This window comes from Paenibacillus thermotolerans, from assembly GCF_028745515.1.
In the GTDB taxonomy this organism is placed as follows: domain Bacteria; phylum Bacillota; class Bacilli; order Paenibacillales; family YIM-B00363; genus Paenibacillus_AE; species Paenibacillus_AE thermotolerans.
The window spans coordinates 1-108,226 of the sequence record NZ_JAQZSG010000017.1; the positions used below are offsets into that span (position 1 = coordinate 1).

Genomic DNA, 108,226 nt, shown 5'->3' on the forward strand with positions numbered 1-108,226 from the left:
TCTGAAGTGGTTAGGAGTGTCCAAATGGATTAGGGGGCTATATAGGAAATGTCCGCTATTTTGCCGACTCATCCTAAAATGCGGCATTTAGCGGAACGAAATGTCCGCTAAACAGCTTAAATGAGCAAAAATTCGCCGAATCCGGCGGATTAGCGGACATTCGCTTCCGCTAACAAGCCTTTTTTCCCGGTTTCGACAAAATTAGCGGTCAACCGGTTCCGTTAGCAGGTGATTGATGTCCTAACGAACAGCTTCCCGAATTATGCGGCTCCGGCGAACTTCTTTTTGATTTTGCATATGTAGAAGGGGTACTCCGGAAAAGCTGTGAACGTATCCTTTTGCACCATATGATGAACCGTGCCTTGCATATATTGCTCCAGCTTCTCGAATGGGGCGCTTCTTGCGTTCGCCATCAACATCAAATAACCGCCGGACTTTAACAGACGGAAGCAGGCGTCCAAACATCCGGAGTATTCCCCGGTTTCGTCAATGGAGGAGCCGATTAACGTGACGAGGTCGAAGGCTTCTGCAGGTAAAGACGGGTCGAAAATGCTTTTGCACAACACCTTCGAAGCATTCGGGTGACCTTCGCGCCGCTGACGGTACTCGAATATTTCGCAAATTTCCGCATCAATATCAATGCTGGTTAACTTGCCTATTCCTTTCAGCCAATAACCGAGATAATCGTCCCAATCTCCGGTTCCGATTCCGACGTTGCACACCTGCATCCCGTCAAACCGCCCAAAATTTTTCCTCACATATTCCCTTGTCGCCATTTCCGCATGCAGGCATTGCGGGGAGGAGTTCCATTCGCCGGCTTCGGGACCTTTGAGCTCAATGTAGTACCGCAGCAATTTCTCGTCCATGGTTTTCATAGAAATCCCCCCTGTGAAAGGTAACAAGACAACCTTTTCCTTTACTCCATCGTGATCGCGATTTTTTGCTCCGCTTGGAACCAGTCCACTTTAGCCCCTAGAGATTCGCTGATGAACCGGAGCGGCAAATACGATATGGATGCGCTGGAAATCGGCTTATTGGGCAGTTCGACAGCTTCCCCGTTCAGCTTGATTTCGCCTGTCTTGTAGTTGACAGTAATTTCGACCGGCGTCATCCCTTCCTGCTTTCTTGTAACGGTGGCGATTTTGGCCGTATTGTCCCAAGTCACGGTAGCTCCCAGCTGCTCAAAGATCGATCGGACCGGGATAAACGCCTGGCCGTTCAACAGGATTGCACCGTTAGAAAGCGCAACGGGCTTGCCGTTGAGCACGATGGAAACCGGCGGCTTCATCGGTACCGGCTTGTAGTACATAATCTCGTAATCTCCGTAGCCTAGTTCTCCATTCTTATTGATTCCCCAGCCCCACAACGTACCGTCTGTTTTTTGCATGATGATTTGCCGCCCGCCGGGAACGATCGACTCCACATCCGAAGCAAGCAATTCAAAGCTTTGGTTTTCCAGCAGCTTTTCCGTCTCGATCGAGCCGCCGTATAGCTTTCCGTCATTGGTCAGGGCAATGATGAAACGCTCGACGATGTAAGCATCCTTCACGTTTTTTATACCGGACATCAATATCGGCGCCGCCTGTTTATGGTATGTCGTTCCGTCGGAAAACCCGGAAACCGTTCGCCCCCAAAACCACAATCTAGCTTGACGGTCTACGGCGGCAAGCGCGTAAGACGAATAGTGAATCGAGGCGATGCCCTTCAACCCTTCCACCGGAACCGCCGTGATCGGATCGTTGTCGTCGGACGGATCCTTCACGGTATCGGGGTCGTATTCATTCGGGAACGTCCAAACCGTTCCGTCTTCTTTCAGAATGATGTTTTGCCGGGCATCGACCGCGTGATCGGCGGACGTTACTTGAACGAACGTATGGAACGAATCTGTACTGGTCCAAACCGAACCGTCCTTCTTAACGAGCAGCCACTGTTGTTTTTGCGACTTGTAGTTGTAATAGCCCGCAATCTCTTTTACATTGTCGATGCCTGTCATTTCCTCCGCGGGATAAGAGCGATCCTGAGGCATCCGGTACAGCTTGCCTTCCGCATTGAGAAACAACATATCGGGATACTGATTATAAACCGAAACGGCGTCGGTTACGCCATCTACGAGCTCAAACTGCGCCAAACCGGTAATTGCATTTCTTTCCCAGCGCCATACCGTGCCGTCGTTCTTAACTACGAACTGCCCTCCGATCGACGCTTTCACATCGGTAAGCCCTTGCACTTGCGTAGGAACGGTATAATAATTCCCCCATACCCAGAACGTCCCGTCCGATTTCATCAAATAATCTGCGCCGTAGCTTTGAATATTTCCTGCCGCGGCGGCGGCCGTTGAAGCGTCTCCGGCGGCGCTGCCTAAGCCTATACTTGTAACAAGGCAGAGCGCGGCTAACCATTTTTTCATACGGATGGTTCCCTCCTTCAAGTAAACGCATATCCAAATAGACGGATCGTCGGGTTAGAAGGTTCCATCCTTATTCGTTTCTTCCACGATCAGGGAAGCGAACTTCTCCCGCTCCTCAAAGTGAGGCGAATGAGCGGAATGCTCAAACCAAGTCCAATGCTTCTCAGGCGCCTTCAACAGGTTGAAAAATTCCTCACTCTGCTGATACGGTATCATTAAATCGTGTCTTCCCATACAGAAATGCACGGGAATCTCCACCTGATGAATTCGGCTTTTAAAGTCGATTTCTCTCAATTCTTGCTGTAAATGCTTCATACTGAACAATTGCCCCTTTACATGCTTAAAGGCATCCGTCAGGGTATATTCTTTGCTCTTCAAAAGCTCCTTGATGATCGTCCCTACCATTTTTCCGTCATGGGAAATTCCACCGCCGAACGAATCGAGATATTTTTGGTGCACCCGATCATGCCTCAAATCGCTCCATGGAGGAGGGCCGATCCGCGACAAATCGCTATAAGCCTTACGGTTATTTTGCGATCGTGACTTCTCCAACAAAATTGCATAGGATAACTGCTCTCCTTCGACATAGTTGGCAAGCTGCGATACGCCAAAATATCTCTTATATAACTGCGGGCTCCGGGCTATCGCTAACATTCCTATGACCGTGCCCCATGAGTGCCCTAGCAGATAGATTTGTTCCCGACCGAAACGACCGCACAAATATCGGGTCAGTTCAAGAGTATCCTCGACGAACTGATTGATGTTCATCGTCTCTTGAGGGATTTGCTTCGAATAAGACAATCCTGCGCCTCTTTGATCCCAATTCACAACAATATAATGCCGTTCGAGCTCGGCCTGCATTTTTCTAACGAAGCCTATTTGGCCGCTGCCGGGTCCGCCGTGCAGCATCAATAACACCGGTTTATTCTTGTCCAAGCCTCTTATGTAGACCCACTGCCTCATACCGCCAATCGTGACATCCAGCAATTCGGAGATGGAATTTTCCGAGTCTATTTTCACAGCGTTTCTAGTAAACACTTGCTAATACCCCCGTTCAAATTGTTGAAACAAATAGTAACATCACTAAACAAATGGTTCAATCATAGGATCAAATAAAAAAGCCGGGTTCTCCCCGGCCTTCCGCATGTCTTTATTATTTCGACTTTTTCTTTGCCGCGGACCTGCCCAGCTTATCCGGGTCGGCGGACGGACGCTCGACATGCTGCGATCCGTTCGGCTTTACGGAATCCTTCATGCGAATACCTCCTTTTGTTGGATTCCTGTTAGTTATTCGTTATTTTCGGGAAACTTAGCCGAGTGTTACTGCCTAAGCAAAAAAATAACCGCACTCAACTGTGCGGTTATTGCCGATTCAAAAACTATACCTTCATATGCTCGACAAGCTTCTGAAGCTGCTGCGCCGTAAGGTTCAGCTCCTTCATCGACTCCGAGATTCGGGACGTCGCTTTGCCTTGCTCTTCGGCGTGCGAAAGAGAAAAGTTTATCGATTACGCCACTCCCCATTATGTGTGCAACTCAGCCGGAATGCAATGAAACTTATCGTGTCTATTTTTTCATGGCCCATTTATGAATTTCCTCGATGATCGGCTTTAGAGCGGCTCCTTTTTCCGTTAATACGTATTCGATCCGCACCGGTGTTTCCGGGTAGACGTATCTCCGTACCACCCCCGCCTCCTCCAGCTCCTTAAAGCGTTCGGACAGCATGCGGTCGCTCACGCCGGGAACCTGTTCCGATACTTCTTTGAACCTCCGATGTCCCGTCAAAAGCGCGTGAATAATCAGGCCGGTCCAGCGCTTACCCAACAATTCGAACGCCGATTCCACTCTTGGCGATATCTCGAGGTCTTGCTTCAACACTTTCCTTACCTCCCGCTTCCAGCGCCATGACCATTAAAGTAACGTGCTGCTTGGCTAAATTCTCAACTTCCTGATAGCTTTGACCGTAATGTATGCACCAGGAAACAAAGCCGTGAAGCGCCATAAACATATTCCACGGAAGCGTGAAATGCAAGCAATCCCGCTCCGGATGCTTTCCGATCGCTTCCCGTATGATGCCTGCAAACATATTCAAACACTCCGCCTGCTCGGAGCGCGGATATCGCTGAAGCTCGCTGTCCCGGATCATGAACATAATTTCGTAATGATGAGGATGCTCCAGCCCGAATTTAATGAACTCGAGCATCAATTCCCTAAGTGCCGCCAAGTCATGCCGTTCGATTCTATGCAGCAGCTCTTTCTGCTTGGTCAGCAGGAGGTTGAAATCCTCGACGACAAGCGCGTAGAATAGATCGGCCTTATCCTGAAAGTAATAGTAAAGCGAACCATGGCTGTACCCAAGCTCATTAGCAATCTTCCGCATGGAAACCGCCCGGTAACCTTGCGTAACAAACAGTTCTCTTGCTGCGAACAGGATTCTTTCCCGGCTTAACTCTTGTTCAACCGCTCTTCTCGCCATTTTTCTATCCCTCCCATTTCGTATAATTATACGGGAGGCGCGTTAACGCTTCAACACTTTTTTGCATGAAAGCATTAACGCGTTTTAGCGGGCATTTCCTCATGCGTGCGAAATTCGCTTTCGTGACGCGTAATTACGCTTTGTCCTTGAGTAATATCCGTCATCCAAGCGACAAAATGATCCGCGTCCTCCGCAAGCGGTATGCATCGCAATGTAACTTTATCCGTAAATTGGGTTTCTTCCACAATAATTCCTTTGCCCCGCAGCTCGTTGTCCACCTTTCCGTGCCACGTGTAGTCGATTTCAACGTCTACCGGCGTGTGAAGCACGCGATAAATCGGCTGCGCCGCAGCCAGTCCGGCCACCGCGCCGTCCGTATATGCCCGCACAAGCCCGCCGGCGCCGAGCATGATGCCGCCGAAGTAGCGCGTTACGACGACGACGACATTTTTGAGCTGCTGGTTTTTGATCACCTCGAGAATCGGCTTCCCCGCCGTACCGCTCGGCTCGCCGTCGTCTGACGCCTTCTGGTGCTGGTCGCGTTCGCCTACCATGTACGCCGAACAGTTATGCGTCGCCATCCGATGACGCTGTTTGATCTCCTCGATGAAGGCGACCGCTTCCTCCTCCGTTTCGACCCCTTTGGCATGTCCGATAAAGCGCGACCTTTTGATCACGACCTCGGCTTCTCCGTACCCCTTCACTGTCTTGTAAAACGGCAGCATCCGTCTTCCCCCTTCCAAGAATAACCGGCTTCAGGCGTTATATCCGCAGAATATCCTTTCTGAACCGTTGAAAAAGCAGCCCATCGGATCGATGAGCTGCCGTCAATGTTTTTTCGGATCAAGTTACATGTTGCGCAATCTTGCTTCGAGCTCCGCCTTCTGCGCTTCAAAGCCCGGTTTGCCGAGCAGCGCGAACATGTTCGTCTTATAAGCCTCGACGCCCGGCTGGTCGAACGGATTGACGCCGAGCATGTAACCGCTGACCCCGCACGCCTTCTCGAAGAAGTACACCATATGGCCGAACGTGTACGGCGTAAGATCGGCGAGATGAACGACCGTATTCGGCACTCCGCCGTCCGTATGCGCAAGGAGCGTGCCTTGGAACGCCTTCTTGTTTACGAAGTCGATCGTCTGTCCCGCCAAGAAATTAAGTCCGTCCACGTTGTCCGGATCGGTCGGCACATTAAGCTCCACCGGAACCTTCGTGACTTGAAGGACGGTTTCGAACAAGTTTCTCGCACCTTCTTGAATGAACTGCCCCATGGAGTGAAGGTCGGTGCTGAAGTCGACGGAAGCCGGGTAGATGCCCTTGTAGTCCTTGCCTTCGCTCTCTCCGTACAGCTGCTTCCACCATTCGGAGACGAAATGCAGGCTCGGCTCGTAATTGACAAGAATTTCGATCGCTTTTCCTTTGCGGTACAGCGCGTTGCGGACAGCCGCGTATTGGTAGCTTTCGTTGGAGGCGATATCCGGGTTCGCGTATGTTTGCTGTGCGTCGGCCGCACCCGCCATCATCGCTTCGATGTCGACGCCGGCTACGGCGATCGGCAGCAAGCCTACCGCCGTCAGCACGGAATAGCGGCCGCCTACGTCGTCAGGAATGACGAACGATTCGTAGCCTTCGGCGTCCGCGAGCTTCTTTAGCGCGCCTTTGGCTGCGTCCGTCGTTGCGTAGATGCGCTTGCGCGCTTGCTCCTTGCCGTATTTGCGCTCGAGCGCTTCCTTGAAAATCCGGAACGCCACGGCCGGCTCGGTCGTCGTGCCGGACTTGGAGATGACGTTAACGGAGAAGTCTTTGCCTTCCAGCGCTTGAAGCAACTGAGACATGTATGTAGAGGAAATGTTATTTCCTGCGTAAAAAATGTGCGGCGCGTTCCGGGTTTGCTTGTCCAAGTGAGCGCCGAACGGATGCGTCAGCATTTCGATCGCGGCGCGTGCGCCGAGGTAAGAGCCGCCGATGCCGATGACGACGAGCGCCTCGGAGTCGCTGCGGATTCGCTGCGCCGCTTCTTGGATGCGCTTGAACTCGGCTTTGTCGTAATTGGTCGGCAAGTCTACCCAGCCGAGGTAATCGGAGCCTGCTCCGGTTTTGTTATGGAGCATGTCGTGAGCGAGCCGAACGGCTCCTGCCGCGTAATCCAGTTCGTGCTGTCCGACGAACGGAAGCGCGGGCTTGTAATCGTATCGAATAGGCGTAGTCACGTATGGTCCTCCTTTTATGTTCGTTTCTATAGATTTTGACTCAAGCATACTGCACCGCTCCGGGCAAATGCAAGCCGCCGGGGTTTGTTGCCCGCATCGACTTTGCACCAAAGTTTGTTACTACCCCTTCCCTTACGAAGGCGCCGCCTCCTTCGCACGATCGGATCACATAGAAACAGCCTGCTTTCACATAGATGGATGGAAGTGGTAAGATGGTGGTAACGTTATTCATTTTCAATCGATCTGATTCGTGGAGGTGCCGTATGCGGACAATCGGTTTCATCGGGCTCGGAACAATGGGGCTTCCGATGGCTCAAAATTTGCTAAAAAAAGGCTTCCAAGTCATCGCTTTTAATCGAACAAGCTCCAAGGTTGACATTCTTTCCGAACTCGGCGCGGAGGCCGCAGCTTCTCCGAAGGAGGCTGCGGAGCAGGCGGACGTCGTCATCACGATGCTCAGCGACAATCCTTCCGTCGAAGAGGTGTATTACGGCTCTAACGGGATTATGAACGGTATCCGCCCGGGCATAACGGTGATCGACAGCAGCACGATTTCCCCAGCCTTGGTGCGCAGAATCGCTTCGGATTTGCAAGAGCGCTCGGCGGAATTTTTGGATGCTCCGGTAACGGGAAGCAAGCCGGCCGCCATTGACGGGACGCTTCTGTTCATGGTCGGCGGCAAACAGGAAGCGCTGGAGAGCGTCGAGGATATTTTGTCCGCGATGGGCAGCAAGATCGTACATATGGGACCGACGGGCTCAGGTTCGCAAACGAAGCTGGCAGCGAACGCGATGGTCGGCATTCATGCGGCGGCGCTGATGGAAGGTTTGTCCATCGCAACGAAATCCGGCGTCGATCCGGAGAAGTTTCTTCAGATCGTCCGCGGCGGTGCGGCAAACAGCCGGCAGGCGGAGCTGAAGGGCGACAAAATTCTCGACCGCGATTTCAGCAATCAGTTCTCGCTGAAGCTGATGCTGAAGGATCTCATGCTCGGAGCCGGACTTGCGAACGAGCTGCGCGTGCCGACGCCGATGCTCGAGAACGCAAAGAACGTGTTCCAGATGGGCTACAGCAAGGGGCTCGGCGAGGAGGATTTGAGCTCGCTCATTTTATGCTATGAGGATTGGACCGGCGTCGAGGTGAGGCGCCTTTCGAAGACGGAGCAGGCGATCGCTGGCGGCGGCGGGGCGAGTGCCGAGGCCGAGTCGGGTGTTCGTGAGCGCCGGAAAGCGGCGCGCATCCCGATGAACATCGACTTGCACATCTCGGTGTACCAATGGGAGCAAGAAGGCGCGTTCTCCGGGCAGCAGATCGATGCGAAGCTTTACGACCTTTCGGAAAGCGGGCTGCAGATTCGCTCGAAATTTCCTCTGGCGGCCGACATGTTCGTCGTCATCCACTTCCCGCGCGAGGCCGATCTGCCGCCGATCACCGGCAAGATCATCCGCGTGGCGAACGACGGCGACGCGTTCCGCTACGGCTGCATGCTCTCCGGCGTTCCGCCGTACGTTCGTTTGAAGCTTGAAAACTACCTTCGAAGGAAGGCGTCGGAAGGGTAAGGCAGTAATTTCGTATAAGTTCAAAAACTGACTCTATCCGAATGGATAAGCTCAGTTTTTGAACTTATTTCATTATGGAGGTCGTAGGTCTATACGTTTAATGTCACTTTTTGAGCTTATTTGCTCATAGCCAGGCATTTTACCCTTGCTTTCGGCCGAATAAGCTCACTTTGTGAGTCTAACTCTTGATATAGGTCCACTTTTTGAGCCTATAGAATCATTTCCCTACCCGCTTGGGTAAGTTCATAGTAACGAACTCTAAGTTTGCCGGTGCCGTCTAGCGGTTTGATCAAAATATGCTGTAACAGTTCGATAATAATTTTTTTCATTGTGTTACGACTTACTTCCAGATAGGCCGCCATTTCAATAGGTGAAAAAGGTTTTCCCTTCATACGTGCATAACGTAACATTTCCTTCCCCTTCAGCGACAATACAGGACCTACCGTTTTTCCATCCCGGCCCCATACAATTTGCCGAAGCAGCTGCTGCGCCTCCCTCGGGCGGTATTTGATAATATCGGAGGAAAAATGGACCACGGTCCACCGATCCGCTGTAAGATGAGCATCCCGAAGCAAATTATCAGCGTATTTCCATCGATCGATATCCCTCACATGAGGATTAAATCCGTCTCCTTCCAGAGCGATTCGCGTCAACAACGGTTTGTAAGCTAAATCCAAATACCTTCTACCATCGTTGTAATCACGAACCTCATACTCGGGGTGAAGGTGGTCGAAATTGCCGAACGCGGGCCACCAGACTTTTTCCAGCAGCAGCTTCTCCAAGTAACCGTGGCCCTTCTTCAGCCGTTCCAGCCGCTCGCCCGTTCTGCGCCTAAGATGCGACTCCAGCCATTCGGCATGCGCCTTCTCAAACTCATGATTCATTCGTAAATCCTCTCCTTCCGGAAAAGTAGAATAAAAAAACGCCGCCCACCCCCGTCAAAAGGGGTAAGCGGCGTATGCTTCACGCAGCGTTACAAACTATAGGTTACAGCAGCGCCTTCACGCGGGCGGCGACATTGGCGGCGGTGAAGCCGTACTCCTCCATCACCTTCGGGCCAGGCGCGGAAGCGCCGTAGGTCGTGATGCCGAGTACGTCGCCCGCATCGCCGACATATTTGTGCCACCCGTACGGGGAGGCCATCTCCACGGCGAGGCGCGCCTTCACGTTCGGCAGAACGACCGAGTCGCGATACTCGCGAGGCTGAGCATCGAAGAGCCCCGGGCTCGGCATCGAAATGACGCGGACGTGAATGCCTTCGTCCGCCAGCAGCTTCTGCGCAGCGACGGCAAGCGACACCTCGGAGCCTGTCGCGATAATCTGCGCAGCAGGCGTTACGCCGGCTGGAGCGTCCGACAGCACGTAAGCTCCGCGGGCGAGACCGTCGCGAGCGAGCTCAGCCGTGCCGGCCAGCACGGGCAGCGCCTGCCGCGTGAGGATGAGCGCCACCGGCTGCTCCTTCTGCGCGAGCGCGTAACGCCATGCCGCGGCGGTTTCGTTCGCGTCGGCCGGGCGCAGCACCGTAATGTCGATCATCGTGCGCAGCGCAGGCAGCTGCTCGATCGGCTCGTGCGTCGGGCCGTCCTCGCCGACGGCGATCGAATCGTGCGTGAACACGTATACGACCGGAAGCTTCATGATGCCGGCTAAGCGAATCGCCGGGCGCAAGTAGTCGGAGAATACGAAGAACGTTCCGCCGAACACCCGCACGCCGCCGTGCAGCGCCATGCCGTTCATCGCGGCGCCCATCGCGAACTCGCGTACGCCGTAATATACGTTGCGGCCGGAATAGTCTTCCGGATGGAACACGCCCGTATCGTTCAAATGCGTATTCGTCGAAGATTCCAGGTCGGCCGAACCGCCGAAGAACGCCGGAAGCTTCGGAGAAATGCCGTTCATCACTTTGCCGGAAGCCGCGCGCGTCGCGATGGGCTTATCTTCCGTCGAGAACGTCGGAATGCCCGCGTCCCAGCCCTCCGGAAGCTCGCCGGCGAACGATTGCTCGAACTGGCGCGCCAGCTCGGGATGCGCCGCCTTATACTTCGCGAACGTTTCCTCCCACGCCTTGTACGCCGCCTCGCCCTTCGCCTTCAGCTCCGCGAAATGCGCGCGAACCTCTTCCGGTACATGGAACGGCTCATGCGGCCACGCGTACACTTCCTTCGTCAGCTTCGCTTCGTCCGCGCCGAGCGGCGAGCCGTGAGGACCCGCATGTCCGCCCTTGCCCGCTTTGTTCGGCGAGCCGTAGCCGATGACCGTCTTCACCTCGATCAAGGTCGGGACGTCGCTCTTCTTCGCTTCGGCAATGGCGGAACCGATCGCCGCCAAATCGTTGCCGTCCTCCACGCGGAGGACATTCCAGCCGTAGCCCTTGAACCGGGTTCCCACATGCTCGGAGAACGCCAAATTCAAATCGCCGTCCAGCGAAATGTCGTTCGAATCGTACAGCACGATCAATTTGCCGAGCTTCAAATGGCCCGCCATCGAAGCCGCCTCGCTCGAAATGCCTTCCATCAAATCTCCGTCGCCGCAAATGACGAACGTATGATGGTCGACGACGTTGTAGCCGTCGCGGTTATATACTGCAGCCGTATGAGCCTCGGCCATCGCCATGCCGACAGCCATCGCGAACCCTTGTCCGAGCGGACCGGTCGTTGCGTCGACGCCCGGCGTATGGCGGAATTCCGGGTGGCCCGGCGTCTTGGAGCCCCACTGGCGGAACTGCTTAATTTCCTCCATCGGCAAATCGTAGCCGAATAAGTGCAGCAAGCTGTATAGCAGCATGGAGCCATGGCCCGCGGACAGCACGAACCGGTCGCGGTTCACCCAATCCGGACGCGACGGATTATGGTTCATATACTTGGACCAGAGCTCGTACGCCATCGGCGCGGCGCCCATCGGCATGCCCGGATGGCCCGAGTTCGCCTTCTCAATAGCGTCGATCGCCAATGTGCGAATCGTGTCGATCGATAATTGTTCGATGGACTTATTAACGGATAATGTCACTTCGCTAGTCTCCTCCTTGAACATACAGGCAACGAGTTTTATTTTGACTTATTGTACCATTGCCTTACCCGCTTTGCCACATTGACGCCCTAAATCGCCGTTCCTCGGCAAAAATGCCGCCGCATCACCGGAAACCGTGCGATAACGGCGGCTAGTTTTTTCATCCCGCTCCCAAAATACGAAAGCTCCCCGTTCCGATCGTGCCGAGCCTGCCTCTCTCATCCGTCACCGTTCCTTGGACGGTCAGCGTAGTCCGCGACTCGTGCTGCACATACGCCACCGCTGTCAGCTTGCCTTCATGAAGCGGCGCGACAAAATGAACGTTCAAATTCGTAGTTACGGTCTTCTCCCCCGGCCGCGCGGCCATCACCGCAAGCCCCATCGCATTGTCGAGCATCGATGAGAGCACCCCGCCGTGCACCAGGCCGATCGGATTCAAGTGACGCCGGTCCGCGACCAGTGTAATGACGGTTCTCTGCGCCGTTACCTCCTCCGCTTTGAACCCGATATGCTCCCAGAACGTACCTTTGGCCCGTTCCTCCATCGCCGCCAGCCAGCCGTCCGAACCGCTTCCTTTTGTATGATCCAACGCCTAACCCCCTTCTCCGTGATGAACCGTTTTTGTTCCAATTGTACGCTTACGAAAAAATGCCCCGCAAGCATTCATGCCTGCAGGGCGCAATCTGCGACGGGTCGGGGACGCTATGGTGCCTCGTCCGCGGCAGCTTCGCCGTTCGACAACCGCTCGTTCTCCTCCTCAATGAGCGCCCGGCGCAGCACTTTTCCGATCATCGTCTTCGGCAGCGACTCGCGGAATTCAAAAAGACGGGGCACCTTATACGCTGCAAGCCGCTCCCTGCACCATGCTTCAAGCTCCGTCCCGGTAACCGCCGCGCCTTCCTTCACAACGATGTAAGCCTTCACCGTTTCCCCGCGATATTTGTCCGGCACGCCGGCGACGACCGCCTCCCGAACCGCCGGATGCTCGAACAGCACCTCTTCCACGTCGCGAGGGTATACGTTGAATCCGCTCGCAATGATGACGTCCTTCTTGCGGTCGACGATCATGAAGAAGCCGTCCTCATCCATTTTTCCCATATCGCCGGTGTATAGCCAGCCATCCTTCAACACCTTCTCCGTCTCGTCCGGGCGGTTCCAATAGCCTTTCATCACCTGCGGCCCGCGGACGATCACTTCGCCGATTTCCCCGGCCGGCAGTTCCTCTCCCGTATCCGGGTTAACGATTTTCGCTTCCGTATCGGGAAACGGGACCCCGATGGAACCGATTTTCCGTTTGCCCCAAATCGGATTCGCATGCGTGACCGGCGACGCCTCCGTCAATCCGTAGCCTTCGATCAGCCTTCCGCCGGAAATGTTCTCGAATGTCTCCTGCACCTCCAGCGGAAGCGCGGATGAGCCGCTGACGCACACTTTGATCGAGGACAAGTCGTATTCCTTGATTTTCGGATGGTTGATCAGCGCAATATACATCGTCGGAGCTCCTGGGAACGTGGTCGGCTTCAGCCGGTCGATCGTCTGGAGCACGGTATCCGCTTCGAACCGAGGGAGCAAAATCATCAAGGATCCCCGCAGCACCGCCTGATTCATCAGCACAGTGAGCCCGAAAACATGGAATAAGGGCAGCGCCGCCAAAAATCGTTCTTCGCCGTCCACGGATTTATACGACCAATGAATGTTCTGGTACGTATTGGCGACGAGATTGAAGTGGGTCAGCATGACGCCCTTCGAAATGCCGGTCGTTCCCCCTGTATACTGCAGAAGGGCCGTATCCCGTTCCGCGTCGACTTGTTCATGAATCGGGGTTGCCGGGGAGGTTGCGAGAAGCCTTTTGAAAGCTAAAATATCATCGCTATAAGGAACGTCCACGTGCTGTCCGTCGCGTTTCACCTTGATCGGGTACAGCAGATTTTTGGGAAAAGGCAAGTAATCCGCGATCGACGTAACGATAATGTGTCTTAGCCGGGTGCGGGGGAGTACGGTTTGAACCCGTTTGAAGAGGAGATTCAAAACTACGATCGCTTTGGCGCCGGAATCCTCCAGCTGATGTCTAAGTTCGTGCTCTTTGTAGAGCGGATTCGTCTGTACCACAATGCCGCCGGCCAGCAGCGTGCCGAAATAGGCGATGACCGCTTGCGGGCAGTTCGGCAGCATGATCGCCACCCGGTCGCCTTTTCCGATGCCGATGCGTCTCAGTCCGTTGGCGAACCGGTACGCGGCGTTCTCAAGCTGGCGGTAGTTAAGCTTTGCGCCCATAAATTGTATGGCGGGGCGGGCCGGAAACCGGTCCGCCGCATCCAGCAATAATTTCGCAACATTATGCTTCGGGTACTGAAAGGTCGGTGCTACCTCTTCGGGATACGATGAGAGCCACGGTTTTTTCGTCTCCATCCGTTAATCATCCCTTCCGCCGCTATCGGGCGTATGTTGCGGTGAGCGTTAACCGACGTATTTTTTGCTTTGAATGACCCGCGCCGCGATGTCCCGCTTCAGAGCCACCGTGTTGATCGGCTGATAACGGGTCAGCTTCTTCAGGATCGACAGCTGTGTTCTTAATGTATCGCCGTCCGCCATGGCGGCTAGCGATTCCTTCGCCAGCGACTCCGCGCGCTCGAACGCTTCTTGGACGAACACCTGCGTCATTTGGACGGCGTTTTCCGATCCCTTTTTGGCGAGCCTCTTTTTCGTCCGAAGCAGCGCGCTTTCCGCCGCGTACATTTGAATCATGATGTCCGCCAAATTGCTGAGCGCCTCCTGCTCCTTCTCGAGGTTCATGCCGTATTTTTGCACTGCGAGACCGCCTGTAAATAGGAAAATGTTTTTCATCATGGAGACGAGGTGCGTTTCTTGCTCGAGCGTGTTCTCGAATTGGGCGGCGGGGACTAGCGAGAGGAGATCGTTTTGGAATTGTTGGGCTTTTTGCAAGAGCGGCAGTTCGCCTTTCATCGCTTTCTTCAGCAGCGTACCGGGAATTAGGAGGCGGTTAATTTCGTTGGTTCCCTCGAAAATGCGGTTGATCCGGGAATCGCGGTAGACGCGTTCGATTTTGTATTCCTGCGTGTAGCCGTAGCCGCCGTGAATTTGTACGCCCTCATCGGCGACGAAATCGAGTCCTTCGGAGGCGAACACTTTGTTGATCGAACATTCGAGCGCGTATTCGGCGATGCCTTTGGCCGATCGGAGGCCTGCGTCCGGCGCGCTGTAGTCGAGGTCCCTCAGAATGTTGTCGATCAGTCCTGCGGTGCGGTACACCATGCTTTCCATCACGTACGTGCGGATGTTCATGTCGGCGAGCTTTTTGCCGATGAGCGGGAAGCTTGCGATCGGCTTGCCGAACTGCGTGCGGGTGTTGGCATAGCTTGCGGCGAGCGCGATCGATTCTTTGGCGCCGCCGAGGCAGCCTGCGCCGAGCTTGAACCGGCCGATGTTGAGAATGTTGAAGGCGATCAGGTGCCCTTTGCCTCGTTCGCCGAGCAGGTTCTCGGCCGGGATGCGCGCGTCCTCGAAGAAGAGCGGCACGGTGGATGAGCCTTTGATGCCCATCTTCTTCTCTTCGGGGCCGATCGAGAAGCCCGGCGTGCCGCGCTCGACGATGAAGGCCGAGAAGTCGGTGCCGTCGATTTTCGCGTATACGATGAAGATGTCGGCGAAGCCGCCGTTGGTGATGAAAATTTTGCTGCCGTTGAGGACGTATTCGGTGCCGGCTTCGCTCAGCTTCGCGGTCGTCTTTGCGCCGAGCGCGTCGGAGCCGGAGGCCGGCTCGGTCAGGCAGTAGGCGGCGATAAGCTCGCCGGTCGCGAGCTTCGGCAAGTACTTGCGCTTCTGCTGCTCGGTGCCGAAGAAGACGATCGGCAGCGTGCCGATGCCGACGTGCGCGCCGATGGACAGCGCGAAGGAGGACGCTTTCGAGAGGTTTTCGTTGATAATGGTGGAGCTTACCTTATCGAGGCCGAGGCCGCCGTACTGCTCCGGTATGTCGGCGCTCAGCAGGCCGAGCTCGCCGGCCTTGCGCATGAGCTCGACGGTAAGCTCGTAGTCGAGCTTCTCGATGCGCTCGTCGTGCGGGAGCACTTCCGCCTCGACGAAGCCGCGGGTCGTCTCCGCGAACATGAGCTGCTCTTCGCTGAAGTCTTCAGGCGTCATAACTTGTTCCGGACTTATGTTGTCGATGACGAAGCTGCCTCCGACGATTTTCTGGTTTGGGTTGTTGGTTACGGTCATTCGGATCCGCTCCTTGCATTTAGGGTTGGGTGGGCTTTCCGACATGGCAATTGGAGTTTCTCCACTTGTTCGAGGGGTTCACCCTGCTTTCCGACAAAGCAAGTGGATTTTCTCCACTTGTTCCGGGGGTTCGCCCCGCTTTTCGAGCTGGCAAGTGGACTTTCTCCACTTGTTCGGGGTAGTCGCCCCGCTTACTGACACTGCAAGTGGATTTTCTCCACTTACTGCAGAGATCCGCCCCGCTTTCCGACACAGCAAGTGGAGTTTCTCCACTTACTTCAGAGATCCGCCCCGCTTTCCGACACAGCAAGTGGAGTTTCTCCACGTGTAAGGGGTGGGCGCCACGCTTTCCGATAGATCTAGTGTAGTTTCTCCACTTTTTCGGGTTGGACGCCCCGCTTTCCGATATCGCAAGTGGAGTTTCTCCACGTGTAAGGGGTGGGCGCCACGCTTTCCGATAGATCTAGTGTAGTTTCTCCACTTTTTCGGGTTGGACGCCCCGCTTTCCGATATCGCAAGTGGAGTTTCTCCACGTGTTCGGGGTGGTCGCCCCGCTTTCCGATATAGCAAGTGGAGTTTCTCCACTTGTTCCGGGGGATTCGCCCCGCTTTCCGACACAGCAAGTGGACTTTCTCCACTTGTATCGGGGGTTCGCCCCGCTTTCCGTCACAGCAAGTGGAGTTTCTCCACTTGTTCCGGGGATTCGCCCCGCTTTCCGACATGGCAAGTGGGGATTCTCCACTTGTTCGGGGTGGTCGCCCCGCTTTCCGATATAGCAAGTGGAGTTTCTCCTCTTATTCCGGGGATTCGCCCCGCTTTCCGTCACAGCAAGTGGAGTTTCTCCACTTGTTCCGGGGATTCGCCCCGCTTTCCGACATGGCAAGTGGGGATTCTCCACTTGTTCGGGGTGGTCGCCCCGCTTTCCGATATAGCAAGTGGAGTTTCTCCACTTATTCCGGGGATTCGCCCCGCTTTCCGTCACAGCAAGTGAAGTTTCTCCATCTAACTCGGATTGAGTAAACTATTATTGCGTTTTTCCCTCCGACCAATATACCGCCTGCCTCCAACGGAATTTTATTCCGCTGCACTATGCCACACCAAGTAACTAGTTACTTCCAACGGAACTCTATTCCGTTGTAGATCTCTGATCCACATACTGCCTGCCTTCAACGGAACTTTATTCCGCTGCACTATGCCACAACAAGTAACTAGCTACTTCCAACGGAACTCTATTCCGTTGTTACTCTCCGATCCACATACTGCCTGCCTCCAACGGAACTTTATTCCGCTGCACTATGCCACACCAAGTAACCAGCTACTTCCAACGGAACTCTATTCCGTTGTTACTCTCCGATCCCACACACTGCCTGCCTTCAACGGAACTTCATTCGCTGCACTATGCCGCCACAACTATCTAGCCACCCCCAACGGAACTGTATTCCGTTGGAAGTGTGGACCGCTTCCCTCTCACATCGAACAGAACTTTGATCCGCTACAAAAACGTGTTTCCCGAGGTACGATTACCCGCCGTACACCTCGAACACGCCGGCCGCGCCCATGCCTCCGCCGATGCACATCGACACGACGCCAAGGCCGCCGCCGCGGCGGCGAAGCTCGTGCACAAGCGTGGCCGTCAGCTTCGTGCCGGTGCAGCCGAGCGGGTGGCCGAGCGCGATGGCGCCGCCGTTCACGTTGACCTTCGACTCGTCGAGCTCGAGCGCGCGCACCACCTGCAAGCACTGCGCGGCGAACGCCTCGTTAATTTCGAACAGGTCGACGTCCTCCTTCGCGACGCCCGCCATGCGCAGCGCCTTCGGGATCGCCTCCACCGGGCCGACGCCCATAATATCCGGGTCGACGCCGGCGAGCGCGAACGACTTGAACGCGGCGAGCGGCGCAAGACCAAGCGACTCCGCACGCTCGCGGCTCATGAGCAGCGCCGCCGTCGCGCCGTCGCTCGTCTGCGACGCGTTGCCCGCCGTGACGGTGCCGCCGGCCGAGAACGCCGCACGCAGCCCGGCGAGCACCTCCGGCGTCGTATCCGGCCGGACTCCCTCGTCGGTGTCGAACACGAAGGCGCGTTCGCGAACCGTCCCGCCGTCTTCATCCATGGCGGCCAGCCTTACGTTCATCGGCACGATTTCCTCGCGGAACCGACCTGCCGCGATGGCCGCAGCGGCCTTCCGGTGCGAATCCGCCGCGAACCGGTCCTGGTCCTCCCGCGTAATCCCGAACCGCCGCGCCACCTCCTCCGCAGTATGGCCCATGCTCATGTATACCTCCGGCATCTCCGCCGCTATAACCGGATGAGGCGCCGGCTTAAAGCCCGTCATCGGCACATGGCTCATGCTCTCGACGCCGCCTGCGATCACCACGTCCGCCGCACCCAGCATAATGCGCTCCGCGGCGAAAGCGATCGACTGCAGGCCCGACGAGCAAAACCGGTTGATTGTCAGCGCCGGGACCGACGTCGGAAAGCCGGCATACAGCGACATAATGCGCGCGAAGTTCAGCCCCTGCTCTCCTTCCGGCATCGCGCAGCCAATCATGATATCCTCCACGTCCTCCTTCCGGACGCCGGAAACACGCTCGATCACCTCGTTCAGCACGACGCGGCCCATATCTTCAGCCCGAGTCTGAGCAAGCGAGCCCTTCTTCGCCCTTCCGACCGCCGTCCGGGCAATCGACACAATGACCGCTTCCCGCAAACCTGAAGTACCCATACGCCCCACCTCCCGTTAGTTGCGCAGCGGCTTGCCCTTGGCAAGCATATGCTGCATGCGCGCTTGCGTTTTCGGCTCGCCGCACAGGCTCAAGAACGCCTCGCGCTCCAAATCGAGAAAATACTGCTCGCTCACGAGGCTGCCCGCCGGCACATCCCCGCCGGACAACACATGCGCAAGCTTTCCGGCAATCAGCAAATCATGATCGCTCACAAAACCGCCCCGACGCATCGTGTACGCGCCCATCAAAAGCACCGCTTTGCCGTCCCGGCCTACTACGCGAATCTTTTCCGCCGGCGGCAGCGAATAGCCGGCCTCATCCATGGCGAGCACAAGCTTCTTCGCCTCGTACACCCGATGGTCGTCGTTCATGACGACCCGGTCCCCCGCGCGCATATAGCCCAGGTCGCGCGCGTTCGCTCCGCTCGTCGTCACCTTCGCCATCGCGATCGTTTCGAACGCCTTGTTGACCGCAGGCTGCAAATCGTCCTCCGGCGAAAGCGCCTCGGAAGAAATGCGCAACGCCATCTCCTTACAGCCGCCGCCCGCCGGGATCAGCCCGACGCCGGTCTCGACAAGCCCGAAGTACGTCTCGGCCGAGAACAACACAGCGTCCGCCGGCAAGCACGCCTCCACGCCCCCGCCGAGCGTCATCCGGTGCGGCGCCGCCACGACAGGCTTCTCCAGCCGCTTCAGCTCCATCATCGCACCCTGGAATGCGCGAATAATCCGGTCGACCTCATCCCATTCCTCGTCCTGCGCCTCCATCAGCAACAGCATCAAATTCGCGCCGACGCAGAAGTTTCGCCCCTCGTTCGCCACAACAAGTCCGCGCCAATTGCGTCGCACCTCCTCGACGCTCTGCGTGATCATCGTCAAAATATCCGCGCCGATCGCATTGTTCGGCGAATGAAACTCCAGGCATGCCACATCGTCGCCGATATCAATCAAGGAAGCGCCGGGATTGGACCGAATGACCCGCGCCGGATCGGACTTCAATACGCGAAGCGACACCGCCCGCGGCGAGCGCTCCACCTCGGCAAAGCCGGAACCGGAAGCATACAGCGTCCGTCCCCCGTCCGCCTTATAAAACGTCTCATTCCCAGCCGCCAGCCGCTCCTCAACCCACGCCGGCACGCTAAGGCCCTCCGCCTTCATACGCTCCACCGAGCCCTTAACGCCGATCGCATCCCACGTCTCGAAAGGCCCAAGCTCCCAATTGAAGCCCCATTTCATCGCATTGTCGATATCGACAATCGAATCGGCGATTTCGCCCAGCTTCTCGGCGGCATACACCAGCACCGGCGCCACGATGCTCCACGCAAGCTCCGAGTAGCGGTCTCCCGCTCCGAGCAGCGCCTTCAGCTTCCCCCGCGCACCCTTAGCCGCCTTGGACGCCTCTAACGACGCACCTCCAACTTTGCCCCCCACCTCATATTCAAGCGTATCGAGCCGCAACGCTTGAATGACCGAGCCGCCCTCGCCCTTCACCTTCTTATAAAACCCTTGCCCCGACTTCTCGCCCAGCCACCCCCGGCTCACCAGCTCCTTCAAAACAGGCGGCGTCTCGAACACTGCCTTCTCGGCCGCATCCGTCACGTTGTCGCGAACATTTTCAGCCACATGCACGAACGTATCGAGCCCTACCAAATCAAGCGTCCGGAACGTCGCGCTCTTCGGCCGGCCCATCGCCGGTCCGGTGACCGCATCGATCTCCTCCACCGAATAGCCCTTCTCCTCCATCTGCCGCAGCGTCACAAGCAGCCCGTAGGTGCCGATCCGGTTGGCGATAAAGTTCGGCGTATCTTTGGCGACAACGACGCCTTTTCCCAATCTTCGCTCGCAAAACTCCTTCATAAAAGCCGCCACGCCAGGGTCCGTCGCCGAACACGGAATCACTTCCAGCAGCTTCATATATCGGGGAGGGTTAAAGAAGTGAGTCCCGAGAAAATGCTTCCGAAACTCCTCGCTGCGACCCGCGACCATCCCATTCACCGAAATGCCGGACGTATTCGTGCTGACGATCGTCCCCGGCCGCCACACCGATTCGATGCGCTCGAACAAGCTCCGCTTCACGTCGAGCCGTTCGGTCACCACCTCGATAATCCAGTCGACCTCGGACAGCTTCTCCAAATCGCTCTCGATTTCGCCCGGCGTAATGAGCCCCGCATAAGACGCGCGGTACAGCGGCGCCGGATTCGTTTTCTGAAGCTTCGCCAAGGCGGTAACGGCATATTCCTTCTTCACGTCGAGCATCAGCGTCGGAATGCCCGCATTCGCCAGATGCGCCGCAATGCCCGAGCCCATGACGCCGGAGCCGATGACGGCCGCCTTTCGAATCGTTAATGCCATGCGCATTCAACCTCCTATATGATCAACTGGGCAAAAAAGGAACCGCATTAATGAACCGAACCGCCGCCGCCACCAAAGCCGCCGCTCCCGCCACCGACACCGAACACGGACTGCTCCAGCAGCTCGGCGATATCCCGCGCCTTCACCCGATCGTCCGCCTCGACAAGCTTCGTTCCGTCCTCCATCATCGTCAGGCAGTACGGGCAGGCGGACGCAATGACCGTCGGCTCGACGAGAAGCGCCTGCTCCGTGCGGGCGAGGTTGACGCGCTTGCCGCTCGTCTCCTCCATCCACATCCGTCCGCCGCCGGCGCCGCAGCACATGCCGTTCTCGCGGCTGCGCTCCATCTCGGCAAGCTCCACGCCGGGGATCGAACGAAGCACGTTTCGCGGCTGATCGTATACGCCGTTGTAGCGACCCAGATAGCAGGAGTCGTGGTAAGCGATGCGCTCCCGCACCTGATGCAGCGGCTTCAGCCGGCGCTCTGCGACGAGCGCGGCCAGCAGCTCCGTATGGTGGAGCACCTCTACATCGGGCCCCAGGCCGAATTCCGGATATTCGTTCTTAAGCGTGTTGTAAGTATGCGGGCACGCCGTCACAATCCGGCGCACGCCGTACTTCTCGAACGACGCAATGTTCGCGGCGGCAAGCTCCTGAAACAGCAGCTCGTTCCCCATACGCCGCGGCGTATCGCCGGAGCCCTTCTCCTCGTTGCCGAGAATCGCGAAGCTGACGCCGGCCTCGTTCATGAGCCGCACCAGCGCCCGCGTCACCTTCTTCGTCCGGTTGTCGTACGAGCCCATCGAGCCGACGAAAAGCAGTACCTCGAAATCCGGATTTTCCTTCACGGTCGGAACCTTCAGCAACGGGTCCCCTTCACCGGAAAGCTCCTCGACCCACTTCGCCCGGTCGCCGCGCGAAATGCCCCACGGATTGCCCTGCCGCTCGATGTTCTGCATTGCGCGCTGTCCGTCGTGCGGCAAGCTTCCCTGCATAAGCACGAGGTGGCGGCGCATGTCGACGATTTTGTCGACGTGCTCGTTGCCGACCGGACACTGGTCTTCGCAGTTGCGGCACGTGGTGCACGCCCATATTTCGTCCTCCGTCATCACTTCCCCGATCAGCTCGATGTCCTCCGGTTTGCGGTCCGCCGCAACGATCCACGAAGCCTTCTGCGTCTTCATCGTCGGGCCGATATCGGTAATCGCGGAGGAAAATCGTTCCGGGGAGCCGTCCGTCATCATATGAGCAAACGTGCCTCCTCCGCCGAAAGAAGGTACCCAAGGCGACTTGGAGGTGACGGCGGACCCTTTTTCAATGAGGTGGTCCCTCAGCTTAACGATCATATGCATCGGGGACAGCAGCTTGCCGGTGCTCGAGGCGGGGCATACGTTCGTGCACCTGCCGCACTCCACGCAGGAGTACAAATCGAGCAGCTGCCTCTGCGTGAAATCTTCGATTTTGCCCGCGCCGAAGCTTTCGGCGGTTTCGTCCTCCAGGTCGAGCTTCGAAAGCCGCCCGACGGGTTCGGTCCTGCGGAGCAATAGGTTGATCGGAGCCGTAATAATATGAAAATGCTTCGACTGCGGCACATACACGGCGAACGACAGCAAAATCAGCAAATGCGCCCACCAGCACAAGTAGTACCAGACACCGGTTGCCGTCTCCACAACGACTCCCCCGAAAGCCGCCGCGATCGCCGACGAGAACGGCGACGTCCATACCCACTCCGCCGCCTCGCCCGACCGCAAACGATCAAAAGCAAGGGTCAAGAGAACGGACAGCATCAACGAAACGATGAACCAAACGACAATGCTCGGTTTCCAGCCGCGTTTGAGCCGCTGCAGCTTTTCCCCGTACCGGCGGTATGCGGCGTAGCCGATCGCGACAAGGACGGATGCGACGGTAACCTCCTGCAGCAGCTCGAATCCGGCGTACCCGGGGATCGGCAGATGAACGCCGAACAGGCCGCGGACAATAATGTCGATCGCGCCGAACTGGAGAATAATGAAGCCGTAAAAAATGACAACGTGCATGACGCCGCTGCGCCGGTCCTTCAGAAGCTTTGTTTGGCCGAACACTTGAGAGGAAAACTCCGCGAGGCTGCGCCCGAGCGCCTCCTTCACGGCTTCCTTCAGCTCGGCCCCCGGCGCCCGCCCCAGCTTCAAATACAAATACCGGTGGCGCACAACCCGCCAAAAACAATAAACTCCTCCCCCCGTTGCGGCCAGAAACAGCAGCAGGTTTACCGTTGACCATGTCATGGCGCGAGTCTCCTTTCGTAAACCGTTTCTTTGCGGACAAGGTTTGAAGCGCTTACAAAAACCTTTTACCAGCTATTTTATTTGACCCTCCTTTTCCCCATTCACTTAATCCCCTTAAAAAAATCGTATGACGCAAATCAAAAATGAATGAGTATTCATTCACGATTCATATAGTGGTACCGGGGGGATTATTGTGACACGGCCGAAAAACGACAAATATTACGCGATTCTTTCCGGCGCTTTGCAGACGTTTGCCGAGCACGGCTTCCACAAAACCCAAGTGTCGCGCATTGCGAAGGCCGCCGGCGTCGCGGACGGCACCATTTATTTGTACTTCAAGCGCAAGGAGGACATCCTGATCGAATTGTTCCGCGAAAAGCTGGGCGAGCTCGTCGGCAAATTTCACGCCACCATCGACGGACACGCCGACGCAGCCGAAAGCTTGCGGAAGGTCGTCGAGATCCACTTCGGCGAGCTGGAGAAGGACGTCAATTTCGCGTACGTTACGCAGATCGAGCTGCGTCAAAGCGATTTGGAGCTCAGGCGAGAAATAGGAGCGTGCTTCAAGCCATATATTGTATTGATCGAACATATTTTGCGCAGAGGGATAGAGCAGGGACGGTTTCGTTCCGACCTGGATCCGAAGCTGACGCGGCTGCTCGTGTTCGGCGGCATGGATGAAGTCGTAACGTCATGGCTGATTTCCGGGCGAAAGATCAGCTTAAGCTCGCAGGTTGACGGGACGGTGTCGTTTTTTTTGCAGGGACTTAAGGCGTAAGCCATCACTCGCGAAGGAAGGAGCGATGACCATGAACATTGTGGTGCTTGTGAAGCAGACGTTCGATACGGAGGAGAAGGTCGTCCTACAAGACGGCGCGGTGTCGGAGGACGGGGTAAAGTTCGTGATCAATCCATACGACGAATACGCCGTGGAGGAGGGGATCCGGTTGAAGGAAGAGGCGGGCGGCAAGGTGACGGTCGTGTCCGTCGGGCCCACCCGCGCCGGGGAAGCGCTGCGAACCGCCCTCGCGATGGGCGCGGACGAAGCGGCGCTCATTGACGACAAGCGCATCCCGGCCGACGAGTATGCCGTGTCGCGCGTGCTTGCGGCGTTCGTACAAGGGTTGATCGACCGCGGCGAAGGCCCGGACATCGTGCTGGGGGGCAACTTTTCGGTCGATAACGGAGCGGGCCAAGTGGCGGTGCGGCTTGCAGGGCTGCTCGGCCTGCCGCATGCCGCCTCCGTCACGGCGCTCGCGGTGTCCGGCGGCAAAGCGACGGTAACGCGCGACGCGGAAGGCGACGCCGAGATCGTGGAGCTGCCGCTTCCGGCGCTGTTTACGGCGCAGCAAGGCTTGAACGAGCCGCGCTACCCGTCGCTGCCCGGCATAATGAAGGCGAAGAAAAAGCCGTTCACGGTGCTGCGGCTGGAGGAGCTCGGTCTGACGGAAGCGGACGTCGCGCCGAAAACGCAGCGCCTCGGCGTGTCGCTGCCGCCGGCGCGGGCGGCCGGCCGCATCGTCGGCGGTGCGGACGGTGCGGCGCAAGCCGCCGAGCTGGCGCGGCTGCTGCGGGAGGAAGCGAGGGTGTTGTAACGAAGACTAGGACGAAGATGAAACGGAGGGATTCCCCATGAGTTCGAATAAAACATGGCTGGTCGTCGCGGAGGCGCGGGACGGCACGCTCCGCCAAGTATCCTTCGAAGCGCTCGGCGCCGCGCAGTCGCTCGCCGCGGACGGCGACGTCATAGCCGCCGCTCTGATCGGCGACGGCGTGGAACGCCTCGCCGGGGAACTCGCTGCGCACGGCGCGCAGCGCATATACGTCGCCGACAGCCCGCATCTGTCGGCGTATTCCCCGGAGGCGCACCTCGGCGCCCTCCGGAGCATTCTCGCGGCCGTGCCCGGGCAGACGGCCGCGATCCTTCTCGGCCATACGGCGGTCGGCCGTGATTTGGCGCCGCTGCTCGCGGCGGCGCTGGGCTGCGGCGCGGTCACCGACGTGACCGCGCTCGAGCCGGGGGCCGCGCCGGACGGCGGCCCCGTGTTCGTGCGCCCGCTGTACGCGGGCAAGGCGCTCGAACGGCGAGCCGTGGACGGCGTGCCGTTCGTGGTTACCGTGCGCCCGAACAATATTCGGGCGCCGCTGCCGGCGGAGGGCGATGCGGCGGCGGACGTCGTCCGCGTCGACGCGCCCGCCCCCTCCCTCCGCGCGGTCATTAAGGACGTCGTCCGCAAGACGTCCGGCACCATCGATCTCAGCGAAGCGAAGATCGTCGTCTCCGGCGGGCGCGGCGTCAAGAGCGCCGAAGGCTTCGCCCCGCTGCGGGAGCTCGCGGACGTGCTCGGCGGCGCGGTCGGCGCCTCCCGAGGCGCATGCGACGCGGGCTATTGCGACTACGCGCTGCAAATCGGCCAGACCGGCAAAACGGTCACGCCCGAGCTCTACATCGCCTGCGGCATCTCAGGCGCAATCCAGCATCTCGCGGGCATGAGCAGCTCGCGCGTCATCGTCGCCATCAACAAGGATCCCGAGGCGCCGATCTTTAAGATCGCCGATTACGGCATCGTCGGCGACCTGTTCGAGGTCGTCCCGCTGTTGACCGAGGAATTCCGCAAGCTGAAGTAAATTTTCATTCTCCCAAAAGTACCTTGTCCAATCCGTCAAGGTACTTTATTCTTTTCTAGTACCGTTCAACCATTTCTTTCGTCGGAGGTCTCTCTCAGCTGCTATGAAACAAAGACTATTTTATCTCGATCATCTTCGCGTATTCCTTACGATGCTCGTAATTGTCCATCACGCCTCGATTACATACGGAGCCGGGGGATCGTGGTACTTCGAAGACGTAGACAAAACGCAAATGACCGTCTCTATCGTGCTTCTCACTCTCTTTACCGCGGTCAACCAATCGTTTTTCATGGGTCTATTCTTCTTTCTCTCAGGCTACTTTACTCCCGGCTCGTACGACCGCAAAAGCCCGGGCAAATTTCTAGCCGACCGTTTCATCCGCTTGGGCATTCCGCTCGTCGCATTCATGTTTCTGCTCGGCCCGTTCACGACTTTCCTGGCGGGACACGGCGGAGACCGGTCTTTCGGGGAGTTTTATCGGGACGAGGTGCTCAGCTTCCGAACGTTCCACTTCGGCCCGCTCTGGTTCGTCGAGGCGCTGCTCTACTTCGCTATATTATATGTAATTTGGCGATCTCTGACCCGCAGCCGTGCCGCCGCGAAGCCGGTACCGTTCCCAAGCATGCGCACGATATGGATTACCGCCGCTGCGCTTGGCCTTGCCGCCTTCCTCGTCCGGCTCGCATATCCGACGGGCAGCGAATTCCTTGGCCTGCAGCTCGGCTACTTCCCGTCTTACATCGTATTGTTTATTGCAGGCATCGTTGCCAAACGCAGCGGATGGCTCGAGCGGATCCCCGCTGCGACGGTACGCGCGTGGTCGCGCATTTCGCTCATCGCGTTCCCCGTTCTCCCGGCCGCACTCATTCTTACCGGCGCGCTGGACGGCAATCTCGAATTTGCCGGCGGCATCAACGTGCAAGCGTTCGTGTATGCGATGTGGGAGCCTTTCGTCGGACTCGGGATCATTTTTTTCCTGCTAAAACGGTTCGCCGAACGCCACAATACGACTTCACCGCTGAAACAGACCTTAAGCAACACCGCGTTCACCGCCTACATCATTCATCCGGTTATTATCGTGGCGATCAGCCTTGCGTTCGTCGGCTTGCCTTTGTACCCGACGCTGAAATTTATCATCGTTGCCGCGCTTAGCGTCGTCGCATGCTTTGCCGCCTCTTGGGCGATCCGCAAAATTCCATACGCCGATCGGGTGCTGTAATTGATGAAGTCATATCATATTATGGAAGAAGTATGTCTATATTATGATGCGATTTGGTCATAACTTTTGGGTAAATTCTCCCTCCGGTTCGACTTTGGCAAAACAATGTTCAGAATTGGTTCTCCGAACTGCCGTTAATGAACATACTTTTTCCATAATTCGAGAGTTAACGATCATTTCGGCCGATTTATGGAAAACGCATAACCGTTTATGAACATTCCTTTCCATAATCGTAGCCGTACTTGAACATAACTAAACCAAACCCGTAACCACATATTTATTACCACTACCATAACCAAAACGTAACCATAGCTACAGCCATAACCATAACCACTACCGCAACCGTAACCGGCCAATGCGCACAAAAAGGCGCCTCCCGCAGTCATCCTGCGAAAGGCGCCTTTTTATCGGTGCTTTATACGTTTTTTACATTGACGCCGGCCATCCATGCCGTCAGGCGGTGGTTAATTTGCTCCTCCGTCAAGTCGGAGAACAGCTTGTCTTCGGCGACCATATCGTACAGACGGTCCATCGGCTCGCGCGGATCGGCTTTCTTCGCCTTCGCGTCCGACTTGAGCACATCCCAGGTGCTGATGATGAAATCGCGGTGATGAACGTCCTTGCCGCTGAAATAATGGCCCAGCTTCTCGACGTGCTCCAGAAACTCTCCGCCGAACCGTTCTTCATAGTCGCCGCGGAGCAGCGCGATCTCCGCTTCGTACATCGGGCGCTCCTCTTTGCCGATCCAAGGCGTCTCAAGCACCATCGGCAGGTGTGCAAGCTTCTCGTGATCGACGACACGCTTCATCGCGTCGAAGCCGATCCAGCCCGCTCCGACCGGAGCGTGACGGTCTTTGCCGGCGCCGCGCGGATTTTTGCTGTCGTTCAAGTGAATGACGGCCAGCCTGTCCAATCCGACAATGCGGTCGAACTCCTCGAGCACGCCGTCCAAATCGTTCACGATATCGTAGCCCGCATCGTGAATGTGGCAAGTATCGAGGCATACGGTAAGCCGCGAGTTATCCTCCACGCCTTCGATAATGCGCGCGATTTCCTCGAACGAACGGCCGATTTCCGTTCCCTTGCCCGCCATCGTCTCGAGCGCGATCTTAACCTGCGTCTCCGATGTGCCCTTCAGCACCTCGTTCAAGCCCTCCGCGATGCGCGCGATTCCGTAATCTACGTCCTTCTCGGTATACGCACCCGGATGAAGGACAATGTTGCGGACTCCGAGATAGTCCGTCCGCCGAATTTCCTCCTGGAGGAAATCGACTGCCAGATCGAAGGTGCTGTTTTTATATGAACCGAGATTGATAATGTACGGCGCGTGAACGACAATTTCGTCGATATTGTGCGCTTTCATGATCTCCCGGCCTTCTTCGATGAATTGCTCCTCGATAGGCTTGCGGCGCGTGTTCTGCGGAGCCCCCGTGTAAATCATGAATGTGCTCGAGCCGTAGCTGACCGCTTCGTTCGCCGCATTCACCAAACCTTTGTCCGAAAATGACACGTGAGAACCGATTTTTTTCGTCATGCGCCATACCCCTTTCTACTTAAGACCATCTCTATTATTGTACCTTAATTTTCGATTGTTTGGAAGGAAGCTTGCTTGCCGTCTCCCGTGATGATACCATTAATTTTTGAGGTGAAGACGTCATGAACCAAGGCATGGCCTGGTTTATTTTCATATGGGTGTTCGTGCTGATCGGCATGATGGCGATCGGCGGGTATTTTATGTTCCGCAAATTTCTTAAGGTTCTCCCGAAGGCCGACGGTAAATCTACGCTCGACTGGCAAAATTATTGGGTCGAAGCGAGCCGCCATCTGTGGACCGACGACAGCAAGCAGTTTTTGAACCGGCTTGTCGAGCCTGTGCCGGCCGCCTTCCGCGACATCGCAAAGCATTCGATCGCGGCGCGCATCGGGCAGCTGGCAATGGAGCGCGGCGCCAAGGAAGTGACCCGCGAGCACTGCATCGAAGGGTACATTCTGGCAACGCCGAAGCGGGATTACAAATTTTTGCAAAAGTTTCTCAATGAAGAAGGCATCGATTACAGCAAATTTCAAAGCTTGATGGAATAGCGGACGCCCGGCGTTCCGCTTTTTTTGTTTGGTTAACCGCGCAATCGCGAAACGACCGGCTTCCCGTCCCAGACGATTTCGGAAGCCGTTCTGCGCGAACGAATCTCTTCTTCCTCCAGCATCAGAAAAAAGTTTTTCGTCGGCAAATGTCCTAACCCGTGCTTGTCGCACAACCGGTCGAGATACTCGCGCATGGCGCCTTGATTTGCCGACTGGTTGCTCCCGCCCTGCTGTGCGAACGCGTACACCGTTCCCGCTCTATGCACCTTCTTGACTTTATGTCTCTCCATTACGCGCAAAATCCAGTCCCAATCCCAATAATCGCGCATCTCTACGTCAAACATGCCGAGCTCGTCGTGAAGCGTTCTTTTGTAAAGGGAGCCCGATGCGACGTATGTATTGAACTTCCGGATTAAATCGATGTCATGCTCGTACGCGAATAGAAATCTTGCGACCGGTTCGCGGGTGCCGTTGTTCACGATGTAATCGAATATTTCGACGTCTCCGTACACGAGGTCGGCGTCGCCGATCTCCTGCAGCATGCGCTCCATATGATCCGGGACGATATAATCGTCGTCGTCGATCGGCATAATATACCGCCCCCTCGCTTGCGGCAATGCCGCGTTGCGGGCCCATACGTGGTATGAGTTTACGGGCAGGTCGACGACTTGAATGTCAAGCTCGGAGTAAAGCTCCACCGCATCGGCGACAAGCTCGCCGGCGTCGTTCACGATGATGATTTCGAAATTTTTGAACGTTTGTCTCGACAGCGCTTCAAGAAGCTCTGCCAGCTCGCGAACGCGGTTATATGTAGGAATGATAACGGATACAATTGGCGTCAATTTACATCTTTCCTTTCTGCGTGTGGCCCGGCTAAAACGATCGCGTAAGACGCAAAATACGGATGAAGGAGGCGTTGCACAGCGATGAACGAAAATTACGAATTCGCGGAGCTTTCCGGGGAAGCTTTATCTAAAGTTAGGGAACTCGAATCCGAACTGCGAAACGAGTCCGGCGAAAACATCACCATCATAGCATACACCAATACCGATCGGCGAAGCGCACCCGCCTGCCGAGCCGACGTGAACGGAGAGTGAAAGCGGATGAGCCGTAAAGAAACGCAATCGAAGCCGAAGGGCGATGTCCGGTTCCAGCAGCCCCCTGCCAAGCTCGTCGCCGCCCGCGCCGAAGACGAGGGCATTGAGGCGTTGAATAAGAAGCTGCAGGACGACGACGGCTTTCCGCATCATTGCGGGGGCTTGTAAGCCGCCGAAGCCAGGCTGCGCCTCTATAACAGCACTTTTATACCTTTGTACACGTTCCAGATCACGACAGCCAGCGAGATGAGCCCGAAGAGACCAAGCAGGATAAACATTCCTGCGAACGACATTATGGCGTGCCCTTCTATATTGATCAAGCTGAAGCCGAAGATGAAGAAGCCCATAATGAACGCGACGACGGCCAGGATCACCGGAATGCAATGCGAGATAAAGGCTGCTCCCGCGTGGCGTTTGACTTGCGGATTGTTCGTAATGAACCACAGCACCGCCGGAAAGATAAAGCCGAGAAAGAAAATGCTGAAGTATGCCAGCGCGGATAAAACCCGGTCCGTCTGATTCATGCCGTTACGATCATCCGTGTAGCCGCTATTATAACGGTTGTAGTGGTTGTATTGGTTCATACGGCTGCCCGCCTCCTTTTTTGTCTGATGATAAGTATACGCAAAAAGGCCCTTGAAGGATTCGCTTTTCAGCGGGCTTCAAGGGCTTTTATTTGTTATGTATGGTGCGGTCGGAGAGATTTGAACTCTCACGCCTTGTGGGCACTGCCGCCTGAAGACAGCGTGTCTGCCGTTCCACCACGACCGCATGTATCAAAAGTGACAAGGATTATAGTATCACGCTCGGAATAAAAAGTAAAGCGCAAAGTAGCGACAAATTGTTTGTCTCGCTCACCACTATATCGCACAAATGGCTTATAAGTGGTATGTATGGTGCGGTCGGTGGGATTTGAACCCACACGGGTCTCCCCGCCACCCCCTCAAGATGGTGTGTCTGCCGTTCCACCACGACCGCATGCAACATTTAAAAGTGACAATTAAAAATATATAACGTTTGAGCGCAAAAGTAAAGGGGTGGGAAAAAGTAACATCGACCTTCGCTTTGGGCGGACTTAGGTCGCCGATTGAACGACTGCTCCCCATGCCACCCACCGCCTCACGATCGACTTAGCACCAAAATATGTGACTAGCGCTGCCACTTTACCGCTGCACGACCGACTTATTACCAAAAACTCTCAAACTCTCATATCTATGCGACACCACCGAGTATGATAATGAAAAGTATGTTTTAAAGACGGATCTTTCTACAATGATGGTAATGGCAGGTCAAAGGTCGAACCGATTTTTTGCTGTTGTGACGGGTGATGCCGGCGCTGCCAGTACTGTCGGTACTGTCAGGTACTGCCGTACTGCCGGTATCGCCGGCGCTGCCGGAATCGTTAGTTACCGCTGCTTCCGGAACTGATCACTAATCGCTTTGGCGCTAACGGAACCGGATGTCCGCTAATTTTGTCNTCGAGCAGTTTGTCTCTCGGTGAGACAACAAAAGTTATTATAATGGATGAGCCTATATATTTGCAAGCATTTTTTTAGATTTATTTAAAGCAAAGAATGATACAAGCTCCCATAACGGTTAACCATCGATTGATCGAGTATTGTTGAGCTGTATACTTGAATATTAGAATAGATGACTGGGATTTCGGCATTTGTTAATTCCTTTTCATAATCGTTGGCTGCAGCACTGCTGTCCGATACGTATATTTCCGGTTGAATGCCGGCCTCGCGCATGACAGGCAACGTTTCTTTCAGCAGCGCCTGCGCCCCAACCAACGAAAAGATTATTTGATAATATGGAGTACTCTCATGCTATCCCTCTCCATCATCATCAACTAAGGGTCCCCATGATAACAGATCGTGAGGGTTTTTGCCGTCCTGATGAATCCAATACACTCGGAGTTCAGGGCTGTCGTAATAAATTTTGATATCGTGCGAGCTTGACTGTTCCTCAACCCACTTGTTGACTTTGGCCTGAATAATCCTGCGATTTTCGACGTTCCGGTAATAAAATTCGGTTAAATCCGTGCCGGTAAATTCGGGAAAAGGAGCTCGGACATCCTCATCTGAAATCTCCTGATCTGAGCCGAGCGGAATCTTTTCTATGAAAATAAAAACATCGTCTGTAGGAAATTTCAACGTTTTCCCTTTCGGTTGTGACAGCGCTTCGGCAAACTCCCATATTTGGGTATGTCGTCCGTACCTGTAAGCCAAATGATATTCCTCGATCGGTCCGATGATCGTCCAATTGAGCGGCTGAAATTGGCTTTTAATATTCAAGTACGCTTGTACCGAGCTGTCGTATTGGTACCTGGAACCTGCCGGAGCCGAATTCACAGGCCCTGACCATAGCACGATTCCTGCGATCAGTAAAGCCGACAAACTGATTAGACTCGGTCTCTTTTGCAAATAAGGAATAATATTGACCGCACTGTTTATAACAACAGCAATCCCTGCCGAACAAATAAGCGAGAAGAATACCCCGAAGCGGTCGGCCGGAATAGCGGCAGGCAGATGATATGCCTTTGATTCATATATAAAATAGAAAAGAATCAAGGTGAGTAACATCGCCATGTCGGGCATGGCGGTTTTTCCGCGGACCGCTCTCCATATAACAAAAAGTATGGCCGCGATGACAAGAAGCTGGATTACGATATCCGAACTTAAAAATACGCTTAACCATGAGGCTACATTAACATCCCCCGCCGGCTGCAGGTTTTCTTCGGCATATGTAAATTCTTCGGGTGGCAACAGCAGGAAAGCGAAAATTAACGGCAGTAGACCGAATATGCCCGAAGTAATCATCACAGTTACTAGGCGAAGGAATCTTACCTGCACAAACACAATCTTCGAATAGCATAAGCCGACGACGATATAAGCCAAGCCAAGTGCTACAGCCGTATAGAGGTGAATAAATAAAGTTATGGCCAAGCACTCTCCTGCCAGAATCAGATAAGTCAACTTATCCTTTCTGAGATATTCGAGCAGAAGCGCAATCCCGGGAAGCAGAAATATAACGGCATATTCCATAGATAAAGCCGATATTTGCCTCCAGAGATAAGTTGGCAGTCCCGCATATGCTGTATAGACGAACAGACCTATAAAGATGATGGAATACCTGTTTCCAATCATCTTCGTTAATGCGTAAAAGATGGATAATACGATAAGCATGCCGCACAATGGACCGATGAAACGGGCGACGATATAGACATCCATATTGAAAACTTTGTCTAAGACCGAAATAATCGATGCAAATCCTAGAGGATAGATACCGTCTGTAAACATTTTATTTTCATCCAGAAACTTAGCGAACTGCAAATGAACGTATGGATCCGACGCCCCGAAATACAGATGCACGAGGGAGTGCCTGAAGCGGGTATAGGCAGCATAAATGAGGGTCGTTATTATACAGAAGTATGCGAACCATTGAACCCGAAGCGAACTAAAAAAAACGTTGCGGCTCCGTATCACTTTGTTCCGGAGTGTGTCAATGGCCGTCTGATAATAATATCGCCAATTTTTTAGATCCTCAGCGACATCAAACAGAACCACAGCTAATATATTTTCCGAGGCTTCAGGCCGCCGTTTACGGTAATATCGTACTAAAAAAAACATGGTCAACCCTATAACCGTGAGAATAGAAAGCGTTTCATATAGCTTGAGAAGAACAAGCAGATGAACAACTACGATAAAATAAAAGGTTGAATGGATTAGGCTAATAAACAATTTATCCGCCCATCCCGTGTCGTCTTTATCGAATTTGATCACCAGCATCGGCAACCCTACAAACAGTAACATATAGGAAAAAATAAATTTTATCAGCAACGTTAATCCCCCGCTAATCCCTTCCATTCACCGCAGCTGTACACGAAATGAATCGTTAAATAAATGAGAAAGACCAGTGGAAACAAGTCCATTCTTTTTTTTCGTAAGCATAAATAAATTGAATAGAAAACTGTAATTGGAAAATATAAATACGGAAGGATAAACCAGTAGCTTCCCGTCAGAGCGAAGCACGGCAACGACAGAATCATAACTGCCAAAAATAATAGAGGGGCGGCATATCGCCAAGTCAAGGTTCTCGGATTTCTGCGAATAACCGTGCCTCTGCCCAGACCATATACATACATTTGTTTCACGAATCTCGGCATGGTCGTTCTCATTTTGTGCAGGATCGTCGCATTCTTTATATAAAACAGTCTATATCCATGCGCCCTTACATTATAATTAAAAATCCAGTCTTCGGCGGTATTGGTTTGACTCTCATCGAACAACCCGACCTCGTCAAATACCGATTTGGCATATAGAACATTTAACCCCGCCAAGCTTTCCACCTCTTTATCGTGGTTCCACAGCCTGGTCTGCTGAGAACCCAACGCCGACAGAGTGGAGTTGAAGGCGATACCGATGGCCGACGATACTTTTCCGAATTGATCGTCCGAAATATTCCCGCCGCCAACCGCTCCTACCTTTATACCTTTCTGTAACCAGTACAAGTAGCCGTCTGTTAATTTTTCCAGCCAGTCCGGGGGGCAAATGCAGTCCGCATCCGTAAAAGCGATGTAAGGATATGACGCATGCCCGATCCCCACATTGCGATTAGAGGAAACCGTTCTTCCCGGATTAATGATAAGCTTCATAAAGCCGTACCGTTGAACGAATGAGGTCACAATGTTCGGTGTATTATCCTGGGACATGCCGTCAACAACCAAAATCTCGAATTTACCCTTCTTATAATTTTGCTCGCTAAGGGCATGCAAACAATCTGCAATGTTCGACTCCTCATTGTAAGCAATCACAATTACCGAAATATCTATAACTTACACCCCCTAAGTTACAACGATAAAAACTCTATAATACTTCTATAACTTCCCTTCCACCTGCAAATAATGCTGCCCCGGCGATCGATACAGCAAGAATCGCTCCTTCTCCGCCCAATAAGCCGCAGCTTCAAGCCCCGGTTCGCTCATGCTCGCCTGCTCCAACAGCGCCAGCACTCGAATGCCGTACCCGCTCGCCAGGCGACCTATTCTTCCGCGCACAGCCTCGTGCCAACGATACGTTTCCGGCTTGACGAAATCCGGGTTCTCCCAGCATACCGCATTAATATAAGGCGCCGTATGGTCGCATAATGTTTCAAAGCCGTTATTTTGGATCATAATATGCTCAGGAAACATGCCGCGCAGCCGCCGCACAAACTCCACCGCAGCGGCCTGCTGCTCGGCTCTCACGCCTGCAGGAAGCGCCGGCCACTCAACGTTGCTGATTGTATCCATAAAGATGCCGTCATAGCCGCCAACCCTCAAGTAGCCCCCGATGCGGTGCAGCAGCATATTCGTCCAGTTGCGCGACCGCAAATCGGCAAGAGATGTCCCATACTCCGCGTTCCGCACGATCTCGCTGCCGACCGTTAAATAATCGGCGGACTGGAGCAACGGCTTAAGCGGATCGTAATCCGGAACCTCCGTTATACTGACATAGGCGATGACAAGCGTGCCTGCACGGCTCATTGCGGCCACCGTATCCTTCGTTTGGCCTTGCGGCTCTACAATCGCAATGTCGTAATCGGACAACGCCTCCGCTTCGCCGTGACCGTAAAACACCGCAAAGCTGTTCGCAGCTTGAAAGCGCCGAAATCGGCCGCCGTCTTGCCCGTCGGCTTCCCTGGGGGCGCCTGCCAAACCGTTATCGACCGTCATTGATACGCATGCTCCTTCCTCGCCGCCAACTCTGTCCTTACATAGCACGTTGCGCAAGACTTCCCGTGAGCTTTACAATTGTTCGTTTCAAACTCCCAGCAATTTTTGTCCGTCCTTCGGTAAGCCGGGCAGTTTTCACATATGCTCGACGGTGTACAGCACATTTCCCAGCAAACGCCGAGCGATCTGCCGTTCAATTGCGGATCCTCCTGCTTACTCTTAAACCAGGCGATGAACTTGTTCACAATGTCCGGGTCCAGCTGCGAACCGCCGGCAGCAGTCAGAGTCAACAGCGCTTTATGAAACGGAAGCGGATCCCGGTACTTTCTACCGTTGATCACCGCTAGGAACGTCTGAACGACGCCGATAATTCTCGCGCCTACCGGAATCTCGTTACCCTTAAGACCTGCAGGATAACCGTTCCCGTCCATTCTTTCATGGTGGTGCATAATATATGAAGCGACGCGGGCGTTGCCGAGCGTCGATTCGACAATGGACGCACCCACCTCGGCGTGCAGCTTCATCCTCTCGAATTCGTCGTCGCTGAATTTCCCTTCTTTATTGACCAAATCGGCGGAGATACCCATCACACCGATATTGCTCAAGTAAGCCGCCAATGCCACGTCCCGGATGACATCCTCCTCCAGTCCCATCTCCTTCGCAATGACTATCGAGTATCGGCTCATGAGCTCGGAATACCCGACGGTATGAGGAACCAAATTATCCTGCAACACGGCCAGCGTCTTTAAAATGTGCACATAAGAGCCCGAAAACTGGCTGAGCGTCAACTGATACCCTAATATCTCGCGCATGTGATCAGCCAGAAGCTGCAGCGATTTTTCCATTTCCGGCCACTCTTCCCGCTTCGGCTCGGTCTTGAACCATAACATCAGAATTCGGCTTGCCGGCTCCTCGCGTCGTTCCGAAACGTCTACAGCCGTGAACGCCTCCGCACCGGTAGCGGCAAAATACGGCGGCAGCTCGAAATAAGCGTCGTCAGACGCCGTAATCAATCGAACCTGCTCTTGGCCGGAAAGCAGCGCAAATACATCGGCCCCCGCCTTCGCCGGGCTAACTCCGTTCAAATTCAGCGATTCGTCACCCGAGCCCGACGCTTGGGTAAGCTGATACAAGTCATCTTGTTTGATGCCGAAGACCGCGCCGCTTGCGCCCATCACCTTCATTGCAAGCTTTAACACGAAGTCGACGGTTACCTTCGAATCCCTTGCAATGTTATTGATCCGCTGCAGCGCCTCGCCCGTGGACACGATTACATTCGCCTTGTTGCGAATCTCCTCCATGGACAAAAATTGCTTTAACGCATGCTGCATCATTTCGGTAAAATCGTCAAAGAAGCGTTGGGTCTTTTTGTTCAGCTTTCTCATCTTGACCGGTCCGATCCGAATCAGTCCCCGCTTGCTCCCGATGGGAACGGACAGCAATTTCACTTCGCCGGCTTTCCGAATTTCCGCCCGCTCCGGCGCTTCCTGCACCGAAAGCGAGAGCGGCGGCAAATATTGCTCCTTCTTGTATTCGACCAGGCCGCTATAGGACGGCTCAACCTTGCCGAAATCCTGCGAGCGGTGGCGGACCGCCTTCATCAAGTACCCCTGCTTGCTTTCATCGTACAAATAAAACACATACGTCGGCGCATCCACCTGTTCGGCCACCAGCTCGAGCAAATCGTTCAAGTTTTGCTCAAGTCCGTTGTCCGGCTCCAGCTTATGGGATAGTAACACCGATTGCTTCCAGCGAAGCTTCATCGCCTTGGCATACCGAAAAGCAATGAAGCACAAAGCGACCGACAGCAATAATGCCGCCAAAAGCCCGATCCCGATCCATAACCCATACTCCGAGAGATAGGCCTGAAGCTGGTCAATAAGCTCAAACATCGTAACGTTCAACTCATCCTACCTCCGTTCAAGACTTTTCTGAGGATTGGCGCTCTTGCCGTTCTGCGGCGGATTGTTGTTTTTTCTCCTGCAGGGCGACAAACTGCGAAATCTCCTTCAGCTTATCATAAAGCTGCGAAATTTGAACGGACTGATATAGTGCAATAATTAGTAATACGATAAAGGCGCAAAGAAACAAGAGAGAAGGTGGATAATCGACGCCGACCCACGCAGCGACCGTATCCAGAAAATTCGGATTGACAGACAAAAGGATGACCGCAAACACGCCGATCAGCCATACAAGAGTATTTTTTTCGTTGATTTTTTTGCGAATTAAAAGCATCAGAACGAACCAGCTAATCGAAAGCCCCGACATTAAAATAATAATTCGTAAAATGCCGCTCATAGCGTCTTTCTCCGATCCGATTGATGATGAATCAAAACGGTTACGATGCTCAATGTCACCTTCAGCATATAGAACAATTGGCGGAACAAGCCGGAGTGCATACTTACTCCCTCCGTCCGTTTCTGCGAACCGATCGGAAACTCGCGAATCGTAAATCCGCGCAATAGCATATCAATAATCATGTCCGCATCGGGGAAATCCATCGGAAAATGCCGGCTGGCCGCATAGTACGAGAACACCCGGGAGCTTAGCCCCTTTAAGCCCGAAGTAGGGTCGGTCACCCTTCGGCGGGTCAGCAGCGTAATCATCGCCCTGAACCAGAGCAGCGCAATGCTTTTTCGAAGGCCGGGCGAGTAAGCGGAATCGCCAAGCACGCGCGAGCCGATCACAACGTCGGCCGAGTTCTCCCTCATCTCACGGATTAACCGGCGCAAATCCTCGGGATGGTGCTGCCCGTCCGCGTCAAACTGCACGACGTATTTGTAGCCTTTGGAGGCGGCATATTTGTATGCGGTTTGCAAAGCGGCACCGTATCCGAGATTCACGGGATGGGATACGAACACTTGCGTTTGCCCGAACAAAATGTCTAACGTTCTATCCCTTGAGCCGTCATTGACGACCAGAACATCCGCCCGGTCATCGAAGCCTTTAAGCGACTCCAGCACTTTGCCGATCCCGCGTTCCTCGTTGTATGCCGGTATTACGATTAGGGTGTCCTTCATTACCGTTCATCCTTTTCTCATGATAGAAGGTGCTGCAGCCAGCGACGGCCAAAACCGCTTTACGGCAAGCCAATATATCAAAACATATAAGCATCCCGAACCTAACACAAACCATATGGCGATTGCCGCACGGCTGCTCGGGACCGATGACCAGCCCATATGGAGCAGCGGGAGCAGCAGGACCGGCGGTACGAGAACAGCGATATAACGGCGCAGATTCCCTATAGCCTCACGCAGTCCGAGCCGCACGCTTCGACAATACATCAGGAGCAGCAGCAGCGCATTGACCGCTGCGCCAAGCATCGCCCCGTAACCGATACCTTGTACGCCGATCGTACGAAGCAGCGCCGCATCCGAAACGACCGTAACGACCGCACTAAACAAATAAACGCAGACAACCCCGCTTAGCCGTCTTTTTGCAAGAAAATATCTTATGAGGACCAAGGATAACGCCTGACTGAGAATCGTCAGGGAGTACCCTTCCAGAATGCCGGAGGTGAGGTGGACCGAGCGTTCATCGAACGCCCCTCGCTGAAACAGCGCAATGGTTACCGGCTCCCGCAGCACGAACAAAAACATCATTGCAGGACCCGCGATCAGAATGACGCTGCGAAATGCCTCGCCCATCGTCAGCTTCATAGCCCCGATTTCCCCGAGCGCCATTTGCTTCGCCAGTGAAGGGAGAATGACGGTACTGACTGCAGCGACGAATACCCAACTCGGAAATTGTGATATTCGGAATGCGTAGTTGAGCGCGGCAACCGCTCCGGTGTCGTAAGGCGAAAGCAAAAATCTTTCCGCCAAATAAACCGCTTGAATACAGAACAACACGGTGACATACGGCACAAACAAGCTCATAATGTCCTTCCGGCCGTCCGTGTCATCCGCATGTGACGCCGCCGCAGGCGGCTCTTTCGCCAGAGGCGCCATTCGTTTCATCGCCGTGAGCGACGTTCGGCCGATCCACACCGCCATCACCGCCGCGCTTGCCGTGATCGCCGCCGCAATGACCGCCACGCCTTGACTTATAGGAAGTCCTGCCGCAATGCAATAGACGACCCCGCCTAAAAATATAACATTTCCTGCCAGCGGCGCCAACGCCGGAATCGTAAACCGGCGATAGGTTTGCAGCACCGCAGTTCCGATGGCAAAAACAATGTACAGCAGCGCTATCGGAAGCAGCAGACGAAACAAAGGCAAGGTCGCTTCCGCCAGCCTCGATGCCGCGCCGGCGGAACGAACGGCGTCTCCGCTGAGCCAACCGACAATTTCCACCGCAAAAATGTAACCCAATAATGTCAAGATTACAGTAATCGCCACAAAGAAGATCGTTGCCCTCTTCATGCTTGACGATAGTTTATCGGTATTGCCCGTAGCGGCAAGCCGCGAGAAAATCGGCACGCACGCTACGGAGATGGCGGCCGAAAGCATATTGTTGCCGAAGCTGTCAGGCAGGAAGAGCGCCATTATTAACGCATCCGCATAGAGAGAAGTCCCCGTGTACGCGGCAAGCAAAATATCCTTTACAAAGGCCGCCAGCGCCACCCCCGCGTTGATGAGAGCGACTGCCGCAACCGGTTTTTTCCACAGGTTCACTGTCGGCCCACCCTTACTTTACCTTGATGTGCGGGATTTGCGACGACTCCGCCAACTGCCCGATCAGGCGTCCGAGCGGCTGGCAGGTAAATCGTTTTAGCATTTCGTTCAACTTCCGCTCCGTCTCATCCAATCGGTAATATTGCGCGAACCTCACTAAGAACGGAGCGGCAATTCGAGGCTAATTCGGATCCATCTCCCAAGGATGGACATACACCATGCCGGGTCTTTCGCGGTTGATCCTCTCCAACAGGAAAGCGGTGAGCGTTATCGGCAATGACCGCAAATAAAACCCTCCCGCCAGAGGGAAGCGGATCGGACCTTGCTTCCAGACGGTGGCAGGAAACTCGACAATCGAGTGCTTGCGCTCCCCGACAACGGGCCGGAAGGGCCGGTACGGCGCGCGGTACGAGCCGCCGATCGTCGTCTTGAAGGGCAATAAGCTGGAATCGATCCGATACCCTTCCTCCTCCAATATGGAGAACCACTCATAGCGGCTTTCTCCCAGCGACCAGGAAGGAGCGCGATACTGATAAATTTCTTGCCCCGAAATATCCTCAAGCAGCTGTTTGGAAGACCGTATATCCTCCCGAAACCGGTTGGCGTCGAGCTCGGTCAAGAGGCGATGCCGCCCGCTGTGGGAGCCGATCTCGTGGCCCCGCTCCGCAATTTCCTTCACCAACAGCGGGTATTCCGATGCCACCCATCCGACGATGAAGAAGGTCGCCTTCACGCCGAACCGGTCGAAGCAATCGAGCAGGCGCCTAGTGTTCACCTCCACGCTGCTCTCGTAGTTGCCCCAGTCGGATGCCGGGATATTCAATAAATTCGCATGGAAATATTCTTCTACATCAACTGTCAGCGCGTTCATCTGCAACCCAGCCTTCATGAGCGTTTAAACACCATGTTCCATGCCTTCGGGTCCGGTAATGACCTAAGGCATGCCAGCATAAAACCAACGGTCGGCATCGGGTCGTGCAGCGACAATATATCATCGCTGCCGGAGGTCCCGGAGCGTGCCCAGAAAGCGGGTTCCACCGTTCTCCGCTTCGGGTTGGCCATGTAATGCAACAGATCGCCCGGCAGCAGCGATCGGCACCTGATACCGCCTTTATAGTCGGTTATAGGCGCGACCGCGTTGCCTCCGGCGATTTGATACAGCAGCCAAGGAAAGTCCACGCCGGAGAGGATGGAGGCATAAAGCGAATTCCAAAACCGCGGGTTAATTTCCATCAATACGGGTTGCCCGTCCCGCGGATCGATCATAAATTCAAGCTCCACGATTCCCCTCCAGGGCAGATGGTTCATGATGGAAAGCGCCAGCTCCAGCAAATCCGGCCGATGCACGCTTTCCTGCACCGTACTGGGACCTATTTCGAGAGGGAAGTGGCGGAGTTCCTTTTGGACGAAATGCGCCCTCAGCTCTCCTGCAGCATCGTAGAGCAGACACACGTCATACCGCTCGCCGGCAGGAATATATTGTTGAAGCAGTGGAAACGGATATTTCTGATGCACCTCTGCAAACTGCTCACGAACATTTTGCCGGCCGCCGACAATTCGGATTCCCCTCGAGCCTGAGCTGCGGCGCGGTTTGATGACGGCTTTGTCTCCTAGCTTTCCACTTAGCCGCTCAGCTTCCTCCGGGCTCTCCGGGAAAAAGGTTTGCGGCACATGAACGCCGGCCTTGACGGCCAGCCGGACCGCCTCCCCTTTGTCCGAAGCCGCGGCATAGCTGGCGGGCGGCGGCACGATACGCCGCAGCGGCTCCCTGAACAGATCGGCGTGTTCTATGGCCGCGTCCATCGGGCTGTCGTCCATCGGAAACAAGATCGGTATGCGAAGCCGCTCCATTCGATCCGACAGCCACTCGGCGTAAGCCCGGCCATCGCGCACCGGATCGGGGCTCACACAGCTTCCCGCACAGTACCGCGAATAGGCTGACATGTTGAATCGGGTCGTCTCCGCGACGTATACCGGAACGCCCTTGGAGCCGAGCGACCGAACGGAGGCGAGCGTCTTTCGCAATTGGCCGTTCGTCACAAGTACAGCATCCATTCGTCAGCCCCCCTTTCCCCAAATTCGCTCAAATTGCTTCTCTTTATTCTCGGGCATGGAAATATGATAGATTCGCAGGTTCTCGTCCTCATACCAAATGGTCATGCCGCCGTCCGTCTTCCGGTGCTCCGCCAGCCATTCGTCCAGCCGCTTCTTCAGTTCCGCCCGCTGGTCGTATTCCGGCTTCATTAACGGATAGATCGCGTTCGTTTCGCTGACTTGGAAGATGTTTTTTTGATAATAAATAAACACTTCTTTCGGGGTCGTATCCCTCCCGGGTAATGCGTCCTTTCTCGCCAAAGGCCATTGATTCGGCTCGTATAAATCCAGAAATTCCGCGGTGTCCAAATGATGCCCGTTCCCCAGCACTACCGCATATCCTTCGCGCGCAGGGGATACGATCATCCACGTCTTGGGGCGGTACGCGGAACTGATTTTCAAATATTGCTCTACGCCGCTTCCCCATTCCATCTTGTAAGGGATAATCGGCTGTGGAGGGGACATTGCCAAAATAACGGCAACCGCCGCGGCAACCAATCCCGCCCCCGAGTAAGCGGTCCACCGCGAATGAAACGACTCCAACCCGCGAATGACCAGCCCTCCCGCCGTACCTATGCCGATCGGCGCGGCAAGCGCCCAAAGCTCCGCCGATCTGGCGGTAATGACGGTGCTCCCCGGGAAAGTGAATAAATTTCCGAAGTAATACATTGCAAATGTCGCCAGAACGATCGTCGCTGCGAATAAAGGGCCCGTATGCGCGCGAATCAGCTTATGCCGCCGAATCGTCCAGAACATAATGACGACGATCGCCGCGAGTACCCCGTAGTCAAGCGCGCTAAGTTCCGGCAGCGAAATGAATTGATTCCGCGAGGTGGCGAAATCTTCCGAGGAAGAGTGGACTTTTCTACCCAGCAGAAAGCCGATACCGAGCGGGATGATCGATATGATCAAGGATGCCGCCCCTCCCCAAACAACGGGTAACAGCGGTCTGATCCGTTCCTTCCAAGTAAGCGGAAGGTAAATAAACAGCAGAATGGCGACGCCGATCCCCAAGTAGACATAAGCCAGCGTATGGATGAGTCCGACGACGATCATACCCGCAACGCCTCCGATCAACGCCCAGCGGGCTCGGTCGCGAAGCCAGCGATGCAGGAAGTACAGCGTCGGAAAAATAAATACGAAAGCGAACTCCTGCGAGTTTGTGGAAGCTTGGCGTTCGTATGCGCCCCCGCTCAGCCATTGTCCGAGCAAGCCGTAGACGGCAACGGTCAAGATGCCCGCCGCTCTGCTGCCCGTCCAGCGGGACACCGCCAAATACATGCCGAGCATGAGAAGCATGGCGTTCAAAGGTCCTGTGTATTTCAGAATGTAGAGGGGATCCGTCGCTGCAAACTTGACCAAATAATCCATCCAAATATGAAAGCCCTGCGGATAAATTCCGTCATGAAACAAAGTCCGCTGATCGATATATTTGATCCATGCCAGCGTAACGTAGCCGTCCGTCATACCGGGAGCGGCATGAACCGCCGCGTCGTAAAAACGAATCCAAGCCGATACGGCGAGCACCGCAATAAAGAGCACGCTCTCCATCGTCGCGGGAATCTTCCGTATCCGCTCGCGAAATTCGTGCAGCCCTTCATTGTACTTGCGCTTTATCAAGCGTTCGATATCGTCTCGAGGCTGATACTTTCCCTCCAGCCAATCGTAGATCCTGGCAACCTTGGAAGGATTCAATTCTCTTCTCTTCTTGGTCTTCAAAAGCTCGGCAATATACCCGCGCGCCGCAATCAAGCCTAATGCCGGAACGATCGCCAGCACCTCGAACAGCTTGGTCAGCACCAGCCCGTACCCCAGAATGATTAACAGCAGGGTCATCAGCATAAATCGAACCCAAACCCGCTCCGACAAATCGCCTCCGGTCCGCCGAAACAGGAGCTTCGGCACGGCGACGAGAAGCAAAAGAAAAGCGAAGGCGTACCGGCTCAATTGCTCGGTTTGATTCATCCAGTCTGCGTACATAGGACCCTCCGCTTACGATGCCGCATATAAGTAGTAATCGAGCTTGCGCAGCACCCTGACCACTTGAATGCATGACAATACCAGAAATACGATAGAACCGAACAACAGCCCGTAAACCGCATAGATGTAATCCACCCACCGGCTAAGCAGGAAGCCCGTTCCGACGTTCACCAGCATAGCGATCCAGATAGAGCGGACGACGAATTCCGGCTGGGAAAGCGAGAATAGGATGACGGCATTCATCAGCGCCGCCGAAATCAACACATAAGCGACCAAGGCAACGACAAATACGTACTCGGTTTGCGGAATGGAGAACAAGCTCTTGGCCGATAAAGACGGGAACCGGTCGAATAACTGGACAAGCAGCCAATAGAGCGCTAAAGCGCTGACGATCCCGATCGCCATAATCTGTACCAGCCGCCGAAAATATTCCCGGATGTAGTGCCGGTTCATCCGATCCGCCTCGTCCCCCCAATAGCTCTTCTGGCTGATCTCAATGTCCATCATCATCTTGGTCAATACCACTTCGCTGATTCCCATCGGGATAATGAGCACTAACAACGCGAAGTCAAGCCCCAGCTCGTATTCGCCGCGAAACCAAATCAAATACGGCATAAATTCCGTATTGCGCGACCAGGCGATAATCCGGTCCACGAACAGGAAGCTGAAATATAAACACCCGTAAATAAAATAGGGTAAGGTGGAGTACAGCGTAACCGACATCTTCGGAAGCTGGGGCGAGATCCCCTTCTCCGCTCTTCTTTCGGCTCTTTTAAACAAGTAAATCACGAGCAGTATACTGACGACCGATACGATAGAGAGCGCGATCAATTGCGCCACGATAATATTGACGCCCAACAAGTCAAATAAGAGAAACACGACGCCGATACCGCATAAGATCAAACCCGTGAACAGCAGCTCTTTTTTCAAAATGTACATCACGGTAACGGACAGCCAAATTGTATTCAGAAAGAAAAAATACAGAATGATGACAACCAGCATTTGAAACGGAAAAACATGAAGCAGCATATTCAACAGCACAATCAACGCCGAAAGCAGCAAGCAAATCAAAAAGCCGAGACGAATGAAATGAAAGGTGATTCGCCTAGCCATGTTGTAATAGCCCTGGATAATGTAAAAAAATCCTCTTCGAGCGATCGCTTGCGTAAATCCGCCGACCGTGACAAAGCTTAGGATCGTTCCAATTGCGATGCTTGTTGCAAGTTCTACGGATAAATTCTCGTAGGACCAAAGCGAAAATTTGAGCGTCAGCATGCTGACGACCGATATGGCCATCGGCACCGCAAAGATCACCCCGCGCAAAAACTGGCGAAGCAGCAGCAATGCCATCTGCGGGAGGGACAGGTTCTCCACCTTCGAAAAGGCGGTATACAGCACCTTGGTCTTGCACCTTTCCCAAAGCGCTTCCGCCAGCTCGAACACATCGGCGACGCCGAATACTTGAGAAGCCCGGGTGTCGTTCCAGCCGAGCGATTCCAAGATGGCCGTTATTTCGTGGCGGTCCTCCGGACGCTGATTGCGCTTTAACACCTCGTCAAGCAGCGATTCGTACGTGATCGTTGCCATTAGCTTTCCTCTTCCATTCCCGGAATGGTCATTTGGATAATTAACAAAGCCAGTTTGCCTTCTTTGTCCGCTTCATCGACGACCGCTTCCGTGATCGGTTGATGCTTGGCGATAATCAAATCTCCGCTGTCGCTGAGCAAGTCTTCTCCGGCAAGCTTGCCGACGATATATTGATATCGGAGCTGGCGAACTTCTTTCGTAACGGCTCGGCTGCCGGTCTGCGCCTGAGCCGGTCTGGCTTCGGCAGCTTTTTCTTTCTCTTGGGCTTCCTGCTCCGGCTTCTTTTGCGGCAGCGCATTCAGCCTTTCATTCGTTCCTCTTCCTCTCGAAGGCAGCGAGGGCTTTGCGGCCGGCAGCGGAACAAGCGCGTCATTAATCGAATAGTTGAAATATCTCGGCACGTCTGCGGTAAAGTTTGTACCGTCCTGCTGCGGCAGAGACAGTGCCGAAGCCAATTCAGCCTGCGTCTCAACGTTCCCGGTTATAACAGCCGGCATTTGCATATAAGTCTCGACGCCTTCCCAGAAGCCTCCATACACCTCGGCGGCCTCGTGCTTACGCCGGAAATGGACGAGATTCGAAAGCTTTACGGTTGCTTCTACCGGTTGGGCTTGCTTCTCCGTGTCTGCCGGCTCCTCGATTGCGGCCGTTTCCTTGGAATCAATTGAGTCTCCAATCGAATGCGCTTGCAGTTCATCGTCCGATTGCCCATCGGCAAGGAGAGTTTCTTCGTCGGCGGGAGCCTCCCGAGCCGAACACTCTTCTGCCGCGCCGGTTACGGTAGTCATCGTTTCCGGGGCCATTCGTTCGGGCGGCGCCAATGCGGCCGAAACGGCCGATTCGTGCTCGGGCGCCTGCGATTCTTCCAGGGCGGCCAGCCTGTTCATAAGGGAAGAGCGGTCGTGCGCGGCATCCGCCACTTTGCTTTCCCACTCCGATATTTCCGCCTCGCTCAGTCTCTTGAGCGAGCGCAAATACCGGTTAACGTCTCTCATGTTGTACCCGAATATCGTCTTCCTCAGCGAACTCACGGCTTCTGCCCCCTTTCCTCCCTGGAGCGGATGCGTTCCTCTACATCCTTAATGTCGGCTTGAATTCGGTCGTATTCCGACTGCAGCGACTTCAGCCGCCGGCCATGCTCGTCTTGGAGCCGGTTAATAAGCTCGCGCACCGCTTTCTTGTCGTAACCGTATAAGGAGGTTTTCATCTTTCTCATCACACAAGCCACTCCTTACTACGCAATAATTCTGCTTTCGATGTGTTTGACTAAGGCCCTGTGCTTTTCCATCGTCAGGAACGCCCTGTCAAACATGCCTAGCTGGTTATACGCTTCGGCGGCTTCCACGAGCAACGCCGGCGCCGCCGCAGAATCGGGATTCGCCATGACGGCCAGCTTGAAATGCCGTACGGCGTCCATATACATTCCGTTGGACATGAACGCGAAGGCGCGTTCCGCAAACAGCCGCTGTTGCTTTCGGCGCGCAGAAACCGAAATCGGCTCCGGTGCGACCGTTTTTTGTTCCGTGACGCCTTCCGCCAGCTTGCGGTAGCTCCGCTCATGCATCTCTAAAACCCTATCCAGCGTGAAGAAGGTGAGTGCCCTTTCTCTGGCGTCATTCGCCAATTGATTTCGCAGTTCCCGATCCAGAAGAAGCTTGACGATGCCGTCGGCAAGCTCGTCATAATCGCGAGGAGTGACAAGGATGCCGGTTTCCCCCACTGCTTCGCGGATCCCCCCGACATCGGTGGAAATGACGGCCCTGGCACACATCATCGCTTCAACGACCGAGTATGGGAAAGCCTCGGAAATGCTCGTAAGCGCAACAATATCGCCGCTCTCATAGGCCGCAGCCATGTTCGAGGTGTGTCCGGCAAAAATGACCGTATCCGCGAGCTCCAGCTCCGACCGCAGCTCAAGACATTCCTCATAGTACGCCTTGACGGACACGGAGCCGTATATAATAAATTGAACGTCCGGAATTCGCGATTTCACAACCGCCGCGGATTTAATCAAGGTAACAATATCCTTCAGCGGATCGATCCTTGCCACGGTAACTACCGTGGGCCGCCCTTCGGCACGCGGCTTCGCCTCCATAAAGACGTTCTTGTCGACGCCGTTGTAAATGACTTGAATTTTTCGGGGATCCACGTCGAACTTTTTTTCCCAGCGCGTGTTGTACTCGCACACGGGAGAAACTTGGTCGGCAAACGTATAGTTCAAAGACGTAATCGAGTGGATCAGGCGAATGAGGAATGTATTTAGAAAACTGGAGTAATTATTTTTACTTAATCCGAGATACTGCTCTCTTAAATAAATGCCGTGCTCCGTTAATAGGAAGGGGGTGTCGTACTTCAACTTGGACAATACGCAGGGAATCCCGCAGAAAGCGGCCGCCGACGCATGCGTAACATCCACCTTCGGAAACGGCGTATTCAATATGTTCATAAACCTGTAGATCCAGCCCAAGCTTTGAATAAGGCAGTACAAATCAGGCCTCGCCCATTCGCCGCGGGATTCCGCGACCTTCGTATTGATGATCCGCTTGAAGGTTTCCCAGGCCGTTTCCGATTTAAAGCTTACTTTATATTCGTACTCGTCGAAATAGAGATGGAGCTCCAGCATCGTTTGGGCCAGGAGCCGCGGATCTTTCTCCGACGCGATTATCTCTTCGATCAATCGTGAAAACAAAGGGATAAAGCGGGTCTCGATTTCCTTGGGCGTGGTTCTGCGTTTAGCGAGGAAGCTCTTGGAGAACGATTCGGACAAATGCTCGCTAGGTTCTTCGGTGCCCCATAATGGAACTTTAATAAGCCCGGTATTGTCAGGCAGCGCGAATTTTTGAGTGACGAACGGATCCATCAATATGCTGTAAATCACATAATCGACGGATTTCAATTCTTTCACCAAAATATCGCACCACGTGCTTACGCCGCCTTGGTGAAAAGGGTACGTGCCTTCTGTTGTCAGCAATACCTTGATGTTGCTCATCCCAAAATACCTCACGCATATAATCCGGTATATCGCAATTATATTCCATAGCGATAGCAGGTAGTTTGATTTTAATCACTTTTAAGATAGATTTTAAGTGGATTTAAAATCCAACGGAATTCGCCTATAGTATTGTCAGTGTAATTCCTCAAACTAGACAAAAAATATACATGTGCAGCCTCGTCATGATCGCCGGCTTTCGGCCGAGCGCCACCGCCACTCATCCTCGCACATCTCTTCGATTCCCCGCTTGGCGGTCCATCCGAGCTCATTGCATGCCTTGGCGACGTCCGCGTAACAGACCGCGATATCGCCCGGTCTTCGTTCCTCGATAATATATGGGACGGTTCTGCCCGACACTCTCTCAAATGCGCCTACCATCTCGAGCACGCTGTACCCTTTACCCGTTCCCAGATTGTAAATATCCACGCCCGACCGCTCCATGATGCTCTCCAGCGCCTTCAGATGCCCTTGCGCCAAATCCGTCACATGAATATAATCCCGTATGCCCGTCCCGTCCTTGGTCGGGTAATCGCTTCCGAATATGCGCAGCTTGTCCAGCTTGCCGGCAGCCACCATGCTGATGAACGGCATCAGATTGTTCGGCACGCCTTTCGGATTTTCGCCGAGCAACCCGCTTTTATGCGCGCCGACCGGATTAAAATAGCGCAAAATCGATATGCCCCACCTCGGGTCGGAGGCGGCTGCGTCCTGCAAAATCCGCTCAAGCATCAGCTTCGTTTGTCCGTAAGGGTTTACGGCGTTTAATGGGAAATCCTCCGAAATCGGCATTCGCTGCGCGGCGCCATAGACGGTCGCGGATGAACTGAACACCATTGTATGTACGCCGTATTTGTTCATCGCTTCACACAGCATCAAGGTGCCGGTTATATTGTTATAATAATACGAAAGCGGCATCCTAACGGATTCGCCCACTGCCTTATAGCCGGCAAAATGCATGACAGCGTCGATGCGATGCTTGGCGAATACGCCCTCGAGAGCTTCCCGGTCAAGGAGATCGACCTTATGCCAAGCAAATTGCCGGTTCGCGATCCGGCTGACCCTCTCGAACGATTCGGGTCCGCTGTTAGCGAAATTGTCGATCGCCACGATCTCATATCCCGCCTCGAGAAGCTCCGCGCAAGCATGGCTTCCGATGTATCCGGCTCCTCCGGTTACCAACACGGCCATCGAATCCCCACCCTCCGGATAAGATTATACAAAAAAAGCCGCCAATTCGGCGACACGTTGAGCATGTTATGGCGGAGAGAGAGGGATTCGAACCCTCGCACCGTTTACACAGTCTAACCCCTTAGCAGAGGGTCCCCTTGAGCCACTTGGGTATCTCTCCATAAAAAAATGGCTCCCCGAACAGGACTCGAACCTGTGACAACTCGATTAACAGTCGAGTGCTCTACCGACTGAGCTATCGGGGAATGTACTAGTAATTTATCATGTTCATGGAGGACTAGTCAAGGTGTAAAAGCTTCAAGCTTCCCCTGCATTTGCCGCAGCGGTAGCGCCGCGGATCGGCTTTGCGCTTTCGCGGATATTCCGTGCCGCACGACCTGCAAACGAGCTTGTNACTAGTAATTTATCATGTTCATGGAGGACTAGTCAAGGTGTAAAAGCTTCAAGCTTCCCCTGCATTTGCCGCAGCGGTAGCGCCGCGGATCGGCTTTGCGCTTTCGCGGATATTCCGTGCCGCACGACCTGCAAACGAGCTTGTACCGCACCGGCAGCCGAACGATCGATCCGGGGACAGCCTGACAAAACCTCGAGCCCCCCACCTTCGCCAGCAGCTCCTGAAAATCGCGGTCGCTGTGGCGGTAACCGCGGCGCAGCAAATGCAGATGATAATGGCACAGCTCGTGCTTGATGATCTTTTCCGTCTCTTCCGCGCCGTACGTATCATATTGTTTTCGGTTGATTTCAATATTATGCGACCGAAGCAAATATCTTCCGCCGGTCGTCCGCAACCGGGAATTGAACGTCGCCCGATGAACGAACGGACGCCCGAACGACTCCATCGACACTCTCTCCACCCATTGCTGCAATTCCGCATCCGTCATGTAAGCCGCTTCCCCCATTTTTGCGCTGTTCTTCTTGAATTGTAACGAAAGAGTAAGCTACACTGTCAAGTATAGATTATTTTCAGAAGGGGAACCCGATTGTGTCGAATTTGAAACCGAGCATGCGTTACCACGTACTTTTCGACGGCTCATCCGTTACGTTCGTAGAGATGCCCGAAAGCCACGCCTATCAGCTGACCGCGCTGCACCACCGGCTGCATAAGGAAATCGGAAAGCTTACCGCCGATCAAGTGCCGCAGCTGCCGCAGGCGATTGCGGAATGCGACGCTCTCGAAGTGGTGAGCAAAGACTATTCCGTCGTTAGCGGACTTGATTATATGAACGGGCTGGAGAGGTCGTTCGCGGCCGTTCAAGAAAAAAGCTACCCGCTCGTCTCGCTCCTGACCGAAATTCGCGCCCTTCAGGCGCAGCTGGAGCAGTGGTACGAAGAAGAGCTTGAAGCCTGAAAAAAAACGTTCCGCAAAAACTTGCATGGACCTGCACAGCACCCCAACCGCCTACGTATAATGCTTAAAAACCATGGATTGGGGGCTGGGAGCCATGCCGCAGTGGCTTTACAATCAACTTATGCGCGCATACCGTAAAAAGGACCGGCGGCAAATCCGCTTGCTGAACGATTGTTGGTTTTTTTACCGTACCAGGGAAGAATGGAAATCGAGCGCATCGCAAATAGATTAGACGAAAGAAGACCGGAGCATCGAACCCGCTTCATGTGCGCCGTCAGCGGGCTTGGCGATTCCCGGTCTTTTTGTCGTTCATTCGGCCAAGAGCCGAAGCAGGTAATCTTTCATGTCGACGATTCTTCGATGCGGCGCATCCAAGTCTTTGTCGGTTCCGCAAATGATGACCGGAATGAGCGAATCGGTTCGGCTAAGCGAGCCGTGGCCGCCGCCGTTCTTATGCGTCGGCGAATAGCGGTCCGCGAATTCGTAGCCCTCCTTGGCCGTCGCTATGAGAAATTCGCCGGCATGCGAATGGAGCGCCGCATCCAGCCGCCTTAAGGCGTCGGGGTATTCATCGTAAGCGATGCGCCCGTCGTCATCCGCCGTTGCGCCGACGATGCTCCAGTCGCCTTCCGCCGTCCAGGTTTGGCCGTAGATGTCTTTGACCGCCCCCTTAGGCTTGAAGCGGAACGTGCCTTTGAAGCCGCTCCGGGTTACCGCGTTCCAATCGTTCTCCTTCCAGGCGAGGAGATCGATTCTCGATTCGTCTCGAAGAAGCCGGGCGACGCGGCCTCCGATCGAAACGTCCGGATCAAGCGAATAAACGTAGGCCATCGTTTCGTTGACCGCCAGCACGATCTGCGGCTTTTGTTCGCCGATGGCGTCGCCCGTACGGTGCACCTTCAGTCCCCCGCGCTCAATCAGCTCGTTCAGCTCAATGACAGGCCGGTGTTCCGCCGCTTTCAGATGCGATACCCCGCTGTCTCCCAATATGATAAGCACAATTTGATCCAATGCGTTTTCGATGGAGCCGAACGATTGAAGGAACGTTTTTAGCTGAGAGTCGAGCCTTTTTACATATTCAAGATCTTCCGGCCCTTTATGATGCAGACGCTTATCGAGGTCCGGCAAGTAGAGCAGCAGCAGATCGGGCAGCCGATCGTTTTCTATTAAATATTTGGCGGTTTGAAGCGGATATTCGTTGTTAAAGCCGAGCTTTTCGGTGATGCCTTCCGGGAGGTCGGCACGTCCCTCCAACGGATTCGCAAACGAGCCGTAGGCAAAGAAGGGCGGGCTCTTCACCTCGATCCGCTTCGGAAGGTCGGTCGGCGCGCTGAGCCAAGCCGGAATTTGCAGCGTATGCTTTGCGGGACCGCGATACATCAGTGCGTTGACGGAGCCTGACGTTAAGCCGCGTTTGGCGATCGTTTCGTAAATCGTCTCAACGTCGGGGCTCAGATGCTTCTGATTCAGGTTGATCAGCAAATCCGTCAGCAGCGGGTTTACTCCCTGTTTCAGCTCTTCGATCGGCCCCGTGCCGTAATTGATGACGCGGTTTTCCTTCGCGGAATACCAGATCAGCCCCGGGATGCGGTGATCGTCCGGATACGTTCCGGTGATGAGGCTGCTGTCGATCGTCACGGACATCGTCGGAAACGAGCTGACCACATCTTTATGGTACATCCCTTCGCGGATCAGATGCTTAAAAGTAGGCAGCTCGCCTTTCTCCATGCCTTTGTCCAAAGATTGATACAATAATGAATCCGCAAGGAGAACGATAACTTTCTTCGGGCCGGCTCCCCTAATGGAGCGAGTCTCCAGGAGCTTGCCTTCGCTGTAAGGGGTCACCCTTTTGGGCATCCACAATTTGCTTGCAGCCCAAAGAATCAATACAGCGACGGCAATAATGAGCACGGTATTCAGCAGCGTTCGGCCGGTCACGATTGGAAGCACCCCCGTTTCGGTATAGCGGTTTACCTTATTATGGGGGCGGAGGCGCGGATTTATCCGTAATAAAGCAACGGCCCCCGGTCGCGTCAGGCGCTTCATAAATCGCCCTGGAGCTATGCCGGAAGCCGGTATACTCGACGCAATTAGCGGAACTGTATGTCCGCTGATTGCCTGTTGGACACTAAAAACGGCCATTTAGCGGAAAGGATTGTCCGCTAAATGGCCAAAAAACATAAAAATGCAGCGATTCGGGCGATTAGCGGACATCGGGTTCCGCTAATCAGCCAGTTTGGGCTGAATCCGCCCGACCAGCGGACATTTCATTCCGTTAACCCCTTAACCCCGTAGAGACCGCGTGACGTTACTTCGCTCCGGCTCCAGCTCCTGCTTCAGCTCCGGCTCAGGACCCGGCGGCTTTCGGCCCTTTCATCGTAAGCGATACGCGGCCCTTATTCGCATCTACGCCAAGCACCCAAACGGTGACATTGTCGCCGACGGATACGACGTCCATCGGATGCTTCACGAACCGGTTGCTCAGCTGCGAAATATGGACGAGCCCGTCGTTCTTGAGGCCGATGTCCACGAACGCGCCGAAGTCGGTCACGTTGCGAACCGTTCCCTCCAGCTCCATGCCAACGGAGAGGTCCTCGAGCTTGAGGACGCCGGTCTTGAAGATCGGCGGGGGCAGCTCCTCGCGCGGGTCGCGGCCGGGACGCTTCAAGCTGTCGAGAATGTCGCGCAGCGTCGGCACGCCGACGTCAAGCTGCGGCGCAAGCCGCACCGGATCGACCGTGTCGATCAAGCGGCGCAGCTCCTCCGTGCCGAGCTGAGTCAGTTCCAAGCGGAGCTCGCGGAACAGCTTGTCCACCACCGGATACGATTCCGGGTGGATCGGGGTGTTGTCCAGCGGATTAGCCGCTTCCGGGACGCGGATGAAGCCGACGCACTGCTCGAACGTCTTGGCGCCGAGGCGCGGCACCTTCTGCAGCTGGCCGCGGCTCGTAAACTTGCCGTTCTCCTCGCGGAACTTCACGATATTTTTCGCGATCGCGGAGCTGACGCCGGCGACGTACGACAACAGCGACGGCGAAGCCGTATTGACGTCGACGCCGACGTGGTTCACCGCAGACTCGACGACCGCGCCTAGAGACTCCTCCAGGCGCTTCGGCGCCACGTCGTGCTGGTACTGCCCGACGCCGATCGCCTTCGGGTCGATCTTCACGAGCTCCGCGAGCGGATCCTGCACGCGGCGCGCGATCGATACGGCGCTGCGCTCCGCTACGTCGAACTCCGGAAACTCCTCCTGGGCGACCTTGGAGGCGGAATATACGGAAGCGCCGGCTTCGCTGACGATCAAATACTGCAGCTTGCGGCCGGACTCCTCGCGTATTTTCGCGATCAAGTCGGCCACGAACTGCTCCGTCTCGCGCGAGGCGGTCCCGTTGCCGATGACGATCAGCTCGATGCCGTGCTTGTCGATCAGCTTCTTGAATGCGGCCTCCGCCTCGGCAACCTTGTGATGCGGCGCCGTCGGATACGTGACGGCGATATCCAGCACCTTGCCGGTGTCGTCGACGGCGGCAAGCTTACAGCCGGTTCGGAACGCGGGGTCGACGCCGAGCACGACCTTGCCTCTCACCGGCGGCTGCAGCAGCAGGTTCCGCAGGTTCTCTGCGAAAATCACGATGGCGTGCTCCTCCGCCTTCTCGGTCAGCTCCGCGCGCACCTCCCGCTCGATCGACGGCGCGATGAGCCGCTTGTACGCGTCCTCCACCGCCGACTCCAGCGCTTCCCGCACGACAGAGTCCTCCTTCACGTATCGGCGCTCGATCCACTGATGAATCGGAACCGGCTCCACCTCGAGCGAAACTTTCAACACTTCCTCCCGCTCCCCGCGGTTGATCGCGAGCGTGCGGTGCGGCGGCAGCTTTTTGACCGGCTCCCGGTAATTATAGTACATCTCGTAAACGGTCTCTTCGTCTGTTTTCCGAGCTTCCGTTACTAGAGTCGCATAATTCATCGTATAGCGGCGCACCCATGCGCGCACCTCGGCGTCGTCGGCGATCGTTTCCGCGATAATGTCGAGCGCCCCGGCCTTCGCCTCCTCGGCGGATGCGACACCCTTCTCCTCGCTCACATATTTCTCCGCCTCGGCCAGGAGCGAGCCCGTCTTCGGCCGGCTCAAAATCCATTCCGCCAGCGGTTCGAGCCCTTTCTCCTTCGCGACGGAGGCGCGGGTTTTCCGCTTCTGCTTATACGGCCGGTACAAATCCTCCACTTCCGTCAGCTTCGCGGCGCGCCGGATCGAAGCGAGCAGCTCCGGCGTCAGCTTCCCCTGCTCGGCGATGAGGCGGGACACCTCTTTCTTGCGCTCCTCAAGGCCCCGCAAATATTTCAGCCGCTCCTCGATGTCGCGCAGCTGATTTTCGTCCAGCTCGCCGGTCATTTCCTTGCGGTACCGCGCAATGAACGGAATCGTATTTCCCTCATCCAGCAGCGCGACGGTCGTTCGCACTTGCTTCGGGCTTGTCCCGGTTTCGCTCGCGATTTGCGCGGACATTCGTTCCGCCGCGGCGCGCTCCTGATCTTCGCTCCAAACTAACTCTTCTACGGTTATGTATTGTGCTTGCGCTTTTTCGCTCATGTACGCTCGTCCTCCCCTTCAACACAAAAAAACGAGGGCTCCCCCTCGCTCGATTCTTAAAATTCGATCAGTCCGACGCTGATTTGCAGCGCTTCATCCACCTTCCGCATCGTCTCTTCGTCCAGGTGAGTAATTTTGTCCGTGAGACGCTGCTTGTCGATGGTTCGGATTTGCTCCAGCAAAATAACGGAATCCCGGTCGAAGCCGTGCGACTCCGCGTCGATCTCGACGTGGGTCGGAAGCTTCGCCTTCTGGATCTGTGCCGTAATTGCCGCAACGATAACGGTAGGGCTGAAACGGTTACCAATGTCATTCTGGATCACCAATACCGGCCGTACGCCGCCTTGTTCCGATCCGACGACCGGAGACAAATCGGCGAAAAAGACATCCCCACGCTTGACGATCAATGGCTACACCCCGCTTACTAAGCGGTTAAGCGTGCCGTCTGCCTCTTCTTCGGCCAAGAACGCTTCGGAGCACATGGACAAGTTGATCTTGGCCATCTCCATATACCCGCGCTGCATGGACTCCCGAAGATGTCGTTTTTTCCGCTCCATGAGATACAGCTTCATCGCTTGACGAATGAACTCGCTGCGGTTCGAGTTTTCCTTCTCGACAATTCCGTCCACTTCCTGCAGCAAATGATCCGGTAGTGAAATCATGATCCTCTTGGTGTTATGAACATTGGACACTGCGTAACGCACCCCCAAGCTTCCGTCCTCCCGGTCAATCGTTACTGCGACAAGTCTTGATTTGACTGGATTCAATACCATTATGGCGTAGAGGAAGGCAAAATATACAAAACTAAATATATGCGATCAGTATATCACTTATGTTGCATTGAGCGTGGGTCATCTCATATTGCGGCTTAATACATATTCGCCGCATTTCGAAAATCTCCTCTAACATCTTATGATTTCATTACTGGTAAAATGCAGCAAGTCTTTCGTTACTTTTGGACCAGAGGATTATCGAACAGCACGGTCTTCCCGTCTTTAACGTACACTCGCGGAACACGGTGCGAAAGCATGCACGTGATCTCGTAGTTGATCGTTCCGAGCTTCTCGGCGAGTTCGTCGGCCGTGATCGATTCCGCGCCTTGGCGCCCGAAGAGCACCACTTCATCGCCTACGCTCACTTCGTCGGCAGCCGCCCCGTCCAGCCTAACCATGCACTGGTCCATGCAAATATTGCCTACTACCGGCGCCCTGTTCCCGTGTACTAGTACGTCCGCCTTGCCGTTCAGCAGCCGCGTATAGCCGTCCGCATACCCGATCGGCAGCGTCGCGATCCGCTCCCGTCCCCGCGTCACGTAATTTACGCCGTAGCTGATCCCGCTTCCCGGAGGAAGCTCCTTCACCATAACGACCCCGGTCTTGAGCGACATCACCGGCCGTAAGCTAACGCGTTCACGGTTCACTTCCTGCGACGGGTAAAGCCCGTACATGCCGATGCCTAAGCGCAGCATGTTGTAGGTCCACTCCGGCGTATCGATGCCGGTCGCGCTGTTGCCCGCGTGCAAATAAGGGAACGTAACGCCCTTCCCGCGAAAATGCGCTACAACGCGCTCAAATTTGTCGTGCTGGCTGCGCGTATACGATTTGTCGGCTTCATCCGCGGCGGCATAATGCGTAAACAGCCCCTCCACGAGCACACCCTTCGTATCGAGCGCTTCTTCAATAAATTCGCAAGCTTCGCGCTCATCCGGAATGCCGATCCGTCCCATGCCGGTGTCAATCTTCACGTGCACACGGAGAGGTCCCGCTTCTGCCGAAGCGGCGTAGCTTTCGGCCGCGGCGCGCAGCATGCTCCGGTCAAACACCGTCAGCGTCACATCGTGCTCGCGCGCAACGTCCGCCGCCTCCGGAGGCGTATATCCCAGAACGAGCAACGGCGCTCCGATCCCGTGGCGTCTCAGCTCCAGCGCCTCGTCCAAGAACGCCACCGCCAAGTATGTGACGCCGAAATCGAGCGCCTCTTCCGCCACCTTCACCGCGCCGTGTCCGTATGCATTCGCTTTAACGACAGCCATTAATCGGATGTCCGGGCCGAGCGCCCTCCGAAACTCTCCAAGATTGTGCCTGAGAGCGTCGAGATCAACCTCGGCCCGCGTCATTCTGTATGAGTCCAAGCTCAGTCACCGCCGGAATAAGAATTCATTGTTTTATCTTAAAAGGGAACGCTCCCCCTGTCAACGAACCTTGCCGCCGGCAACCCGTCTTCCCCCACCCCAATTGTTTCCTGAAACTATTACTTGCCCGGTTGATCGATCGTCGATTGGGCCACCTTTACCATTTCCGCATAGGGCATACCGCCCGCCATCAGTCGGTAGTCCACGCCGTCATAGGTCCAAAGCAGCGTCTTCATCTGCTCGCCGATCAGCACGCCGACCGTCGGACCAAGGTCTACATCGACAACCGTTCCGAACATGCTGGATACCGTCTGTTCGTTCTGAGCCGGCGATTCGATGATGGCGAAGCTGTATTCGCCGGTATAACGAAGCAGTACGCCTTTGTCCTCGCCGACCTTCGTTTCGGAAACGCTCTTCTCGGCAACCCCTTCGGGCAAATAGGAAGGATAAATGATGCCGAAGCTCTTGGACGCTTGCTCCTGTACGGCCGCCGCTGTGTCCGCATCATCCGACGTATGGGACATTACCCCGCCGGCATGATCGTGATCGTCCGCGAATACCGGCATCGTCGCAATCGACGCGCTGTCCATATTGCGCTGCATGTCAAAGTAGTCTTTCTCGAACTTTTGATCGAAGGTGAACGAGGTGAATTGAACCGAAAGCATCTCGTTCGCATCGCCGTCGGTGACGACCACCTTCTTCGGGGCATAGTTTTTCTGATTCAGCCATACTTTCTGACGAACGAGCGACGCATTCTGGTAGTTGGCCATTACGTCAAACACGTAGGAGTCGCCGTCAACCGCAAACTGGCGGTCCTCGTCGTTGACGATCGATTGAACCAGCGTTTCGTACAAATACGCTTGGCCTTGATTTTTCGGCCAATCGCTCTGGAAGCGGAAGCTCTTGTTCAAATGCGGCGTCAGCACGAACACGCCGTCATCGTTGCGAAGCACGATTTGCGTAATATCCTTCTCTTTATTCGTAAGCGCGATCCGATAGTAATGCGGGTTTTGGAAGCATACCGAGACTCCGTACTCCTGCGGCTGCTGTCCCGTGTTGACGAGCATCGTTCCTTCCGCGTGATAGCTGTCCAGCTTGCCCGAAAGCTTCTCCAAATCCGATACTACTCCTGCCGCATCCTTCGACCCGCCGCATGCCGCCAGCAGCATCGCCATTACGAGCGCCAGCGTTGTGATCCAGGCCCACCTTTTCATCATTTGAGGTCCACCCCTCCGCTTCAGTTTGACTTATCGATACCATGTCTATGAGGGGGGTTGGACATTTATGCAGACTAGCCTGACAAGCGGTCTAGAAGTTTTTCTTGTATATCAAATGGGTGTTCAGCCTCGACCGCAGCTTCGGTCTTCGTTCCAGCACGCCGTTCTTGTTAACCTTCTCAATCAAGCCGTCCGCAGCATGATAGTGGCGCTCCCCCGTCATTAAGCCCGGACACAGCGAATATTGCAGCGTCACCACTGCAAACACAGTCACATAGCTGATGATTTTCAACATCCTTTATACGTCACCCTTCCTTAATATGCAATAAAAAAAGCCCATTCACAGTCGTGCGCTGCGAATGAGCCGGTACGTGCTTCGTCCGTCGTGTTGAAACCGGGTATGCGGCAGCTGGCGAGCACTCTCCCCGAACTTTGTCAGTTCGCGGGTCTTAGCCCCTATAGCTTTGCGTCGCCGTCTTTCGACGGTTTTGCCTTTTCTTCTTTTATGTATATCATATGTTGAGTAATGTATGCATGATCATATCGTATTAGTTCATTAAGCCCCTTCGACCTCTTTGGCGTTGTCCCAAGCGGCCCCCCCGCCTCCAAGCTCGAACTTCGGCAGCATGTTGGCCATATTGTAGTTCGATTCGAACGTGATGCTGAGCCGGAGCTTTCCTTGCCGCACCGCAAACTCGAATTGAATCTCGCCGTGAGTCCAGCCTACCTTGTGCGTCAGCGCCTGTATGGCCATTCGCCGGAAGTCGTTGCGTTGAGCCGCCGTCATTCCCGCGGGAGCGGTAAACGGTCTTGTGTGACTGGTCTCGAAAGGATCGTGCCGAATGCCGAACTTTCCGATAACGTTGTTTCGGATCTGAACGAATACGATTCCGGACGACAAATGAGACAGCTCATCGTTCAGCTTCGTAAAAACCAGGTTTAACTGCCGGGTCAACGATTCCATCTCCGCCATTACATTATAAACCTCCTTCCTGTCAAGGAAATTATAAACGCGTCAACCTGTTGGGTCTTGAGCCCTATTATAGTATCGCCCCCAGCATATGGCAACATAAAAGCGTCAAATTGTGCAAAAATTCTACGCGATCTGACAGAATGTTAGATTTTTGCGAGATTTGAAAGCGTGAAATAGATCGTATGTTCGTGATTCGTTTCGTTTCATATGTGACCTGCGTCTCCGCAACCTTCTTCACTACAAGACCTTCTCCCTGACAAATCTGTTGTTACTATTTTATCATCGCCCGCTAAACCCGTAAGAATGAAAAATGTTATAATAACGCTATAAAATCAAATGAGAGGAATTAACCGCCCATGGCACTGCCCGGAAGAAACGAACCCTGCCACTGCGGCAGCGGCAAAAAATATAAAAAATGTTGTCTCGATAAGGACAAGCAGACCGGCGGGACTCTCGCTCCCGACAAACCGCTCACCATTGAAAGCCTTCACGGCATCGTCGATCATGAGCTACCATGGGAAAACGAGCTGTACCGAATCACCGCTCACTTTTTATTGAATCGAATCGACACGGCTTACGGCATCGAAAACATTCGCGATACCGTCTTCCTATGGAATGAATACGCGAATACAACGATGCCGATCTATAAGAAGCACGGTACCGTTTGCGCTGCGCTCGATTACTTTACCGCCTTTTCCGCCGGAAACCACGTGACCCAATCGGACATCGCCCAGCAATACAATGTATCTGCCGCAACCGTGTCCAAGCGATTCAACGAGCTGATGGATTATTTGGACGGAGAATACGGCGACTTTGACTCGGATGCCCTCGATAACATCGGTATGTCCAAAGGGGATACGGAACAAGTGATGCGCGAAATCCAACAACAGCTGGGCGAACGGCAATTCGAAACGATGGAGGAGGCACAAGCCTTCATCAGCGCTTACATGCAAAGCAGAATGGACGGCCATACGCCGGTAAAACCGGCCAAATCTCCAAAGACCTCCAGCAAGCGGGATCAAGCACAGGACCTTATTTACAAGGCTATAAACGAACCCTCGCCTCTCAAAAAGGTGCGGCTTGCCCGCGAAGCTTTACATCTATACCCCAACAGCCCGGACGCATACCTGCTGCTGGCGGAGGAAGCGACCTCAGGAGAAGAAGTGCTCCAATATTTGCAAAAAGGGCTCGCGGCGGGCGAGAATGATTTGGGGGAAGCATTTTTCAAGGAAAACGAAGGTTATTTCTGGGGATTGATCGAGACGCGTCCTTATATGCGGGTGAAATACAATTATGCGGAGACATGCTGGCAGATGGGGAACAGCGGCGAGGCGCGGAAGCATCTAGAGCATATTCTCAAGCTGAATCCGATGGACAATATGGGCGCAAGGTATTTGCTGGCGGCCGTATACCTGTACGAGGACGAGCTGGAGCAGGCGGAGCGGCTGCTTGAACAATTCGACGAATCGACTGCTTCCTTCATGTACGATCGTGTCGTGCTTGAGTACAAAAAACGCGGGATCAACCCTACATTAAAAATGGCTTATCGAGGCGCGAAGAACTCCAATCGTTTCGTTCCGAAGTATTTGCTTGGAGAAAAAACGCTGCCGACGTCACTGCCGGAGTTTTACGGCATCGGCGACGAGAACGAGGCGGTTATGTATGTGGAATCCCATGCCCGGCTGTGGATAGGGTTGCCGGAGCTTCTGACGTGGATGAGCAAGCAAAAGTAAAGCCCTTTATAGGACGCGACAAGCGAAGAGCCGAATCTCTTACGAGATCCGGCTCTTCGTTTCCCTTTGCCTCCGCGTTATTCCGCTGCCGGAGCTTCCGTCTTCTCCGTAATAATGATGCTTTGCGTTTCCTCATCCCATGTCACGTCCGCACCGAACGCTTCAGCAAGAAAACGCAGCGGAATCACAACGCGGTTCTCCACCATTTGAGCGGGCACGTCCAGCTTTACGGTTTCGCCGTTAACGATCGCGTCCGAGCCGCCCAGCGTCAGCTCCACCGTCGTTCCATCCCGGACGACCGTGACCTTGCCGGCCTTCGGATCCCATTTCACCTCGGCTCCCAGCGCTTCCGCCAAAGCCCGGAACGGCACCAGCGTTCTGCCGTCCTTCTTGAACGGCTCCACATCGAACTTCGGCTGCTTGCCGTTGACGAACGTTTTGATGCCTTTATTTCCATTCTTATGCATCAGCTTTGCCAGCGCTTTGACCGATTCCGCGTCCGTCGGGTTCACCGCAACCGCTTCCTCCTGCGCCTCGACCGCCGCTTCCAAGTCGCCCTCTTGCTCAAGCAGCTGAGCCAGCTCCTCCGGATCGACGCCGCGGTCCTTGAGAATTTCGAGCACCTTTGCTTCCGCCGGTTTGCCCTCTAAGTTTTTCAGCGCGTTAAGCAATCCGTGCGTGTTGCCCTTTCCGTGCTTCCCGCTTCCGTAAACCGCGTCCGTAACCGTCTCGGGCTCGTCATCCGATGCTTTGTCCTCTTTCTTGTCTTTCTTCTCTTCCTTCGCTTTATCGCCGCTGGACTTTTTATCGCTGTCCTTATCTTGTCGCTCTTCCTCGCCGGTTTTTTCTTTGCCGCTTCCTTGCGCAGTCGCGCTTTTGCCGGCGCTGTCGTTTGTTTTCTCAATCGCCTTGGATTCCTTGCCGCCGCCGGCGCCTTTGCCGTTGTCCGATTTCGCCAGTACCCCGGCCGCTCCCGACACCGCGCTGAATACGAGCGCCGCAGCCAATATGCCCGTCAACTGTTTTTTCCACATACGTTCCTTCATACCGATTCCCCTTCGCTCCCATTGAAAAAGGCTCGCCGCGGCAGAACGCGCCGCAAACGAGCCGAATCATGCTTCCATATGCTTGCGGCAGCTGGCTGGCATGAACGGATGTTTCACGTTCGAAGCCCCTTTAGCTTTGCGTCGCCGCATTTCTGCGGGTTTGCCTTTTTCGGATTTGGTTAGTGCTGCTAATAATCTATCATCCATAATCGGATTGCGTCAATGTGTCATTCTTCACTAAAACAACAGCTTCCATGCAAGCCACAAAATACCCGCCCAAAGCACCGCCCCGAACGAGATTCCGAACAAAATGCCGCGCCACACCGACATATCCGATCCGTTCATGCCGCTGAAACCATCTTCATCTCTCAATGCCGTACACTCCCAATCCGCATCGTTTTGTTACGAGTATCGGGAATGAAAGCCGAGGTTATACGCCGGTTACGCAAAAAAAGCCCAAGAGACTTTATTCTCGTCTCTCAGGCTTTTCGTTAGAAGCTTATTCCGTTACGATTACGCTTTGCGTTTCTTTATCGAAAGAAACCTTCGCGCCGAGCGCCTCGCTCAGGAAGCGCATCGGGATGACCGTGCGGCCCTTAACGGCTTGAGCAGGAACGTCGAGCTTCACTTCTTTCCCGTTCACAAGCGCAACATCGCTGCCTAGCGTAAGCTTAACCGTTACGTCGCCGCGGACGACCGTCACCGTCTTCGCAGCGGCATCGTAGGATACTTCAGCTTTAAGAGATGCTGCAATCGCGCGAAACGGCACCAATGTGCGTCCTTCCTTGATGAACGGCTGCACGTCGAACTTCGTTTGCTTACCGTTTACGAACGCCTTCACCCCGATTTGGCCGGACTTGTTCAGAAGCTTGGCAAGCTTCTTCACCGCGTCCACATCCGTCGGCTCCCCGGCAGCCGCTTCTTCTTGGGCAACAACGGCCGCTTCGAGATCGCCTTGAGCTTCCAACGCTGCCGCGATTTCCTCAGCGCTTACGCCGCGGAGCTCAAGTAGCGCCTCCACTTTCGCCCGCGCCGGCTTGCCTTCCAAGTTTTTGATTGCGTTCAGCAAGCCGTGGGTATTGCCGTTGTTATAGACAGCATCTGTAACGGTTGTTTCGTCTTCAGCGGTTGCCGTTACCGTAATGTCATCTTTCGCTTGAACGGCGGTTTCCGCTTTTGCTTCTACCTTCGTCTCCGCTTTGCCGTTTGCTTTGTCAGACGCTGCGCCTGCCGCCGCTACCCCTACAACAGAGCTGAATACCAATGCAACGGCCGTACCCCATACCAATTTGTTTTTCCAAGCTTGATTTGTCATTATGTAACTCCTCCATGTCGGGCTTGTTTGATACAATATTTCGACTGTGTTTTTCGGTTTGTGGGGGTGAGCCCGAAAAAAATACAAAAAACGCCAGCTCTCGACTGCGAGAACCGGCGCTATCGTTATTAGAATGCATATTTTGCCCAATAGACCAGCAGCTTCGACCACTCTGTCAGCACCGTCTGCTGCTTCTCCCCGTCCTTCCACCATTCGTCGAAATCGCTCCGGCTGTCCGGCGCACCGCAGTAACTGAGCTCGATTCCGGATCCTTGGTACACCTTATCGAAAATAAACTTCGTCCGCCGCTCGTGCCAGTCTGACGTCACCACTACCGCCGAATCAAGCCTTTTGTCCGTCATCAGCTTTTTCGTGTAGACTGCGTTCTCGTATGTGCTTCGCGATTCATTTTCGACCAAGATGTCATGCTTCGGCACACCGGTGTATAGCGCTAGCGCAACCATCTCGTCCACCGCCATCGTGCGCCACGACATGCGGGTACCGTCCGAGAGGATCAGCTTAGGGGCTTTGCCGGCTTTATACAGCTCTGCGCCCTTGCGCGTGCGTTCCCCCTCGATTTCGCCGCCGAGGACGATGATCGCGTCCGCTTTAGCCGGCAGGCTTCCGGGCAGGCAGCCTAGTTTGAGATAATCTCCGGCATACGTCAAAATCGGACGGTGAAGGATGCCTAGAAGCGCAATAATTGATACTATGGTGAATAGAACGATTTTTTGGGCGGGCAGTTTGAATTTGGGCTTGTTCGGCTTTTTCATATATTGGTGCGGATCCTTTCTTTCGCGTTTCCTGCTCTGTTCGATAATCTCTTTCATTATACACATCATCTGGGGGTACCGGCGCAATGCAACCGCTTATTTCTGTCATCGGCAATATATTTATGGATGTTAAGGGCTTCGCCTCGCATCCTTATAATCCTGTTGGAAAAAATGTCGGCGAGGTGAAGCTGGTGCATGGCGGAGTCGGCCGTAACGTGGCGGAAACGCTGGCTAGCCTGGGAGTGCCTGTGCGGCTTGTCGCAACGGTGGACGATAACGCACTGGGGCATGAGGTGCTGGACCGTTTGCGCCGGAGCGGCGTCGATACGGGGTATTTGCCGTATTTTCCGCGCGGGATGGGCATGTGGCTGGCGATTTTGGACGAGCAGGGGCACTTGGCCGGCGGAATCTCGCAGCAGCCCGACTTCGCGGGCTTGATGGAGCTGCTTGAGCGGCACGGCAGCGAGATCGCGGAGTGGTCGTCGCATATCGTGCTGTCCATCGATTTGACCGAGGAGATTGCGCGGAAGGCGATTGCGCTGGCTCGCGCGGCCGGCAAACCGGTATTTGGCTTGCCCGGCAACTTTCAGGTGGTGGCTGCGTATCCGGATTTGCTGATCGGCTTGGATTGCTTTATTTGCAACCATGTGGAGGCCGGAAGGTTGTTGGAAGTTGAGTTTGGGGATCTGCCTCGGGATCGGCAGCTTGAGGAGCTTGTCCGGTACGTGCACGACCGTTCGTTGCGGTCGATGGTGGTGACGCTGGGCGCGGACGGGTCGGTATATTACGACGCTGTAAGCGAGTTGAAGGGCCACCAGCCCGTCTTCCCGGTGGAGATGGTCGACTCCAGCGGCGCCGGCGACGCCTTCTTCGCAGGCACCGTTACGGGCCTCGTACGCGGCCTGCCGCTCGACCAGGCAGTCGTGTGGGGCACGAAGGTGGCCGGCCTCGTCGTTGCGTCGGCGGAGAACAATTGTGCGGATTTGGGGGTAAGGTTGGGGGTGTGAGGGGGAGTGCGACAGGTAAAGAAAGACAACCTCTAAATTGAGAGCCGTCTGTGGTGCTACAGTTATCCGGAAATCAAACTTTTTTGCTTTGATGTCAGAAATCTTTCAACTCCTGCACGCCCAAATCTAATCATTGTTTTTTCAAAGAAATAGTAAGAAATGGTCGATAAAATTACCGTAATCACCATAGAAAAGACCATTTTTTGTATATCTGTTTTTAAGAAGGGCGGTTTTAATAAAGCAAAAGTAACATTAAAAAGGATTGGATGAATTAAATACAGCGAGTAAGAAATATTACCAAAAAACTTAAATACAGAAGTAATTTTATTTAGCCCTGACCTCCAAAATGCTACAAACCCACACAATAAAAAGATAAATAAAGTAAACAGAATTCTCTGAAACCCGGTTACGAGAACTATCTTGTCATCTCCGTTTACAGGCACGAAAGCAATAAACAATACTGATAGGCCGATGCCCAGTAGTATTAACTCATTTTTAATATGAATATTTCTTAGAAATATCAGGCCCAATAGCACACCGCCAACAAAATAAAAAAGCTGATTTAAAGGATTAACATATACATTCCATTGCTCAGCGAGAGGCAAACTTTCATCCAAAATAAAAAAAGAGAAACCAATACCTATAATAAAGATAAAAATAACAATTAGAGCAAAAAACTTCTTTGACCTTTGTTTTATTAGTAATAGAAATGGAAGAAACGCATAAAAAACAATTTCGTTACCGATCGACCAACCACCCGTAATTATTGAGTTTGCTGGTGATGCCCACGGAAAAATAAACAAATAATTTTCAAGAATTGTTTCCAATGATGGAACTTTTGCATAAATTTGATACCTTACAAATATTATTAACGTCGTTGCTGCATAAAATAAAGGAACGATCCGAAAGATGCGTTTTGTTACAAACTCTGCTAGAAATGCAGTATTTACATCTCTATGTGCATATACCAGCCCTAGACTAATCCCACTTAAAATATAAAACGAAGGCACAGCGTATATCCCTAATCTAGAAATAAGTTGGTCAAGTGGGTAAAAAAGACTCATATTGATCCAAGAAGTATAGTGATATACCATCACCGAGAATGCAAGCATTCCTCTAAGATAATCTATGCTCTCAACCCTAGATAAGGTTTTACTGATCGCTTACCCCTCCATAAATAACCCAGCATGAAAACAACTTAGTTATTCAACTGTTCAACTCTTCGGTCGTTTATTTTTCTGTAGTATCTTGTGCAATGCTCACAAGTTGCTTCATCAGTTTCGGAGAAATTCAATCTCTCCCCACATTCACAAACCCAACCGATGATATTCGCCGGGACTCCTGCCACTAGTGCGTAGTCCGGGACATCTTTCGTAACAACTGCTCCAGCGGCGATCATTGCGCAATTGCCAATTGTTATTCCACATACAACTGTAGCGTTTGCGCCAACGGAGGCTCCACGTTTTATTAAAGTTGTTTGATAGTCAGCGCTAGTGTTCCTAGGAAATGCGGATCGAGGCGTTTTAACGTTTGTAAAGACCATACTCGGTCCGCAAAAAACGTAATCCTCTAGAGTAACCCCTTCATATAAGGACACGTTATTTTGGATTTTGCAGTTGTTACCTATAACAACCCGATTAGCCACAAATACATTCTGTCCAAGATTGCACTGCTCCCCTATGACAGCCCCGCCCATAACGTGGGAAAAATGCCATATTTTTGTGCCGCCCCCAACTATTGCACCCTCATCAAGATAACTTGACTCATGGACAAAAAAGTCACCCATTAGTGGTTCCACTTCCCAACTTTATTGATGCATTTTCTAATATCCTGACAACCTCGAGACCATTCTTACCATCAGAGATAGGTCTCGTTCTTTTCTCTACGCATTGCAAGAAGTGCATACATTCTAATTTCAATGGTTGCTCATTGCCTTTAAATATGACCTCATGTCCATCGTCTCTATTCGAGAGGTCTCGATGAATTCCCTTACGGTGTAAAACCAATGTTTGCTGTTCCTCATCATAAACCATCATACCTTCAGTGGCTACAACAACAAGACGGCGTCGTTGTTCTGGCCATAGCCATGAAGTATGAAGATGTGCGGTAACTCCATTAAGAAAATCTAAATGTAAGTAAACGTCATCCTCAATAGCGGGCTGTATGATTCTATCTCCATTTACAATCGATCTTTTCGGTTCGCTGCCCACTAAATATAAAAATACAGCAATATCGTGAACACCAAAACTCCAAAGAACATTCTCGACCGAACGAACCCTTCCCAACTTCAAACGTTCTTGATGTATGCTCTTTAATTCTCCAATGAATCCTGATTCTAAAAGCCGCTTCATTTCCTGAATTACAGGCTGATACAATAGTAAGTGACCCACCATCAGAATACGGCCATGGCTCTCTGCAAAGTTGTGAAGCTTTTCCGCTTCATCTGTTGATAATGTAATTGGTTTTTCTACAAATACATCCTTGCCTGATTCTAAAGCCTCATACGCAATCTGATAATGTGTATGGGCCGGTGTAGCAATTACAAAAGCATCAACCGATTCATTCAAACATTCCTTATAATCTTGATACAACAGGATATTTGGGTAACTTCTACTTAGTTCATCGCGCAATATGGAACTCGCTTCTGCTACACCCGCTAACGCACCAAGCTCATAAAAGGTTTTGACCAGATTTTTCCCCCAATGCCCTGCTCCGATAACAATTACGCGTTTATTCATGTTCTCCCCCGGTTACGTTTATAACCTTTCTAAACTACAGAAAAAACTCTTTAATCTTGTCGACTACGTAAACCTGCTGCTCCTCTTTGAGTTCAGGGAACATTGGTAACGACATAGCCTGTTCACAAGCTCTTTCCGTTTCAAACAGATCGCCTTTATTATATCCTAAATAGGCTAAAGCGGGTTGTAGATGCAGCGGTCTTGGATAGTAAACCATCGTATCTACCCCATTTTCCTTTAAAAATAACTGTAACTCATCTCTTCGATCCACTCTAATCGTATATTGATGATAAATATGATTGTTGCCTTCCTCAACGTATGGAGTCACCACATGTTCTTGAAGGTTATCTGCAAATAATCGATTGTAAGTCGCTGCTTTTTGTCCCCGCTGTTCGTTCCATTGATCCAAATATTTAAATTTTACGTTCAAGATCGCAGCCTGCATTTCATCAAGCCGACTATTATATCCAAGTACATGATGATGGTACTTCGGCTTGCTGCCGTGAACTCTGAGAATTCTTATTTTTTCCGCAATATTATCATTATTAGTCACAACCATTCCCGCATCGCCATAAGCTCCCAAGTTTTTTGTGGGAAAAAAACTGTAACAGGCGGCCGCGCCAAACTCTCCAACCTTCTTGCCCTGATGTTCTGCTCCGATTGCTTGTGCAGCATCTTCAACGATATGCAATTGGTACGCCTCGGCAATACGACCGATTTCCGTCATATTGGCGACTTGTCCATACAAATGGACTGGAATGATCGCTTTCGTCTTCTTTGTGATTGCTGCTTCCACTTTAGTATGATCGAGGTTGTAGGTTTTGGGATCGATATCCACAAAAACAGGGATTGCTCCTACTCTCGCGATTGCCCCAGCGGTCGAAAAGAAGGAAAAAGCAGTCGTAATTACTTCGTCTCCTGGTTCAATCCCGCAAGCTAAAAGCGAAAGATGAAGAGCATCACTGCCATTGGCGACACCAATTCCATGTGAAACGTTGCTGTATGCTGCAACTTCTTGTTCAAGCTGCCTTACATTCGCTCCAAGAATGAAATGTGTATTCTCCATTACGGATTCAATTGACGCTAAAATATCATTCTTTAACTGCAAATATTGTTCAGACAAATCGAGAATAGGTACTCGCATAAAAGTTGGCCCCTTATAGTTTGTAATATTTCCCTTTTACATTCATGTTCTTCATACTGTTTCTTGTGTCAAAAATAACCTTTGCTTTGTCAGCAATCAATTTATAATCAAAAGCACTATGGTCAGTGGTGATAATGACTAGATCGGCAATATCCACAACCGCTTCCGTCATGGGTACAGTACTCACTAACCCCCCGCTAAATTTAAATTCCTTAACATGCGGATCGACGGTATACCACTCCGCTCCTGACTCCTCAAGCTGTTTCAATATTGGAAGTACGGGCGACTCTCTGTAATCATCAATATCTTTCTTGTAGGCTACGCCCATGACAACGACTTTGGAACCGTTCAACGGCTTTTTCTCTTTATTTAGTATTTGCATACATCTGTCGATAACGAAGTCGGGCATACTATTGTTTATTTCCCCCGCGATCTCGATCAACCTTGTATGATAATTATATTCTCTAGCCTTCCACGTTAAATAAAACGGATCAATCGGAATACAATGTCCCCCTAATCCGGGACCTGGATAGAAAGGCATAAACCCATAGGGTTTTGTCGCAGCCGCGTCAATAACCTCCCAAATATCTATCCCCATCTTGTCACAAAGAATGGCCATTTCGTTTGCTAGAGCAATGTTTATGTTACGAAACGTATTTTCTAATATCTTCTCCATTTCCGCAACAGCCGGGCTGGATACCTCGTAAACCTCGCCTTCCAAAACACCTCTATACATCGCAGCTGCTATTGCTGTACAAGTTTGGGTAACTCCACCCACGACTTTCGGCGTGTTTTTAGTCTTAAACGTTTTATTACCTGGATCTACCCGCTCCGGTGAATATGCAAGAAAGAAATCTTCGCCACACTTCAATCCTGTCGCTTCAAGGATCGGCTTTACAACCTCTTCAGTCGTTCCAGGATACGTCGTACTTTCTAAAACAATTAACATCCCTTTACGCAAATTTTTAGCAATTTCTCGTGTTGAGTTTTCAACATATGTTGTGTCAGGCTGTTGATACATATCGAGTGGAGTCGGTACACATATTGCAACTGCATCAACTTCTTTAATTCTTGAATAATCGGTTGTAGCGACTAGACGATTTTCCTTAGTAATGATCGACAATTCTTCATCCACAACGTCACCAATATAATTGATTCCTTGATTGACCATATTTGTCCGTTTTTCTTGTACATCAAATCCAATTACTTTGAACCCTGCTTTTACCTTCTCGACTGCAAGGGGTAAGCCAACATAGCCTAAACCAACTACACCAATTACCGCTTCTTTTGTATTGAGTTTATGAAAAAGCTCGATTGCCAATGGATTCATATTACTTTCTAATGTATTTATCATACTTTAAATAAACCTCCCTCTCGTTTTATTACTTTGAGACCCCTTTTGAAGTTAAAACACTAAAAAACGTTTTAAATAAAATCTTAACGTCCGTAATGAACGACACTTGATTAAGATATTGATGATCATATCGAACTTTTTCTTTGTCCGAAATAAAGTCTCTCCCGTTGATTTGAGCAAGGCCAGTCAGACCGGGAAGCAATACATCAATGCCTTGTTCTTCCCTAGATTTAATTAATTCATACTGATTATACAAAGCAGGTCTTGGACCGACGAATGACATCTCGCCTTTTAAAATGTTAAGTAGTTGGGGCAATTCGTCGAGACTCGTTTTCCTTAACCACTTACCAATTGGAGTTATATACTGCTCTGGATTTTCCAACCTATCCGTTGCCACATTGGGCGTATCTGCTCTCATGGTACGAAACTTATAAATGTTAAAGTAGGTTCCATAAGCGCCCGCTCGCTTTTGTTTAAAGATAACCGGACCTTTCGTTCCCACTTTTATTAAAATGGATATCACAAGAAAAACAGGAGATAACAAAATAAATAATGCACTACCTGTCGCTAGATCGTAAACTCTCTTCCAAAACTTAAGATAAAACCCCTTTTTTCGACCACTATCTTTTTTCTGCACGTCCGATTCCATAAATTTAGCCAGCTTTTTTGCGAGATTGGCCCAGCTATGATGTTCAAGAACATATTCTCTGCCACGTTCCCCCATTGTCTTACATAAATTTTGGTTTTCGTAAAGATTAATGATCGCTTCCGCCATTTGCGCGGGCTCGTCTGCACGGATAATTCCACCCGAGTTAACAATTGTTGAGTCTTGTATATTACTCAAAAGAACAACTGGAAGTTCTGCAGCCATATAATCATAGCTCTTATTCAGACTAAATCCCCATTTGTACAAATCTGTGTTCCACATGGCGATAAGCCCGACATGACATAAATTTAATAGACGGGGAATATCGTTTTTTGTTATAGCAGGAGAAGAGAACAGATTGTTGATGCCTTCTTTTTCTTTCCTTCTGATTAGTCGTTCTTTTTCCGGACCATCTCCAACGAATAAGAACGCAACGTTGGGCTCTTTCTGCTGAACCACTTTAGCCGCATCTAATATGGCGTCCAATCGATTTGCAAGTCCATGTGCACCCGCATATACAGCAACAAACTTTCCTTTTAAAAACTCAAGGTTAAAATCTTCAAGTGTTATACCACTCTTATCCCCGACTCCAAATCGGCTTAAATCTACTCCATTTGGTAAATAAATAACCTTGTCGGGTTGTATACCACGTTGCTCCACATAACCAACTGCTTTATCAAACAGGACAATTATTTTTTTAGCTCTTATATAAAAATACTTTTCCAATCGATACAGAAACTTAACAATTGGATTTTTCGGAGATATCTTCCCTATATCAATAAGCGTCTGAGGCCATAGGTCTCTTTCTTCAAAATAAAAAATGCTTTTTTTCCGTTTTGCCACCATTCTTCCCAGCAGCGCAGCCAAAGGATGCATAAGTGAACCGATTACTATGTCGGGGAATTCAGTTTTTAATTGTTTATTTACGAGCATATTTGCACGTAGTGCATAACTGAAAATATTAACAATTCTCCGCCAACTGTTTTTTTTGTAAGGAAATGTCCGTAACCAACAAAAGCGCACACCGTTAATATATTCAATCGCATAATTCTCTTTGTCTTCATACGAATGTTTCTCAGTACGAGTCGAATGATTGAAAGAGGCAGCAAAAATCGTGACGTCGTGACCTTCTCTTACTAATTCGATGGCCAGATCGTAATGCCGTGTAATACCTGCTTCCCTCGGGGAATTGGCATAATGATTAAAAATCCATATTTTCATAAAGTGATCACCGGTAATTTATTTTATAATTATCAAATATTTTCATCCTAAAACGAATATTTGAAAGGAATAATATCAATAGAAGATTTATTGCTATTGCTGCCATCCTAATTAAATTGTCTTTACCGATACCACTCATTCCTATAAGGTAAAGTACTACAAAAAAATTCCATTGAATAAAGAGGTTGTCCCCATATCTTATATCCACCCAACGGGATATTAAGACTAATAACCCTAACATTATTACAAATGCCATCATAGCAGGGAGCCAACCAATTTTTACGAGTAAATCTCCTAAAAAAAATGTTGGATGTGATCCCCCGCTATATCTATAAATAAATTCAAAAACGCTATTTGAAATAGACTCCATATCAAAATCATAATTGATAGAAATCATTTCAAGCCTATTAATCATACCAACCCCCTGGGTAACAAAAAACCTACGGAAAGCAGATAGCATTGAATCTATAAAGCCTCCCGACCCAGAAATCAAAATGTAAAACCCTATGGCCCCCGAAAACATGCCGGCAAGTTTTATATTTATTCTTAATCGATAAATAAAAACCCAAATAAATAAGAAATAAAATACCATTACACCCTTGTTCCCGCCAATTACCATAACTAATGTAACAAGTAGAAATAAAACAAGTTTCTTTAACTTGGAATTTATTTCTGGGAGATAATAGAAAAGGTAGCCGGGTAAAATAAAAAACGCAAAGGTTGAAAAAGTGTGGTACAAAGGAAGACTCCCGGAGGTTTCAGGTCGATCTATTGAAATTCCCTTAGCGACAATAGAATATAAGGGCATTTGTTTAATGAATATAAGAATATAGAAAGCAACTAAAGCTGTTATTAACATGATATATACCGATGCCATTAGGTTGGGTCGCTTCAAGAAAACTTCTGAGTTTGGGAATTTAATGACATATTTACAACCTAAAAATATGGATGAAACTAAAAAAATAATGGACGACATCTGTAGATAATGTAGGTACGTTTGCTCGGAGAACATTTTATATGCCACTCCATTAAAAACCGAATAATAAACCGCCGGTGTATAAAAGTTAATAATTAAAACCACAATAAAACAAACGAATGATTTCTTATATTCGCCTAAAGCAACGGATATAATTACAAACAGTAAGAAAGAAACGTTTAACAGGATAAATTCATGAACCATGTAGCATCTCCGTCAACTTCCTGTGTTTTTTTCTAAAAATTATATAATCGAATTCTATCAACTTCCTAAAAAGTTCATTGTCTGAAATATCGTCTATAATAATATCTTTTTTTAAGAGATATCCCTGAAACAAAACAGTAGAATATTTCGAAACAATAAAGTCAGCCTTCGAAATTGATTGTTGGATATTAATAGAAGACGGGTCCTCAATCTCAAATTCTTTAAAAATTGTTTGGAGCAAATTTATATTAGAATACACTGGATGCGGCCTCAAACAAACATGGTAATTATTTCTCAGTTTATTTAAAGCATCTTTTAATATGTTTAACTGCTGCTCAGTCTCGTTTTGCAAATAATAACTCAATCTCATTTGGTTCTTTGAATAATCGGTCCTCGTTGCTGTTTGCAAATTTAATTGAAGCTTGGGCGGTATTTCCGTTTTGAACTGATTATGACTAGCATGCAAGGAAGTGAATAAATCAATGTAATGCTGGTCCCATACAAAACACTCATCAAACTCAAAAAATGAATCCCTTATATTATAAATTTTTTCTCCATGCATTATGTTTATATGGACGATATTGTTAAGTCGACAATATTGCGTCAACCATGAAGAAGTAAATGAATATTCCGAAGTTACAACTATAGCCGATGGATTATATACATTCATATTGTGACTGAACAAAGCGGTCTTATAAACGTTTTTTAAAATAAAATAAGGGTGACCTAGAAAACGCCAAAAATTACACATCACCGTAATTATATCTGAAACGGAAAGTGAAACTTTATTAGACCCTTTCATTACCCGGTAACGGTTGTTTATCGAATTTGGGACATTTCCTAGATCAACACCCATGTAAACTGCTATCAGTGAGCTAGAATCAGCATCATGATTTTTATTGATTCTTATTCTTTTTAAAAGCAAAAATAAAACGACAGGTATAATAAGGATCAAGGAGGCACTGTTAAGCAGAACTCTAGATGCAACTGATTTGTAATGGACCTGACACTTATATTGCATAAATGATCTTTGGATTAATGTAGGATTTTGATACAATGCACTACTGCATTCTAAAACTCTGGATTGTTCATCTTTTGAATGTGAAAAATGAGCCATATTGGGCTTGGTTAATTTTTTAATGATGGATTGCAGAAATCTCTTCATGAAGCGTACCCCCGCATCTTTAATTTCCACGGCATCATATGAACTTTTGAAGCGTTAAACCATGCCATAAGAAATGTCAGAAAAAAAGATACAGCGGTGGCTTGGGCTGCACCCACTGCTCCATTCAAATGCACCAACCAGTAACTTAACCCAACATTTGTTAACGCGGCCATAAAAATTAATTTAGCTAATATATTAGTTTTCTCTGCATAATGAAAGTAATTATTGAACATGGTATACATACCGCTAAATGCAAACCCTATCGCGAGCCAAACTACATATTTTGCTGCCCCTTGAAACTCCGGGCCCACTATAAGCTTTAAGATCCACGGTGCAATTACGGAAAGGACAGCGGCTAATGATAAAAGAAATCCAAAATAAAAATAAGTAATCTTAACAATTTTCAAATTCATATTGGCATCATTACGTTTAAGGTTTCGGAAAAACCAAGGAACCCAGGCTTTATTTATAGATGTATAAAAAATCATCATTACCATTGAAATTTGGACACCTACAGCATAAATGCCCGCTTCTTCTATTCCTATTAGATTTGTAATAAAGATTCGATCCGTCATTGTAATAATAAATATTCCGAGTGCCTCCGGCACCAAGGGTATTCCGAAGCGAAGTGCATGCTTAAGATAATCCATATTAAGCTTCAGCGTTATCATACGGTTTTTAAATAACAGCCATAGTGAAAACAAACTAAATACAGAAATGGCGATGACTTGGCCTTGAACCCTGCCATGCCATCCATTGTTGAGAAACACAACAAAATAAATGGAGAGGGAGAGGTTTAGTACCATAATCCCAATTCTAAATAGTCCGTACTTAATCGGATGCCCTTCAACCTGCCATAACGTCAATGTAACCAGCGTAAGAAATTGCCCTAAACAAAATACAACAGCTAACCAGAGAGCATCGATTGGGACATCTATGAAATTGCTAATTGGATCCGCAAAAATAAAATAAAAGATACTAACAAAAAAAGTGCTTATCAAGAGAATAAATATACAATTTGATACATAAACAGGAAAATCTAATGATTCTCTTTCGAAATATTGTTTACTAATAGCCCCGTGAATACTTAAACCAACAATTGGAGAAGTTAATGCAACTAATACTTCAAACATCGACAAGATACCATATTCACTTGGACTAAGAAACCTTGTCATTATTGGCAGTACAAGAAAAGGAATGAAGGCATTGAGTATATTTGTTACTAGATAAATACCTGCATTACCTATAGACTTCTTTCTTAATATTTTCATTTGTCAACCATCTATCGTCACCTTATATTTTTGTTGTAACATAGCGGTTTTAACCAATGTCATCCTTACAAATGGAGCGTTATTCTTCCATGCCTCGTTTTTCAAATTAATTACGTCGGGAATGCTGGAACTATTAAGAATATCTCGTTCGGTGCTTTCAAAATCTTCATATCTAAGCCAACGAAGATAGTTCATCCCCCCGCCTCTTAATACTCTTTCACCGATAGAAAACATTTTTCGTAGGGAGGATGATTTTCTAAATTGACTTTCGATAGAAACTTCTACTGTCTGACTTCGGATCTTTGATAAATCCCCAAGTAATTTAATAAATTGTTTTTGAACAGGCTTCCCGACAAACAAAGAGTCATCCCAACAAAGCATTTGCCTTATAACCGAAGGTGTTAAATAGACAGGCAGGACATTCATAAGTCCATTCAATCCATAGAAATAACCAGTTCGATGGTTTTTCGCGAATCTATAGTATAAATCTTTCATTACAATTTTGATATTGGAGAGCCCGATTTGTTTTTGTTCATCTACCCAGTTCTTCATCTTCTCAAATCTATGAGACATTTCTTCTTTGTTAATTAACTCCTCGTAAACATCGGAAGAAATATATTGCTTTTTATACTTTTCAATTAATGTCCCTCGTTTATATCTAGGTACTATTCTGATATATGAAAGCAAATATTTGGCAAGTCCTTCATTGGTCATTCCCGGAACTTTATCATTTATACATGCTCCAAACAATTCCCCGCCCATAGCACCAGTCAATAATACATCCATATCTGAAAAGTCATACCCAATATTTTGTAATGCATTGCTAATGGACAGTGGCGAATTTCGAAGATCGTTCTCGATCTTCTCCTTCCAACCAATAGCACTCGGATGAAGTACTCTAACTTTCCCTAATCCTAACTGTTCAGCAATTTCTTCTGAACGCTTTACGTCATAGGTTTTTAAGAAAGGTGTAACCTTCTCTTCTCCAATAAAGTAAGGGGAAATATTAAATTTGTACTTTGATGCAAAATAAGCCGCCGCCCTTGAATCTAATCCTCCGCTTAATCCGATGCCAAAACGCAGGCCGGAATCTTGATATTTTGCAAACCTACTGTCAATTATCTCATATAAATCACTTGCTGCTTTGATTGGATCAGTTATGTTTTTATCTGCTAAGAAGGATGTATATTCTTTTCTGTTAGTAATCATATTTTGGAGATGAATTTCATAAAAACTCGCTGGTTTTACCCTTACAACAAACTCCAAAATAGTATCGCCAATAAAATTGGTCCCCCAATAAAGGAGATCCTTCAATTTATTTACATCTATTTTCGTTTGCTTGTTATGATCGTTTAAAAATTCAATTAAAGATAATGGTGAGTCAGTAAACACAAAGATTCCATCTTGATCATAAATAAATGCTTCTTCAAAACCGATTAAATCAGATTGAATTCGAAACACTTTATCATCGGGATTGTATTTTGCCAATATGAAGGTGTAATCATAATCATTGATTTCCTTACTTTCGAATTGAAAGCCTGCCAATTGTTCATCAAATTGTCCGCTTACAAAATTAGAACTTTTCGAAACGATGAGTTGGCTATCTCTTTCTTGAACAAAATCTCCTGTAAAATATACATCTTTAAAACATTTCAGTTTATTATCAGCCAAATTCGTAATAAAAAACCGCATTATAGGCCCCCTTCAACTGACTTTCTCATAAGAATCTCAGCGATCTCAAAATCAATCATTGTATCGATATCTATCGAACGCAAAGAGCTCATTACATAAGCTGTTGTCCTATCTGTATAAAAGCTGCGATTATTAACGAGACACTCGCTCTTCGCAATATATAATGCCCCGTTTAAGCGATAGGTTTTTGGTAACTGTTGCCTCGTCGTATGTTGAACATCATCTTGAAAAATATTTGACATTATTCCATTACTATCTATCTTTTTGTACCAGTATGGACTATGCTCCGTTTCACATACACTAACCATGCTGTTAAGATCTCTCCGAAAACACTCTGTTAAAGCATCGTCAATATCTTCCACAGTTCTCAAGGGCGATGTGCATTGTAAAAGTAAAACGTAATCAAAGTGCATTTGCCTTTCACTGTAATGTGTGAGAAGATGTAACACTGTATCGATAATCGGTGACGTGTCTGTAGCTAGAGATTGCGGCCGTAACAAAGGAACATCGCAACCATATGCCTCAGCAACATCTCTTATTTCTAAATCATCGGTGCTTACAACAAGTTCCGAAATATACTTCGATTTTTTCGCTTCATCAATTGTCCACGCAATCAGCGGCTTACCATTTAAAGGCCTAATATTTTTATTCGGTACACCTTTTGATCCGCCACGGGCAGGGATAATTGCTAAAACTTTATTCATTATCATTGAACACCTCTGCATACTCTACGTTTGCACGTTCAAAATCACTCATCCGACCAATATCCAGCCAGTATTCTCTCACCGGAAATGCACAAACCTTATTTTCTTCTTTAACAAGTTTTTCAAATAAGGTAGGCATGTCGTAATAAGAGTTATACGGGACATCGGGTATTATATTTGGATTAAGTACATATATACCGGCGTTAACAAAATAAGAGTAGCTAGGCTTTTCTTCAATAGATATCAATCTGTGATCTTTTGTATTTACGACCCCATAAGGAATTTCATATTGATATTCGCGAACACACATTGTAGCTTGCGAATTATGTTCAATATGAAATCTCAAAAGACCGTCAAAGTTAACCTTAGTTAGCAAATCACCATTCATAACAATGACTGGCGAGTTCGGCATCTCCGGTAGCAACGACAGCGGACCCGCAGTACCCAGCTTTTCATTTTCCTCAATGTACTGTATGTTAACCCCGAAGCGAGACCCATCACCAAAATAATCAATAATTTGTTCTTTTTTATAATTAACCGCTAGGTAAAAATTCACAAAACCATATTCGGCAAAATTATGGATAATTCTTTCCAATATCGGCTTACTACCGATCTTCAGGAGTGGCTTCGGATTATGTTCTGTTAATGGATAAAGACGGCTCCCCAAACCACCGACCATTAAAACTACCCAATTATCCCTCTTTACTTTTTTCTCTTCAAGCAAGTCATCGAGGACCAATAAATTAACCACTCTGTGCTGATCATCGACTATGGGCATCTGCCTCAGTGACTTCCTCTTCATGAGGGATAAAATATCCTTTTTACTGCTGCTTAACTCAGCGAAATAAGGATTTTTATTCATGATGTACTTTATTTCCTCATCCAAAGGAATTTTCTTAATAATAGCGCGTCGGATATCCCCGTCAGTAACCGTCCCAATCAACCTTTTGTCTTCGTCAACAACGATAGCGATTTGTAGAACTCCTCGATCAATAACTTCAATCGTTGACATAATCGTTGTGTCGGGGGATATAATAACCTTCTCGAAGTCCCTCACCTAGTTACCTCCTTTGCAGGCACACCTATTACTTTAGCACCGTTAGGCACATCACGAATAACAACAGCCCCTGCACCGATGATACAACCTTCCCCGATTTTAACTCCTTGTATTACCTTTGCACCGGTGCCAATGTGAGTGCTGCAACCGATCGAAACACTACCCGATAAAGTTACCCCCGGGGCAACATGGACATGCTCACCTATAGAGCAATCGTGTTCGATTATCGAGCCAGTGTTGATAATAGAATTCCTCCCTATTGTCACACGCGGCTGAACAATCGCCCCCGCCATTACTTGCACACCCTCATCAAACATTATGTTTTTTGACAATATGGTGTTTGGATTAATTACGGAGCAGAAATTATAATGGAATGCTTTATATCGTTCAAAAATTAACTTTCTCAATCCGGGTGAACCGATACTCCCAATGCCGTTAACAAGAAGACATGTCTTTGGATCGAATAAATGAAGTGAATCGTCATCACCTAAATGCTTTATATTATAGGCTTTAGCGATCTGATTTCCTTCATCTTTACTTGTAAACCCGATAATATCGGCGCTTGTAAGCAACAATGACTCAATTAGAACCTTTGCATGACCGCCACCGCCGAGTATGATTATTGGGCGCAAATTAATCGATCCTTTCATCCTCTATATAATCTCTTGTCGCTTTTCTTCCGAGGACATCCCAGTACCGTAAAGGAGGAATTCCACCACCAGGGCGTTTAACGGTTATGTTTTCGTTTGTAAACAGCTCGCCTGCTTTTATATTTCCTTTGGCGACAATACTTTTATGCACAACTGATTGATTGCGAAGTTCCGAAGCCGTAGGAATTTTCTTTGAGTTGCCTATGGCGGCCTCAACTTTTCGGATTGACTCGACCATCTCTTTAAACTCATTTGGCTCCAAAGATGACCTATGGTCAGGGCCGGGCAAATCTCTATTTAAAGTAAAATGTTTCTCAATCACCTTAGCTCCTCTGGCTACAGCCGCAACTGGAATTGTTATTCCCTCTGTGTGGTCTGAGTAACCTATGGGCAACTCGAAGGCTGAACTCAGTGTAGCCATAACAGCTAAATTAATTTCGTTGTAAGGAGCAGGGTACTCCGTTGTGCAATGAAGCAATGTTACATTTTTTGACAACGCATCTTGTCCTTGAGCTGAAAAGTAGGCCTCTATAAAGTTCCTTTCTCCTGGTTCGGTTCCCTTGAGGTATCCATAGGAAAGAACAGCGAGCGCTTTCTCGATATCACTTAAAGTACTCATACCAGTAGATAATATTAATTTTTTATTATTCTGAGCTAAATAATAAAGCATTGGGGCATTGGCGATCTCACCGGAAGCCACTTTGATGATTGGCAACTGTAAGGTTTCAACTAGAAACCTTGCACTCTCATAATCGAATGGTGAAGACAGAAAATCGATGTTTCTTTTTTTGCACCGCTCCATTAGGATAAAATGTGCGTCCTCACTTAGCTCCAGCTTATTCAACATTTCATATTGGTTTTCAGCCTCGTCGGTTTTCTTTTGATATTCTGCTTTTGGGGTGTTTTTACTTACTAGAGCTTTAGCTTTAAAAGTTTGGAACTTAACTGCATTTGCTTTGCATTCCGCCGCTTTATCTACTAATTCTAAAGCCATATCTAAGGAACCGTTATGGTTCACGCCCGCCTCAGCTATGATATAGGTCTCTTGATTCAAATAACTACACCCCCAAGTCATAAAATTTTTTATTTTGAATGCCATTAAGTTTTACCCGTTTCAACGTTTCCTTTATCTTCGCGGCCGTTGCCCCTTGTCCATAAAGAGACTCCGTACTAGGCAATCGATCTCGAAATTCGGAAGAGAGGGCAACTTTTATAGCATTAATTATTTCCTCTTTTTCTTCAGAGCAATCTATGATTGATCTGGCTTTAAGCCGCCCATCTTGCCTTTTTCCAATATTTACAGTAGCTGTTTTAAAAAAAGGGGCTTCAATAATTCCGCTTGATGAATTTCCGACGACTACACTGGCAAAGCGCATTGCGCTTAAATAATTAATCTGTCCCATAGTGATGAAAGCTCTAACCTTCTCGGGGCGTTGGGCGGCGTATTCATCTATTAACATGGAATAGCTTTTCCCTTCTACATCAGCATTAGACTTAGTGATCAAAATGCTTGCCTCCGGAAAAGCGTCCATTGCGATAAGGAGATTTTTAAGCCCCATTATGCCGCTTTCTTTATCATTCGTAACCGGGTGATAAGTCACCAAAAGAGTGGGTTCTTTTAGTTTAAAATTATTTTTTTGTTGAAGGTCCTCTTTGCTTAAAAGTTGCAACCGATTGATATTATCTAACCCAACCGCTCCAAAATTATATACATGTTCCGGACTCTCCCCAAGTTGCATTACCCTTCTTCGATACTCTTCGCTCGCTACGAAATGGAAATGGGACATTTTTGTAACAGAATGACGTATCGACTCATCAATTGCCCCCGCTGTCACCTCACCACCATGTAAATGAGCAACCGGAACTCCAGCGATTAGGGCTGCTTGGGTAGCCGCTAATATTTCGTAGCGGTCTCCAAGAACTACAACAATGTCAGGTGAAAGCACCTGATAAGCATCGGCAAAGCCTATCATCGCTAATCCGAGCGATTTAGTTACGCCAACCGCCGTATCGTTCGAGAGCAACATATCAATTTTTACATCTATATGAAACCCATCATCTTCGATCAGTTTGTACGTCATTCCATGATCATGTGATAGATGCGCTCCCGTAACAATTAGCTGCAATTGCAGTTCTTGGTCATTACTAATTTCTTTCATAAGCCAATACAACAATCCGTACTCCGCTCGGGTTCCAGTAACAATACAAATCTTTCTCATTATCGGTTAATTCACCCCTAAGTTCACGCTACTTGGGATATTAATTAACGAAGATTCTATTCTTTCCGCTGTAGAAACATCCATTCGAGGATAATTTTTAAACATCGGCAACTTATGCATTAACGTCCAGGAGGGGCGTGCTTGCACACCATTATTAGTAAGAAAACTAATTAGATTATCCCGCTCTGTCATATCTGGCTGTCGAATAAGCACAGCATTAAGCCAATAATTACTTTTTGCAAAGTCAGGTTCTTTCATGAAAATTATTTCCGGGATCTCGGAAAAAAGCTGTAAGTATCTTTCAGCAATACGACGCTTAATATTAATAAATGAATCTAATTGTTCAAGTTGAGCGCACCCTAATGCGGCGTTTATATTGGGCAATCTATAGTTATACCCCACTTGATCGTGATCATATCGCCATTTATGGGGTATCTTAGCCGTTGTCGTTATATGCTTTGCTGCAGCTGCAAGTTGCGGATCGTTTGTAAGTATTGCACCGCCGCCACCGGTTGTAACTACTTTATTTCCGTTAAAGCTGATTGCAGAAAGCAAACCCCAATGACCGGTATGTTTGCCTTTATAAAATGATCCTAGTGACTCGGCCGCGTCCTCAATCAAAATAATGTTAAATTTGTTACAGACCTCCAAAATTCTATCTAAGTCCACTGGGTGACCAAACGTATGCATTGCAACGAGCGCCCTGACTCTCTTGCCGGTCAACCGGTTGAAGCTCTCGCCTCCACGAATTATCAAAAGCTCTTGAAGATAATCGTCAAGTTTATTAGGGTCTATACCGCATGTTTTTAAGTCGACATCAACAAAATGAGGAGTCGCCCCACAATACTCGACAGCATTTGCCGTAGCAATAAAAGTAAGGTCAGGTACTAGCACTTCATCGTTTGCTTTAACACCCGCAAGCAACAGGCAAACGTGAAGTGCTGCCGTGCCGTTTACCACGGCTGAACAGTATTCAATTCCCGTATATTCAGTCAACATCCGCTCAAACCTATTTACATATTCACCAACGGATGAAACCCAACCAGTATCAATGCAGTCTTTAACATACTTCCATTCATTTCCCTCAAAATATGGTTCATGTAATCCTAGGTTCTCTTTGCCTGAATAAGATACATTTTTAATAGCAGTAAGGATCTGTTCATACAATTGGCTCATATGTTATAGAAATCGGCCTTATACATTTTTAAATTTGAAGGGTCACTAAACCATTCGGCCGTTTCCGCTAACCCCCTTTTCAGACCCTCAATACCAGCATATTTCGGCTCCCATCCGGTTAATTTCTTTACCTTCTCGTTAGAAGCCCATAAACGCTCAACTTCGCTCTTCGTCGGCCGTAACCTCATCTCATCAGTAACAATTTCCACTTCTACACCCATAACTTCCGCAATTAATTTTACTGTGTCTCCAATGGACACTTCATAATTGCTTCCGACATTAATGGTTTCACCCTCAATATGGTCTGCCCCAGCAACAGCAATAAACCCATCCACTGTATCCTTAATAAAGTTAAAATCCCTTGTAGGTGTTACCGCTCCCAGCTTCAGCACCTTACGTCCGCTAGCAATTTGAGTTATAATCGTTGGGATTACAGCTCTTGCCGATTGTCTAGGACCGTAAGTGTTAAATGGCCGGATAATTGTGACAGGCGTTTCAAAAGATTTATAAAAGGATAGTGCTATTTGGTCAGCCCCAATTTTGGAAGCCGAATACGGCGATTGGCCTTGATGCGGATGCATTTCATCGATCGGTACATAGAGCGCGGTGCCGTAAACCTCACTCGTAGAAGTATGAATTACTCTCTCAATTCCAAGCTCTTTAGCAGCCTGTACTATATTGAGTGTGCCTTTGATATTGGTATCAACATAGGTATCAGGAGAATGATAAGAATATGGGATTGCAATAAGAGCGGCTAGATGAAGTACAATGTCACACCCTTTCATCGCCTCCCTTACACCATGAGGATCCCGTATGTCGCCAGAAAAAACCTCTAAATTTTCTTTAACTGCTTTAGGCACACTATCAAGCCATCCCCAAGAATTAAAGGAGTTATAGTAAACAAACGCCTTTACAGAGCAGCCCAACTCAACTAATTTTTCGGTTAAATGTGAACCAATGAAGCCATCTGCACCTGTTATAAGAATTTTTTTCCCCGTTAAGTTCATAACAATCATTCCCCAATTTATTATTTCAATGCTAAGAGTCCCTCTATCTGTTCCTTTTCACTCGGGTCCTGCGCGACTAAACGCTCAAACATTCGAGGATTTTCCTTCCCTTGCTTACCAAGTGCCGCGAGATAAAACCTTGTTAACTCACGATTCAAAGGATTATTCATATCATCTGGAATTTTGGAAAGCCCTTGTCTTAATATTTGTTCCGCACTAGAATAATCTTTCTTAAGATAATATACCTTGCCTAATGTTAAACCTACATTTGAATCAAACACGAAGGCTCGTTTGTAATGCGGAAGCTTTTCTGGGATTAGTTCTTGCTGAGATAACATTTTTTCATGTACTTGTATCGCCTTGTCCCAATAACTATTTGCTTCCTCAAAAGCCCCTTCATTATATTTTGAAAATCCTAGTGTGGCGTAATTCGTAATTAAATTAGCATAAAAATTATTGTCCCAAACAAATTTTTGTAACATTAATTCAGCAAACTCGTTCGCCTTATCGGTTTGATTGCTGACCATATAGAGATAATATTGTTGTTCAATCAATTGCCTATTGCTTGGTTCCTTAGCCATGAGATCAGTGGTCATCTTTTGTGCGTCAGATAAATATTGATCGTTTTTAGTTTGGCGATATACTTCCAAATAAACGGCAATTTTTTGGATTTTGAATGCCGGTTGACCTTTCGAAAGACCGATGGAATGGTCAAGCCCTTCAACCACTGTACGAAAATCAGCTTGACCAGAGCGCAACATTTCATTAACATTATTAAACTCATTGATCGCCCGTACATTCTGAACTGAGTGTCCCAATGAAACTAAACCGATAGCGATCCCCAGTACTGCAATACATTTAGTGATAAAAGGTCTCTTGTTTGGTGCCATTGTTCGAAAACCCGCCGAAATTATAAAACCTATTGAAAGAAACACAAGGGAAGAAAGGTATAAAAAGCTCATATCAAAGTCTATTAAACTATGAACCAATAAGATTACGATCAGCAGAAATAGCACATTTAAATAACCCTTATCTCTTGTATACCTTGTATCTTTTATTGCTTTCAGGAATGAGTAACCGGTCAAGTACAATAAAGCTAGTAGTACCATGAAACCGACTATCCCAGCGGAAACCAAATACTGAAGCAGATAATTATGAGCTTGTCTGCTTGTGTAAGGGAAACTCTTATATATCTCAAAAAGATTGAACCAACCACCGCCACCAACACCGAAAATGGGATTTTCCTTAACAATCTTTAAAGAATCTACATAAAAAGCTGATCGTGAAAGAAAGCTGTTTTCACTAGCATTTATACTCCCAAGTCTTGGAGAAATCTCAGACAAGAAGGGTAGAGTTCCAGATGTAAGATAGAGAATTGAAGCTGCATCAACAAATAAAGTTACAAGAAGCGGCAACATCCAAAACTTCAGTTTTTCTCCAAGTTGCGGCGACAACTTTTTATTGCTCCAAAATATAACCGCGGAGTAAATAGCCGATGCGGTTAACAGTAAAAGCAAACCCCAAATGGAACCACTCTCTTTTAAGCTGAATAACAACTTAGTTAAGAGCAAAGAGAACCCAATTGTCACCACTGTTTGTGCAAAAGCAAGTAATTGTTTATGGCCTTTCATCAACAGAAGGAAAACGATTAGAACAACCGGATATGCTACTAATCCTCCTCTTGAATCTGTTAATATCAAAGAAAACATAATTGGCAACTGCATAAATAAATGCAATGCTTTTATTCTTCTGTTTTCTTCTCCATAAAACAACATCAGACCGGCGAAAAATAAAAATATAAGGTATGCAGCGTAAGTGTTCGGGTATTGAAACACTCCTGATAATCGACCGTCCAACAATGCATCTTGATATTTCACTAAACCGAACCATGTTAAAAGTCCATGAAGACTCACAAGATACCCGGAAAACACAATCGTAATTGTTACATGTTTAAGACCGTTTTTTTGTTGCATGAGGAGCATTCCTGCAAAAAGCAGCGAGACATGCATAACCTGCTGAAATACATGAAAACTTGCTGAATATGCAGAAGCAGGGGATATGAAACTTGAAATTAGATAAGTTGCAGGAATTAGCCAAACAATAAGTAAAAGAAAAATCGATACTTTTTGGGGCTTTAAAAAGAAGTAGATCATGGTGAAAATCAATACAGTGCTTGTTAAAATCATAGTTCCAAAAATTGGAGCCAAGAAAGTAAAAGTTCCCCCGTCGAATAACGCCTTAAAATAGGGGGGGACAATGATAAATACGCCTAGAAGTATACTGATAAGCCACGATAATTTCGAACCACTTTCCATTGCTGTACCTTTTTCCATTGTATTAAACTTAACCCTCTTTCTTATCTAAGGAAGCGACAATTTCTAATGATGCACTAATTGCTTCCTTAATTTGTTCATTTGATAACTGGTCCCCAAAATACTGATAAGTAGGGATCCATTTTTTCAGCAAAAGTCTTACTTCCTCTCCATTTACTCCCGAAAAAACCCTCTCAAAATTCCCTACCATTTCAAGCATTTCCTCAAAAGGCATCCCTGTTGCCTTACCGATATAAACGCGGTTATGCTTCGTACCCGCCGCCCCTTCATCGTTACTTAATAGTTCCTCAAACAACTTTTCTCCCGGCCGAATACCCGTATATAATATCTTAATATCAACATCCGGTTCCAAACCGGATAACCGAATTAAGTCCCTTGCCAAATCATCAATTTTTACAGGCTTACCCATATCAAGAATAAATACCTCGCCACCTTGAGCAAAAGCCCCAGCTTGTATCACCAGTTGAACCGCTTCTGGGATCGTCATAAAATACCGTACCATCTCAGGGTGGGTTACTGTCACAGGTCCACCTTCATTAATTTGTCTTTTAAAGACCGGAATAACGCTGCCTCTGCTTCCTAAAACATTGCCGAAACGTACAGCAGTATATTTCGTTGCACTTATATTATTAAAGCTCTGTACAATAATTTCGGCTGCTCTTTTGGTTGCCCCCATGACATTCGTTGGATTAACAGCTTTATCTGAAGAAATCATAACAAATCGTTCTGCTCCAACCTTATGCGCCGCCTCTGTAAGATAAAAAGTACCAATAATGTTATTTTTAACAGCTTCAGCTGGATTCTTTTCCATCATAGGTACGTGCTTGTGAGCAGCGGCGTGAAAAATCACTTGTGGTTTGTAGCTATTGAAAATATCTTGAATTCTACTTTTATCTTGAATATCTGCTATAATTGCCTCGATTTTTAATCGGGAATACAGTTTTCTTAATTCCAGTTCAATTTCGTAAATGCTGTTTTCTCCATGCCCAAGTAAAAGTAATAATTTAGGTTGAAAACCGGCAATTTGCCGAGATAATTCTGAACCGATCGAGCCCCCGGCACCAGTAATTAGTACTACTTTGTTGGTCACATAGCTGGTAATTTCCTGCAAATCTACCGACACAGGTTCTCTACCTAATAGATCCTCCACACTAACGTCACGTATTTGGTTTAACGATATTTTCCCGCTCAAAAAGTCGCTTACTCTTGGTATTATTTTAATTTGACAACCCGTTAGCTTGCAGATTTCTAATATATTTGATATTTCAAGCCTAGTAGCGGAAGGAATTGCCAGTATTATTACTTTAATATCCAATCGTTTAACAACTTCCGGTATATCCAATCTATTCCCAACAACTGGTACACCGGAAACTTCTAAATTTTTTTTTCTTTCGTTATCATCAATAAATGCAACAGGATAGAATTCCGAGAATTTTTGTTTCAGTTCTCGAACAACCATCAAGCCTGTTTCCCCTGCACCGATCACTAAAGCCTTATGGTGGTAAGGTTGAAGTTTAGAATAATTGTTTTGAATGATTCTCCATAAAAACCTTGAACCGGCAATTCCCATCAAAGTTATAATAAATGTCATAATAAAGACACTTCTTGGTATTACAACAGAATGAAGTATTTCCTTTATAAGAAATTGATAAACAACAAAACAAACAGCAGTTCCCGTTACTGTTCCTTTAAAAATCGATAATAAATCCCCTACACTCGCATATTGCCAAAGTTTTTTGTAAATTTTATTAACATACAGACTAAGCACTGTGAACAAAGTAAAACACGAAATCACCAAAGGCATCGTACTAATGAATTGTGGCTTTATAGCGAAGTCGAACCTAAGAAGATAAGCACAATAGACAGAAAAACCTACAATCATGGAGTCGATAATCATCAAAATGAGCTTTCTTTTTACTTGGTTCATTATAAAAGGTACCCTCCAAAAGAAAAAACTCACTACTTCGTTGTAATGAGTTTTTTGTCTTTCAACCCTGTAAGTAGTTAGACCTATTCCCGCCAATATCGCTTGCGGACCAAAAATAACGAGCAAATACTATCAGCAAACTAGTCAAAAGACCAATTATTGCAGAAAGAACAATATTAACAATTTTATTAGGTCCTACAGGAATAGTTGGTTCCAAGGCTGGAGTGATGAAAAGAGCCTTTAATCCCGTTAAGACCCTCACAGAATTTGTAGAGGCTATTTTTTCGCTATAATTTTGCTTTTCCAAGTTTTCTATCAAAGTTTGATTATTATTAATCCTATGGTTTAAAACTTCTTTTTCGGCAGTCAATTTGGAAATTTGTATTGTTCCCTGTTTGATTTGTTGGGACAATTCCATAAATACGGGGTTCATTTCTTCTGAAACCAAAGTAATAGCCCCGTTTTCAACCGCATTTGGATTCCGTTCATTTACAATGGAAAGTAAATAAGGTTCATCCGCAAGTGTTTTCTTATTTACAATTTTTTCAGGTGTATCTTTTTGCAATTCTTTCGCGGTCTCTAACTCGTTAGTGGATAATTGAAGTTCTTCTTCAATTTCCGCCAATCTATCTCTGGCTGTTACAATTATGTCTGAACGGTCTGTAATTTCGATTCTTGATGCAATATCGAAAGCAAGCATATTACTAATTTTTGCTGCCAGCAACGGATCCGTATTTTTAACAGAAAGCTTTAAGACATTGGCATCTGGTATGACACTTACCGAGATACTACTTCTAATTTGCTCGTAACTAGCGTAAGTTCCTTCTAGTTCTAATGTGCGAGCGATTTTACTAGCTGTTACACCCGATCTAATGGTTTGAGCAAAAGAATTAATATCTACAGGTGTCTCTTCAGTTTTGATAATACTAAACCGAACTAATGAGGTCGCTTCATAAACGCTGTTCAGCATAAAAAAATTTATAAAAAAAGAAACAAGAATGCATAAAATTACAATTAACGAAACGATTATTTTTCCTCTCCATATTATTTGGAAAATATCCCTTATGCTGAGTTCGTACTTTGCGCTTTGGTCCACAATTTCCTCTCCTACTATGTAAGTTTTAATTATATTCTTAGTTCATGTCATTAAAAGTATAGCTTTTTTAATAAGAGCTATGCAAGGACGTTCTCCGATTCATAATTCATTGTAAACAACACCGTAAACTATTCCAAGGAAAACTATCTGGAAAATCATTGGAAAGCACTGTAATACTTTATTATTAGAATATAATTCAATATAAGAAAAGTCAGTTTATTATATATAATAGTTATTTATTCTACGGTTGTTTCTTAGCTTTATAATAAAGTATTATTACAGGTATTAGCATGTATACGATCAGAGCGACCAATGCTGTGGAAACTTTCTTGGAAATTATAGGTTCCATTGGAAGTTAATGCCCCATCCGCTGTTTTTTATATTTTTTTTGGAATGTGTTTTCACCCCTGTTCAAAAGAGATAATAAGTACTAGGTATTTTAGACATATAACACACCAAATAAGGGGTCCCCCGCATTGGAGACTCCATATTTGTTATTATACTTTGCGTAATATATTCCTGTCAGAGTACAAAGCAACCCCTTCCTCCGGCTTCTATTCAATATCTTAATTGGCGGTGATTTTCAAGAGAAGCAAGGCTACTGAAAATCTGGCTACTGCTCTTGTAAATGTTACTGCTTCAAATAACGACGATGACGACGACAACAACGGCGGCAGCCCAGTCGCCCCTGGCAATGGTAACGGTAATGGCGGTAACCAAGGCAACAACGGCAACCCGGGCGGTAAAGATGGAGTGATCAAAGTCAGCAACTCCGTAGCTGCCGAGGCACTTGCGAAAGCGTTCGAAGGCCGCACTAACGTTACTATCGAAGTAAAAGGCGACAATGTTGCCATTCCAGGCTCCGTACTTGAAGAGGCTGCGAAGAAAGAAGGCGCTTCTGTAACGATCGTTGCTGAAGATGGCTCGACTTACACTCTTCCGCTGTCCGTACTTGATTTCAACAAGCTTGCCGCCGAACTTGGCGTCGACCTCGCAGGTCTGAACATCAAAGTACAAATCAAGAAGCTTTCCGACGCTGAAGCGAGGCCCGTAACGGACGCGATTTCCGCAATCGGCGGCAACGCCCTTGCCGGAATCGTCGACTTCTCCGTAACGGCTGAAGGTAACGGCAAGTCTGTCAAAGTGAACAACTTCGGCAAAACTTACGTTTCCCGTTCCGTGAACGTCAATAAAGCTGTAGATCCGAAGTCCGTAACAGGCGTTGTGTACAACGAGGAAACCGGAGCACTCACCTTTATCCCTGCTACGTTCGCGACCATTGACGGTCAGACGGTTGCAACGCTGAAGAGCACCTCCAACTCCATCTACACGGTAGTTGAGCTCAACAACAGTTTTGCAGACGTGAAAGGCAAATGGTCCGAGGAATACGTTGTTCCAATGGCCAACAAGCTGATCGTTCAAGGCTACGAGGACGGATCGTTCGGTCCGGATCGCTCCATCACTCGTGCGGAGTTCGCCGCCCTTGTTGTTCGCGCCCTTGGCTTGAGCAACAGAACGGCGACTGCTGACTTCACCGACGTGAACGCAAGCGCTTGGTACGCTAACGATGTAGCGATTGCTGCCGAAGCGGGCATCATCAAAGGCTTCGAGGACGGCACGTTCCGCCCGACGGCTGAGATCACTCGCGAGCAATTGGCTGCAATGGTCGTTCGCGCCAGCGAATTTGCAGGTAAAGACTTGTCCGTAGCCGCTTCCGAGCAAGCAAGCATCCTCGCTAAGTTCAGAGACGCAAGCAACATCGGATGGGCGAAGGCCGAAGTCGCTGCCGCTGTTAAAGCAGGCATCGTTCAAGGCTTGAAAGCGGACTTTATCGGTTCCAAGAACACAGCAACTCGCGCAGAAGCTGCAACGATGTTGTACCGCTTCTTGCTGAACGCCGAGTTCATCAACGAATAAACTCGTAACTATTGAAGGGGTCCCACGGGGGCCCCTTCTTTTTTTCATACACGTTCTCCTCCCCCCACCCCCTCAAAACGCCTATCAGCTCCGAACATTTTACAGAAAGAGGTGAAATTTGGAAAAGGCTAAAGAGACATTGAGAGGAGTTAAAAAGGGACAAAGTAGGAGGAAGTGAACATGAATCGGATGAAGAACTGGTTGACGAAGGTTTCCGGAGCAACAGCACTGGTCTTACTAGGAACTCTTATGATTCCTTTGCTTGCCTATGCGCAGGCGTACATCTTTCAAGTGAGCTACGACCGTTCAACGGGTACGGTCACCGCAAGCGTCTATACGGACGAAACGGTTACCGGCAATGTGTACCTCAATCTCCACGACAACAACATGAGCGTCATTGACAGCGTGTACTTATCTGCCCCAACGGGCAGCTATACCGACGGGAATGCCGTTTATGACCGATATGATTTTACTTACACGGTTACGGCGAATGTTTATGATCCTCTGAAGCTGACGAGCTGGTACGTCGATCCGAACGGGAACGGAACGGTCACCTCGGACGTGTATACGGTCTGGTCCCGCACGCAGCCGGGAGGCGGCGGTAACGGCGGCGGATCCGGTGGCGGTGACGGCGGCGGACCGGGCGGATCCGGCGGATCGGGCTCAACCCCGCCTCCACCACAGCCTGATCCCGATACCGGAGCAATCGACGGCAAAATCAGCGCTGCTGAGGACGGAACCGTCTCGCAAGAAGAGCTCGCTAAAGAGCTGGACAGCAACGTAACGGTTGCGATCGAGCTGCCGGCCGGCGGACTGGTGAAGCTTCCGGCGAAGGTTCTCAAGGCGGCGAAGCAAAACCGGATTTTGGCGCTTAACAACAAAGGGATTGCGCTGGAGCTGCCGCTTAAGGTGTTGAATTTCGCCGAATTGGAAAAGGCGACCGGCGCTAAACAAGAGGAGCTCTTCATTCACGCGAAGGTCGCTCCGGTAAGCGGCGAGGCATGGAGCCGCTTGAAGGAGCAAGCCCGCTCCATTGGGGCGACGCTGGAATCGCAGCCTGCCGAATTTGCGCTAAAGGCCGTCGGCAACACCGGCAACTCCGTGCCGATCGACGATTTCGGACGCACCTACGTGAAGCGCACGCTGCCGCTCGAAACGACCGCCGGTGCGGACCAATTAACCGGGGTGTACTATAACGAGAGCGTAAGCAGCTTCAGCTTCGTACCGACGAAGTTCGCAACGGACGGCAACGGCCGCATTGTAACAGCGACGCTTCAGCGCCCCGGCAACAGCATCTATGCGGTGCTGAAGCACGACAAAACGTTTAACGACACCGCAAGCCACTGGGCAGAGGACGATATTCACCTGATGGCTAGCAAGCTGATCATCGAGGGTGTATCCTCGCTTCGCTTCGAGCCGAACCGCGACATTACGAGAGCGGAATTCGCGGCACTGCTTGTTCGCTCGCTCGGCTTAACGGCCTCCGGTGGCGGCGGCGAGAAATTCTCCGATGTCAGCAATAACAAATGGTATGCCGAAGTCGTACAAACCGCATCGGAAGCCGGACTGATTAACGGCTATCCGGACGGCACGTTCGGACCGGACCGCACGATCACCCGCGCCGAGATGGCGGCCATGATCGCGAGAGCTCTTGCCTTCGCGGGAATGAACACAACGATTACGGATGCGGAAGCTCAGAGCCATATCGGCAAGTTCACTGACCATAATGAGCTGCCTTGGGCTTCACACGACTGGGCCGTAGCGATTCGCGCCGGCATCGTTACCGGAATGACGGATTCGACGCTTGCTCCGAGAGACAACGCTACCCGCGCTCAAGCGGCGGTCATGCTGAAACGGCTTCTCGCGCACATTACATTTATTTAATCTCACATGAGCACGAGCGAAGCCCTGCCGGTGTCCCGGCGGGGTTTCGCTTCATTTATTCCTTGAAAATGGTACTATTATCGCATCATTTTTAAGAAAAGATATACTATAATCCTATAAGATGTTTGTTTCTGCCTTTATTTTTCTTTATAATTAGTAAATATATATGAAATGCATCGGAGGCGTGTTACGGATGATGAACGTAAGAGAAGCCTTCCAGCTGCTCAAAGAGCGCGGAATTGCCAGGGACAAGCAGGAGCTGCGCAAATGGCTGAACGAAGGCTTCATTCAAGCCGACCCCCCAGTCAATAGAAGAGTCGGTTGGAAAATTAGCGAAGATGCGCTGAATGAATTTATTCATAAATATGAGAACGGACAGTTTGAAGAGCTGGGCAAGCGGCGCCGTTCGGAAGAAGCGCGCGTCGGGCTGTACTCTAGATCAAGAATTACAAATGTCGATCGAAGCGACAGCGACACCTATATTATTAAGCTGGAAGAAGAAGTAATCCATTTGCGCCGGCAAGTGCGTGCGCTGCGAAGAGAGTTTAACGATTTGAAAAAGGTGCTTGGCTTCCCGATCCTCAACCCGGAGCTGCAGGACGAAGCGGAATAACTATAGAAAGAATTCTAATCATTTCGCGATAAAGTGAAAGAATAGAATTCTTTTTTTCGTTTATCAAGTAAAATTTCACAAGAGATGCAAGCATTCGTGAAGGATTGGAACCGGTTCGTTAGTGAGAGAAGCAAAGCGGAGCTCCCGTTGCCCTCGGCGGATTCGTCGGTATTGGGTGTGCGGGAATAAATGGCATAGTACGGGAAAAAATGAGGCTCCCTTATAAAAGGAAACCTCATCCCATGCTTATTTCACATTGTCGAATGCTCCGGCGCGATCCAACACGACCAAAGCTCGGAAAAAGCTTATATCGCCGGTCGGATCCGATAGCAGCTTTTTTGCCACAAGCTTATCGACCGTCGGTTTGGCCCATACCGGAGGAGGACCGACACGCACAAGCGCCCTCAATTCCGCAATTTCCGCCTGCATTTCCTTGATCGCTTCCATCCCTTCCTCAGCCTCCTTATCGTATTTCTCGTAACCTCCGGAGCGAATGAGCGCGATGATCTTGCTTGCGTACAGGGGATCTGTCGCATATCCGCTCATTTGCAGCGCATTAGCTTGCTCCGCCGGACTTCTCGCGCCGATTACTTGGTAATACCGCAACCGATTGTTCAAAAACAACAGCGCCTGGTCCTTGAGACAATCTTCAATATTGTCGTATGCCCGCCAGTTGGCCGTTATATTGTCATACCGGGAACCTCCGTAAACCTCCCACGTCTTAGCCGACACGCTTCGTCCGTGCCAGTATTCCGTAAGCGTTCCGCTGCCGACCTTATAGCCGACAATATTGTTCCACGAAGGAATGTTTCCGCCCGTTTCGAGAATGGCCTGCGCCAAACTGACGCTTGGAAACAACACGCCGCCGTCAACCCTCACTTTAACGGCAACCGGAGCGACGATATCTATGAATTGTTGCCTATTCAACGAATATCACCTCCATAAAATAGAATTATGTATGTCCTGTATGAGGGGGAACGGCTGAAACAAGAAAGGCGACCGAATTACTAAAAAAGCAGGCTTCCCAAAAGTCCTTTCGAACTAGTGAGAAGCCTTTAGGCTGTTTCCGTCATTTAATTTTCGCTACTCCTAACGCAAAATGGCTCCAAAGCATATCCTCAATCCATTCAGCTTGCGTTTCTTCACAATCAACAATTAAGATTATTTCGGAATGTTTGCCCTTTAGCGTTCGTTTTTTTTTCTTTACAACAATCTCAAAAAAAATGCGAATAGCGAGGCCGAGAACGAATCCGGCAAATGCGCCGATCAATCCCCAATAAATCGGACCCCAAGCCAGTTTAAAACCAATGCTTGCGCCAATAACCGAAAATGCAGTAGCCAGCCCCATACCGATATCAATTAAACTTGTACCGTCAGAGCGATGGAGATTATCGAAAATTTTACGGTCTTCTTCTCTGTTGTCCAGAGGGACAGCGAATATGCTTTCCTTCGGAATTCCCCTTTTTTCCAACGTTGAAATGGCCATTTCTAAAAAGATGTGCGTTTCAAATGTTGAAAAAAGCTGCAAATCGATCACTTCACTTTTTGTCCTTTTCGTATTTGGAAATTCTGAGATTGATACTTCCGGGTCAAATGGTGCCTTAACTCTTTTTCGAAAAGTTTATTATTCTCCACCGTATTAATGTAAGAATCATAAACAGCAAACCCGTAATGTGAAGGGATAAAAAGTAACCATTCCGGCTTTAAAACAGATGTCGCTTCTTTTACTTTACCTAAGAACAAGAGAACAACAGCTTCTTGAATATGCGAATAATAAAAGAAAACTACTAACCATACAATGACAAATACTGCAGTTAAAATCCGATGTATATAGAGCTGTCCCAGACCGGGAATAAATAATGACCACATAACGGCGAGAAGGGGATATCGTTTATCTAAGTAGTTTATTTCTAAAGCGCCTAATGTAAATGAATTAAAACGATGCTCCTCTCGCTCGGATAAAAGATAAAACTTGTTCATATCTACTGTTGTCCGATAACTGTCCCAAATACCGAATAGGTAAACCGGAATATACATAATAAGCCATCTTGTGTTTAGCACCTCTTTGGCCATGTCTATATTCCCTTGAAAAGAATAAATCATTGCCGCATTCACATGTGCATTGATGTTAACAATGACTTCCCAAATAAATAATGCATACCCTCTGAGATACTTAGATAAAAGCATATGCCCGAATCCAGGGAACGCTGCGGACCACCAAGCAATAATATAAGGGTTTCTAAGATGCAATTGCGTCGTCCCGAGGATACTAACATGCGCTTTATATCTTCTGGCGGTATTGTCATTCGTATAGTTGTCCATCTGATCCCCATTGCGATGTATTTAAGGGTATATTTCCAAAATCAACCTGAATTTATACGTTGTCGGTTATATTGAAGGAAATAAAAAAAGAGGCTTCCCCAAAAGTTCAAAGAACGATTGGGAAAACCTCTTCTTTAAAGCGTGATTACATCATGCCGCCCATTCCGCCCATGTCAGGCATGCCGCCTGCCGGCTTATCCTTCTCCGGCTTGTCGGCAACGACAGCTTCGGTAGTAAGGAACATAGCCGCAACGGATGCTGCGTTCTGGAGCGCGGAGCGAGTAACCTTCGCCGGGTCAACGATTCCTGCTTGGAACATGTTCACCCATTCGCCGGTTGCAGCGTTGAAGCCTACGCCTACTTCTTCCTTCTTCAATTGCTCAACGATAACGGAGCCTTCAAGGCCTGCGTTGGAAACGATGATGCGAATCGGCTCTTCCAAGGAACGAAGCACGATGTTTACGCCCGTCTTCTCGTCGCCTTCCGCTTGAACTGCCGCTACAGCATTGTATACGTTCACGAGGGCCGTACCGCCGCCGCTTACGATACCTTCTTCAACCGCTGCGCGAGTAGCGTTCAAAGCGTCCTCGATGCGGAGCTTGCGCTCTTTCAGCTCGGTTTCGGTAGCTGCGCCGACTTTGATTACGGCTACGCCGCCTGCGAGCTTCGCAAGACGCTCTTGGAGCTTCTCTTTGTCGAAGTCGGAAGTCGTTTCTTCAAGCTGTGCGCGGATTTGGTTCACGCGAGCTTGGATATCGGCCTTGTCGCCTGCGCCGTCGACGATGATCGTGTTTTCTTTGGAAACGCGAACTTGACGAGCGGAGCCGAGCTGGTCTACGCGTGTGGACTTCAGCTCAAGTCCGAGCTCTTCCGTGATCACTTGTGCGCCTGTAAGAGCCGCGATGTCTTGCAGCATAGCCTTGCGGCGGTCGCCGAAGCCCGGAGCTTTAACGGCTACGCAAGTGAATGTGCCGCGGAGCTTGTTCACGATGAGCGTAGCTTGCGCTTCGCCTTCTACGTCTTCCGCGATGATCAAGAGCTGCTTGCCGGATTGAACGACCTTCTCAAGCACCGGAAGAATCTCTTGGATGTTGGAAATTTTCTTATCCGTGATCAAGATGTATGGGTTGTCGAGAACCGATTCCATCTTGTCGGTGTCCGTAATCATGTACGGCGAAATGTAGCCGCGGTCGAACTGCATACCTTCAACCACTTCAAGCTCGGTGTTGAAGCCCTTGGACTCTTCAACCGTAATAACGCCGTCGTTGCCGACTTTCTCCATAGCGTCTGCGATCAGTTGGCCCACTTCTTCGTCAGCAGCGGAAATCGCAGCGACTTGAGCGATGGATTGTCTGCCTTCGACCGGCTTGGAGATGTTCTTCAATTCTTCTACCGCCGCTTTAACGGCTTTCTCGATCCCTTTGCGAACGACCATCGGGTTCGCGCCCGCGGTAACGTTCTTCAAGCCTTCACGGATCATCGCTTGCGCAAGAACCGTAGCTGTCGTCGTACCGTCTCCGGCAACGTCGTTCGTCTTCGTCGCTACTTCTTTAACGAGCTGTGCGCCCATGTTCTCGAATGCGTCCTCAAGCTCGATTTCCTTCGCGATCGTTACGCCGTCGTTCGTGATGAGCGGGGAACCGAATTTCTTCTCAAGGACAACGTTGCGGCCTTTCGGTCCGAGCGTAACTTTAACGGCGTTCGCAAGTGCGTCCACACCGCGGAGCATCGAGCGGCGCGCTTCTTCGCTAAACTTGATTTCTTTAGCCATAATTCGTGACCTCCTATAAATTAAATCGTATATGTGTTAGAAATTTTGGCGAGGACTTATTCTCGATTAGCCGATGACGGCGAGAATGTCGCTTTCGCGCATGATCAATAGCTCGCGGCCCTCGTATTTCACTTCAGTGCCTGCGTATTTGGAGAAAATGACGCGGTCGCCTTCCTTCACGTCCAGCGGGATGCGCTGACCGTCTTTGTACGTGCCTGCGCCTACGGCCACAACTTTACCTTCTTGCGGCTTCTCCTTCGCCGTGTCCGGAAGAACGATGCCGCTAGCAGTCGTCTCCTCTTTAGCGATGGCTTCGAGTACTACGCGATCACCCAAAGGTTTGATCATGACAAAATGGCCTCCTTCAATATAACGTCTCAAAGTGTTTTATTGTTGTTAGCACTCTCGAGTGGTTAGTGCTAACGCTCACGATTCAAATTTTACTTATTTTGCATGCGCATTTCAAGTGGATACGAAAAAAAATTTTTTCGCTCCCCTCATTGTGTCCTTCGCTGGAAACATTTAGACTGTCGGACAAAGCTCCGGGAATAGCAACACTACAGATTGCTATTCGGCTCAAAACGGCAGCCGTAATTTTTTTAGTAACACCTGAAGTTGCTATCCCCCGATTTTTACCTCTGGGACCGCGGTTTTGGGGTCAGTAGCAACTTAGAGTGTGGTTATTTTCCTGCGCAAATCGAAATACAGTCTCTTAGCAACTCATAGTGTTGTTATTTCATGCCAAACTACAGATGAAGTCCCCCGATATGGGGGACTTCTACGATACTAGTCCGGCAGGCGGCGGTCTTTCTGTTGTTCCTCGGTTTGCTTCACTTCGGTAAATTGCCCCTCCACCTCTGTGCGCGTTTCACGGGCTGCCGCGTTATTGCGGGAACCTTTTTCCACGTCTTCGTCTTTCAGGAGCTCCTTCGTTCCTTCTTTAAACTCGCGCAAAGTGCGGCCGAAGGCGCGGCCGAGCTCAGGCAGCTTATTGGGGCCGAACAGGATGAGCGCGACGATGACGATCAGCAGCAGGCCGACCGGTCCGATGTTTTGAAACATGTTGTGTTCCTCCCTTGTTATTTGAGCAGTCCGCCGTAGCCCATAGCGATAATGTCTTGGCGGTTTATCGTTTCTCCCGCGCAAATGCGCGGTAGCAGAACGTCGAACGATGTGAACTTCTCGTGCATGACGGCGCCGGGCAGCCCGAGGATCGGCGTGCCGTCGAGGTAGGCCATCATGAGCATGGAGCCGGGCAGCATCGGGTTTCCGTAGGAGACGATGTCGGAGCCGGCTTTTTTGATGGCGCCGGGGGTGCGGTCGTCGGGATCGACGCTCATGCCGCCGGTCACCAGAATCAGGTCGACTTGGAGTGACTGAAAGTGTTTTATGTGTTCAACGATCGTGTCGGTGACGTCCGGCGAGAATCGCTGCTCGACGACCTCCGAGCCGAAGGCCGCCAGCTTATCCCGCAGCACCGGACCGAATTTGTCTTCAATCCGGTTACCCCACACTTCGCTTCCGGTCGTGACGATGCCTGCCTTCAGCGGACGGAACGGTTTGACAAAGACGAGTTCGCTGCCGCTGCCGCCGAGCTGCTTATGGTGTGCCGCGGTTCGTTCGAACTCTGTGATGGTATGCTCCTCGACGATGAGCGGCACGACGCGGGTTGCGGCCAGCGCGGTGCCGGGCTGGACCACCGTGTTGTTCACGATCGTAGAAAACACGACGTGCTCGATCGCATTAACCGCGTGGACGAACGCTTCATCGATTTTCGCAAGGCCGTGGATAGTCGATTTGAGCGATATTTTGCCTTCGGCGGGGGCAGTGCAAGTAATGTTCGCGCCCGCGGTCGCCTCCGCCATCCGGTGCGCCGCGTCGTCCTCGTGCAGCCAGCCTTTCGGCACGTCCAATATATAGATATGCTCTTTGCCGATATCGAGCAGCTGCGGAATATCCGCTTCGGTGATCATATGCCCTTTGCGGAACGCCTGGCCTTTAAATTCGCCGGGGACGATCCGTGTCAGATCGTGTCCGAGACGAAGGCCTACGGCGTCGCGGACGGGGACCTCTTTCAGTACATGCTCCGGTTTCAGTGTCATTCGTCAGGCTCCGCCTCCTTGCCTTGAAGTGTTTCAAGAGCCGCCGTCAGCTCTTTCATCATGGCCAGCATCGCTATGGATACGCCTTTCGGAGTGCTCGGAAGGTTGACGATCAGCGTATTGCCCCTCGTTCCGGCCGTTCCGCGGAACTGGGCGGCGAGGCGGCCTTTGGCTCTGAGGCTTGTTCGGATCATCTCGGCAAAGCCCGGCGCTTCGCGCTCGATGACTCGGCGAGTCGCCTCCGGCGTCGTATCTCTTGCTCTCAGGCCGACGCCGCCGGTCGTCAGAATCAGGTCCGCGTGATGATAGTCGGACATTTCGATTAAAGCGGCCATCACCTCGTCGGTTTCGTCCGGCACGACCCGGTCTTCTACGATTTGGCCGTTCAGCTCTTCCTCCGCAAGCTCGCGAAGGACAAGCGCGCTGGTCGACTCCCGTTCCCCCCGGAAGCCGCGATCGCTAGCTGTCAGAATGGCTACCTTCGGTTTCGGTTGCATGCTTCGTTCCTCTCCCTTTGTCCCTTGCAAAGTCTCCGCTTTTTCCTCCGGTTTTGCGCGTGAGGACGGTCGGCCCGATTTCCATCGCCTTATCGAGCGCTTTGCACATGTCGTACACGGTCAGTGCAGCCGCCGATACCGCGGTCAGCGCCTCCATCTCTACGCCCGTGCCTCCCGTCGTGCGTACCGTCGCATCTATGTATAATTCGTTGTTTCCGTTATCGCTAAACGCAATGTCCACTCCGCTAATGAGGATCGGGTGGCACATCGGGATGAAGTCCGGCGTTTTTTTGGCGGCCATGATGCCGGCAACTTGAGCTACCGCGAGGACGTCGCCTTTGGAGACGGCGCCGTCTTTGATCGCTTGGAGCGTCTCCGGCTTCATCGCGACGGCAGTGGACGCGGTCGCCGTGCGCAGCGTGCTCGCTTTGCCGGAGATGTCCACCATGCGCGCGCGGCCCTGCTCGTTCATATGCGTGAAGTTCGGCATTACGGTTCGTCCTCCCGTGTGGTGATGATTCGCGCTTCCGTGACGATGAAGCGCACTGTAGCGTCGTGCGGCTCGGCCGGCACGGCGTCTACGATTTGCGCCTCGAAGGCGGGCGCAACGAGAATCGTCTGCTGCGAGGCAGGCGCTTGCAGCTGTTGTATGAGGCGGTCGTAGTAACCGCCTCCGTAGCCGAGACGCCGGCCTGCGGCGTCGAAGGCGAGCCCCGGGACGAGCGCCAGCGCGACCGCGTTGTGTTCGAGCCGCGGCGCACGCGGCTCGGGCTCGCGGATGCCGTAGGCGCCCGGGGCGAGCTCGTGCTCCCCTGCAACGAGGTGCAGGGTCAAGATGTGCGCAGCCTCGACTCTCGGCAGCGCCACCTGCACGTTCCGCTCCCAGCACCAGCGGACGATGGGCATCACGTCCGCCTCCGAGCGGAACGGAACAAACGCGGCGAGCGCCTGTCCCCGCTCGCGCGCTTGCAGCAGCGTCTCCGCCCATGCCTCCAGAAACCGGAGGCATAGGGCGGTCGAGCGCTGCTCGCGCTCCTGCGGCGTCAGCGCATCGCGCGCCGCCGCCATCCGCTTGCGGAGCGCGGCCTTTGCCGCCGCAAGCGCGCCGGCGGCCTGGCTGCGGCCGCCGCCTTCGGCATTCGGCTCGGAATCGGCCGCGATTCCGTTTAATCCGGATGCTGCGTTCGCATTGCCCCCTGAAGCGGAACGGCCATCTTCCCCTTTATGGCTCATATCCCCATGCCGCCGCTGTTTCACTCTCATGTACCTCTATTCTATGGCGCTGATCTTTTTTTCGTATATCTACATTGTATCATAATCCATCACCCCTCCCGCAACAAATGTTCGCTTACCTGTGGCGCGTTCGGGCGGAATTCGATACACTTGGAATTGGTGCGAAATATGTTGAATCGGAGCACGTTCGTTCATCTTGCCCGCTTGACTCGGTGTTTCGCCTCATTTTTCACGCATTTTTTAATCATTCGGCCGAATGCCGGCGTTTAAGGGGGCGGATGCGCGGCCACCGACCTCTCCAACGGAACTTTCTTCCGTTACCGAGCGGATGCGCGCCCCACCACCCTCCCCAACGGAACTTTCTTCCGTTGCACGAACGGATGCGCGCGCCACCGCCCTCTCCAACGGAGCTTTCTTCCGTTGCACGAGCGGAAACATCCGCGAGCAATAACACATTCGAAGCATTACCGCGCCGCCAAAGCGGCTTGACATACTACGGAGGGAATACCATGCTGCTGCAAGCTTCCGGAATCGGCAAAAATTACGGATCGACAACGATACTTTCCAATATTCATCTGCAAATCCAAAACCGCGACCGCATCGGCCTCGTCGGGGCGAACGGCGCCGGCAAATCGACGCTGCTCCGCATCCTCGCCGGGGAATCGTCATACGACGCAGGACAAATGTTCATCGCGAAGGGGACAAGCATCGGCTACCTCGCCCAAAACAGCGGGCTCCAATCGAACCGCTCCATCGAGCACGAGATGCGTGTCGTATTCGACGACCTGCTGACCATGGAGTCGGAGCTACGCGAGCTCGAAGCGCGCATGGCCGACCCTGCACTCACAACGAACGAGTCCGAATATAACGCGGTGCTCGCCCGCTATTCCGAAAAATCCGACCGCTTCCGCGAACGTGGCGGCTACGCCATCGACGCCACGATTCGAGGCGTGCTCCACGGGATGGGCTTCGCCGACATGCCGCCGGAGACGATCGTGTCCACCCTGAGCGGCGGCCAGAAAACTCGCTTGGCACTAGCCCGCCTTCTTCTAATAAAACCCGACATCCTGATGTTGGACGAGCCGACCAACTATCTCGACATCGAAACGTTGACGTGGCTGGAGCAGTATCTACGCAGTTACCCGGGCGCGATTCTTGTCGTCTCTCACGACCGGTACTTCCTAGACGCACTCGTCAGCACGATCTACGAAATCGAACGCACCTCCGCCAAACGATACGCCGGCAACTATTCCGCCTTCGTCGAACAAAAAGCCGCGGAATACGAACGCCAGCTCAAAATTTACGAAAAGCAGCAGGAAGAAATCGCCCGTATGGAGGATTTCATCCGCCGCAACATCGTCCGCGCCACAACGACGAAACGCGCGCAAAGCCGCCGCAACATGCTGGAGCGCATGGAACGCATCGACCGCCCGCAGGGTGACCTAAAGCGCGCCTCCTTCCGCTTCGAAACGGACAAGCTGTCCGGGAAAGAGGTGCTGCAGGTTCGCAGCCTGTCCATGGGATACGGCGACAACGCTCCGCTGTTCGGCAACGTCGACTTCGATCTGCGTCGCGGCGACTCCGTGGCGCTCATCGGCCCGAACGGCATCGGCAAATCGACGCTGCTCAAAGCGCTGGTAGGCGATATGCAGCCGCAAACCGGCACGATCCGCTGGGGAACCAACATTACGATCGGCTATTACGATCAGGAGCAAACCGGCTTGAATCCGAACAACATTGTCCTCGAGGAATTATGGGGCGAGTATCCTCAATTGGAGGAGGTGCGCATCCGTACGGTGCTTGGGAACTTTTTGTTCAGCGGGGACGATGTGTTAAAGAAAATTTCGACCTTAAGCGGCGGCGAAAAAGCGCGGGTTGCGCTCGCGAAGCTTATGCTCCGGAACGCGAACGTGCTCATTCTCGACGAGCCGACGAACCATCTGGATCTCGTCAGCAAGGAAGTGCTGGAGTCCGCGCTGCTGGACTATGAGGGTACGCTGCTGTTCATTTCCCACGACCGCTATTTCTTGAACCGGATGGCGGAGCAGGTGTTTGAATTGCGTCCTGACGGCGTTCGACATTTCCTAGGAAATTATGACGATTTTCTCGCGAAATCGCTGGAATTGGCGGAGGAGGCGTCGGAACGCGCGCAATCCCGTGCCGGCGGCGGCGTCCGTTCGACAAAGCCTGCGGACGAAACACCCGCACAGCAAGCAGGCGCCCAATCCTATGAAGCGGAAAAGCAAGCCAAACGCGAAGAACGCAACCGGCAGCGGCGGCTTGAGCAATTGGAGAAGGAAATCGCCAAAACGGAGGAGGAGCTGTCGAGCTTGGAACAAAGGCTGGCCGATCCCGATGTGTACAACGATTACGAAGCCGTTCAAAGCATCCAAGCTGAAGTCGACTCCCGAAAAAGGCAGCTAGAGCAATGGTACGAAGAATGGGAGACGCTGATCAGCTGACAAAACGACGTTAAAAAAGGCGCCTCCCCCCAACCGGGCGGGAAAGCGCCTCTTTACTTTCTACTTCAATTTTTTCAAGTCAAAATTAAATACAAGCGTCTGCCCGATTCTCGTCTTCAGCGTCAATGTGATCGGCTCGGAAGTTTTCAGCTTTCTCGAGTCAAACCGCACCTTCGCAATGGCGATGACCGTCTTTTCGTCTTCATCCGTTGTGTAAGTCACCGCCGGCTTTTCGCTGATGATCGTCGTACTCCCCTGTCTAAGCGTAAATTGCGCTCCGTTGAGGAAATTTTTAGAACCCGAGCCGACCTCGATCAAAAACTCTACTTTATTGTTGATGTCCTGCGCCGCTTTTTGAATATAGTCCATTCCCGGGTTGTAGCCGAAATTCAGCATCGATTCGGTCAATCGGGCAATGTACAAATACTCCGTATACAGCACCGCGTAAGCTCCGCCGCTAATCGCCACGTAGTCTTCGTTGATATCGTCCTCGTAGTTGTAGACCGCCCGGCCGAACTCCGCCGCCTCGCGAATTTGCGTCGACGTCAAATCCTTCAAAATGCCGTACCCCGCCTGCACCTGCTCGCCAGCCGCTTCCGAAATATCGCTCATCGAGGCTGCGACGACTTCGGCAATGAACGTTTGGCCGTTGCGCTGCACAGTTATTTTGACGGTGTCTCCCGGCTTTTTCGTCAGCAGGAACGCATACACGTCGTCCTCGGTATAGATCGGAGTACGGTCCAGCTTGATCAATTTGTCGCCGGCCCGAAGCGCGGTCATCCCTGCGGGTCCGTCGTTAATGACGTTGTAGATTTCTACGCCTTCCCGGTCCGGTACGCCGAAGTACGCCTCCCATCCTTCGCCAAACTGGATGCCGAGCGTCGCCCGGTCGATCGAGCCGTCCTTGATGAGCTTGTCCGCGATCTCGATTGCCGTATTCGCCGGAATCGCGAAACCGAGCCCTTCCACTCCGATGTCCGCCATTTTCGCGGAGTTGATGCCTATGACTTTTCCTTGCAGGTTGACCAAAGGACCGCCGCTGTTCCCCGGATTGATGGCGGCATCCGTCTGCAGGAACGGATATCCCGAGCCGAGCGCTCGCCCCGTACCGGACAAGATGCCCAAATTCACGGAATTGCCCAGGCGAAAACCGAGCGGATTGCCGATGGCGATTACGTTTTCACCTACGCTCAGCTTATCGGAATCGGCAAAGGCGAGCGGTACGAGCCCCTTCGTTTCGACCTTAATGACGGCGACGTCCGACAGCTTGTCCAGAAACACTTGGTCGGGCATTACCGTTTCCGTCGTTTTGTCCGCATACAGAATCAGCAGCTCGGCCGCTTTATCCACCACATGCGCGTTCGTCACGATCACGCCGTCTTTATAGACGAAACCGGTTCCTGCGGAATGACTCCGATACGTGCCTTGACCGGCGCCTCCCATATTCAAAATTCCGACAACGGACGGCTTCACCTTCTCCGCAACCGCAGCCACCGCCTTGCCGGTCGAATCGGCCGCAGCGGCAGACGCAGCTGCAGCAGGCGTGCCCAACGGCCATACGGCGCTTGCCGCGACGGAAGCAAGCAAGCATACAGTCAACAACTTCCCCTTCATCCCCAGAGCTCCTCCTAATGTCTTATGCGATACTTTACATCATGTAGTAATTCGGCCCCCTTCCAAATCATTCCTCCTAGGACTTCATGAAAATTTTGCCTCATTTGTCCACAGTTTTGGGGTAACTGGCTGTGGATAATGTGAATAAGTGAAAATTAAGTACGTTAATCGTGCAAAAATCGGTGTGGATAAAATGCGGTGGATTCCCCTCACTTTAGGAAATTAGACACACGATACTCAACACAAAAATGCGGTGCCCGCCGAACGGATCCAAAGGTACTTATGTGCGCGGAATGCAGTGGTTTCTACAGTGATAGCGGATTGTGAGGTACTTATATCGAGAGTTCGTGCACTTTCAGAGGAAACAGAGCCCGCCGAACAGATCCGAAGGTACTTATGTGCGTGGTATGCGGCGGTTTCTACAGTGATAGCGGATTGTGAGGTACTTATATCGAAAATTCGTGCAATTTCAGAGGAAACAGTGCCCGCCGAACGGATCCAAAGGTACTTATGTGCGCAGAATGCGGCGGTTTCTACAGTGATAACGGATTGTTTGGTACTTATATCGAGAGTTCGTGCAATTTCAGTGAGAGCAGCTATGACACTGCCCATAAAACACAAAAAAAAACTACGACTGACCAATTAACTAACAAGGATTTCCATAA

General features: G+C 50.7%; 94 protein-coding genes, 4 tRNA genes, 1 pseudogene and 2 riboswitches. Of the genes and pseudogenes, 16 read left to right on the forward strand and 83 right to left on the reverse strand.

Translation table 11 applies throughout. The annotated features are described in order from the left end of the window. Positions 1–260: 260 nt before the first annotated feature. The 7 genes from PT964_RS14830 to PT964_RS14860 form a co-directional block, all read right to left on the reverse strand. On the reverse strand, positions 261–875 hold the full coding sequence (locus PT964_RS14830; protein ID WP_274364145.1) for a class I SAM-dependent methyltransferase: 615 nt from the start codon (positions 873–875) through the stop codon (positions 261–263). A gap of 41 nt (positions 876–916) precedes the next feature. Further along, a complete protein-coding gene (locus PT964_RS14835) occupies positions 917–2,407 on the reverse strand; it encodes a stalk domain-containing protein (protein WP_274364146.1) in 1,491 nt (496 codons plus the stop codon). Positions 2,408–2,461: 54 nt separating this feature from the next. Then, positions 2,462–3,445: an alpha/beta fold hydrolase gene (locus tag PT964_RS14840; RefSeq protein ID WP_274364147.1), complete on the reverse strand. Its 984-nt coding sequence runs from the start codon at positions 3,443–3,445 to the stop codon at positions 2,462–2,464. A 528-nt stretch (positions 3,446–3,973) separates the two neighbouring features. Beyond that, entirely contained in the window at positions 3,974–4,231 is a 258-nt protein-coding gene (locus PT964_RS14845; protein ID WP_337995037.1) for a winged helix-turn-helix transcriptional regulator, read from the reverse strand. Beyond that, positions 4,224–4,883, reverse strand: coding sequence for a TetR/AcrR family transcriptional regulator (locus PT964_RS14850; RefSeq protein WP_274364149.1), 660 nt, complete (start codon positions 4,881–4,883; stop codon positions 4,224–4,226). Before PT964_RS14850 ends, PT964_RS14845 begins: the two co-directional genes overlap by 8 nt. Before the next feature lie 74 nt (positions 4,884–4,957). After that, positions 4,958–5,608 carry a YigZ family protein gene (locus tag PT964_RS14855; RefSeq protein WP_274364150.1) on the reverse strand — a complete coding sequence of 217 codons (651 nt, stop codon included), beginning with the start codon at positions 5,606–5,608 and terminating at the stop codon, positions 4,958–4,960. A 123-nt stretch (positions 5,609–5,731) separates the two neighbouring features. Then, on the reverse strand, positions 5,732–7,090 hold the full coding sequence (locus tag PT964_RS14860; protein ID WP_274364151.1) for a glucose-6-phosphate isomerase: 1,359 nt from the start codon (positions 7,088–7,090) through the stop codon (positions 5,732–5,734). 263 nt (positions 7,091–7,353) lie between these two features. Here PT964_RS14860 and PT964_RS14865 point away from each other — a divergent pair, with 263 nt between their 5' ends. Further along, positions 7,354–8,649, forward strand: a complete 1,296-nt coding sequence (locus tag PT964_RS14865) for an NAD(P)-binding domain-containing protein (RefSeq protein ID WP_337995038.1) — start codon at positions 7,354–7,356, stop codon at positions 8,647–8,649. A gap of 209 nt (positions 8,650–8,858) precedes the next feature. On the opposite strand, the gene PT964_RS14875 is transcribed toward PT964_RS14865, so the two are convergent. From PT964_RS14875 to PT964_RS14910, 8 genes are all read right to left on the reverse strand, one after another. Further along, positions 8,859–9,533: a helix-turn-helix domain-containing protein gene (locus PT964_RS14875; protein ID WP_274364152.1), complete on the reverse strand. Its 675-nt coding sequence runs from the start codon at positions 9,531–9,533 to the stop codon at positions 8,859–8,861. Between the two features lie 103 nt (positions 9,534–9,636). Beyond that, positions 9,637–11,679: a transketolase gene (tkt, locus tag PT964_RS14880; RefSeq protein ID WP_274364153.1), complete on the reverse strand. Its 2,043-nt coding sequence runs from the start codon at positions 11,677–11,679 to the stop codon at positions 9,637–9,639. 136 nt (positions 11,680–11,815) lie between these two features. After that, complete coding sequence (locus PT964_RS14885) at positions 11,816–12,244, reverse strand: PaaI family thioesterase (RefSeq protein ID WP_274364154.1); 429 nt, start codon at positions 12,242–12,244, stop codon at positions 11,816–11,818. Between the two features lie 113 nt (positions 12,245–12,357). Beyond that, on the reverse strand, positions 12,358–14,064 hold the full coding sequence (locus tag PT964_RS14890) for a long-chain-fatty-acid--CoA ligase (protein ID WP_274364155.1): 1,707 nt from the start codon (positions 14,062–14,064) through the stop codon (positions 12,358–12,360). A gap of 48 nt (positions 14,065–14,112) precedes the next feature. Next, on the reverse strand, positions 14,113–15,894 hold the full coding sequence (locus PT964_RS14895; RefSeq protein WP_274364156.1) for an acyl-CoA dehydrogenase family protein: 1,782 nt from the start codon (positions 15,892–15,894) through the stop codon (positions 14,113–14,115). 1,520 nt (positions 15,895–17,414) lie between these two features. Continuing rightward, positions 17,415–18,602 (reverse strand): acetyl-CoA C-acyltransferase, encoded by a 1,188-nt coding sequence (locus PT964_RS14900; protein WP_274364228.1) that lies wholly within the window; start codon positions 18,600–18,602, stop codon positions 17,415–17,417. A gap of 30 nt (positions 18,603–18,632) precedes the next feature. Next, complete coding sequence (locus tag PT964_RS14905; protein WP_274364157.1) at positions 18,633–20,969, reverse strand: 3-hydroxyacyl-CoA dehydrogenase/enoyl-CoA hydratase family protein; 2,337 nt, start codon at positions 20,967–20,969, stop codon at positions 18,633–18,635. Positions 20,970–21,016: 47 nt separating this feature from the next. Beyond that, positions 21,017–23,233 carry a (Fe-S)-binding protein gene (locus PT964_RS14910; RefSeq protein ID WP_274364158.1) on the reverse strand — a complete coding sequence of 739 codons (2,217 nt, stop codon included), beginning with the start codon at positions 23,231–23,233 and terminating at the stop codon, positions 21,017–21,019. A gap of 193 nt (positions 23,234–23,426) precedes the next feature. On the opposite strand from PT964_RS14910, the gene PT964_RS14915 reads away from it, so the two are divergent. From PT964_RS14915 to PT964_RS14930, 4 genes are all read left to right on the forward strand, one after another. Then, a complete protein-coding gene (locus tag PT964_RS14915) occupies positions 23,427–24,011 on the forward strand; it encodes a TetR/AcrR family transcriptional regulator (RefSeq protein ID WP_274364159.1) in 585 nt (194 codons plus the stop codon). A gap of 31 nt (positions 24,012–24,042) precedes the next feature. Next, entirely contained in the window at positions 24,043–24,828 is a 786-nt protein-coding gene (locus PT964_RS14920; RefSeq protein ID WP_274364160.1) for an electron transfer flavoprotein subunit beta/FixA family protein, read from the forward strand. Positions 24,829–24,865: 37 nt separating this feature from the next. Then, complete coding sequence (locus PT964_RS14925) at positions 24,866–25,861, forward strand: electron transfer flavoprotein subunit alpha/FixB family protein (RefSeq protein WP_274364161.1); 996 nt, start codon at positions 24,866–24,868, stop codon at positions 25,859–25,861. 103 nt (positions 25,862–25,964) lie between these two features. Further along, complete coding sequence (locus PT964_RS14930; RefSeq protein WP_274364162.1) at positions 25,965–27,080, forward strand: acyltransferase family protein; 1,116 nt, start codon at positions 25,965–25,967, stop codon at positions 27,078–27,080. Between the two features lie 415 nt (positions 27,081–27,495). Here the strand turns inward: PT964_RS14930 and PT964_RS14935 are convergent, their stop codons facing one another. After that, positions 27,496–28,614 carry a deoxyribonuclease IV gene (locus PT964_RS14935; RefSeq protein ID WP_274364163.1) on the reverse strand — a complete coding sequence of 373 codons (1,119 nt, stop codon included), beginning with the start codon at positions 28,612–28,614 and terminating at the stop codon, positions 27,496–27,498. Positions 28,615–28,736: 122 nt separating this feature from the next. Between PT964_RS14935 and PT964_RS14940 the strand changes: the two genes are divergently transcribed. Further along, positions 28,737–29,162: a DUF2621 family protein gene (locus tag PT964_RS14940; protein ID WP_274364164.1), complete on the forward strand. Its 426-nt coding sequence runs from the start codon at positions 28,737–28,739 to the stop codon at positions 29,160–29,162. Positions 29,163–29,194: 32 nt separating this feature from the next. Here PT964_RS14940 and PT964_RS14945 read toward each other — a convergent pair whose 3' ends face one another. After that, complete coding sequence (locus PT964_RS14945) at positions 29,195–30,004, reverse strand: glycosyltransferase family 2 protein (RefSeq protein ID WP_274364165.1); 810 nt, start codon at positions 30,002–30,004, stop codon at positions 29,195–29,197. A gap of 84 nt (positions 30,005–30,088) precedes the next feature. On the opposite strand from PT964_RS14945, the gene PT964_RS14950 reads away from it, so the two are divergent. Next, positions 30,089–30,259 (forward strand): hypothetical protein, encoded by a 171-nt coding sequence (locus PT964_RS14950; protein ID WP_274364166.1) that lies wholly within the window; start codon positions 30,089–30,091, stop codon positions 30,257–30,259. Between the two features lie 6 nt (positions 30,260–30,265). Continuing rightward, complete coding sequence (locus tag PT964_RS14955; RefSeq protein ID WP_274364167.1) at positions 30,266–30,427, forward strand: hypothetical protein; 162 nt, start codon at positions 30,266–30,268, stop codon at positions 30,425–30,427. A gap of 23 nt (positions 30,428–30,450) precedes the next feature. Here PT964_RS14955 and PT964_RS14960 read toward each other — a convergent pair whose 3' ends face one another. The 22 genes from PT964_RS14960 to PT964_RS15065 all read right to left on the reverse strand — a co-directional run bounded on the left by PT964_RS14960 (position 30,451) and on the right by PT964_RS15065 (position 51,313). Next, on the reverse strand, positions 30,451–30,843 hold the full coding sequence (locus PT964_RS14960; RefSeq protein WP_274364168.1) for a magnetosome magnetite crystal formation protein family: 393 nt from the start codon (positions 30,841–30,843) through the stop codon (positions 30,451–30,453). Between the two features lie 102 nt (positions 30,844–30,945). After that, positions 30,946–31,030 (reverse strand) — tRNA-Leu (locus PT964_RS14965). A gap of 123 nt (positions 31,031–31,153) precedes the next feature. Further along, positions 31,154–31,237, reverse strand: a tRNA-Leu gene (locus tag PT964_RS14970). A gap of 851 nt (positions 31,238–32,088) precedes the next feature. Then, positions 32,089–34,101, reverse strand: a complete 2,013-nt coding sequence (locus PT964_RS14975) for a hypothetical protein (RefSeq protein ID WP_274364169.1) — start codon at positions 34,099–34,101, stop codon at positions 32,089–32,091. Positions 34,102–34,103: 2 nt separating this feature from the next. Continuing rightward, positions 34,104–35,075, reverse strand: a complete 972-nt coding sequence (locus PT964_RS14980; protein ID WP_425262736.1) for a glycosyltransferase — start codon at positions 35,073–35,075, stop codon at positions 34,104–34,106. Positions 35,076–35,138: 63 nt separating this feature from the next. Continuing rightward, the gene (locus PT964_RS14985) at positions 35,139–35,975 is read right to left on the reverse strand and encodes an endo alpha-1,4 polygalactosaminidase (RefSeq protein WP_274364170.1); all 837 of its coding nucleotides are present in this window, start codon (positions 35,973–35,975) and stop codon (positions 35,139–35,141) included. After that, positions 35,972–37,879 (reverse strand): HD-GYP domain-containing protein, encoded by a 1,908-nt coding sequence (locus tag PT964_RS14990; RefSeq protein ID WP_274364171.1) that lies wholly within the window; start codon positions 37,877–37,879, stop codon positions 35,972–35,974. The genes PT964_RS14985 and PT964_RS14990 overlap by 4 nt, the downstream gene beginning before the upstream one ends. Positions 37,880–37,895: 16 nt before the next feature. Beyond that, positions 37,896–38,273, reverse strand: a complete 378-nt coding sequence (locus PT964_RS14995; RefSeq protein WP_274364172.1) for a DUF2304 domain-containing protein — start codon at positions 38,271–38,273, stop codon at positions 37,896–37,898. Then, complete coding sequence (locus tag PT964_RS15000) at positions 38,270–38,995, reverse strand: glycosyltransferase family 2 protein (RefSeq protein ID WP_274364173.1); 726 nt, start codon at positions 38,993–38,995, stop codon at positions 38,270–38,272. Before PT964_RS15000 ends, PT964_RS14995 begins: the two co-directional genes overlap by 4 nt. 6 nt (positions 38,996–39,001) lie before the next feature. Further along, positions 39,002–40,591, reverse strand: coding sequence for a murein biosynthesis integral membrane protein MurJ (gene murJ, locus PT964_RS15005; protein ID WP_274364174.1), 1,590 nt, complete (start codon positions 40,589–40,591; stop codon positions 39,002–39,004). 181 nt (positions 40,592–40,772) lie between these two features. Continuing rightward, positions 40,773–41,480, reverse strand: coding sequence for a polysaccharide deacetylase family protein (locus PT964_RS15010; RefSeq protein WP_274364175.1), 708 nt, complete (start codon positions 41,478–41,480; stop codon positions 40,773–40,775). Then, positions 41,477–42,646, reverse strand: coding sequence for a carboxylate--amine ligase (locus PT964_RS15015; RefSeq protein ID WP_274364176.1), 1,170 nt, complete (start codon positions 42,644–42,646; stop codon positions 41,477–41,479). Before PT964_RS15015 ends, PT964_RS15010 begins: the two co-directional genes overlap by 4 nt. 3 nt (positions 42,647–42,649) lie before the next feature. After that, a complete protein-coding gene (locus PT964_RS15020) occupies positions 42,650–44,665 on the reverse strand; it encodes a hypothetical protein (protein WP_274364177.1) in 2,016 nt (671 codons plus the stop codon). Positions 44,666–44,677: 12 nt separating this feature from the next. After that, positions 44,678–46,252: a hypothetical protein gene (locus PT964_RS15025; RefSeq protein WP_274364178.1), complete on the reverse strand. Its 1,575-nt coding sequence runs from the start codon at positions 46,250–46,252 to the stop codon at positions 44,678–44,680. Next, the gene (locus PT964_RS15030; RefSeq protein ID WP_274364179.1) at positions 46,252–47,283 is read right to left on the reverse strand and encodes a hypothetical protein; all 1,032 of its coding nucleotides are present in this window, start codon (positions 47,281–47,283) and stop codon (positions 46,252–46,254) included. Before PT964_RS15030 ends, PT964_RS15025 begins: the two co-directional genes overlap by 1 nt. Further along, a complete protein-coding gene (locus PT964_RS15035; protein WP_274364180.1) occupies positions 47,280–47,468 on the reverse strand; it encodes a hypothetical protein in 189 nt (62 codons plus the stop codon). Before PT964_RS15035 ends, PT964_RS15030 begins: the two co-directional genes overlap by 4 nt. Positions 47,469–47,486: 18 nt before the next feature. After that, entirely contained in the window at positions 47,487–49,241 is a 1,755-nt protein-coding gene (pelF, locus tag PT964_RS15040) for a GT4 family glycosyltransferase PelF (protein ID WP_274364181.1), read from the reverse strand. Positions 49,242–49,424: 183 nt separating this feature from the next. Next, positions 49,425–50,432, reverse strand: a complete 1,008-nt coding sequence (galE, locus tag PT964_RS15045) for a UDP-glucose 4-epimerase GalE (protein ID WP_274364182.1) — start codon at positions 50,430–50,432, stop codon at positions 49,425–49,427. A gap of 69 nt (positions 50,433–50,501) precedes the next feature. Next, positions 50,502–50,592 (reverse strand) — tRNA-Ser (locus PT964_RS15050). Positions 50,593–50,601: 9 nt separating this feature from the next. Then, a tRNA-Asn gene (locus PT964_RS15055) sits at positions 50,602–50,677 on the reverse strand. A gap of 32 nt (positions 50,678–50,709) precedes the next feature. Beyond that, complete coding sequence (locus PT964_RS15060; protein WP_425262739.1) at positions 50,710–50,835, reverse strand: zinc ribbon domain-containing protein; 126 nt, start codon at positions 50,833–50,835, stop codon at positions 50,710–50,712. A gap of 19 nt (positions 50,836–50,854) precedes the next feature. Then, complete coding sequence (locus PT964_RS15065; RefSeq protein ID WP_274364183.1) at positions 50,855–51,313, reverse strand: SprT family protein; 459 nt, start codon at positions 51,311–51,313, stop codon at positions 50,855–50,857. Between the two features lie 122 nt (positions 51,314–51,435). Here PT964_RS15065 and PT964_RS15070 point away from each other — a divergent pair, with 122 nt between their 5' ends. Together PT964_RS15070 and cmpA are read left to right on the forward strand one after the other, a co-directional pair. Next, the gene (locus PT964_RS15070; RefSeq protein ID WP_274364230.1) at positions 51,436–51,780 is read left to right on the forward strand and encodes a hydrolase/acyltransferase; all 345 of its coding nucleotides are present in this window, start codon (positions 51,436–51,438) and stop codon (positions 51,778–51,780) included. A 94-nt stretch (positions 51,781–51,874) separates the two neighbouring features. Next, on the forward strand, positions 51,875–52,012 hold the full coding sequence (cmpA, locus tag PT964_RS15075) for a cortex morphogenetic protein CmpA (RefSeq protein ID WP_274364184.1): 138 nt from the start codon (positions 51,875–51,877) through the stop codon (positions 52,010–52,012). Between the two features lie 77 nt (positions 52,013–52,089). Here the strand turns inward: cmpA and PT964_RS15080 are convergent, their stop codons facing one another. The 8 genes from PT964_RS15080 to PT964_RS15115 form a co-directional block, all read right to left on the reverse strand. After that, a complete protein-coding gene (locus PT964_RS15080; RefSeq protein ID WP_274364185.1) occupies positions 52,090–53,718 on the reverse strand; it encodes an alkaline phosphatase family protein in 1,629 nt (542 codons plus the stop codon). A gap of 409 nt (positions 53,719–54,127) precedes the next feature. Further along, on the reverse strand, positions 54,128–56,371 hold the full coding sequence (locus tag PT964_RS15085; protein WP_274364186.1) for a Tex family protein: 2,244 nt from the start codon (positions 56,369–56,371) through the stop codon (positions 54,128–54,130). 56 nt (positions 56,372–56,427) lie between these two features. Next, on the reverse strand, positions 56,428–56,778 hold the full coding sequence (locus tag PT964_RS15090) for a type II toxin-antitoxin system PemK/MazF family toxin (protein WP_274364187.1): 351 nt from the start codon (positions 56,776–56,778) through the stop codon (positions 56,428–56,430). A gap of 3 nt (positions 56,779–56,781) precedes the next feature. After that, positions 56,782–57,063, reverse strand: coding sequence for a CopG family ribbon-helix-helix protein (locus PT964_RS15095; RefSeq protein ID WP_274364231.1), 282 nt, complete (start codon positions 57,061–57,063; stop codon positions 56,782–56,784). 257 nt (positions 57,064–57,320) lie between these two features. Then, positions 57,321–58,502, reverse strand: coding sequence for an alanine racemase (alr, locus tag PT964_RS15100; protein WP_274364188.1), 1,182 nt, complete (start codon positions 58,500–58,502; stop codon positions 57,321–57,323). A gap of 119 nt (positions 58,503–58,621) precedes the next feature. Then, positions 58,622–59,719 (reverse strand): outer membrane lipoprotein-sorting protein, encoded by a 1,098-nt coding sequence (locus PT964_RS15105; RefSeq protein WP_337995039.1) that lies wholly within the window; start codon positions 59,717–59,719, stop codon positions 58,622–58,624. 91 nt (positions 59,720–59,810) lie between these two features. Next, on the reverse strand, positions 59,811–60,014 hold the full coding sequence (locus PT964_RS15110) for a hypothetical protein (RefSeq protein ID WP_274364189.1): 204 nt from the start codon (positions 60,012–60,014) through the stop codon (positions 59,811–59,813). A 106-nt stretch (positions 60,015–60,120) separates the two neighbouring features. Further along, positions 60,121–60,222, reverse strand: a riboswitch (cyclic di-GMP riboswitch). 53 nt (positions 60,223–60,275) lie between these two features. After that, on the reverse strand, positions 60,276–60,692 hold the full coding sequence (locus PT964_RS15115; protein ID WP_274364190.1) for an O-methyltransferase: 417 nt from the start codon (positions 60,690–60,692) through the stop codon (positions 60,276–60,278). Positions 60,693–61,048: 356 nt separating this feature from the next. Here PT964_RS15115 and PT964_RS15120 point away from each other — a divergent pair, with 356 nt between their 5' ends. Further along, on the forward strand, positions 61,049–62,425 hold the full coding sequence (locus PT964_RS15120) for a tetratricopeptide repeat protein (protein WP_274364191.1): 1,377 nt from the start codon (positions 61,049–61,051) through the stop codon (positions 62,423–62,425). Between the two features lie 77 nt (positions 62,426–62,502). On the opposite strand, the gene PT964_RS15125 is transcribed toward PT964_RS15120, so the two are convergent. The 4 genes from PT964_RS15125 to PT964_RS15140 form a co-directional block, all read right to left on the reverse strand. Beyond that, entirely contained in the window at positions 62,503–63,471 is a 969-nt protein-coding gene (locus PT964_RS15125) for a copper amine oxidase N-terminal domain-containing protein (protein ID WP_274364192.1), read from the reverse strand. Positions 63,472–63,554: 83 nt separating this feature from the next. Then, positions 63,555–63,646: riboswitch (cyclic di-GMP riboswitch) on the reverse strand. 62 nt (positions 63,647–63,708) lie between these two features. Continuing rightward, the gene (locus PT964_RS15130) at positions 63,709–63,843 is read right to left on the reverse strand and encodes a hypothetical protein (RefSeq protein ID WP_274364193.1); all 135 of its coding nucleotides are present in this window, start codon (positions 63,841–63,843) and stop codon (positions 63,709–63,711) included. A 127-nt stretch (positions 63,844–63,970) separates the two neighbouring features. Beyond that, complete coding sequence (locus tag PT964_RS15135) at positions 63,971–64,786, reverse strand: copper amine oxidase N-terminal domain-containing protein (RefSeq protein ID WP_274364194.1); 816 nt, start codon at positions 64,784–64,786, stop codon at positions 63,971–63,973. A gap of 128 nt (positions 64,787–64,914) precedes the next feature. Next, positions 64,915–65,559 carry a YdcF family protein gene (locus PT964_RS15140; protein WP_274364195.1) on the reverse strand — a complete coding sequence of 215 codons (645 nt, stop codon included), beginning with the start codon at positions 65,557–65,559 and terminating at the stop codon, positions 64,915–64,917. Between the two features lie 86 nt (positions 65,560–65,645). Between PT964_RS15140 and PT964_RS15145 the strand changes: the two genes are divergently transcribed. Next, positions 65,646–66,566 carry a carbohydrate kinase family protein gene (locus tag PT964_RS15145; protein WP_274364196.1) on the forward strand — a complete coding sequence of 307 codons (921 nt, stop codon included), beginning with the start codon at positions 65,646–65,648 and terminating at the stop codon, positions 66,564–66,566. 62 nt (positions 66,567–66,628) lie between these two features. On the opposite strand, the gene PT964_RS15150 is transcribed toward PT964_RS15145, so the two are convergent. From PT964_RS15150 to PT964_RS15250, 21 genes and pseudogenes are all read right to left on the reverse strand, one after another. Then, complete coding sequence (locus PT964_RS15150) at positions 66,629–67,726, reverse strand: acyltransferase family protein (RefSeq protein ID WP_337995043.1); 1,098 nt, start codon at positions 67,724–67,726, stop codon at positions 66,629–66,631. Positions 67,727–67,764: 38 nt separating this feature from the next. After that, complete coding sequence (locus PT964_RS15155) at positions 67,765–68,352, reverse strand: acyltransferase (RefSeq protein ID WP_274364197.1); 588 nt, start codon at positions 68,350–68,352, stop codon at positions 67,765–67,767. Further along, positions 68,345–69,304, reverse strand: a complete 960-nt coding sequence (locus tag PT964_RS15160; protein ID WP_274364198.1) for a Gfo/Idh/MocA family protein — start codon at positions 69,302–69,304, stop codon at positions 68,345–68,347. Before PT964_RS15160 ends, PT964_RS15155 begins: the two co-directional genes overlap by 8 nt. Positions 69,305–69,338: 34 nt before the next feature. Continuing rightward, a complete protein-coding gene (locus PT964_RS15165; RefSeq protein WP_274364199.1) occupies positions 69,339–70,448 on the reverse strand; it encodes a DegT/DnrJ/EryC1/StrS family aminotransferase in 1,110 nt (369 codons plus the stop codon). A gap of 13 nt (positions 70,449–70,461) precedes the next feature. Further along, positions 70,462–71,802, reverse strand: coding sequence for a nucleotide sugar dehydrogenase (locus PT964_RS15170; RefSeq protein WP_425262737.1), 1,341 nt, complete (start codon positions 71,800–71,802; stop codon positions 70,462–70,464). A 28-nt stretch (positions 71,803–71,830) separates the two neighbouring features. Next, a complete protein-coding gene (locus PT964_RS15175) occupies positions 71,831–72,451 on the reverse strand; it encodes a sugar transferase (protein WP_425262740.1) in 621 nt (206 codons plus the stop codon). Positions 72,452–72,517: 66 nt separating this feature from the next. Beyond that, positions 72,518–73,669, reverse strand: a pseudogene (locus PT964_RS15180) (glycosyltransferase family 4 protein); the annotation flags it as partial. Between the two features lie 7 nt (positions 73,670–73,676). Next, entirely contained in the window at positions 73,677–74,849 is a 1,173-nt protein-coding gene (locus tag PT964_RS15185; protein ID WP_274364200.1) for a hypothetical protein, read from the reverse strand. Next, on the reverse strand, positions 74,839–76,014 hold the full coding sequence (locus tag PT964_RS15190; RefSeq protein ID WP_274364201.1) for a hypothetical protein: 1,176 nt from the start codon (positions 76,012–76,014) through the stop codon (positions 74,839–74,841). Before PT964_RS15190 ends, PT964_RS15185 begins: the two co-directional genes overlap by 11 nt. After that, positions 76,011–77,285, reverse strand: coding sequence for a lipopolysaccharide biosynthesis protein (locus PT964_RS15195; protein ID WP_274364202.1), 1,275 nt, complete (start codon positions 77,283–77,285; stop codon positions 76,011–76,013). The genes PT964_RS15190 and PT964_RS15195 overlap by 4 nt, the downstream gene beginning before the upstream one ends. Before the next feature lie 3 nt (positions 77,286–77,288). Then, positions 77,289–78,977 (reverse strand): asparagine synthetase B family protein, encoded by a 1,689-nt coding sequence (locus PT964_RS15200; protein ID WP_274364203.1) that lies wholly within the window; start codon positions 78,975–78,977, stop codon positions 77,289–77,291. Next, positions 78,977–79,681: an acylneuraminate cytidylyltransferase family protein gene (locus PT964_RS15205; RefSeq protein ID WP_337995040.1), complete on the reverse strand. Its 705-nt coding sequence runs from the start codon at positions 79,679–79,681 to the stop codon at positions 78,977–78,979. The genes PT964_RS15200 and PT964_RS15205 overlap by 1 nt, the downstream gene beginning before the upstream one ends. Further along, on the reverse strand, positions 79,674–80,738 hold the full coding sequence (locus PT964_RS15210) for a nucleotidyltransferase family protein (RefSeq protein ID WP_274364205.1): 1,065 nt from the start codon (positions 80,736–80,738) through the stop codon (positions 79,674–79,676). The genes PT964_RS15205 and PT964_RS15210 overlap by 8 nt, the downstream gene beginning before the upstream one ends. Then, complete coding sequence (locus PT964_RS15215; protein WP_274364206.1) at positions 80,735–81,388, reverse strand: acetyltransferase; 654 nt, start codon at positions 81,386–81,388, stop codon at positions 80,735–80,737. The genes PT964_RS15210 and PT964_RS15215 overlap by 4 nt, the downstream gene beginning before the upstream one ends. Further along, positions 81,372–82,442: an N-acetylneuraminate synthase gene (gene neuB, locus PT964_RS15220; protein WP_337995041.1), complete on the reverse strand. Its 1,071-nt coding sequence runs from the start codon at positions 82,440–82,442 to the stop codon at positions 81,372–81,374. Before neuB ends, PT964_RS15215 begins: the two co-directional genes overlap by 17 nt. Positions 82,443–82,446: 4 nt before the next feature. Then, positions 82,447–83,607, reverse strand: a complete 1,161-nt coding sequence (gene neuC / locus PT964_RS15225; protein WP_274364207.1) for a UDP-N-acetylglucosamine 2-epimerase — start codon at positions 83,605–83,607, stop codon at positions 82,447–82,449. Between the two features lie 6 nt (positions 83,608–83,613). After that, complete coding sequence (locus PT964_RS15230; protein ID WP_274364208.1) at positions 83,614–84,783, reverse strand: LegC family aminotransferase; 1,170 nt, start codon at positions 84,781–84,783, stop codon at positions 83,614–83,616. Next, entirely contained in the window at positions 84,780–85,790 is a 1,011-nt protein-coding gene (locus PT964_RS15235) for an NAD-dependent 4,6-dehydratase LegB (RefSeq protein WP_274364209.1), read from the reverse strand. The genes PT964_RS15230 and PT964_RS15235 overlap by 4 nt, the downstream gene beginning before the upstream one ends. 20 nt (positions 85,791–85,810) lie before the next feature. Then, positions 85,811–88,123 (reverse strand): O-antigen ligase family protein, encoded by a 2,313-nt coding sequence (locus tag PT964_RS15240; RefSeq protein ID WP_274364210.1) that lies wholly within the window; start codon positions 88,121–88,123, stop codon positions 85,811–85,813. A gap of 10 nt (positions 88,124–88,133) precedes the next feature. Then, positions 88,134–90,050 carry a polysaccharide biosynthesis protein gene (locus PT964_RS15245; protein WP_274364211.1) on the reverse strand — a complete coding sequence of 639 codons (1,917 nt, stop codon included), beginning with the start codon at positions 90,048–90,050 and terminating at the stop codon, positions 88,134–88,136. 61 nt (positions 90,051–90,111) lie between these two features. Then, positions 90,112–91,146 carry a Wzz/FepE/Etk N-terminal domain-containing protein gene (locus PT964_RS15250; protein WP_274364212.1) on the reverse strand — a complete coding sequence of 345 codons (1,035 nt, stop codon included), beginning with the start codon at positions 91,144–91,146 and terminating at the stop codon, positions 90,112–90,114. 753 nt (positions 91,147–91,899) lie between these two features. On the opposite strand from PT964_RS15250, the gene PT964_RS15255 reads away from it, so the two are divergent. The 3 genes from PT964_RS15255 (at position 91,900) to PT964_RS15265 (ending at position 95,560) form a co-directional block, all read left to right on the forward strand. After that, complete coding sequence (locus PT964_RS15255; protein WP_274364213.1) at positions 91,900–93,063, forward strand: S-layer homology domain-containing protein; 1,164 nt, start codon at positions 91,900–91,902, stop codon at positions 93,061–93,063. Positions 93,064–93,243: 180 nt separating this feature from the next. Beyond that, a complete protein-coding gene (locus PT964_RS15260; RefSeq protein ID WP_274364214.1) occupies positions 93,244–94,947 on the forward strand; it encodes an S-layer homology domain-containing protein in 1,704 nt (567 codons plus the stop codon). 193 nt (positions 94,948–95,140) lie between these two features. Further along, positions 95,141–95,560 (forward strand): hypothetical protein, encoded by a 420-nt coding sequence (locus PT964_RS15265; RefSeq protein ID WP_274364215.1) that lies wholly within the window; start codon positions 95,141–95,143, stop codon positions 95,558–95,560. Positions 95,561–95,806: 246 nt separating this feature from the next. On the opposite strand, the gene PT964_RS15270 is transcribed toward PT964_RS15265, so the two are convergent. The 10 genes from PT964_RS15270 to PT964_RS15315 form a co-directional block, all read right to left on the reverse strand. After that, positions 95,807–96,487: a glycoside hydrolase family 73 protein gene (locus tag PT964_RS15270; RefSeq protein ID WP_274364216.1), complete on the reverse strand. Its 681-nt coding sequence runs from the start codon at positions 96,485–96,487 to the stop codon at positions 95,807–95,809. A 142-nt stretch (positions 96,488–96,629) separates the two neighbouring features. Next, a complete protein-coding gene (locus PT964_RS15275) occupies positions 96,630–97,088 on the reverse strand; it encodes a hypothetical protein (protein ID WP_274364237.1) in 459 nt (152 codons plus the stop codon). Positions 97,089–97,093: 5 nt separating this feature from the next. Beyond that, the gene (locus PT964_RS15280; protein ID WP_274364217.1) at positions 97,094–97,882 is read right to left on the reverse strand and encodes a hypothetical protein; all 789 of its coding nucleotides are present in this window, start codon (positions 97,880–97,882) and stop codon (positions 97,094–97,096) included. A 145-nt stretch (positions 97,883–98,027) separates the two neighbouring features. Continuing rightward, the gene (gene groL / locus PT964_RS15285; RefSeq protein WP_274364218.1) at positions 98,028–99,653 is read right to left on the reverse strand and encodes a chaperonin GroEL; all 1,626 of its coding nucleotides are present in this window, start codon (positions 99,651–99,653) and stop codon (positions 98,028–98,030) included. A gap of 66 nt (positions 99,654–99,719) precedes the next feature. Continuing rightward, positions 99,720–100,001 (reverse strand): co-chaperone GroES, encoded by a 282-nt coding sequence (gene groES, locus PT964_RS15290; protein ID WP_274364219.1) that lies wholly within the window; start codon positions 99,999–100,001, stop codon positions 99,720–99,722. Positions 100,002–100,439: 438 nt separating this feature from the next. Continuing rightward, positions 100,440–100,715: a twin-arginine translocase TatA/TatE family subunit gene (locus tag PT964_RS15295; protein ID WP_274364220.1), complete on the reverse strand. Its 276-nt coding sequence runs from the start codon at positions 100,713–100,715 to the stop codon at positions 100,440–100,442. Between the two features lie 17 nt (positions 100,716–100,732). Continuing rightward, positions 100,733–101,755 carry a molybdopterin-binding protein gene (locus tag PT964_RS15300; protein WP_274364221.1) on the reverse strand — a complete coding sequence of 341 codons (1,023 nt, stop codon included), beginning with the start codon at positions 101,753–101,755 and terminating at the stop codon, positions 100,733–100,735. Then, positions 101,752–102,252, reverse strand: coding sequence for a MogA/MoaB family molybdenum cofactor biosynthesis protein (locus PT964_RS15305; protein ID WP_274364222.1), 501 nt, complete (start codon positions 102,250–102,252; stop codon positions 101,752–101,754). The genes PT964_RS15300 and PT964_RS15305 overlap by 4 nt, the downstream gene beginning before the upstream one ends. Then, positions 102,215–102,742: a cyclic pyranopterin monophosphate synthase MoaC gene (moaC, locus tag PT964_RS15310; protein WP_274364223.1), complete on the reverse strand. Its 528-nt coding sequence runs from the start codon at positions 102,740–102,742 to the stop codon at positions 102,215–102,217. Before moaC ends, PT964_RS15305 begins: the two co-directional genes overlap by 38 nt. Then, entirely contained in the window at positions 102,742–103,515 is a 774-nt protein-coding gene (locus PT964_RS15315) for a 5-formyltetrahydrofolate cyclo-ligase (protein WP_274364224.1), read from the reverse strand. The genes moaC and PT964_RS15315 overlap by 1 nt, the downstream gene beginning before the upstream one ends. A 479-nt stretch (positions 103,516–103,994) precedes the next feature. Here PT964_RS15315 and PT964_RS15320 point away from each other — a divergent pair, with 479 nt between their 5' ends. Beyond that, positions 103,995–105,947, forward strand: coding sequence for an ABC-F family ATP-binding cassette domain-containing protein (locus tag PT964_RS15320; RefSeq protein ID WP_274364225.1), 1,953 nt, complete (start codon positions 103,995–103,997; stop codon positions 105,945–105,947). A gap of 60 nt (positions 105,948–106,007) precedes the next feature. Here PT964_RS15320 and PT964_RS15325 read toward each other — a convergent pair whose 3' ends face one another. After that, entirely contained in the window at positions 106,008–107,561 is a 1,554-nt protein-coding gene (locus PT964_RS15325; protein WP_274364226.1) for a S1C family serine protease, read from the reverse strand. Positions 107,562–108,226: the final 665 nt, after the last annotated feature.

Excerpts from the sequence above, each read along its gene's own strand:
- PT964_RS14830 (WP_274364145.1), bottom strand. The coding sequence starts at position 875 with ATGAAAACCATGGACGAGAAATTGCTGCGGTACTACATTGAGCTCAAA.
- PT964_RS14835 (WP_274364146.1), bottom strand. The coding sequence starts at position 2,407 with ATGAAAAAATGGTTAGCCGCGCTCTGCCTTGTTACAAGTATAGGCTTA.
- PT964_RS14850 (WP_274364149.1), bottom strand. The coding sequence starts at position 4,883 with ATGGCGAGAAGAGCGGTTGAACAAGAGTTAAGCCGGGAAAGAATCCTG.
- PT964_RS14855 (WP_274364150.1), bottom strand. The coding sequence starts at position 5,608 with ATGCTGCCGTTTTACAAGACAGTGAAGGGGTACGGAGAAGCCGAGGTC.
- PT964_RS14865 (WP_337995038.1), top strand. The coding sequence starts at position 7,354 with ATGCGGACAATCGGTTTCATCGGGCTCGGAACAATGGGGCTTCCGATG.
- PT964_RS14875 (WP_274364152.1), bottom strand. The coding sequence starts at position 9,533 with ATGAATCATGAGTTTGAGAAGGCGCATGCCGAATGGCTGGAGTCGCAT.
- tkt (WP_274364153.1), bottom strand. The coding sequence starts at position 11,679 with ATGTTCAAGGAGGAGACTAGCGAAGTGACATTATCCGTTAATAAGTCC.
- PT964_RS14890 (WP_274364155.1), bottom strand. The coding sequence starts at position 14,064 with ATGGAGACGAAAAAACCGTGGCTCTCATCGTATCCCGAAGAGGTAGCA.
- PT964_RS14895 (WP_274364156.1), bottom strand. The coding sequence starts at position 15,894 with ATGACCGTAACCAACAACCCAAACCAGAAAATCGTCGGAGGCAGCTTC.
- PT964_RS14905 (WP_274364157.1), bottom strand. The coding sequence starts at position 20,969 with ATGGCATTAACGATTCGAAAGGCGGCCGTCATCGGCTCCGGCGTCATG.
- PT964_RS14910 (WP_274364158.1), bottom strand. The coding sequence starts at position 23,233 with ATGACATGGTCAACGGTAAACCTGCTGCTGTTTCTGGCCGCAACGGGG.
- PT964_RS14920 (WP_274364160.1), top strand. The coding sequence starts at position 24,043 with ATGAACATTGTGGTGCTTGTGAAGCAGACGTTCGATACGGAGGAGAAG.
- PT964_RS14925 (WP_274364161.1), top strand. The coding sequence starts at position 24,866 with ATGAGTTCGAATAAAACATGGCTGGTCGTCGCGGAGGCGCGGGACGGC.
- PT964_RS14930 (WP_274364162.1), top strand. The coding sequence starts at position 25,965 with ATGAAACAAAGACTATTTTATCTCGATCATCTTCGCGTATTCCTTACG.
- PT964_RS14935 (WP_274364163.1), bottom strand. The coding sequence starts at position 28,614 with ATGACGAAAAAAATCGGTTCTCACGTGTCATTTTCGGACAAAGGTTTG.
- PT964_RS14940 (WP_274364164.1), top strand. The coding sequence starts at position 28,737 with ATGAACCAAGGCATGGCCTGGTTTATTTTCATATGGGTGTTCGTGCTG.
- PT964_RS14950 (WP_274364166.1), top strand. The coding sequence starts at position 30,089 with ATGAACGAAAATTACGAATTCGCGGAGCTTTCCGGGGAAGCTTTATCT.
- PT964_RS14955 (WP_274364167.1), top strand. The coding sequence starts at position 30,266 with ATGAGCCGTAAAGAAACGCAATCGAAGCCGAAGGGCGATGTCCGGTTC.
- PT964_RS14960 (WP_274364168.1), bottom strand. The coding sequence starts at position 30,843 with ATGAACCAATACAACCACTACAACCGTTATAATAGCGGCTACACGGAT.
- PT964_RS14985 (WP_274364170.1), bottom strand. The coding sequence starts at position 35,975 with ATGACGGTCGATAACGGTTTGGCAGGCGCCCCCAGGGAAGCCGACGGG.
- PT964_RS14995 (WP_274364172.1), bottom strand. The coding sequence starts at position 38,273 with ATGAGCGGCATTTTACGAATTATTATTTTAATGTCGGGGCTTTCGATT.
- PT964_RS15000 (WP_274364173.1), bottom strand. The coding sequence starts at position 38,995 with ATGAAGGACACCCTAATCGTAATACCGGCATACAACGAGGAACGCGGG.
- PT964_RS15010 (WP_274364175.1), bottom strand. The coding sequence starts at position 41,480 with ATGAAGGCTGGGTTGCAGATGAACGCGCTGACAGTTGATGTAGAAGAA.
- PT964_RS15015 (WP_274364176.1), bottom strand. The coding sequence starts at position 42,646 with ATGGATGCTGTACTTGTGACGAACGGCCAATTGCGAAAGACGCTCGCC.
- PT964_RS15020 (WP_274364177.1), bottom strand. The coding sequence starts at position 44,665 with ATGTACGCAGACTGGATGAATCAAACCGAGCAATTGAGCCGGTACGCC.
- PT964_RS15025 (WP_274364178.1), bottom strand. The coding sequence starts at position 46,252 with ATGGCAACGATCACGTACGAATCGCTGCTTGACGAGGTGTTAAAGCGC.
- PT964_RS15035 (WP_274364180.1), bottom strand. The coding sequence starts at position 47,468 with ATGAGAAAGATGAAAACCTCCTTATACGGTTACGACAAGAAAGCGGTG.
- pelF (WP_274364181.1), bottom strand. The coding sequence starts at position 49,241 with ATGAGCAACATCAAGGTATTGCTGACAACAGAAGGCACGTACCCTTTT.
- galE (WP_274364182.1), bottom strand. The coding sequence starts at position 50,432 with ATGGCCGTGTTGGTAACCGGAGGAGCCGGATACATCGGAAGCCATGCT.
- PT964_RS15065 (WP_274364183.1), bottom strand. The coding sequence starts at position 51,313 with ATGACGGATGCGGAATTGCAGCAATGGGTGGAGAGAGTGTCGATGGAG.
- PT964_RS15070 (WP_274364230.1), top strand. The coding sequence starts at position 51,436 with ATGCGTTACCACGTACTTTTCGACGGCTCATCCGTTACGTTCGTAGAG.
- cmpA (WP_274364184.1), top strand. The coding sequence starts at position 51,875 with ATGCCGCAGTGGCTTTACAATCAACTTATGCGCGCATACCGTAAAAAG.
- PT964_RS15085 (WP_274364186.1), bottom strand. The coding sequence starts at position 56,371 with ATGAGCGAAAAAGCGCAAGCACAATACATAACCGTAGAAGAGTTAGTT.
- PT964_RS15105 (WP_337995039.1), bottom strand. The coding sequence starts at position 59,719 with ATGATGAAAAGGTGGGCCTGGATCACAACGCTGGCGCTCGTAATGGCG.
- PT964_RS15110 (WP_274364189.1), bottom strand. The coding sequence starts at position 60,014 with ATGTTGAAAATCATCAGCTATGTGACTGTGTTTGCAGTGGTGACGCTG.
- PT964_RS15115 (WP_274364190.1), bottom strand. The coding sequence starts at position 60,692 with ATGGCGGAGATGGAATCGTTGACCCGGCAGTTAAACCTGGTTTTTACG.
- PT964_RS15120 (WP_274364191.1), top strand. The coding sequence starts at position 61,049 with ATGGCACTGCCCGGAAGAAACGAACCCTGCCACTGCGGCAGCGGCAAA.
- PT964_RS15125 (WP_274364192.1), bottom strand. The coding sequence starts at position 63,471 with ATGAAGGAACGTATGTGGAAAAAACAGTTGACGGGCATATTGGCTGCG.
- PT964_RS15135 (WP_274364194.1), bottom strand. The coding sequence starts at position 64,786 with ATGACAAATCAAGCTTGGAAAAACAAATTGGTATGGGGTACGGCCGTT.
- PT964_RS15140 (WP_274364195.1), bottom strand. The coding sequence starts at position 65,559 with ATGAAAAAGCCGAACAAGCCCAAATTCAAACTGCCCGCCCAAAAAATC.
- PT964_RS15145 (WP_274364196.1), top strand. The coding sequence starts at position 65,646 with ATGCAACCGCTTATTTCTGTCATCGGCAATATATTTATGGATGTTAAG.
- PT964_RS15155 (WP_274364197.1), bottom strand. The coding sequence starts at position 68,352 with ATGGGTGACTTTTTTGTCCATGAGTCAAGTTATCTTGATGAGGGTGCA.
- PT964_RS15160 (WP_274364198.1), bottom strand. The coding sequence starts at position 69,304 with ATGAATAAACGCGTAATTGTTATCGGAGCAGGGCATTGGGGGAAAAAT.
- PT964_RS15165 (WP_274364199.1), bottom strand. The coding sequence starts at position 70,448 with ATGCGAGTACCTATTCTCGATTTGTCTGAACAATATTTGCAGTTAAAG.
- PT964_RS15170 (WP_425262737.1), bottom strand. The coding sequence starts at position 71,802 with ATGATAAATACATTAGAAAGTAATATGAATCCATTGGCAATCGAGCTT.
- PT964_RS15175 (WP_425262740.1), bottom strand. The coding sequence starts at position 72,451 with ATGGAATCGGACGTGCAGAAAAAAGATAGTGGTCGAAAAAAGGGGTTT.
- PT964_RS15185 (WP_274364200.1), bottom strand. The coding sequence starts at position 74,849 with ATGGTTCATGAATTTATCCTGTTAAACGTTTCTTTCTTACTGTTTGTA.
- PT964_RS15190 (WP_274364201.1), bottom strand. The coding sequence starts at position 76,014 with ATGAAGAGATTTCTGCAATCCATCATTAAAAAATTAACCAAGCCCAAT.
- PT964_RS15195 (WP_274364202.1), bottom strand. The coding sequence starts at position 77,285 with ATGAAAATATTAAGAAAGAAGTCTATAGGTAATGCAGGTATTTATCTA.
- PT964_RS15200 (WP_274364203.1), bottom strand. The coding sequence starts at position 78,977 with ATGCGGTTTTTTATTACGAATTTGGCTGATAATAAACTGAAATGTTTT.
- PT964_RS15205 (WP_337995040.1), bottom strand. The coding sequence starts at position 79,681 with ATGAATAAAGTTTTAGCAATTATCCCTGCCCGTGGCGGATCAAAAGGT.
- PT964_RS15215 (WP_274364206.1), bottom strand. The coding sequence starts at position 81,388 with ATGAAAGGATCGATTAATTTGCGCCCAATAATCATACTCGGCGGTGGC.
- neuC (WP_274364207.1), bottom strand. The coding sequence starts at position 83,607 with ATGAGAAAGATTTGTATTGTTACTGGAACCCGAGCGGAGTACGGATTG.
- PT964_RS15230 (WP_274364208.1), bottom strand. The coding sequence starts at position 84,783 with ATGAGCCAATTGTATGAACAGATCCTTACTGCTATTAAAAATGTATCT.
- PT964_RS15235 (WP_274364209.1), bottom strand. The coding sequence starts at position 85,790 with ATGAACTTAACGGGGAAAAAAATTCTTATAACAGGTGCAGATGGCTTC.
- PT964_RS15240 (WP_274364210.1), bottom strand. The coding sequence starts at position 88,123 with ATGGAAAAAGGTACAGCAATGGAAAGTGGTTCGAAATTATCGTGGCTT.
- PT964_RS15245 (WP_274364211.1), bottom strand. The coding sequence starts at position 90,050 with ATGAACCAAGTAAAAAGAAAGCTCATTTTGATGATTATCGACTCCATG.
- PT964_RS15260 (WP_274364214.1), top strand. The coding sequence starts at position 93,244 with ATGAATCGGATGAAGAACTGGTTGACGAAGGTTTCCGGAGCAACAGCA.
- PT964_RS15265 (WP_274364215.1), top strand. The coding sequence starts at position 95,141 with ATGATGAACGTAAGAGAAGCCTTCCAGCTGCTCAAAGAGCGCGGAATT.
- PT964_RS15280 (WP_274364217.1), bottom strand. The coding sequence starts at position 97,882 with ATGGACAACTATACGAATGACAATACCGCCAGAAGATATAAAGCGCAT.
- groL (WP_274364218.1), bottom strand. The coding sequence starts at position 99,653 with ATGGCTAAAGAAATCAAGTTTAGCGAAGAAGCGCGCCGCTCGATGCTC.
- groES (WP_274364219.1), bottom strand. The coding sequence starts at position 100,001 with ATGATCAAACCTTTGGGTGATCGCGTAGTACTCGAAGCCATCGCTAAA.
- PT964_RS15295 (WP_274364220.1), bottom strand. The coding sequence starts at position 100,715 with ATGTTTCAAAACATCGGACCGGTCGGCCTGCTGCTGATCGTCATCGTC.
- PT964_RS15300 (WP_274364221.1), bottom strand. The coding sequence starts at position 101,755 with ATGACACTGAAACCGGAGCATGTACTGAAAGAGGTCCCCGTCCGCGAC.
- PT964_RS15305 (WP_274364222.1), bottom strand. The coding sequence starts at position 102,252 with ATGCAACCGAAACCGAAGGTAGCCATTCTGACAGCTAGCGATCGCGGC.
- moaC (WP_274364223.1), bottom strand. The coding sequence starts at position 102,742 with ATGCCGAACTTCACGCATATGAACGAGCAGGGCCGCGCGCGCATGGTG.
- PT964_RS15315 (WP_274364224.1), bottom strand. The coding sequence starts at position 103,515 with ATGAGAGTGAAACAGCGGCGGCATGGGGATATGAGCCATAAAGGGGAA.
- PT964_RS15320 (WP_274364225.1), top strand. The coding sequence starts at position 103,995 with ATGCTGCTGCAAGCTTCCGGAATCGGCAAAAATTACGGATCGACAACG.
- PT964_RS15325 (WP_274364226.1), bottom strand. The coding sequence starts at position 107,561 with ATGAAGGGGAAGTTGTTGACTGTATGCTTGCTTGCTTCCGTCGCGGCA.